111 protein-coding genes, 1 tRNA gene and 2 riboswitches (2 of these 114 running past the window's edge) are annotated in these 114,225 nt (G+C 71.3%); of the genes, 44 read left to right on the top strand and 68 right to left on the bottom strand.

Annotation, left to right across the window (positions count from 1 at the left end; all coding sequences use genetic code 11):
* The 3 genes from BXA11_RS14100 to BXA11_RS14090 form a co-directional block, all read right to left on the bottom strand.
* Positions 1–7: the 5' portion of a WD40 repeat domain-containing serine/threonine protein kinase gene (locus tag BXA11_RS14100; protein ID WP_076434887.1), read on the bottom strand. The gene continues 3,515 nt to the left of window position 1, outside the view; the window shows 7 of its 3,522 coding nt (coding positions 1–7); the start codon lies at positions 5–7; its stop codon lies beyond the left edge, outside the window.
* A 108-nt stretch (positions 8–115) separates the two neighbouring features.
* The gene (locus BXA11_RS14095; RefSeq protein ID WP_030510886.1) at positions 116–568 is read right to left on the bottom strand and encodes a DUF3592 domain-containing protein; all 453 of its coding nucleotides are present in this window, start codon (positions 566–568) and stop codon (positions 116–118) included.
* 216 nt (positions 569–784) lie between these two features.
* Positions 785–1,102 (bottom strand): hypothetical protein, encoded by a 318-nt coding sequence (locus BXA11_RS14090; RefSeq protein WP_076434886.1) that lies wholly within the window; start codon positions 1,100–1,102, stop codon positions 785–787.
* Positions 1,103–1,306: 204 nt separating this feature from the next.
* On the opposite strand from BXA11_RS14090, the gene BXA11_RS14085 reads away from it, so the two are divergent.
* Positions 1,307–2,323, top strand: a complete 1,017-nt coding sequence (locus BXA11_RS14085) for a hypothetical protein (protein ID WP_076434885.1) — start codon at positions 1,307–1,309, stop codon at positions 2,321–2,323.
* Between the two features lie 67 nt (positions 2,324–2,390).
* Here the strand turns inward: BXA11_RS14085 and BXA11_RS14080 are convergent, their stop codons facing one another.
* Together BXA11_RS14080 and BXA11_RS14075 are read right to left on the bottom strand one after the other, a co-directional pair.
* The gene (locus tag BXA11_RS14080; protein ID WP_076434884.1) at positions 2,391–3,248 is read right to left on the bottom strand and encodes a hypothetical protein; all 858 of its coding nucleotides are present in this window, start codon (positions 3,246–3,248) and stop codon (positions 2,391–2,393) included.
* Positions 3,249–3,292: 44 nt separating this feature from the next.
* On the bottom strand, positions 3,293–4,090 hold the full coding sequence (locus BXA11_RS14075; RefSeq protein WP_076434883.1) for a FadR/GntR family transcriptional regulator: 798 nt from the start codon (positions 4,088–4,090) through the stop codon (positions 3,293–3,295).
* A 152-nt stretch (positions 4,091–4,242) separates the two neighbouring features.
* On the opposite strand from BXA11_RS14075, the gene BXA11_RS14070 reads away from it, so the two are divergent.
* The 9 genes from BXA11_RS14070 (at position 4,243) to BXA11_RS14030 (ending at position 14,402) form a co-directional block, all read left to right on the top strand.
* Positions 4,243–5,580 carry a glutamine synthetase family protein gene (locus BXA11_RS14070; RefSeq protein WP_275409704.1) on the top strand — a complete coding sequence of 446 codons (1,338 nt, stop codon included), beginning with the start codon at positions 4,243–4,245 and terminating at the stop codon, positions 5,578–5,580.
* Complete coding sequence (locus BXA11_RS14065) at positions 5,547–6,932, top strand: aldehyde dehydrogenase family protein (RefSeq protein ID WP_425293411.1); 1,386 nt, start codon at positions 5,547–5,549, stop codon at positions 6,930–6,932. Before BXA11_RS14070 ends, BXA11_RS14065 begins: the two co-directional genes overlap by 34 nt.
* A gap of 4 nt (positions 6,933–6,936) precedes the next feature.
* Entirely contained in the window at positions 6,937–7,701 is a 765-nt protein-coding gene (locus tag BXA11_RS14060; protein ID WP_030510893.1) for a 3-oxoacyl-ACP reductase, read from the top strand.
* 10 nt (positions 7,702–7,711) lie between these two features.
* A complete protein-coding gene (locus BXA11_RS14055; RefSeq protein WP_076434881.1) occupies positions 7,712–8,401 on the top strand; it encodes a gamma-glutamyl-gamma-aminobutyrate hydrolase family protein in 690 nt (229 codons plus the stop codon).
* 420 nt (positions 8,402–8,821) lie between these two features.
* Positions 8,822–9,604, top strand: a complete 783-nt coding sequence (locus tag BXA11_RS14050; RefSeq protein ID WP_143734255.1) for an AfsR/SARP family transcriptional regulator — start codon at positions 8,822–8,824, stop codon at positions 9,602–9,604.
* A gap of 58 nt (positions 9,605–9,662) precedes the next feature.
* Positions 9,663–9,760: riboswitch (glycine riboswitch) on the top strand.
* A riboswitch (glycine riboswitch) is annotated at positions 9,761–9,856 on the top strand.
* Positions 9,857–9,899: 43 nt separating this feature from the next.
* A complete protein-coding gene (gene gcvT, locus BXA11_RS14045; protein ID WP_076434879.1) occupies positions 9,900–10,991 on the top strand; it encodes a glycine cleavage system aminomethyltransferase GcvT in 1,092 nt (363 codons plus the stop codon).
* Entirely contained in the window at positions 10,988–11,380 is a 393-nt protein-coding gene (gene gcvH, locus BXA11_RS14040) for a glycine cleavage system protein GcvH (protein ID WP_030510897.1), read from the top strand. Before gcvT ends, gcvH begins: the two co-directional genes overlap by 4 nt.
* A 22-nt stretch (positions 11,381–11,402) precedes the next feature.
* Positions 11,403–12,776: an L-serine ammonia-lyase gene (locus BXA11_RS14035; RefSeq protein ID WP_076434878.1), complete on the top strand. Its 1,374-nt coding sequence runs from the start codon at positions 11,403–11,405 to the stop codon at positions 12,774–12,776.
* Positions 12,777–12,974: 198 nt separating this feature from the next.
* Positions 12,975–14,402, top strand: coding sequence for a hypothetical protein (locus tag BXA11_RS14030; protein ID WP_076434877.1), 1,428 nt, complete (start codon positions 12,975–12,977; stop codon positions 14,400–14,402).
* On the opposite strand, the gene BXA11_RS14025 is transcribed toward BXA11_RS14030, so the two are convergent.
* Positions 14,331–14,822 carry a hypothetical protein gene (locus tag BXA11_RS14025; RefSeq protein ID WP_076434876.1) on the bottom strand — a complete coding sequence of 164 codons (492 nt, stop codon included), beginning with the start codon at positions 14,820–14,822 and terminating at the stop codon, positions 14,331–14,333. The genes BXA11_RS14030 and BXA11_RS14025 overlap by 72 nt on opposite strands.
* Position 14,823: 1 nt before the next feature.
* Entirely contained in the window at positions 14,824–15,513 is a 690-nt protein-coding gene (locus BXA11_RS14020) for a DUF6286 domain-containing protein (RefSeq protein WP_076434875.1), read from the bottom strand.
* Between the two features lie 201 nt (positions 15,514–15,714).
* Between BXA11_RS14020 and BXA11_RS14015 the strand changes: the two genes are divergently transcribed.
* The gene (locus BXA11_RS14015) at positions 15,715–16,890 is read left to right on the top strand and encodes an amino acid deaminase/aldolase (protein WP_076434874.1); all 1,176 of its coding nucleotides are present in this window, start codon (positions 15,715–15,717) and stop codon (positions 16,888–16,890) included.
* A gap of 95 nt (positions 16,891–16,985) precedes the next feature.
* Here the strand turns inward: BXA11_RS14015 and BXA11_RS14010 are convergent, their stop codons facing one another.
* Positions 16,986–17,312 carry a DUF3618 domain-containing protein gene (locus tag BXA11_RS14010; RefSeq protein WP_076434873.1) on the bottom strand — a complete coding sequence of 109 codons (327 nt, stop codon included), beginning with the start codon at positions 17,310–17,312 and terminating at the stop codon, positions 16,986–16,988.
* Positions 17,313–17,447: 135 nt separating this feature from the next.
* Between BXA11_RS14010 and bcp the strand changes: the two genes are divergently transcribed.
* The 3 genes from bcp (at position 17,448) to BXA11_RS45340 (ending at position 18,733) form a co-directional block, all read left to right on the top strand.
* Positions 17,448–17,915 carry a thioredoxin-dependent thiol peroxidase gene (gene bcp, locus BXA11_RS14005; RefSeq protein ID WP_076434872.1) on the top strand — a complete coding sequence of 156 codons (468 nt, stop codon included), beginning with the start codon at positions 17,448–17,450 and terminating at the stop codon, positions 17,913–17,915.
* Between the two features lie 527 nt (positions 17,916–18,442).
* A tRNA-Leu gene (locus BXA11_RS14000) sits at positions 18,443–18,516 on the top strand.
* A gap of 94 nt (positions 18,517–18,610) precedes the next feature.
* Positions 18,611–18,733, top strand: coding sequence for a hypothetical protein (locus BXA11_RS45340; protein ID WP_275409705.1), 123 nt, complete (start codon positions 18,611–18,613; stop codon positions 18,731–18,733).
* 172 nt (positions 18,734–18,905) lie between these two features.
* Here the strand turns inward: BXA11_RS45340 and BXA11_RS13995 are convergent, their stop codons facing one another.
* Positions 18,906–19,190: a hypothetical protein gene (locus BXA11_RS13995; protein WP_076434871.1), complete on the bottom strand. Its 285-nt coding sequence runs from the start codon at positions 19,188–19,190 to the stop codon at positions 18,906–18,908.
* Between the two features lie 862 nt (positions 19,191–20,052).
* On the opposite strand from BXA11_RS13995, the gene BXA11_RS13990 reads away from it, so the two are divergent.
* From BXA11_RS13990 to BXA11_RS13975, 4 genes are all read left to right on the top strand, one after another.
* Positions 20,053–21,234, top strand: coding sequence for a sensor histidine kinase (locus BXA11_RS13990; RefSeq protein ID WP_076434870.1), 1,182 nt, complete (start codon positions 20,053–20,055; stop codon positions 21,232–21,234).
* 172 nt (positions 21,235–21,406) lie between these two features.
* On the top strand, positions 21,407–22,072 hold the full coding sequence (locus tag BXA11_RS13985) for a response regulator transcription factor (RefSeq protein WP_208865564.1): 666 nt from the start codon (positions 21,407–21,409) through the stop codon (positions 22,070–22,072).
* A 113-nt stretch (positions 22,073–22,185) separates the two neighbouring features.
* Positions 22,186–22,929 carry an ABC transporter ATP-binding protein gene (locus BXA11_RS13980; protein WP_030510913.1) on the top strand — a complete coding sequence of 248 codons (744 nt, stop codon included), beginning with the start codon at positions 22,186–22,188 and terminating at the stop codon, positions 22,927–22,929.
* Positions 22,930–22,932: 3 nt separating this feature from the next.
* Complete coding sequence (locus BXA11_RS13975) at positions 22,933–25,422, top strand: ABC transporter permease (RefSeq protein ID WP_076434869.1); 2,490 nt, start codon at positions 22,933–22,935, stop codon at positions 25,420–25,422.
* 125 nt (positions 25,423–25,547) lie between these two features.
* Here BXA11_RS13975 and BXA11_RS13970 read toward each other — a convergent pair whose 3' ends face one another.
* A complete protein-coding gene (locus tag BXA11_RS13970; RefSeq protein WP_076434868.1) occupies positions 25,548–26,171 on the bottom strand; it encodes a TetR/AcrR family transcriptional regulator in 624 nt (207 codons plus the stop codon).
* A 40-nt stretch (positions 26,172–26,211) separates the two neighbouring features.
* Between BXA11_RS13970 and BXA11_RS13965 the strand changes: the two genes are divergently transcribed.
* Complete coding sequence (locus BXA11_RS13965; protein WP_143734254.1) at positions 26,212–27,213, top strand: alpha/beta fold hydrolase; 1,002 nt, start codon at positions 26,212–26,214, stop codon at positions 27,211–27,213.
* A gap of 39 nt (positions 27,214–27,252) precedes the next feature.
* Here the strand turns inward: BXA11_RS13965 and BXA11_RS44535 are convergent, their stop codons facing one another.
* The 7 genes from BXA11_RS44535 to BXA11_RS13930 form a co-directional block, all read right to left on the bottom strand.
* The gene (locus BXA11_RS44535; protein ID WP_244303584.1) at positions 27,253–29,061 is read right to left on the bottom strand and encodes a toxin glutamine deamidase domain-containing protein; all 1,809 of its coding nucleotides are present in this window, start codon (positions 29,059–29,061) and stop codon (positions 27,253–27,255) included.
* 119 nt (positions 29,062–29,180) lie between these two features.
* The gene (locus BXA11_RS13955) at positions 29,181–30,983 is read right to left on the bottom strand and encodes a molybdopterin-dependent oxidoreductase (protein WP_308441051.1); all 1,803 of its coding nucleotides are present in this window, start codon (positions 30,981–30,983) and stop codon (positions 29,181–29,183) included.
* Between the two features lie 58 nt (positions 30,984–31,041).
* Complete coding sequence (gene rdgB, locus BXA11_RS13950) at positions 31,042–31,644, bottom strand: RdgB/HAM1 family non-canonical purine NTP pyrophosphatase (protein WP_030510918.1); 603 nt, start codon at positions 31,642–31,644, stop codon at positions 31,042–31,044.
* A gap of 19 nt (positions 31,645–31,663) precedes the next feature.
* Complete coding sequence (gene rph / locus BXA11_RS13945) at positions 31,664–32,380, bottom strand: ribonuclease PH (protein WP_076434864.1); 717 nt, start codon at positions 32,378–32,380, stop codon at positions 31,664–31,666.
* Positions 32,381–32,385: 5 nt separating this feature from the next.
* Positions 32,386–33,138: an MBL fold metallo-hydrolase gene (locus BXA11_RS13940; protein WP_076434863.1), complete on the bottom strand. Its 753-nt coding sequence runs from the start codon at positions 33,136–33,138 to the stop codon at positions 32,386–32,388.
* Entirely contained in the window at positions 33,135–33,971 is an 837-nt protein-coding gene (murI, locus tag BXA11_RS13935) for a glutamate racemase (protein ID WP_373320571.1), read from the bottom strand. The genes BXA11_RS13940 and murI overlap by 4 nt, the downstream gene beginning before the upstream one ends.
* 82 nt (positions 33,972–34,053) lie before the next feature.
* Positions 34,054–34,848: a thioesterase family protein gene (locus tag BXA11_RS13930; protein WP_076434861.1), complete on the bottom strand. Its 795-nt coding sequence runs from the start codon at positions 34,846–34,848 to the stop codon at positions 34,054–34,056.
* A 237-nt stretch (positions 34,849–35,085) separates the two neighbouring features.
* Here BXA11_RS13930 and BXA11_RS13925 point away from each other — a divergent pair, with 237 nt between their 5' ends.
* Entirely contained in the window at positions 35,086–36,708 is a 1,623-nt protein-coding gene (locus BXA11_RS13925; RefSeq protein ID WP_076434860.1) for a DUF3352 domain-containing protein, read from the top strand.
* A gap of 103 nt (positions 36,709–36,811) precedes the next feature.
* Here BXA11_RS13925 and BXA11_RS13920 read toward each other — a convergent pair whose 3' ends face one another.
* The 5 genes from BXA11_RS13920 to clpS all read right to left on the bottom strand — a co-directional run bounded on the left by BXA11_RS13920 (position 36,812) and on the right by clpS (position 39,535).
* Complete coding sequence (locus BXA11_RS13920) at positions 36,812–37,759, bottom strand: PLP-dependent cysteine synthase family protein (protein WP_076434859.1); 948 nt, start codon at positions 37,757–37,759, stop codon at positions 36,812–36,814.
* A complete protein-coding gene (locus BXA11_RS13915) occupies positions 37,760–38,038 on the bottom strand; it encodes a MoaD/ThiS family protein (RefSeq protein WP_030510925.1) in 279 nt (92 codons plus the stop codon).
* 258 nt (positions 38,039–38,296) lie between these two features.
* A complete protein-coding gene (locus tag BXA11_RS13910) occupies positions 38,297–38,713 on the bottom strand; it encodes a M67 family metallopeptidase (protein ID WP_030510926.1) in 417 nt (138 codons plus the stop codon).
* Between the two features lie 10 nt (positions 38,714–38,723).
* On the bottom strand, positions 38,724–39,248 hold the full coding sequence (locus tag BXA11_RS13905; RefSeq protein WP_030510927.1) for a DUF2017 domain-containing protein: 525 nt from the start codon (positions 39,246–39,248) through the stop codon (positions 38,724–38,726).
* On the bottom strand, positions 39,248–39,535 hold the full coding sequence (clpS, locus tag BXA11_RS13900) for an ATP-dependent Clp protease adapter ClpS (protein ID WP_030510928.1): 288 nt from the start codon (positions 39,533–39,535) through the stop codon (positions 39,248–39,250). Before clpS ends, BXA11_RS13905 begins: the two co-directional genes overlap by 1 nt.
* 90 nt (positions 39,536–39,625) lie before the next feature.
* Here clpS and BXA11_RS13895 point away from each other — a divergent pair, with 90 nt between their 5' ends.
* The 4 genes from BXA11_RS13895 (at position 39,626) to BXA11_RS13880 (ending at position 43,302) form a co-directional block, all read left to right on the top strand.
* Positions 39,626–40,870 (top strand): nicotinate phosphoribosyltransferase, encoded by a 1,245-nt coding sequence (locus BXA11_RS13895; protein WP_239105016.1) that lies wholly within the window; start codon positions 39,626–39,628, stop codon positions 40,868–40,870.
* A 94-nt stretch (positions 40,871–40,964) separates the two neighbouring features.
* Positions 40,965–41,537: a nicotinamidase gene (locus tag BXA11_RS13890; RefSeq protein ID WP_076434857.1), complete on the top strand. Its 573-nt coding sequence runs from the start codon at positions 40,965–40,967 to the stop codon at positions 41,535–41,537.
* A 114-nt stretch (positions 41,538–41,651) separates the two neighbouring features.
* Positions 41,652–42,284 carry a hypothetical protein gene (locus tag BXA11_RS13885; protein WP_143734253.1) on the top strand — a complete coding sequence of 211 codons (633 nt, stop codon included), beginning with the start codon at positions 41,652–41,654 and terminating at the stop codon, positions 42,282–42,284.
* A gap of 268 nt (positions 42,285–42,552) precedes the next feature.
* Positions 42,553–43,302, top strand: a complete 750-nt coding sequence (locus BXA11_RS13880; protein ID WP_143734252.1) for a coiled-coil domain-containing protein — start codon at positions 42,553–42,555, stop codon at positions 43,300–43,302.
* A gap of 67 nt (positions 43,303–43,369) precedes the next feature.
* On the opposite strand, the gene BXA11_RS13875 is transcribed toward BXA11_RS13880, so the two are convergent.
* The 6 genes from BXA11_RS13875 to BXA11_RS13850 form a co-directional block, all read right to left on the bottom strand.
* Positions 43,370–45,124, bottom strand: a complete 1,755-nt coding sequence (locus BXA11_RS13875; protein WP_030510933.1) for a DEAD/DEAH box helicase — start codon at positions 45,122–45,124, stop codon at positions 43,370–43,372.
* Between the two features lie 370 nt (positions 45,125–45,494).
* Entirely contained in the window at positions 45,495–46,028 is a 534-nt protein-coding gene (locus tag BXA11_RS13870; protein WP_143734251.1) for a hypothetical protein, read from the bottom strand.
* 506 nt (positions 46,029–46,534) lie between these two features.
* Positions 46,535–47,443: a hypothetical protein gene (locus BXA11_RS13865; RefSeq protein WP_076434853.1), complete on the bottom strand. Its 909-nt coding sequence runs from the start codon at positions 47,441–47,443 to the stop codon at positions 46,535–46,537.
* A 187-nt stretch (positions 47,444–47,630) separates the two neighbouring features.
* Positions 47,631–49,016 carry a zinc metalloprotease gene (locus BXA11_RS13860; protein WP_076434852.1) on the bottom strand — a complete coding sequence of 462 codons (1,386 nt, stop codon included), beginning with the start codon at positions 49,014–49,016 and terminating at the stop codon, positions 47,631–47,633.
* A 71-nt stretch (positions 49,017–49,087) separates the two neighbouring features.
* The gene (locus BXA11_RS13855; RefSeq protein ID WP_030510937.1) at positions 49,088–49,348 is read right to left on the bottom strand and encodes a DUF3039 domain-containing protein; all 261 of its coding nucleotides are present in this window, start codon (positions 49,346–49,348) and stop codon (positions 49,088–49,090) included.
* Between the two features lie 85 nt (positions 49,349–49,433).
* The gene (locus BXA11_RS13850; protein ID WP_030510938.1) at positions 49,434–50,999 is read right to left on the bottom strand and encodes an MFS transporter; all 1,566 of its coding nucleotides are present in this window, start codon (positions 50,997–50,999) and stop codon (positions 49,434–49,436) included.
* A 135-nt stretch (positions 51,000–51,134) separates the two neighbouring features.
* Here BXA11_RS13850 and BXA11_RS13845 point away from each other — a divergent pair, with 135 nt between their 5' ends.
* The gene (locus BXA11_RS13845; RefSeq protein WP_076434851.1) at positions 51,135–51,776 is read left to right on the top strand and encodes a TetR family transcriptional regulator; all 642 of its coding nucleotides are present in this window, start codon (positions 51,135–51,137) and stop codon (positions 51,774–51,776) included.
* 75 nt (positions 51,777–51,851) lie between these two features.
* Here the strand turns inward: BXA11_RS13845 and BXA11_RS13840 are convergent, their stop codons facing one another.
* Entirely contained in the window at positions 51,852–52,874 is a 1,023-nt protein-coding gene (locus BXA11_RS13840; RefSeq protein WP_204053671.1) for a leucine-rich repeat domain-containing protein, read from the bottom strand.
* 260 nt (positions 52,875–53,134) lie between these two features.
* Between BXA11_RS13840 and BXA11_RS13835 the strand changes: the two genes are divergently transcribed.
* Positions 53,135–54,529 (top strand): cellulase family glycosylhydrolase, encoded by a 1,395-nt coding sequence (locus BXA11_RS13835; protein WP_076434850.1) that lies wholly within the window; start codon positions 53,135–53,137, stop codon positions 54,527–54,529.
* A gap of 116 nt (positions 54,530–54,645) precedes the next feature.
* On the opposite strand, the gene BXA11_RS13830 is transcribed toward BXA11_RS13835, so the two are convergent.
* The 3 genes from BXA11_RS13830 to BXA11_RS13820 form a co-directional block, all read right to left on the bottom strand.
* Entirely contained in the window at positions 54,646–55,221 is a 576-nt protein-coding gene (locus BXA11_RS13830) for a YqgE/AlgH family protein (protein ID WP_076434849.1), read from the bottom strand.
* Positions 55,222–55,323: 102 nt separating this feature from the next.
* Positions 55,324–56,733 carry an NAD-dependent malic enzyme gene (locus BXA11_RS13825; protein WP_076434848.1) on the bottom strand — a complete coding sequence of 470 codons (1,410 nt, stop codon included), beginning with the start codon at positions 56,731–56,733 and terminating at the stop codon, positions 55,324–55,326.
* A gap of 237 nt (positions 56,734–56,970) precedes the next feature.
* Positions 56,971–57,888 (bottom strand): tetratricopeptide repeat protein, encoded by a 918-nt coding sequence (locus tag BXA11_RS13820; RefSeq protein ID WP_076434847.1) that lies wholly within the window; start codon positions 57,886–57,888, stop codon positions 56,971–56,973.
* A 129-nt stretch (positions 57,889–58,017) separates the two neighbouring features.
* On the opposite strand from BXA11_RS13820, the gene BXA11_RS13815 reads away from it, so the two are divergent.
* Positions 58,018–58,524, top strand: coding sequence for a DinB family protein (locus BXA11_RS13815; protein ID WP_030510945.1), 507 nt, complete (start codon positions 58,018–58,020; stop codon positions 58,522–58,524).
* A 36-nt stretch (positions 58,525–58,560) separates the two neighbouring features.
* On the opposite strand, the gene BXA11_RS13810 is transcribed toward BXA11_RS13815, so the two are convergent.
* Positions 58,561–59,028, bottom strand: coding sequence for an Lrp/AsnC family transcriptional regulator (locus BXA11_RS13810; RefSeq protein ID WP_197042839.1), 468 nt, complete (start codon positions 59,026–59,028; stop codon positions 58,561–58,563).
* Between the two features lie 66 nt (positions 59,029–59,094).
* On the opposite strand from BXA11_RS13810, the gene BXA11_RS13805 reads away from it, so the two are divergent.
* Positions 59,095–60,486 (top strand): pyridoxal phosphate-dependent decarboxylase family protein, encoded by a 1,392-nt coding sequence (locus tag BXA11_RS13805; RefSeq protein WP_083744214.1) that lies wholly within the window; start codon positions 59,095–59,097, stop codon positions 60,484–60,486.
* On the opposite strand, the gene icmA is transcribed toward BXA11_RS13805, so the two are convergent.
* Entirely contained in the window at positions 60,483–62,165 is a 1,683-nt protein-coding gene (gene icmA / locus BXA11_RS13800) for a coenzyme B12-dependent isobutyryl-CoA mutase large subunit (RefSeq protein ID WP_076434846.1), read from the bottom strand. The two genes, BXA11_RS13805 and icmA, sit on opposite strands and share 4 nt — an antisense overlap.
* Before the next feature lie 196 nt (positions 62,166–62,361).
* On the opposite strand from icmA, the gene BXA11_RS13795 reads away from it, so the two are divergent.
* The gene (locus BXA11_RS13795; RefSeq protein ID WP_239105001.1) at positions 62,362–64,092 is read left to right on the top strand and encodes a S8 family peptidase; all 1,731 of its coding nucleotides are present in this window, start codon (positions 62,362–62,364) and stop codon (positions 64,090–64,092) included.
* Between the two features lie 271 nt (positions 64,093–64,363).
* Here BXA11_RS13795 and BXA11_RS13790 read toward each other — a convergent pair whose 3' ends face one another.
* Positions 64,364–64,909, bottom strand: a complete 546-nt coding sequence (locus tag BXA11_RS13790) for a MarR family winged helix-turn-helix transcriptional regulator (protein WP_051762351.1) — start codon at positions 64,907–64,909, stop codon at positions 64,364–64,366.
* Between the two features lie 381 nt (positions 64,910–65,290).
* Here BXA11_RS13790 and BXA11_RS13785 point away from each other — a divergent pair, with 381 nt between their 5' ends.
* Positions 65,291–67,423, top strand: coding sequence for a hypothetical protein (locus BXA11_RS13785; protein WP_143734249.1), 2,133 nt, complete (start codon positions 65,291–65,293; stop codon positions 67,421–67,423).
* Positions 67,424–67,819: 396 nt separating this feature from the next.
* Positions 67,820–68,542, top strand: a complete 723-nt coding sequence (locus BXA11_RS13780) for a DUF4230 domain-containing protein (protein WP_239105002.1) — start codon at positions 67,820–67,822, stop codon at positions 68,540–68,542.
* Between the two features lie 123 nt (positions 68,543–68,665).
* On the opposite strand, the gene meaB is transcribed toward BXA11_RS13780, so the two are convergent.
* Both meaB and BXA11_RS13770 read right to left on the bottom strand, forming a co-directional pair.
* A complete protein-coding gene (meaB, locus tag BXA11_RS13775) occupies positions 68,666–69,679 on the bottom strand; it encodes a methylmalonyl Co-A mutase-associated GTPase MeaB (RefSeq protein WP_076434844.1) in 1,014 nt (337 codons plus the stop codon).
* Between the two features lie 12 nt (positions 69,680–69,691).
* Positions 69,692–70,885 (bottom strand): acetyl-CoA C-acetyltransferase, encoded by a 1,194-nt coding sequence (locus tag BXA11_RS13770; protein ID WP_076434843.1) that lies wholly within the window; start codon positions 70,883–70,885, stop codon positions 69,692–69,694.
* Positions 70,886–70,990: 105 nt separating this feature from the next.
* Between BXA11_RS13770 and mce the strand changes: the two genes are divergently transcribed.
* Both mce and BXA11_RS13760 read left to right on the top strand, forming a co-directional pair.
* Positions 70,991–71,413 (top strand): methylmalonyl-CoA epimerase, encoded by a 423-nt coding sequence (gene mce, locus BXA11_RS13765; RefSeq protein ID WP_030510471.1) that lies wholly within the window; start codon positions 70,991–70,993, stop codon positions 71,411–71,413.
* 181 nt (positions 71,414–71,594) lie between these two features.
* The gene (locus tag BXA11_RS13760; protein ID WP_030510472.1) at positions 71,595–72,896 is read left to right on the top strand and encodes a DivIVA domain-containing protein; all 1,302 of its coding nucleotides are present in this window, start codon (positions 71,595–71,597) and stop codon (positions 72,894–72,896) included.
* Positions 72,897–73,004: 108 nt separating this feature from the next.
* Here the strand turns inward: BXA11_RS13760 and BXA11_RS13755 are convergent, their stop codons facing one another.
* The 3 genes from BXA11_RS13755 to BXA11_RS13745 all read right to left on the bottom strand — a co-directional run bounded on the left by BXA11_RS13755 (position 73,005) and on the right by BXA11_RS13745 (position 74,906).
* Positions 73,005–73,775: an alpha/beta fold hydrolase gene (locus BXA11_RS13755; protein ID WP_030510473.1), complete on the bottom strand. Its 771-nt coding sequence runs from the start codon at positions 73,773–73,775 to the stop codon at positions 73,005–73,007.
* A gap of 79 nt (positions 73,776–73,854) precedes the next feature.
* Positions 73,855–74,559: an alpha/beta hydrolase gene (locus BXA11_RS13750; protein ID WP_076434842.1), complete on the bottom strand. Its 705-nt coding sequence runs from the start codon at positions 74,557–74,559 to the stop codon at positions 73,855–73,857.
* A 20-nt stretch (positions 74,560–74,579) separates the two neighbouring features.
* A complete protein-coding gene (locus BXA11_RS13745) occupies positions 74,580–74,906 on the bottom strand; it encodes an ATP/GTP-binding protein (RefSeq protein ID WP_342201618.1) in 327 nt (108 codons plus the stop codon).
* Between the two features lie 209 nt (positions 74,907–75,115).
* Between BXA11_RS13745 and nucS the strand changes: the two genes are divergently transcribed.
* The 7 genes from nucS to BXA11_RS13710 all read left to right on the top strand — a co-directional run bounded on the left by nucS (position 75,116) and on the right by BXA11_RS13710 (position 81,191).
* A complete protein-coding gene (gene nucS / locus BXA11_RS13740) occupies positions 75,116–75,790 on the top strand; it encodes an endonuclease NucS (RefSeq protein WP_076434841.1) in 675 nt (224 codons plus the stop codon).
* 100 nt (positions 75,791–75,890) lie between these two features.
* Positions 75,891–76,715 (top strand): ABC transporter ATP-binding protein, encoded by an 825-nt coding sequence (locus BXA11_RS13735; protein WP_030510477.1) that lies wholly within the window; start codon positions 75,891–75,893, stop codon positions 76,713–76,715.
* A gap of 219 nt (positions 76,716–76,934) precedes the next feature.
* Complete coding sequence (locus BXA11_RS13730; RefSeq protein WP_239105003.1) at positions 76,935–77,711, top strand: ABC transporter permease; 777 nt, start codon at positions 76,935–76,937, stop codon at positions 77,709–77,711.
* Positions 77,669–79,105, top strand: coding sequence for a sensor histidine kinase (locus BXA11_RS13725; protein ID WP_159454775.1), 1,437 nt, complete (start codon positions 77,669–77,671; stop codon positions 79,103–79,105). The genes BXA11_RS13730 and BXA11_RS13725 overlap by 43 nt, the downstream gene beginning before the upstream one ends.
* A 4-nt stretch (positions 79,106–79,109) precedes the next feature.
* Positions 79,110–79,727: a response regulator gene (locus BXA11_RS13720; protein ID WP_030510479.1), complete on the top strand. Its 618-nt coding sequence runs from the start codon at positions 79,110–79,112 to the stop codon at positions 79,725–79,727.
* Between the two features lie 213 nt (positions 79,728–79,940).
* A complete protein-coding gene (locus tag BXA11_RS13715) occupies positions 79,941–80,549 on the top strand; it encodes a TetR/AcrR family transcriptional regulator (protein ID WP_076434838.1) in 609 nt (202 codons plus the stop codon).
* 51 nt (positions 80,550–80,600) lie between these two features.
* A complete protein-coding gene (locus BXA11_RS13710) occupies positions 80,601–81,191 on the top strand; it encodes a cob(I)yrinic acid a,c-diamide adenosyltransferase (protein ID WP_030510481.1) in 591 nt (196 codons plus the stop codon).
* Positions 81,192–81,461: 270 nt separating this feature from the next.
* Here BXA11_RS13710 and BXA11_RS13705 read toward each other — a convergent pair whose 3' ends face one another.
* From BXA11_RS13705 to thrC, 22 genes are all read right to left on the bottom strand, one after another.
* Positions 81,462–81,860 carry a DUF2550 domain-containing protein gene (locus BXA11_RS13705; protein WP_030510482.1) on the bottom strand — a complete coding sequence of 133 codons (399 nt, stop codon included), beginning with the start codon at positions 81,858–81,860 and terminating at the stop codon, positions 81,462–81,464.
* A 19-nt stretch (positions 81,861–81,879) separates the two neighbouring features.
* Positions 81,880–82,281: a F0F1 ATP synthase subunit epsilon gene (locus BXA11_RS13700; protein ID WP_030510483.1), complete on the bottom strand. Its 402-nt coding sequence runs from the start codon at positions 82,279–82,281 to the stop codon at positions 81,880–81,882.
* A 71-nt stretch (positions 82,282–82,352) separates the two neighbouring features.
* Positions 82,353–83,780 carry a F0F1 ATP synthase subunit beta gene (gene atpD / locus BXA11_RS13695; RefSeq protein WP_030510484.1) on the bottom strand — a complete coding sequence of 476 codons (1,428 nt, stop codon included), beginning with the start codon at positions 83,778–83,780 and terminating at the stop codon, positions 82,353–82,355.
* 1 nt (position 83,781) lies between these two features.
* The gene (locus BXA11_RS13690) at positions 83,782–84,681 is read right to left on the bottom strand and encodes a F0F1 ATP synthase subunit gamma (protein WP_030510485.1); all 900 of its coding nucleotides are present in this window, start codon (positions 84,679–84,681) and stop codon (positions 83,782–83,784) included.
* 3 nt (positions 84,682–84,684) lie between these two features.
* A complete protein-coding gene (gene atpA, locus BXA11_RS13685) occupies positions 84,685–86,334 on the bottom strand; it encodes a F0F1 ATP synthase subunit alpha (RefSeq protein ID WP_076434837.1) in 1,650 nt (549 codons plus the stop codon).
* A 24-nt stretch (positions 86,335–86,358) separates the two neighbouring features.
* Positions 86,359–87,168: a F0F1 ATP synthase subunit delta gene (locus tag BXA11_RS13680; protein ID WP_076434836.1), complete on the bottom strand. Its 810-nt coding sequence runs from the start codon at positions 87,166–87,168 to the stop codon at positions 86,359–86,361.
* Positions 87,168–87,713: a F0F1 ATP synthase subunit B gene (locus BXA11_RS13675; protein ID WP_076434835.1), complete on the bottom strand. Its 546-nt coding sequence runs from the start codon at positions 87,711–87,713 to the stop codon at positions 87,168–87,170. Before BXA11_RS13675 ends, BXA11_RS13680 begins: the two co-directional genes overlap by 1 nt.
* Positions 87,714–87,742: 29 nt before the next feature.
* Complete coding sequence (atpE, locus tag BXA11_RS13670; RefSeq protein WP_030510489.1) at positions 87,743–87,964, bottom strand: ATP synthase F0 subunit C; 222 nt, start codon at positions 87,962–87,964, stop codon at positions 87,743–87,745.
* Between the two features lie 83 nt (positions 87,965–88,047).
* A complete protein-coding gene (gene atpB / locus BXA11_RS13665; protein WP_083744213.1) occupies positions 88,048–88,836 on the bottom strand; it encodes a F0F1 ATP synthase subunit A in 789 nt (262 codons plus the stop codon).
* Between the two features lie 131 nt (positions 88,837–88,967).
* Positions 88,968–89,183 (bottom strand): hypothetical protein, encoded by a 216-nt coding sequence (locus tag BXA11_RS13660; protein WP_076434833.1) that lies wholly within the window; start codon positions 89,181–89,183, stop codon positions 88,968–88,970.
* Positions 89,184–89,245: 62 nt separating this feature from the next.
* A complete protein-coding gene (locus tag BXA11_RS13655; protein ID WP_076434832.1) occupies positions 89,246–89,668 on the bottom strand; it encodes a Cg1360 family ATP-synthase-associated protein in 423 nt (140 codons plus the stop codon).
* 146 nt (positions 89,669–89,814) lie between these two features.
* A complete protein-coding gene (locus BXA11_RS13650) occupies positions 89,815–91,233 on the bottom strand; it encodes an MraY family glycosyltransferase (protein ID WP_076434831.1) in 1,419 nt (472 codons plus the stop codon).
* A 421-nt stretch (positions 91,234–91,654) separates the two neighbouring features.
* A complete protein-coding gene (locus BXA11_RS13645) occupies positions 91,655–92,044 on the bottom strand; it encodes a hypothetical protein (RefSeq protein ID WP_030510494.1) in 390 nt (129 codons plus the stop codon).
* Positions 92,041–92,214, bottom strand: coding sequence for a hypothetical protein (locus BXA11_RS43110; protein WP_159454774.1), 174 nt, complete (start codon positions 92,212–92,214; stop codon positions 92,041–92,043). The genes BXA11_RS13645 and BXA11_RS43110 overlap by 4 nt, the downstream gene beginning before the upstream one ends.
* Before the next feature lie 81 nt (positions 92,215–92,295).
* The gene (locus BXA11_RS45335; protein WP_076434830.1) at positions 92,296–95,433 is read right to left on the bottom strand and encodes a hypothetical protein; all 3,138 of its coding nucleotides are present in this window, start codon (positions 95,431–95,433) and stop codon (positions 92,296–92,298) included.
* A gap of 144 nt (positions 95,434–95,577) precedes the next feature.
* Positions 95,578–96,225 carry an L-threonylcarbamoyladenylate synthase gene (locus BXA11_RS13635; protein WP_076434829.1) on the bottom strand — a complete coding sequence of 216 codons (648 nt, stop codon included), beginning with the start codon at positions 96,223–96,225 and terminating at the stop codon, positions 95,578–95,580.
* Between the two features lie 68 nt (positions 96,226–96,293).
* Positions 96,294–97,148, bottom strand: coding sequence for a peptide chain release factor N(5)-glutamine methyltransferase (gene prmC, locus BXA11_RS13630; RefSeq protein ID WP_030510497.1), 855 nt, complete (start codon positions 97,146–97,148; stop codon positions 96,294–96,296).
* A 144-nt stretch (positions 97,149–97,292) separates the two neighbouring features.
* Positions 97,293–98,339, bottom strand: a complete 1,047-nt coding sequence (prfA, locus tag BXA11_RS13625; protein WP_239105004.1) for a peptide chain release factor 1 — start codon at positions 98,337–98,339, stop codon at positions 97,293–97,295.
* A gap of 107 nt (positions 98,340–98,446) precedes the next feature.
* Complete coding sequence (gene rpmE, locus BXA11_RS13620) at positions 98,447–98,665, bottom strand: 50S ribosomal protein L31 (protein WP_030510499.1); 219 nt, start codon at positions 98,663–98,665, stop codon at positions 98,447–98,449.
* A gap of 255 nt (positions 98,666–98,920) precedes the next feature.
* Positions 98,921–100,915 (bottom strand): transcription termination factor Rho, encoded by a 1,995-nt coding sequence (rho, locus tag BXA11_RS13615; RefSeq protein ID WP_076434828.1) that lies wholly within the window; start codon positions 100,913–100,915, stop codon positions 98,921–98,923.
* A gap of 413 nt (positions 100,916–101,328) precedes the next feature.
* Positions 101,329–102,255 carry a homoserine kinase gene (gene thrB / locus BXA11_RS13610; protein ID WP_030510501.1) on the bottom strand — a complete coding sequence of 309 codons (927 nt, stop codon included), beginning with the start codon at positions 102,253–102,255 and terminating at the stop codon, positions 101,329–101,331.
* A gap of 43 nt (positions 102,256–102,298) precedes the next feature.
* Positions 102,299–103,357 (bottom strand): threonine synthase, encoded by a 1,059-nt coding sequence (gene thrC / locus BXA11_RS13605; protein ID WP_076434827.1) that lies wholly within the window; start codon positions 103,355–103,357, stop codon positions 102,299–102,301.
* A 187-nt stretch (positions 103,358–103,544) separates the two neighbouring features.
* Between thrC and BXA11_RS13600 the strand changes: the two genes are divergently transcribed.
* Positions 103,545–105,104, top strand: coding sequence for a glycosyltransferase family 2 protein (locus BXA11_RS13600; RefSeq protein WP_239105005.1), 1,560 nt, complete (start codon positions 103,545–103,547; stop codon positions 105,102–105,104).
* 25 nt (positions 105,105–105,129) lie between these two features.
* Here the strand turns inward: BXA11_RS13600 and BXA11_RS13595 are convergent, their stop codons facing one another.
* From BXA11_RS13595 to BXA11_RS13580, 4 genes are all read right to left on the bottom strand, one after another.
* On the bottom strand, positions 105,130–106,791 hold the full coding sequence (locus BXA11_RS13595; protein ID WP_076434826.1) for a glycosyltransferase family 2 protein: 1,662 nt from the start codon (positions 106,789–106,791) through the stop codon (positions 105,130–105,132).
* The gene (locus tag BXA11_RS13590; protein ID WP_239105006.1) at positions 106,788–107,903 is read right to left on the bottom strand and encodes a glycosyltransferase family 2 protein; all 1,116 of its coding nucleotides are present in this window, start codon (positions 107,901–107,903) and stop codon (positions 106,788–106,790) included. The genes BXA11_RS13595 and BXA11_RS13590 overlap by 4 nt, the downstream gene beginning before the upstream one ends.
* Before the next feature lie 120 nt (positions 107,904–108,023).
* Positions 108,024–108,734, bottom strand: a complete 711-nt coding sequence (locus BXA11_RS13585; RefSeq protein WP_076434825.1) for a polysaccharide deacetylase family protein — start codon at positions 108,732–108,734, stop codon at positions 108,024–108,026.
* Positions 108,735–108,938: 204 nt separating this feature from the next.
* Positions 108,939–110,453, bottom strand: a complete 1,515-nt coding sequence (locus tag BXA11_RS13580) for a glycosyltransferase family 39 protein (RefSeq protein ID WP_083744211.1) — start codon at positions 110,451–110,453, stop codon at positions 108,939–108,941.
* A gap of 198 nt (positions 110,454–110,651) precedes the next feature.
* Between BXA11_RS13580 and BXA11_RS13575 the strand changes: the two genes are divergently transcribed.
* Both BXA11_RS13575 and BXA11_RS13570 read left to right on the top strand, forming a co-directional pair.
* A complete protein-coding gene (locus BXA11_RS13575) occupies positions 110,652–111,635 on the top strand; it encodes a hypothetical protein (RefSeq protein WP_076434824.1) in 984 nt (327 codons plus the stop codon).
* Positions 111,629–111,991: a GntR family transcriptional regulator gene (locus tag BXA11_RS13570; protein ID WP_076434823.1), complete on the top strand. Its 363-nt coding sequence runs from the start codon at positions 111,629–111,631 to the stop codon at positions 111,989–111,991. Before BXA11_RS13575 ends, BXA11_RS13570 begins: the two co-directional genes overlap by 7 nt.
* A 99-nt stretch (positions 111,992–112,090) precedes the next feature.
* On the opposite strand, the gene BXA11_RS13565 is transcribed toward BXA11_RS13570, so the two are convergent.
* The gene (locus BXA11_RS13565) at positions 112,091–113,107 is read right to left on the bottom strand and encodes a hypothetical protein (RefSeq protein WP_076434822.1); all 1,017 of its coding nucleotides are present in this window, start codon (positions 113,105–113,107) and stop codon (positions 112,091–112,093) included.
* On the bottom strand, positions 113,100–113,690 hold the full coding sequence (locus BXA11_RS13560) for a hypothetical protein (protein WP_076434821.1): 591 nt from the start codon (positions 113,688–113,690) through the stop codon (positions 113,100–113,102). Before BXA11_RS13560 ends, BXA11_RS13565 begins: the two co-directional genes overlap by 8 nt.
* Before the next feature lie 283 nt (positions 113,691–113,973).
* Here BXA11_RS13560 and BXA11_RS13555 point away from each other — a divergent pair, with 283 nt between their 5' ends.
* Positions 113,974–114,225: the beginning of a hypothetical protein gene (locus BXA11_RS13555; RefSeq protein WP_076434820.1), read on the top strand. It continues 336 nt past the right edge of the window; the window shows 252 of its 588 coding nt (coding positions 1–252); its start codon is at positions 113,974–113,976; the stop codon falls past the right edge of the window.

Here is a 114,225-nt window from a genome sequence, read left to right as displayed (position 1 = left end):
CCGTCATGCGTCCACCCCTCGTGCCGGCACGTGGGATTGGACGCCGACGGGCGCGAGAGGGTTCTGCCGGATCCTCGGCGCGTACGCGGATTCGATCACATCGCGGCGGGCATCGTCACCATCGGTGCCAGGAGAAGACGAAGCTGACGCCGAAGACGAGCATGGCGAGCAGGATGGCGATCCCCACGAAATTTCCGGCCAGCCCGCCCAGGCCGGTGTCCTCCTCGCTCCTGACGACGTTCACGCTCTCGGGGTCGTAGACGATGCGGACCTTCTCCCCTGTCGCGTACCAGCCGGAGATCTCCTCGACGTGCCGTTGCGTGCCCACCGTGAAACCGATCTTCGTGTAGTTCACGGTGATGGGATGGCCGTCGGTGTCGTTCCATGTCTCCGACCGGGTGGAGAGGGCGACGCCGGTGGTGCGGACGCCGTGCCGCCCGAGGTCCAGGGCCGACACGATGTCGAAGACCTGAGCGACGAGCATCACGATCAGGATGCCGAACCAGGCCGCGAAGAACGCGAACGACCCGACACCCGATAAAGAACGCCGGGATGACCATCGAGCCATCAGTCACAGGCCCCCTTCGCGAAGGCGATCGGGAAAGGCGCGGCTGCCGCCCTGTCTCCTACGACTCCTCCCCGGCCCCGTAGGTTCGGTGACGGTTCACAGTCGCCGCGCACCCGGCGTGATCGCCGGAGAGCTCGGCACGGCCTCGGCACCTGTCGCGCAGGCGCGCGGAAACACCCGGGCCGGTGAGATGTTCCCGCGCACGGTCCCGCCGCGTCAGCAGTTGTGCAGGGCGGAGAACTTGCCCGGCCACTTCCAGGACCAGTTCCAGGTGTTCCCGGGGGCGTAGTACGTGCACTTGAAGTCCCTGCGATGGGCCAGGATCACCTTGAACCAGTGCCCCGCGCCACAGCCGTTGGTCACGCTGAGGTGGTCCGTGACGCCGCTGCTCGACAGGTGCCAGTGCACGCACCCCGGAAGAGGGCTGCGCGCCTGGGCGGTGGCCGCGGAGGCCACTCCGCCCGTGGGCAAGAGCAGCGCGGCGACTCCCGCGGACGCCGCGATGGGGAGTGCGATCTTCTTGCTGAGTCGCATGGCTTCTTTCTCCTGTCTCCGGTGAAGCAGTTCGCCTGGACTCGGGCCAGGCATGGCCAGCTCACCTGGGAAGACAGGTGTCCGACAAGCGACGCAACAGAATTGGACACGATTGGCCGATCTTGTACGGCAGGCGTAGAAGTGAACCGTCAGAGGGGACCATGTGACCGTCCCGTTCCCGTCCCTGGAAAGGTGGGTCCATACATGGGCGACGCGGTGACCTCGCCTCCGCCGGATCCGGCGTCGGCAGACAGCGCTCAGGAATTCATCGACTTACTCAAGCGGCTCAGGACCTGGGCAGGGCAGCCCTCACTGCGCCGCTTGCGTCACCTGGCCGGCCGCTCGACCACCCCCGACGGCCACGAGGTGGACGCCCTGCCGTCGAGCACCGTGTCCTACACCCTCAACGGCCGGGGGCTGCCCGGCCTGCCGCGGCTGGCCTTCGTCGAGGCCTACGTGGCGGCCTGCCTGTCCGCCTGCGAGCTGTCGTCCGCGGAGATCGAGGCTCAGATCGCCCGGTGGCAGGACGCCTGGCGGCGAATAGCCAGCCCTGGTGATCACGAGCCCGCCATGGAGCAGACCAAGGGACAGGCCGAGGAGACGACACCCTCGGATGACGCCCCGGGCCCGTCCTCCGTGTCGGCGCTCACTGAGCCGACTCTCACCGGGCCGACGTCCATTGGGCCGAGCCGTACCCGCGTCCTGTCGGCCGGCCTCGCCGGGGTCGTGGCGGGCGCACTGATCGCCACGGTTTTGACCCTGTTCCTGAGGCCCGCCGGCAACGAGATCCCCTTGGTCCGTGGTGAGGATCCCAACCGGTGCGACGCGCCCAGCGTCTGCTTCTACGACCGCGGGCAGACCGGCCGGTTCCACGACGTCACCGACGACTACCAATCCCTCAACGACAGCCGTGACACGGTGGCCATGGTCAACCCGCGCAAGGACGACGTGGTATGGCTGCGCTGGGAGGACGGTCACAGCGAGTGCACCATGCCGTTCGCGACCTACCGGCTCGCCCCGGGGGTGGCCGAGATCCGCATCAGCCGCGACTACCGCTGCCCTCCGGACGAGAAGGGCAAGCGTCGCGCCGTCCTGGACCCGGCTGCGGTGGTTCCGGCGCCCCTGCCCCCCTGCTACGTCACCGCCTCCCGGCGGCAGGCGACCGTGGAGACGTCATCGGCCTCGACGGTGCCGACCGGAAGATCCCGGTCCGCTACGTAGGTCGGCTCCGCCGGCCTGGTCACGGATCACCGCACACGCCACCCGGCTTTCGGACGGCGGCGTGGTCTCATCGGGCGCGGGGCCGGCCCGAGCGCCAGGGACGCCCGGGGTGGTCCGCCCCCGGCCGGGGATGGGGGGACACGACCCGCCGCCGGTGCTGCCGGGCCGGCAGGGCGGACGCGGGCAGGTCGTGGCGGCCGGACACGAACTCCTGCACCGCGATCTTCACCCGGATGACCGGGCGGCGCCAGCGCTCCTCCCGGTGGATCGCCTTGGCCATCAGGCGCGGCCGGGGCCGCCTCGCCCGCTCCGAGTAGCACCAGCGGGCCCAGGGCGAGCCGGGACGGGCCACCCGCACCGCCCCCACGTACAGCAGCGGCGGCACGAACAGTCCCAGCAGACCGCTCCAGATCTTCCCCTTGAGCAGGGTGATCATGGCGAAGACGAGGTTGACGAAGAGGAACGCGGGAGCCGTCCAGTGGCCGCCGTTCGCGCCGGTCCAGGCGAGCGGGCGCAGCCCGAGCAGCAGCAGGCCGGTGGCGGCGATCGCCACGAAGACCGCGTCCACCGAGGTGCGGCCCTTCTCCTGCCAGTAGACGTCGCGCAGGTGCAGGATCAGCGCGAACTCGTCGAGCACGAGGGCGGCGCCCACGCCGAACACCGCCGAGGAGAAGGAGTACCACCCCGTGGACGCACCCGACAGGACCAGCCCGGCCACCCCGCCGAGCAGCGTGAGCACCACGCCGAACACCACGTGGTGGATGTGCATCTCGCCCACGCTGACGTTGCCGAGCCACCGCACCCGCGCCCTGATCAGCCGTACGTTCACCCGCGTGAAGACGAACGCCGTGATGAGCGCGACGAAGAAGCAGAACAGCGGCAGGCGGTGTGCCTCGATGATGCGTTCGTGAAACCAGTCGGCCATCAAGCGTTCCCCCGGCCTCCGATGCTACGTGGCGGGGGAAGCGGTCAGGCGAGAAAGCCGCGCAGCAGGGCCGCCGTGCCCTCCAGATGCTCGGCCACCGCCCGTTCGGCCGCCTCGGGGTCGCCGTCCAGGATCGCCGCGGCGATGGCGGCGTGCTGGACCGCCGCGTGCTCGATGTTGGGCCGCAGCACGGGGATCGCGTTGAGCAGGTCGGTAACTCGCAGCCGGGCGTCCGCGCACGCGGCGGCCAGCAGCGGCGAGCCGCTCAGCTCAGCGATCGCCAGGTGGAACGCGATGTCCATCCGGCGGTAGTCGGCCGGCGCGGCGTCGTTCACCCCGGCCAGCCGGGCGGCGAGTGTCTCCCGCTGCCGCGGGGTCAGCTCGGTGGTCGCGAGCACCCGGGCCGCCCCGCACTCGACGGCCATCCGGAACGTCAGCGCGTCCTCGAGATCGTCTTCGCCCATGCGGGTGACGGCCCTGCGCAGGTCGCCCTTGCGCGGGCTCGGCGGCCGGTAGACGACGAAGGCACCGCCATACCGGCCGCGCCGTACGTCGAGGTAGCCGGCCTCCTGCAGCGCGCGGATCGCCTCGCGCAGTGTGACCCTGCTGATGCCGAGCCGGGTGGCCAGCTCACGCTCCGGCGGCAGCTTCTCGCCGTGCGGGACGACGCCGAGCTTGAGGGCCTGGAGCAGCCGCTCGACGGTCTCCTCGAACGCGTTGCCCGCCCGCACCGGCCGCAGCAGCGACACCACGCCGGTGATCCCCACGGCCGCGTCCCGGGACGCGGGCTCGGCCGGGGTCCGGGGACGGGAGACGGACGCCTCCGCCGGAGTGATCTCCATGCGCATCATCCCTCCACCCGTCACCGCGGGTCCCCCGTCCCTGTGATCGAGGTTAAACCCCCCGGACATTGTTGACGACGAGGGGAACATGGTGCTTGCATGCCCTCAATGGTCTGATTCCAGACTTTTGGACGGGAGGCACCGTGCTCAGCGTGGAGCGACTCCGCGATGACGTCGAAGCGGGCCGCGTGGACACGGTCCTGCTCGCGGTCACCGACATGCAGGGGCGGCTGCAGGGCAAGCGGCTTTCGGCGCGGTACTTCCTGGAGGAGGTGCTGGACCACGCCGCGGAGGGCTGCAACTACCTGCTCGCGGTGGACGTCGACATGAACACCGTGGACGGCTACGCCATGTCGTCCTGGGAGCGCGGCTACGGCGACTTCGTCATGCGGCCGGACCTGTCGACGCTGCGCCGCGTGCCCTGGCACGAGGGCACCGTGCTGCTGCTGGCCGACCTGGTGTGGGAGGACGGCGCGGACGTCGTGGCCTCCCCCCGGCAGATCCTGCGCCGTCAGCTCGCCCGGCTCGCCGAACGCGGCTGGACCGCGTACGTCGGCACCGAGCTGGAGTTCGTCGTCTACGACGACAGCTACGAGCAGGCCTGGCAGCGGGGCTACCGCGACCTCACCCCGGCCAACCTCTACAACGTCGACTACTCGCTGCTCGGCACCTCCCGCATCGAGCCGCTGCTGCGGAAGATCCGGCTCGGCATGGAGGGCGCCGGACTGTACGTCGAGTCGGCCAAGGGCGAGTGCAACCTCGGCCAGCACGAGATCGCCTTCCGGTACGCCGACGCGCTGACCACCTGCGACAACCACGTGTTCTACAAGAACGGCACCAAGGAGATCGCCGCCCAGGAGGGCAGGTCGGTCACCTTCATGGCCAAGCCGAACCAGCGCGAGGGCAACTCCTGCCACATCCACATCTCGCTGCGCGACGCCGACGGCACGCCGGTCATGGCGGGCGGCGAGCCGTACGGGCTGTCGGAGGTCGGGCGGCGGTTCATCGCCGGTCAGCTCGCGGCGATGCGCGAGCTGACCCTGCCCTATGCGCCCAACATCAACTCCTACAAGCGGTTCGTGCCCGGCAGCTTCGCCCCCACCGCCGTCAAGTGGGGCCTGGACAACCGCACCTGCTCGCTGCGGCTGGTCGGCCACGGCCCCTCGCTGCGGATCGAGAACCGGGTGCCGGGCGGAGACGTGAATCCGTACCTCGCGGTCGCCGCCATGATCGCGGCGGGGCTGCGCGGCATCGACGCCGGGCTGGAGCTGGAGGAGCCGTTCGCCGGGAACGCCTACGACTCCGGGGCCGAGCGCGTGCCCGCCACGCTCCGCGACGCCCTGGCGCTGTGGGAGCGCTCGCCGATCGCCGAGGAGGCGTTCGGCAAGGACGTGGTCGAGCACTACGCCAACAACGCGAGGGTCGAGCTGGCCGCCTTCGACGCGGCGGTCACCGACTGGGAGCTCTATCGGGGGTTCGAACGGCTGTGAAGATAGTCAATCCGGCGACCGAGGAAGTGATCGCCGAGGTCGAGATGGCGGACGCCGCCGAGGTGGACCGCGTGGTCGAGCGGGCCGCCCGGGCCTTCCCCGCCTGGCGGGCGGTCGCCCCGGGCGAGCGGGCCCGGCTGCTGCGCCGCTTCGCGCAGGTGGTGGAGGACCACGCGGAGGAGCTGGCGCGGCTGGAGATCGCCGGCGCCGGACACACGATCGGCAACGCCCGCTGGGAGGCGGGCAACGTCCGCGACGTGCTGAACTTCTACGCGGGCGCGCCCGAGCGTAACCACGGCAGGCAGATCCCGGTGCCGGGCGGGGTGGACGTCACGTTCGCCGAGCCGCTGGGCGTGGTGGGGATCATCGTGCCGTGGAACTTCCCGATGGTCATCATGACCTGGGGAGTCGCCCCGGCCCTGGCCGCCGGCAACACGGTCGTCGTCAAGCCGGCCGAGTGGACGCCGCTGACCGCGCTGCGGCTGGCCGAGCTCGCCCTGGAGGCCGGGCTGCCCGAGGGCGTGCTGCAGGTCGTGCCCGGCGAGGGTGAGGTCGCCGGCGCCCGGCTCGTCGAGCACCCGGACGTGCGGAAGATCGTGTTCACCGGCTCGACCGAGGTCGGGAAACTGATCGGCGCCAAGGCCGCCGAGCAGGTCAAACGGGTGACGCTGGAGCTGGGCGGCAAGAGCGCCAACATCGTCTTCGCCGACGCCGACCTCGACAAGGCCGCGGCCTCGGCGCCCATGGCGGTCTTCGACAACTCCGGCCAGGACTGCTGCGCCCGCTCGCGCATCCTGGTGGAGCGTTCCGTCTACGACGACTTCCTCGTGCGCCTGTCGCAGGCGGTGCGCGAGGTGCAGGTCGGCGACCCGAACGACCCGGCGACCCAGATGGGCCCGTTGATCAGCGCCGAGCACCGGGAGCGCGTCGCGTCGTTCGTCACCGAGGCGGACGTGTACGCCACCGGGTCGTGCCCGGCGGGCCCCGGCTACTGGTTCCCGCCCACCGTGCTGGCCGGATCGTCCTCGGAGTCCTTCCGCAGGGCGTTCGCCGAGGAGATCTTCGGTCCCGTGGTGTCGGTCGTGCCCTTCGAGGACGAGGCCGACGCGGTGCGGATCGCCAACGACACGGCGTACGGCCTGTCGGGGTCGATCTGGACCCGCGACGTGGGCCGGGCGCTGCGCGTGGCGCGGGCCGTCGAGGCGGGCAACCTGTCGGTGAACTCGCACTCCAGCGTCCGATACTGGACCCCGTTCGGCGGCTTCAAGCAGTCGGGCCTCGGCCGGGAGCTCGGCCCGGACGCCCTGTCGGCCTTCACCGAGACCAAGAACGTCTTCATCTCCACGGAGTAGACCAATGCAGCGTTTGCAGGACCGCGTCGCCGTCATCACCGGGGCGGGCAGCGGCATCGGGCTGGCCACGGCCCACCGGTTCGCCCAGGAGGGCGCCAAGGTTGTGGTCGCCGACCTCGACGAGGAGGCCGGCGCGAAGGCGGCCGGGGAGGTCGGCGGCCTGTTCGTCAAGGCGGACGTGGCGAACGAGGACGACGTGACCCGGATGTACCGGACCGCGTTCGAGGAGTTCGGCAGCGTCGACATCGCGTTCAACAACGCGGGCATCTCGCCGCCGGACGACGACTCCATCCTGGAGACCGGCATCGACGCCTGGCGCCGGGTGCAGGAGGTCAACCTCACCAGCGTCTACCTGTGCTGCAAGCACGCGATCCCGTACATGCGGCGCCAGGGCAAGGGCTCGATCATCAACACCGCGTCGTTCGTCGCGGTCATGGGCTCGGCCACCTCGCAGATCTCCTACACCGCCTCCAAGGGCGGCGTGCTCGCGATGAGCCGCGAGCTGGGCGTCCAGTTCGCCCGCGAGGGCATCCGGGTCAACGCGCTGTGCCCCGGGCCTGTGGACACCCCGCTGCTGCGGGAGCTGTTCGCCAAGGACCCCGAGCGCGCCCAGCGCCGCCTCGTCCACGTGCCGATCGGCCGCTTCGCCCGGGCCGAGGAGATCGCCGCGGCGGTCGCGTTCCTCGCCTCCGACGACGCGTCGTTCATCACCGCCTCGGAGTTCCTGGTCGACGGCGGCATCTCCGGCGCGTACGTCACTCCGCTGTAAGGGGGATGCCATGGCCCGTCCCGTGATCGGCGTGACGTGCTACGTCGAGCCGGCGAAGTTCACCGTCTGGGACATGCGGGCGGCGCTGCTGCCGTACATGTACGTCGACCACATCACGCGGGCGGGAGGCCAGCCGGTCATCCTGCCGCCGGCCGGAGAGCCCGCCGCGCTGGCCGGGCGGCTGGACGGGCTGATCATCGCGGGCGGGGGCGACATCGACCCCGCCCGCTACGGCGCGCCGCCCGCCGCGCAGACCGGATACGTCCGGGAGTTCCGCGACGAGGCGGAGTTCGGGCTGATGGAGACCGCCCTGCGCACCGGCCTGCCGTTCCTCGGCATCTGCCGGGGTCTGCAGGTGCTCAACGTGGCGCTGGGCGGCACCCTCCTCCAGCACCTGCCCGACGTGGTCGGCCACACCGCCCACTCCCCCGCCCCCGGGACGTTCGGCCGCCTCCCCGTACGGCTCTCGCCGGGCTTGGCCAAGATCTACGACGGCGAGGACCTCACGCCCGCCCACTACCATCACCAGGCGATCGACCGCCTCGCGGACGGGCTGGAGGTCACCGCCCGCTCGGACGACGGCACGATCGAGGCCGTCGAGGTCACGGGCGCGGCGTTCGCCCTGGCCGTCCAGTGGCACCCGGAGGCCGACGAGGACGGCCCGCTGTTCCACGCCCTCGTTGCCGCCGCCCGCCGCTGAGAACCCGCCGCTGAGAACCCGCCGCTGGGACCCCGCCGCTGAGAACCGGTCGCCGAGAGCCGCGGCGGCCCGCTGAGCGCGGTATCCGCACCTTCCGGGCCTGCGCCGCACGCGCGCCGATCATCCGGCTAATCGGCGTCGCACTCCCCCACCGCCGCCATGGACGGCCGGCCAGAGCTTGATCTGTAACCGATTTCATTTGGGTTATCCGCGTATCCGCGCGTGCGAGGCCGGGCAATGCGGTGCACAGAGCGGCGTTTATGAGCGCCGGAGTGACCGACATAGAAACGGCATATTTTTGACGCAAGCCGCCGGAGAGAGATATGGTCAAATAGCGATCAAAGCCGCGTCGTCGGCGCGTTCACGCTGCTTTCGTGCGGGGGAACCGTGTTATACGCCGTGCTCGGACCGTTCCGGGCCATGAAACCCTCAGGGGACGCCATCGCCGGACTCGCCCCGAGGCACCGGCAGCTCCTCGCCTTGTTCCTGCTCAATCCGAATATCGCGGTTCACCGGGACCGGCTCATCGATCTGTTGTGGAATGGCCGTCCCACTAAATCGGCGCCGCGGAATCTTACCACCTACATCGCACAGGTGCGGCGGCGGCTCTCGCCGCGCGGCCCCGACCTTTCTCCGCTGCACACCGTGGAGGGCGGGTACCTTCTTTCGGTGCCGCCGGGATCCGTGGATGCTGCAGTATTCAACCATTTCGCGGCGCAAGGCAGAATCGCTCGCGAGAATGGCGATTACCACAATGCGGCGAGGATGTTCGAGAACGCGCTGAGCCTGTGGCGGGGCGACGCCCTGCTCGCCATGAGACATGTCGACGCGCTCTCCGCGTGGGCCTATCGGCTCGACGAGGACCGTCGCGCGGTGACCGAGGACCTCTTCGACGTCAGGCTGGCGCTCGGGCACCATCGCGAGATCGTCGGCGGCCTGGCCCAATGGGCGGGGCGCCACCCGCTGCGCGAACGGCCGCACCGGCAGCTCATGCTGGCGCTGCACCGGTCGGGCCGCACCCACGACGCCTCGGCGTCCTACCAGCGACTGCGCCGCACCCTGGTCGACCGCCTCGGCATCGAGCCGTCCTCCGACACCCAGGCCCTCCACCAGCGGATCCTCACCGGCGACGACCTCCCGTCCCCCCTTATGCGTCTCCGCGCGGCGCACCGGCCGCCGTGCGACTCCACCCACGGGCTGTGAGGGCGATCCGGCCGGGTTACGGGGATGGCGGCGAACCACTAGGCTTGCAGCACACCAGTGATCCCGTGCGGGAGAGTGTCCTGGCATCCGGTCAGGGCCCCTGAAGGAGCAAGCCCTCCCCGCGAACCTCTCAAGGCAAAGGACCGTGCGGGCGAGGTGACCTCTGGAAAGAAGGCCGTGAGGCCTCGCCGAAGGTGAAAGTCCGGTAAAGATCGGACGAAGCTCTCAGGCGCCGATGACAGAGGGGGAGGATGCCCGATAGTCAAAACGCAGCATCCGTCCTTCCGAGGTGCGCATGTCCCGATCCACCCCGCTCCGCGGGGTCCACGAAAGCCTGGGCGCGACCCTGACCGACTTCGCGGGCTGGCAGATGCCCCTGCGCTACGGCAGCGAGTCGGCCGAGCACAACGCGGTGCGCACGGCCGCGGGGCTGTTCGACCTGTCCCACATGGGGGAGATCTTCGTCGTCGGCGCGCAGGCGGGTGAGGCGCTCGACCACGCTCTCGTGGGGCATCTCAGCGTCCTCGCGCCCGGCCGCGCCCGCTACACCATGATCGTGAACGAGACCGGCGGCATCCTCGACGATCTCATCGTCTACCGCCTCGACGAGGACCAGTACATGGTCGTCGCCAACGCCTCCAACTACGCCCTCGTCGCCCGTGAGCTCGCCGACAGGGCCCGCGGCTACGACGCGCGGGTGACCGACAGGTCGGACGAGTACGCGCTGGTCGCGGTGCAGGGCCCGCGCGGCGCCGCGATCCTGGCCGCGCTCACCGACGCCGACCTCGACGATCTGAAGTACTACGCCATCGTCCCCGGCGTCGTCGCGGGCACCCCCGCCCTGATCGCACGCACCGGATACACCGGTGAGGACGGCTTCGAACTCTTCGTGCTGAACGAGCACGCCGTGCCGCTGTGGAACGCCCTCGCCGAGGCGGGCGGGGACGCCGGGCTCGTCCCCGCCGGGCTGTCGGCCCGCGACACGCTGCGCCTGGAGGCCGGCATGCCGCTGTACGGCAACGAGCTGAGCGCGGCGATCACACCGTTCGACGCGGGGCTCGGCCGGGTCGTCCGCTTCGACAAGCCCGGCGACTTCGTGGGTAAGGCCGCCCTCGAGAGGGCGGCGGAGAACGGCACCAAGCGGCGCCTGGTCGGGCTGGTGGCGCGCGGCCGGCGCGTGCCCCGACACGGCTACTCCGTCACCCGCGAGGGCGCCGTCGTCGGCGAGGTGACCAGCGGGGCCCCGTCGCAGTCCCTCGGCCGCCCGATCGCCATGGCGTACGTCGACGAGGCCGCCTTGGAGAAGGGCGGCCTGGCCGTGGACATCCGGGGCAGCCAAGAACCGGTCGACGTCGTCGATCTGCCTTTCTACAGGAGGAGCAAGTGAGCACCATTCCGGACGACCTGAGCTACACCAAGGAACACGAGTGGGTGGCCGGGCTTGAGGACGGCCGCACCGTGACGGTGGGCATCACGGCGTACGCGGCCGAGCAGCTCGGCGACGTGGTTTACGTGGAGGTGCACTCCGAGGTCGGCGCGACCGTCGCGGCCGGCGACGCGGTCGGCGAGGTGGAGTCCACCAAGTCCGTGAGCGACATCTTCGCGCCGGTCGGCGGCGAGGTCGTCGAGATCAACACCGCCGTCGTGGACAACCCCTCACTGGTCAACTCCGACCCGTACGGCGAGGGCTGGCTGTTCCGCGTGCGCGTGGAGGAGGAGCCGGACGACCTGCTGTCGGCGGCGGAGTACACCGCGCTGACCTCCGGCGAGTCCTGACAGGTCTGAGAGGCGACGGTCAATGGCGATCAGCGTCTTCGACCTGTTCAAGGTGGGGATCGGGCCGTCCAGCTCGCACACGGGCGGCCCGATGGCGGCGGCGCACAAGTTCGCCCGCGGGCTGCACCAGGACGGGCTGCTGGAGAAGGTGACCCGGGTCGAGGCCATCCTGTACGGCTCGCTCGGGCTCACCGGCAAGGGCCACGGCAGCGACAAGGCGGTCCTGCTCGGCCTGTCCGGCGACAAGCCCGAGCTGGTCGACGTCGACACCGTCGACGAACGGCTCGCGGCGATGCGGGCGAGCGGCACGGTCACGTTGTACGGCGTGCACGAGATCCCGTTCGTGGTCGGGGAGCACCTCGTCTTCGAGCGCAAGCTGTCGCTCCCCCACCACCCGAACGGCATGCGGTTCACGGCGTACGCCGACGACACGGTGCTGCGCGAGAAGGTCTACTACTCGGTCGGCGGCGGCTTCGTGGTGGACGAGAACGCCACCGGCGCCGACCGGATCAAGCCCGACGACACCGTGCTGCCGTACGCCTTCACGACCGCGCAGGAACTGCTCGCGCACTGCGCCGAGACCGGCCTGTCGATCTCCGGCCTGATGATGGAGAACGAGAAGGCCTTCGGCCGTACGGAGGAGGAGATCCGGACCCGCCTGCTGCATCTGTGGGCCGTGATGGCCGAGTGCGTACGGCGCGGCACCAGCCGCGAGGGCGTCCTGCCGGGCGGCCTCAAGGTGCGCCGCCGGGCCCACCAGCTCTACCGGCGGCTGCAGAGCGAGGCCGACGGGACCGATCCGCTGCGGGCGATGGACTGGGTCTCGCTGTTCGCGCTGGCCGTCAACGAGGAGAACGCCGCGGGCGGCCGGATCGTCACCGCGCCGACCAACGGCGCCGCCGGCATCGTCCCGGCCGTGCTGTCCTACTACATGCGCTTCCTCCCGGGCGCCGGCGAGGACGGCGTCATCCGCTTCCTGCTCACCGCGGGCGCGATCGGCGTGCTGTTCAAGGAGAACGCCTCCATCTCGGGCGCGGAGGTGGGCTGCCAGGGCGAGGTCGGCTCGGCCTGCTCGATGGCGGCGGCGGGCCTCACCGAGGCGCTCGGCGGGACGCCCGAGCAGGTCGAGAACGCCGCCGAGATCGGCATCGAGCACAACCTGGGCCTGACCTGCGACCCGATCGGCGGGCTCGTCCAGATCCCGTGCATCGAGCGCAACGCCGTCGCCTCGATCAAGGCGATCGCCGCCGCCCGCATCGCGCTGCGCGGCGACGGCCGCCACTTCGTGTCGCTGGACAAGGCGATCAAGACGATGCGCGACACCGGCAGGGACATGCTCGACAAATACAAGGAGACCTCACGCGGCGGCCTCGCCGTCAACGTCATCGAATGCTGACCCCCCCACCCCCACCGTGATCTTGTAGTTTGTCGCATGCGATGCCCCTCACCTGCACCGGAACCCTTCGTGATCATGCAGGAAATCGGCGAGCACCCACCTGACCTGCCGTGAGCCGTTCGTGATCATGCACGCGGGCAGAACGTCGGCCGGAGCCAATAAGGTGGTGACTTCCCCGGCGAGGAGGAGGGCCGTCACGTGAGGTGGCGCGAGGCGCTGCGCCCGCATCGGGCGTTCCTGGTCGTGCTGGCGGCGGGCGTCGCACTGCGCGCGCTCGCCGTGCTCGGCTACCGGCCCGCCCTGTGGTTCTGGGCCGACTCCTTCGCCTACCTCAGCTCGGCACTCGACCTGCGGCCACTGCCCTCGCGGCCGTCCGGCTACTCGCTGTTCCTGGCGGCGCTGAGCCCGCTGGGCAGCATCACCGCCGTCGTGATCGTCCAGCACCTGCTCGGTCTCGGCATGGCCGTCTGCGTGTACGCGGTGCTGCGCCGCCGCACCCGGCTGCCGGGCTGGGGAGCGGCGCTGGCGGCGGCGCCGGTGCTTCTCGACGTCCACCAGATCCAGCTCGAGCACCTCGTCATGGCGGACCTGCTGTTCACCGCACTGGTCGTGGCCGCCGTGACGATCCTGCTGTGGCGTCCCAGGCCCGGCGCGTGGGCCGTCGTCGCGGCGCTGCTGCTGCTCGGGTTCGCCACGGTCACCCGCACCCTCGGGCTGCCCCTGATCGCGCTGGCGCTGCTGCCGGTGGTGCTGGCCGGACGCTGGAGGGCCGCGCTCGCGGGGCTCGCCGCCGCGTCCGCCGTGCTCGGCGGGTACGCCGTCTGGTTCCACGACGCCCACGGGTCGTACGGGATGGGCGGCAGCAGCACGTGGCTGTGGTCGCGCACGATGACCTTCGCCGACTGCTCGGTCATGAAGCCGCCGAAGGAGCTGGCGGTGCTGTGCCCGCCGGAGCCCCGGCTCGCCGCACCCGCCTACATCTGGGCCGCCGACTCGCCCATCCAGCGGGTGAAGAAGGACAAGGACCGGCTGGCGAGCGAGTTCGCCTCGCTGGCGATCCGCAGCCAGCCCCTCGACTTCCTGACGACCGGGCTGCACGACGCCATGTGGGCGTTCGAATGGGACCGGAAGGTCTACCCCGCCCCGGGCCCGCAGAGCGCGTACGTGTTCCCCACCTCGGTGAAGCCGTTCACCTCAAAGGTGGCCTCCGGCGGCCGTACGGCCGGTGAGCTGACCACCGCCTACCAGGGAAGCTCCGGGGACACCAAGGTGGTCGAGCCGTTCGCGGGATGGCTGCGCGCCTACCAGGAGCAGGGCTTCCTGCGGGGGCCGCTGCTGGCGGTGATCCTGCTGGCCGGGCTCGCCGGGCTGGTGGCCCGGCGGTGGACGGCGCTGCTGCCCTGGGCCGCGGCGGCGGTTCTGCTTCTGCTGCCACCCCTGATCGCCGCCTTCGACCACCGCTATGTGGTGCCCGTCGTGCCGCTCGCCTGTCTGGCCGCCGGCCTCGCCCTCGGCACGGGCGCGACCCCTGCGCCATGGCGCAGGGAGGGGCGGTCAGCGGCGGCGGACGTGAAGGCGAACGACCGCAAGCGCGTCGTCGCGGCCGACCGCGCGGCGAACGCGTGAGACCGCGGACTCGTCCAGCCGCCTGATCACCTGTCGCAGGTCGGCCGACCGCCGGAGCGACACCGACACCCGCACCCTGCCGTCGCGCACGAGCCTGACCGAGATGCGGCCGATCCCGTCGATCCCCTTCAGCGCCACGCCGAGCATGGCGATGCCGCCGCCGGTGCGGCTGCCGACCCGGCCCCAGCCGAGCGCCATGAAGAGCCAGCGGGTCGCGACCAGGGCGAGCACCATCGCCGCCCCGGCCAGCAGGGGCAGCGCCCACGGCTTCCCGTCGGCCACGCTCCCGTCTGCCACGCTCGCGTCGATCAGGACCGCGCCGGGCCGCCGGCGCACGGTGGCCAGCAGGCCGAAACCTCCCGCGACCAGCGCGAGACCCACCAGCAAGAGCCCGACGCGGTTCCCCCATCGCGGACGCACCTCAGCCTCCTCTCCTGCGCAGCCGTACGACCACCTCGTGGCGGGACCGTACGCCGAGGCCCGACAGCCGGTCCCCGACCGCGGCGCCGACCTCGCGCAGCAGGGCGCCGGTCGTGTCTGCGTCGGCCACCACGGTGACCTCGATCCGCCGGCGGAGGATGTGGACGCCGGCCCGCCGGACGTGCTCGACCTCCCTGGCCGAGGCGGCGAGCGTCCTGCGCAGGCCGGCGCGGGTCAGGCCCATCGCGAGCAGCGGGTCCGCGCACTCCAGGGGCATGAGCCGGGGACGGCCGGGAACGAGCGCGAGGGCCACCAGGCCCGCACCGCAGACGATCATGCCGACCGCGGCGGCGGGAACGGCGGGGTCGGCCGTCGTGAGGTTCAGCAGCCGGGGCGGCAGCCGCACGTCCGGGGACAGGCCGAGCATGACGGCGACGACCACGGCGGTGAGCACCCAGCCGAGCAGGGCGATCACGGCGGCGACCACGACGGCGGCCGGGGTCCGGCCCGGCCGCAGGAGGCGCACGGCGCTCCGCCGGCCCGCCGCGGCGCCCCTGCCGCCTGTGTCGCTTCCGGCACCGTTGACGCCGTCGCCGCCGCCCACACTGCGGGCGCCGCCGGCGCCCTCGGCGCCCCCGCCCTTGGCGCTCCTCGCCGACGAACCCGCCAGGATTCCCTGCACGACGCTCATCAGCCGTTCACCCTTCCCGTTCACCGTGCCGGGTCCGCTCGGTAGTCACCTCACCATGGGTACACGGAGCGGTGGCGGGACGGGCCGGTCACCCGCGGCCTTGCGCGATCATGGAGGGTCCACGGCGAGGATTTTGCCCGGGCACGGTTAACGTGAACGGCACTCATGTATTTCCCGGCGGCGCCGTATTAGGCTGCGCCCATGGACGACCGACAGCGCCTCGACCAGGCGACGGCCCACCTTGAGCCGCCCTTCGCGGTCCTCGACATGGACGCGCTCCGGTCGAACGCGGCCGCCATGGTGCGCCGGGCCCGGGGCAAGCCGATCCGGGTGGCCAGCAAGTCGATCCGCTGCCGGGCCGTGCTCGAACAGGTCCTGCGCATGGACGGCGTCTCGGGTGTCATGGCCTTCACGCTGCCCGAGGCGCTGTGGCTGGTCTCCACCGGCCTGCGGGACGTGCTCGTGGCCTATCCCACGGCCGACAGGACCGCGCTGCGCGCCCTGGGATCGGACGAGGTCGCGGCGCGGGAGATCACCGTCATGGTGGACTCGCCCGAACACCTCGACCTCATCGAGAGCCTGCGGCTCCCCCACCGCATCCGGGTGTGCCTGGACATCGACGCCGGGTTCGTGGCCTTCGGCGGCGCGTTCCGGGCGGGCGCGCTGCGGTCGCCGATCCGTGACCCCGAGCAGGCCGCCGAGATCGCCGCGCACATCACCAAGCGTCCCGGGCTGCGGCTGACCGGGCTCATGGCGTACGAGGCCCAGATCGCCGGGGTGGGCGACGACGTTCCGGGACCGTACGGCCGCGCGCTGCGCTGGATGCAGGAACGGTCGCGCCGCGAGCTGGTCGTGCGGCGCGGCCGGATTGTGCAGGCCGTACGCCAGGTCGCCGACCTGGAGTTCGTCAACGGCGGCGGAACGGGAAGCATCGAGAAGACCGCCGCCGAGCGGGCGATCACCGAGGTCGCGGCGGGCTCGGGCTTCTTCCATCCCCGGCTGTTCGACTTCTACCGGGGCTTCACCGGCCGTCCGGCGGCGCTGTTCGCCCTGCCGGTCGTGCGCAAGCCGGCGCCGGACGTCGCCACCGTGCTCGGAGGGGGCTACCCCGCCTCCGGAGCCTCCGGGCCCACCCGGCTGCCCCAGCCGTACCTGCCGGCGGGGCTCAGATACCACCCGGACGAGGGGGCGGGCGAGGTGCAGACGCCGCTTCTCGGCGAGGCCGCCGCCGACCTCCGCCTGGGCGACCGTGTCTGGTTCCGCCATGCGAAGGCCGGGGAGCTGTGCGAGCGGTTCGCCACTCTGCATTTGGTCGAGGGCGATCAGGTGACGGAGGAGGTCCCGACCTATCGCGGCGAGGGCAGGACGTTCCTGTGACCGCCGGCCCGGCCTTGTGACGGACCCTTCCAACGGCCGGTGAGAACGCGGACGCCGCCGTGAACCCGGTCACGACGGCGGCGTCCCTCGGCGGGTCAGCGGGAGCGGCGGCGCAACAGCACGATGGCCGCGCCCACGGCGACGACCACGCCGATCCCGATCAGCACCGGAGCGATGCTGGGCGCCGGATTCTCCCCGGGCTGCTCGCCCTCGCCGTCTGCCGGGACGTACGTGCGCGGCCCCAGGACCATGTCCTCCATCGACGTGACGAAGTCGCGCGCGTTGGCCTTCGCCTTCGCGACGCCGCGCTCCGCGACCCGCTTCGGGCTCACCCGGTCCGCGATGGCGTCGACCGTGCGAGCGAGCTCCGCCCGCGTGCGCTCGATCTTCCGTTCCAGCGCATCGGGATCGGTGTCCGCCATGCGATCCCCCTCCTGTGGTATTCGTGTGTGATCAGTCTGCCAGGTCCGGCGGTCGCCCCGCACAGCGGCTGAGCCGGTAGTTTGGTTGACGCTTGCCCGCCGATCGCCGCGGGTCACCTTTTTCCGGAGGACGTGATGAGCAAGCTCCAGCCCGGCGACGCCGCGCCGGACTTCACCCTGATCGACGCCGACGACAACGAGGTCTCGCTGGAGTCGTTCCGCGGAAAGCGGGTCATCCTGTACTTCTACCCGGCGGCGATGACCCCCGGATGCACCAAGCAGGCCTGCGACTTCCGCGACAACCTCGGCGCGCTGACGGCGCAGGGCTTCGTGGTGCTGGGCGTCTCCAAGGACAAGCCCGCCAAGCTGCGGCAGTTCCGCGAGCGCGACGCGCTCACCTTCCCCCTGCTCTCCGACACCGGCCTGGACGTGCACAAGGCGTACGGCGCGTACGGCGAGAAGACGAACTACGGCAAGACCATCATGGGCGTCATCCGCTCCACGTTCGTCATCGACCCGGACGGAAAGGTCGAGAAGGCCCTCTACAACGTGAAGGCCACCGGTCACGTCGCCCGGCTCACAAAAGAGCTGGGAATCTCTTGAGATATCCCTTTGCCACGCTCCCGGAATTGTCGGCCGCGGCCGATAAATTCCGGGGCATGGCGAAGTACAAATACACCCCCGAGTTGCTCGCCGACGCGGCGGCCGGCGCGAGCAGCGTCGCCGACGTGCTGCGCTGTCTCGGCATCCCGTGGTCGGGTGGCGCCCACGCCCACATCAGCCGCCGCCTCAAGCACTTCGGCATCGACACATCCCACTTCGGCAGGCCCTCTTCGGACAGAAGCACTCCGACTCCCCGTCGATACCTGCCTGTGGAGATCCTCGTGCTGCTGCCCCCGGGATCCGGTCGTGAGAAGCCTCGCAAGCTCAGGCGGGCGCTGCAGGAAGTAGGAGTCCCATACGTCTGCGCAGACTGTAGGATAGGCGGCGCCTGGCAGGGTCGGCCGCTGACATTGCACATCGACCACATCAACGGCAATTGGCTGGACAACAGAAAAGAGAACCTGCGGTTCCTTTGCCCCAACTGTCATTCCCAGACGGAGAATTTCGCGGGCAAGGGAAGAGGAAAAGGGGTCGTAGCCCAATCGGCAGAGGCAACGGTTTTAGGTACCGTACAGCGCGAGTTCGAATCTCGTCGACCCCACTGCGATTCAGATGATAATGGCGAGCCGGGAAATCATTCGAGAGCGCGGAAGCCGCCGAATTCCGAACGGCCTGCACTCGCGAAGCTGAACCTGATGCTCGGGGCCGACGACCTGTCCTTCCTGGAGCGGTTCGTGTCCACCGGAAGAGCGCGCTCGCGGACCGCGGCCATCCGAACGGCGATCGCTCTGCTCCGCGCCCAGAGCGAGCGGGAGTGACCGTCATCGGGCAGGGCTTTCAGCGGAGTCGTCAAAACAGGTGACGGCACCTACGACGTGCCGCCGACAAAGGCTTATGGGAATTCAGGGCCGACAGCGCCGACGCGTGGAAAACCTGCAGGCGCGCGCCGGCCCCTCCGCCGGCACGCGCCTGTCGGGAATGCGGGACGTCTCAGCCGGGCGCCTGGCAGCGCACTCCGGCGTCGGTCTGCCTGCACCAGGGGGGCAGGCCGTCCTGACCCTGCGGCGCGTCCTGGCCGAAGCCGCGAGGGAAGAACCGCTGCGGGTCGTTTCCGCCGACCCAGCTCGTTCCGGCGTCCGCCCGGTCCCAGACCATGCCGGTGACGGCGACGATGCCACCGCCGAGGAGCGCTCCGACGATCGCGGACGCGACACCGACGGCGACGAGCTGCCCGGCGTGTCCGCGAGGCAGCCGAGCCGCCAGGCGCACGGGCATGCCAGGCCGCGGAGCTGACGCGAACCGTGCCCGGGGGTCCTGCCAGCCCGGGGCGTTCCATCCCGCGCCGCCGGGGCCGAAGGCATAGCCGCTGCTGGTCGGAGGCGCGCCTCCGGCTCCCGGCCCGGGTCGGCCCGGGCCTGCAGGGCCTGCAGCGCCTGCCCAAGTCGCATATGGCCCCGTTGAATAGGGCCCCGTTGAATAGGGCCCCGCCGCGCCAGGCCTGTTCCCGGGGCCGGTCCACGGCGATCCCGGCCCTGCCGCCCCAGGCGTGTTTGCCGGCCCGGTCCGTGGCGATCCCGGCCCTACTCCCCCGGGCGTGTTTCCGGGGCCGGTCCGCGGCGATCCCGGTCCTGCCGCACCGGGCGGGCCGGCCGGGCTGGTCCAGGATGACGTGGGAGTGTTCCCAGGAGGCAGGGGCGCAGTCGGCCCGTTGGGCCCGACCGGCCCGGTCGGCGAAGTGGACCCGGCGGGTGACATGACCGGCCCGCTCCCCTCCGGCCGCGTTCGCGCGCCCGGCGCGGCGAGCGCGTGAGACGCAGCGTCAGGCGCAGTGGGCTCGTCGGGTGCAGTGGGCTCGGCCGATCCGCTGGTCGCGGTGGGCTCACCCGGCCGGACCGGCCCGGTCTCCGGCTCCGGGCGCGGGCCGCGCGGCTCGTCCCCTGCGCCGCGCGACCCCGCGTCCTGATCCGCCATCCAAATCTCCCTTTACCCGCTTCAGAGAAGCGTTCCCGAGGACAAGGATGCGCCGTGATCCGTAAAAACGGCGTAAGCGCGACAAACGACTGCGACCTGAGTCGTACCGCCGTATCCGCCGCAAGGGTGAGACCTTCCTGAGCAGCCGATACATAGGGTTGGGTACGTGTTCGGCAGACTGCGCGCCTGGACCCGGCGCCACAGCAAGCTCGTGGACGCGCTCACGATCTCCCCGCTGGCGCTGTTGAGCCTGATCACCATCGAGGTGTTCAGCAAGGCCGGATCGATCGGGGCACGACAGGTCGACGTGCCCGGGCTGCTGCTGTTGTCGGCCGCGCTCATCGTTCCGCTGGTGTGGCGCCGCGACCACCCCCGGGAGGTGTTCGCGGCGGTCGCCACCGTCAGCTTCGTCCAGTGGCTGCTCAACGTCGTCATCCTGCCCGCCAACATCGCGGTGCTCGTCGCGCTGTACAACGTCGCCTCGCGCTGCACGCTCCGGTGGGCGCTGGCCGCCGGGGCGGTCGCGGAGCTCGGGCTGCTGCTGGCGATGATCCGCTGGACTCCCGAGGCCGGGCGGGCGTGGCTGTCGTCTTCGGCCTTCATCGTCGCCGTCTGGCTCGCCGGGATCTACGCCAACACGCGCCGTCGCTACGTGGAGAGCCTGGTCGAACGCGCCGAGCGGGCGGAGCGGGACCGTGACCAGCAGGCGCGCATCGCCGCCGCGGCCGAGCGCGCCCGCATCGCCCGCGAGCTGCATGACGTGGTCGCCCACAACGTCAGCGTGATGGTCGTCCAGGCCGACGGCGCGGGGTACGCCATCGACGGCGACCCCGAGCAGGCCCGGCGTGCGATGCAGGCGATCTCGGCAACCGGGCGGCAGGCGCTGGCCGAGATGCGCAGGCTGGTGGGCGTGCTGCGGCAGGACGCCGGCAGCCCGGCGGAGGAGTACGCTCCGCAGCCCGGCGTCGCCCAGCTCGGCGACCTGATCAGACAGGTCAGGGACTCGGGGCTGCCGACGGAGTTCACCGTGTCCGGCACCGCGCGGACCCTGCCGGAGGGCGAGCAGCTCGCCGTCTACCGGATCGTGCAGGAGGCCCTGACGAACGCGCTCAAGCACGGCGGCCCGGGCACGCGGGCCTGGGTGGAGATGACGTACGGCAGGGGCGAGATCGAGCTGAGGATCAGCGACGACGGCAGGGGCGCCGCGGCGCCGCGCCTGGTCGGCGGGCACGGGCTGATCGGCATGCGGGAGAGGGCGGCGATGTACGGCGGAAGCGTCGAGGCCGCTCCCCGGCCGGGCGGCGGGTTCCGGGTGGTCGCCCGCATTCCCCTCGGGGTGGCCGCGTGACGCGCCCGTCCCCCGGCACCGGCGACCGTGGCGACCGGTCCTCCCCCGGCCCCCATACCCAGCCGCCCCGCGACCGGGGCGGGCGGCCCTCCCCGGATGGCAGTGACCCGGCCGTCGCCCCACCGCGTACGGTTACGGGGATCGCGGCGATGACGAGCGGAGCGGAGCGGCAGTGATACGCGTCATGCTGGTCGACGACCAGGAACTGGTGCGGACCGGGTTCCGGATGGTTCTCGGGGCGCAGCCGGACATCGAGGTCGTGGGCGAGGCGGCGGACGGGCTGGCGGCCGTCGAGGCGCTGCGCGCGGTCGAGGCGGACGTGGTCCTCATGGACGTCCGCATGCCGCGGATGGACGGCGTGGAGGCGGCCCGCGTGATCTGCGCGGCGCCGGACGGCCCCAAGGTGCTGATCCTGACGACGTTCGACCTCGACGAGTACGCGTTCGCCGCCATCAAGGCGGGCGCGGCGGGGTTCCTGCTGAAGGACGTGCCGCCGGCCGAGCTGATCAGCGCGATCCGGTCCATTCACTCCGGAGACGCGGTGGTCGCGCCGAGCACGACCCGCCGTCTGCTCGACCGCTTCGCCGTGCTCCTGCCGGAGGGGGACGCGCGGCGGGAGGACGCGGGCGTGCTGACGGCGCGGGAGCGGGAGGTGATGGTCCAGGTGGCCCGCGGCCTGTCGAACTCGGAGATCGCGGCGCGACTGCATCTCGCGGAGGCGACCGTGAAGACCCACCTCGGCCGCATCCTGGCCAAGCTGGGGCTGCGCGACCGGGCCCAGGTGGTCGTCTACGCGTACGAGACGGGCGTGGTCTCCCCCGATCATCCCCGGGGCTGAGACCGGACTACCTCACAGGTCGCACACGTCCCGGCGAGGCCGTCCTGGGGCCGCACGCCAAGAACGTCCGGGAGGCCGAGGAAACGCGCTGATCACGCTCATAGCGTGGCGTCATGACCACAACAACCCAGGTTCGAACCGCGGTCGTCGCGCGGGGACTGACAAAGGTGTACGGCGAGGGCGACGCGGCGGTGCACGCGCTGCGCGGCGTCGACGTCGGCTTCGCCGCGGAGGCGTTCACCGCGATCATGGGGCCGTCCGGCTCCGGCAAGTCCACACTGATGCACTGCCTGGCCGGGTTGGACACCGTGACGGACGGGCAGGTGACCATCGGCGACGTCGAGATCACCGGTTTGAACGACAAGCAGCTCACGCTCCTGCGGCGCGAGCGCGTGGGTTTCGTCTTCCAGGCGTTCAATCTGCTGCCGACGCTGACGGCCGAGCAGAACATCATGCTCCCCTTGGAGATCGCGGGACGCCAGGCCGACCAGGCGTTGTTCGACCGCGTGATCGAGACGGTCGGCCTGCGGGACCGGCTCGGGCACAAGCCGAGCGAGTTGTCGGGCGGCCAGCAGCAGCGCGTCGCCGTGGCGCGGGCGCTCATCAGCAAACCCCAGGTGATCTTCGCCGACGAGCCGACCGGCAACCTCGACTCGCGCAGCGGCGCCGAGGTGCTGGCGTTCCTGCGCAGGTCCGTACGCGAACTCGGGCAGACGATCGTGATGGTCACGCACGACCCCGGGGCGGCGTCGTACGCCGACCGGGTGGTCTTCCTCAGGGACGGGCTGCTGGTCAGCGAGGTCGAGCGGCCGACGCCGCAGACCGTGCTCGACACGCTGATGGCGCTGGAGGCCTGAGCCGTGTTCAGGATCACCCTCACCGGGCTCCTGGCGCACCGCCTGCGCCTGGTGCTCACCTCCCTGGCGATCGTGCTCGGGGTCGGCTTCATCGCGGGCACGTTCGTGCTCACCGACACCATCGACGCGGGGTTCACCCAGTCGTTCGCCGCGGACGCCGACAAGGTGGACGTGGTGGTGACGCCCGATGACGACGCCGAGCCCGACGGGAATCTGCCGGAGAGCGCGCTCGCCGCGATCAGGGCGGTGCAGGGCGTCGAGGACGCCCAGCCGATGGTGTCCGGGGACGCGCCGCTGATCGGCAAGGACGGCAAGGTCGTGGGGAACGTCCCTACCGCCGGGGTGTCCATCCCGGCGAGCCGCATCAAGATCACCTCCGGCCGGGCCCCCTCCGCCGCCGGCGAGGCGGTGCTCGACAAGAACACCGCCAAGACGCAGGGGCTCGCACCCGGAGCCACCGTCACGGTGCTCGACCAGGCCGGCAAGCGGCAGCAGTTCCGCCTCGTCGGCGTCTTCGACGTGGGCCTCGACCAGGACCTCGCCTACCGGGGCGCGGTCGCGTTCACTCCCGACACGGCTCGGCGCGTCACCGGCGCCAAGGGCTTCACCGAGATCGACGTCGTCTCCTCGGGCCCCTCGCCGGAGAGCCTGCGTACGGCCGTCGCGGCGGCCGCGGGTAAGGCGAAGGTCGTCACCGGGCGAGAACGCGCCGACGAGGTGGCCAAGCGCAACCACGTGGACACGTCCTTCCTGCGGCTGGGCCTGTTGCTGTTCGGCGCGGTCGCGCTGCTCGTCGCCGCGCTGGTCATCTACAACACCTTCAACATCCTGGTCGCGCAGCGGATGCGCGAGATGGCGCTGCTGCGCTGCATCGGCGCGACCAAACGGCAGGTTTTCGGCTCGATCGTGCTGGAGTCGGCCGTGGTCGGCCTGTTGTCGTCGGTGCTCGGCCTGCTGACGGGCCTCGGCCTCGGGGCCGCGGCGGTCGCCGTGCTGCGGGCCGTCGGAACGGACATCCCCACGGGCACCGTGAGCCTGTCCCCGCAGGCGATCGCCATCGGCGTCTGCACCGGCGTCGTCGTGACGATGGGCGCCGCCCTGCTCCCGGCGCGGCAGGCCACCCGCGTGCCGCCCGTCGCGGCGCTGCGCGCGCAGGTGGAGGAGCACGCGTTCCGCACCGGGGTCGTCCGGGTGGTCGTCGCCGCCCTGTTCGTGCTGACCGGGGTCGGCCTCACCGCGGCGGGCGTGCTGCAGAAGCCGGGCCAGGCGGCGCTGCTGACGGTCATGGCGGGCGGCGTGCTCGTGTTCTTCTCCGTGCTCATCCTCGGCCCGGTGATCGTACGGCCGCTGAGCGGGCTGGCCGGCTGGGTGCCGGCACGGCTGTTCGGTGTGCCGGGGCGGCTCGCCGTGGACAACTCGCGGCGCAACCCCAAGCGGGCGGCGACCACGACGGTGGCCCTGACCGTCGGCGTGACGCTGATGACGTTCATGACGGTCCTGACGTCCACGATGCGGACCACCGTGGGCGACCAGCTCGACCAGCAGTTCCCCGCCGACTACATCCTGTCCGCGCAGACGGGCACGATCCCCCGCTCGGTCGCCGACACGCTGCGCGCGAGCCGCGACCTGGCCGCGGTGACCGAGTTCCGCGGGAAGAAGGCCAAGGTGAACGGCCGTGACTTCGAGGTGGGCACGGTCACGCAGTCGGCCCTCGGCACCGCCATCAAGCCGGAGGCGGCGTCCGGCACCATGGACGGCTTCGGCGCGGGCGAGGTCGCCGTGGCCGATCTCGTGGCCAAGGACCTCGGCGTCAAGGTCGGCGACACGGTGACGGTCGCGTCCGGCGGGCGGAGGACCTCTCTCAAGGTCGTCGCTGTGCTGAAGGCCGACGTGTCCCTGCTGCCGCCGTTCACCATGGCCGAGCAGACGTTCGAGCGGCACTTCGGCAGGGTGGACGACGCGCAGGTCCTGGTGAACGCGGCGGACGGGGTGGCCCCCGAGCGGGCGCGCAAGATCGTGGACGACGCGACGGCGGCCTACCCCGTGGTCAAGGTCGGCAGCACCACCGAGATCCGCGGCCAGTTCGACGAGGCGCTCGACTCGATCCTCATGGTCATCACCGGGCTGCTGGCTCTCGCGATCGTGATCTCACTGCTCGGCATCGCGAACACGCTGTCGCTCTCGGTCCACGAGCGCACCCGCGAGTCCGCGCTGCTGCGCGCCCTCGGCCTGACCCGGACGCAGCTGCGGGGCATGCTCTCGGTCGAGGCGCTGGTCCTCGGCCTGGTGGGCGCGATCGTCGGCGTCGTGCTCGGCATCGTGTACGGCTGGGCGGCCACGGCGACGTTCACGGAGAACGTCTCCTTCCAGCTGCCGATCGGGCAGATCCTGCTCTTCATCGCCGCCTCGGGCCTGGCCGGGGTGCTCGCCGCGCTGCTGCCCGCCCGTCGTGCGGCCCGGGCCTCGGTCGTCGGGGCGCTGGCCGCCACCTGACCGCCGCTCCCCCGTGCCGTCCGGACCGGTACAACAATCGCCCGGGCCGCCCGCGCGAGCGGGTGACCCGGGCGGCGGGCCGGAGCACACACGCCGCCTCCGGCCGGGCCGACGCCTGACGATCGTCACTCGGAGACCCGCCGCGAGGAGGGGGTGTCAGAGCCGGTCGCCACCTCAGGCAGGATCCGGCGGAGGTGATGGTCGACTATCGCGACCGCGTCGTCGACGCCGAGTTCCCCGAGCAGCACCCCGTCTGCGAGGCCGCGCGCGAGACCGAGCAGCGCGTGGGCCTCCGCGCCGGCGTCGACGTTCGGTGCCGCGCCTGAGGCCGCCACCAACGCGGCGATCTCGCGATGGACGGCGTCGCCGCCGGCACGATAGAGGGCGCGGATCTCCGGGTCGGCGACGGCCATGCTCACGAACGCGTGCCCGGCGAGCAGCGGAACCACAGCGGTCACGCCCAGTTCGACGATCGCGATCAGCACGCACCTCAGCGTGTCCGCCGGGCCGCGAGCGCCCCGGACGGCCTCGCGGACATGGCGTTCGATCTCCGCCCTCAGGATTTGGGCACTGGCGCGCAGCAGATCGGCCTTCCCGGCGAAGTAGTGCTGCACGAGCCCCTTGGAGACGCCGGCCTCCTCTGCCACCTGCCCTATGGTCACTCCGGCCAGGCCGTCTCGCGCGCACAGCCGCAGCGCCGCCTGGACGATCTCCTCCCGCCGAGCCGCATGATCGACCTTCTTCGGCACGATCCGCTCCTTTTTGCGATACGAACGTATTGTGATAGCAATGCAATACGATCGTACTGCCAAGAGCGAACGGGAGGACCCGTACGTGAACGACCTCGTGCGGCCCAACATCGGAGCACAGTTCCGTCGGCGGCGCCTCGGGCACTTCCCGGACGCACCGGCCTACACGCGTTACCGACAGATCTACGACCGGGCCATGGCCGGCCTCCCGCCGTACGACGGGTTCCAGGACGTGCCGACCGGCTTCGGAACCGTCCGCGCCTACCGCTTCGGCGCGGACGGCGCCGATTCCGGAACACCGCTCCTCCTGCTGCCGGGGCGCACCGCGTCCACCCCGATGTGGGCGCCGAACCTCACCGGCCTCCGCGCCCGTGGCCGCGTCGTCTACGCGATCGACCTGCTCGGCGAGCCCGGCCTCTCGGTGCAGAGCAGGCCTTTCGCGAGCGCGGCCGACCATGCCGTGTGGCTCGCGGAACTCCTTGCCGGGCTCGGCCTCGACCGAACGCACCTACTGGGAGTGTCGATCGGCGGGTGGACCGCCTTCCGGCTCGCCCTGCACGCTCCGGAGAGGGTCGCCTCCCTGAGCCTGCTCGATCCCGCCTGCCTGTTCGGCCGGATCACCTGGAAGGCGGTCGCCGTCTCGCTGGGAACGGTGGGACCGCTCCCCGAACCGTGGCGAAAGCGGCTGCTGCGCTGGATCTCCGGAGGAGCCGACGTCGCCGGAGACGAGCCGGTCGCCGCTGTGATCTCCGCCGGGATGCGAGACTTCGCCGCCTTCCTCCCCCCGCCGGCGTACCCCTCGGACGACGAGGTCGCCGCGGTCGGCGTACCGACCCTCGCCGTGATCGCCGGGCGCAGCATCATCCACCATCCGGGCAGGGCCGCGGAACGCGCCCGCCGGCTGCTCGCCCAAGGCGTCGTCGAGCTGTGGCCGGATGCCTCCCACGCCCTCAACGGCGAGTTCCCCGAGCGGGTCGCCGCCCGGGTCCTCGACTTCATCGACCGGCTCGACGCGGACGACACTCTCCATCGCCGTCACTGACCGTCGTCGCCGTCGGGCAGGCGCTCTCCGCCAGGGCCGTCACAGGCGGCGGCCCTGGCGGTCGATCACCACGGCGAAGACCCCCGTGACATCCTCGTACGGCGGTTCCACGGCCATGTGACCCCGCTGGGCGTCGATCCACAGGACCTCGCCCCGGCAGTTGACGGCGTTCCACGCGTGGCTGCCTCCCCCGGCCCAGCGGGTGATCAGGACGGCGGCGGCACCGTGACCGCCGAAGATCAGCCGCTGCGCGATCGCCACGTAGGCCCGGCGGCCGTGGCCCACGTACTCGAAGCGGTGCCCGAGCCACTCCTCGGCGCGGGCGACTCCCCCGGTCTCCCCGGTCAGCAGCGGGCGTCCCGAGCCGTCGTACTCCGGCTGCCTGCGTGCCGCCACGACGGGCTCGCCGTGCCAAGTGGACATGACCGACAGCGCGCAGTCGACGGCGTTGTTGGACCTGAACGCGTCCTCGGTCGGGCCTTCGGCGTTGATCAGGCGGATCCAGGTGCCTCGCGGGTCCGGGAAGCGCCCGCTCACGGCCTGCACGAGGCTCACCTGGCCGTCCGGATCCGCCTCGGCAAGGCCGCCGGGCCTGCCGTACGGGCGGGTCTCCTCCAGCCGTCGCGGCCGGCCCTGGCTGTCCAGCCAGTCGCGCTCGGTCTCGTCGCGCAGCACGGCCGACCAGAAGTCGTCGGCGTCCGCGAGTTCGCCCGTCTCCGGACCGTTGTCGGCAGCCATGCCCGGCTGTACGGCGATGGTCGGCGCGGGCGCGGTCTCGGCGAACCACTCGTCCTGTCCGGTCGAGGCACCGACGTCCTGTCCGGTCGGGGCACCGACGTCGTGTCCCGTCTCGGGCAGCGGCTCGACCGGCCGGACGCTCTCGACGGTCGTCACGGCCGGCGAGGCCTCGTCTTCCGCCGCACCGTCCTGCTTCCCGGCGGCCGCCGTCTCCAGGTGATCCCCGGGCTCGGCCGGGTCCTCGACGTCGTCCTCGTACTCACCCTCGCCGCCCTCGGCCTCGGCCTCGGCCTCGGAGTCGGAGTCGGAGTCGGAGTCGGAGCTGTCCGCCTCGGTTCCGACGTCTGGGCGCTCCTCCACGTGCGCGAGGTCGCCGGAAACGTGCGAGCCGGGCTCCCCCACGCCGGGCACCTCGACAGCGGGCAGCTCGACAGCGGGCTCTCCCACGTCGGGCTCCCTCACGTCGAACACCTCGACGGCGGGCTCCCCCACGCTGGGCTCGCCCAACCCGGACTGTTCCGCGCCGGACTCTGCCACGCGCAACTCTGCCGCGCCCAACTCTGCCGGGAGCGACGGCGTGCAGTCGGGTGTCCTGGCGGTCTCCTCGGCCACCGCCTCGGCCACCGCCTCTTCCGCCGTCTCCCGAGCCTCCCCACCGGCCTCCTCGAAGCCCCCGGCGTCCTCAGCGTCGTCGACGTCCTGTGCGTCCTCGAAATCCCCGAACTCCTCGGGATCCTCGGCGTCTACCTGGTCCCCGGTGCTCCGGGTGGTCCCGGCGCCTGCGGGCGTCGCGGCGGTGACGGCTTCCCGAGGGTCTGACGACCCCGCGCGCCGCCTGGCCGGCGCCCCCAGCCCGTGGGCCCCGTGGCCCCCGCGTCCCCCGTTGTCGCCGTTCCTCGCGGCCGGCACCACCGGCATGGTCACGGTGTCCACGCCCAGCGGCAGCGCCGCGAGCCGTACCTCCAGGCGTCGGTCCTCCAGCGAGGGAGCAGGCGCCTCCGCGGCCTGCTCGTAGTCCCGCCATCGCCGGCCGTCGGCCGACACGACCGGGTTGTACACACCCGACGGCAACCGCCACCTCGCATGCCGGCGCGCCCTCTCCTGGTTCACGCGCTTGGCCCCCCTCCTCGCGCACATCAGCGTGCCGATGGTAGAGGCGGGCCGTCCGGGGCACGGCGGGTTTTCCCAACTTCAGACCCGGCTCTGCACCGGAGACCACGCGGGGACGGTCAGCGGGCCGTCACGGCGATCGTGTGGAAGCCGGTGGCGCCGTCGGGGGCGGGCGGCGCCTCGTCCGAAGTCTGGGTGTAGCCGGTGGCGTCGGTGGCCCGCACGGAGATCGTGTGCCGGCCCGGCGTCAGGTCGAGGTCGAGCGACCACTGCCGCCACGTGTCGAGTCCCGGGGTGTCGGCGAGCCGCGCCTGCCGCCACGCTCCGCCGTCCACCCGCACCTCCACCGCGTCGACGCCGCGGTGCTGGGCCCAGGCGACGCCCGCAGCGGTCGTACGGCCCGCCGTGACCTCGTCCCCGTCATGGGGCAGGTCGATCCTGGACTGGGTCTTGATCGGGCCCCGGGGAGCCCAGCCGCGCGGCGTCCAGTAGCCCTCGTCCCGGTCGAACCGGGTGGCCCTGATCTCGGTGACCCACTTCGTCGCCGACACGTATCCGTACAGTCCGGGCACGACCTGGCGGACCGGGAAGCCGTGGGCCTCCGGGAGCACCTCACCGTTCATCGCGACGGCGAGCAGTGCGTCGCGGCCGTCCATGACTACGTCGACCGGTGTGCCGCAGGTCCAGCCGTCCTGGGAGACGCTGAGCAGCATGTCGGCCTCGCGGCGGATCCCGGCCTCGCGCAGCACGTCGGCGAGCCGGGCGCCGAGCCAGCGGGCGTTGCCGATGTACGGCCCGCCGACCTCGTTGGACACGCAGGTCAGGGTGACGTCCGCTTCCATGAGAGGGCGCTTCAGCAGGTCGGCGAAGGTCAGCTCGACCGGCCTGTCCACCAGCCCGTGGATCTTCAACGTCCACCGGGCCGGGTCAACCGACGGCACGACGAGTGCGGTGTCCACGCGGTAGAACTCCGCGTTGGGCGTGACGAACGGCGAGAGGCCGGGAATCCGCAGGTCCGCCCCGGCGGGGATCGGCGCGGCCGGGCGGCCCGCGCGCGGCAGCATCCTCGCCACGCCGCGCCGGGCCAGTTCGGCGTCCTTGGAGCCCTTCAGCAGCCATCCGCCGAAACCGGCGACGCCCGCCACCGCGACCCCCGCCGCCGCTCCGGTCAGGAGCCTGCGCCGGTCGAAGACGTACGGACCGGAGTCCGGTCCCGCGCCCGGCCCCGCTCCCGCCCGCATGACGGCCGGCATCACGGGCGACGGGCTGGGCGGCGGGGCGGCGGGCGCGGCGAGACCGGACTCCGCCGCGCCGCTCTCCTCCCCCACGCCTGCGACCCTCGCGCGCTCTGCCCCCGCGCGCTCTGCCCTCGCGCGCGCTGCCGTTGTGCGCTCTGCCGGCGCGGGCACCGCCAGGACCCTGCCGGCCGCGGCGTGGTCGGCGGCCCGGCTGGCGGCGACGTAGTCCTCCTCGCCGCTGCTCATCGCGCGGCGCGTCAGGCGCGACAGCGTCCACGCGCCGGCCGCGGCGCCCACGAGCGAGGGCAGGACGTGCGCCACCCCGGCGTCCGGCCGGGACAGCGCCGCGGCGGCGCCGACGAGGCCGAACACGGCCAGGCCCAGCGTGCCGTACGCCCTCCGGCGGCGGGCCAGCAGGCCGAGACCGGCGGCGACGAGGGCGAGCACGACGACGATGCCGCCGAGCAGGACCGGCTTGTCGTTGGAGCCGAAGGTGCGGATCGCCCATTCCTTGAGACCGGCGGGCGTGGCGTCGACCATCGTGCCGCCCACGGCGACGACCGGCGCGGCGCCGGGATCGATCAGACCGGCGACGATCTGGGCCACCCCGAGCGCCACCGCGCCGGCGACGAGACCGGTCAGCGCGGCCGCCCAGGCGGGCATGCGGGTGCCTGCTGCGTTCACGTTCCGAACGCTACGCCCGTCCGCCCGCCGAGGTCTTACGGCGGTATTACGAGAGGCGTTACGAGACGACCTGGGCGATCACCGGGGCGATGGCCCGGAATGCCTTGCCCCGGTGGCTGATCGCGTTCTTCTCCTCGGCCGACATCTCCGACGTCGTGCGGGTGTCGCCGTCCGGCACGAAGATCGGGTCGTAGCCGAAGCCGCCCGTGCCGCGCCGCTCGCGGATGAGGTGGCCGTGCACGGCCCCCTCCACCACGTGCTCCTCGCCCGTCGGCAGCGCGAGCGCGGCCGTGCAGGCGAAGTGGGCCTGGCGGCGGCCGTCCGGCACGTCGGCGATCTGCGCGAGCAGCAGGTCGAGGTTGGCGTCGTCGTCGCCGTGGCGGCCCGACCAGCGGGCGGAGAAGATGCCGGGCATGCCGTTCAGCGCCTCGACGCACAGGCCGGAGTCGTCGGCGATGGCGGGCAGTCCGCTCTGCGAGGCGACCGCGTGTGCCTTGAGCAGCGCGTTCTCCGCGAACGTGAGCCCGGTCTCGGCCACGTCGCCGATGTGCGGGAACGCCTCAAGGCCGACGAGTTCGACCGGCACACCGGCGTCGGCGAGGATCCGGCGCAGTTCTACGATCTTCCCGGCGTTCCGAGTGGCCAGGACCACCTTGTTCATCTTGTCGTTCTCCCGTGGATCAGGCGAGGGCCTCGGTCTGGAGGCGGGTGAGCTCCGCGCAGCCGACAGCGGCGAGGTCGAGCAAGCCGTTGAGCGCCGTCCGGTCGAACGGCGTGCCCTCGGCGGTGCCCTGCACCTCGACGTAGTCGCCCCTGCCGGTCATCACCACGTTCATGTCGGTCTCGGCCTTGACGTCCTCGCTGTAGTCGAGATCGAGCATCGCCTCGGTGCCGACGACGCCGACCGAGACGGCGGCGACCGAGTTCACCAGGGGGTCGCCTGGGCACATCCGGCGCTGCCGCATCCAGGCGATCGCGTCGGCGAGGGCGACGTACGCCCCAGTGATGGCGGCGGTGCGGGTGCCGCCGTCGGCCTGCAGCACGTCGCAGTCGAGCACGACGGAGTTCTCTCCCAGCGCCTTGTAGTCGACGCAGGCCCGCAGGGACCTGCCGATCAGCCGGGAGATCTCGTGGGTGCGCCCGCCGATCTTGCCGCGGACCGACTCGCGGTCGTTGCGGGTGTTCGTCGACCGGGGCAGCATGGCGTATTCCGCCGTCACCCAGCCGAGGCCGCTGCCCTTGCGCCAGCGGGGCACGCCGCTTTCCACCGTCGCGGCGCACAACACCCTGGTGCCTCCGAACTCCACCAGTACCGAACCCTCCGCGTGGGCGAGCCAGTTCCGGGTGATGGTCACGGGGCGAAGCTGGTCGGAACGACGACCGTGTGAACGAGCCATACGGGTCACCCTAGGTCATACACCGCCCCGCTCCGCGCCAACTCCATCGGGCCGGCGAAGCCGCCGCGCGAGGCGTCCTCCAGGATGCGGGACTTGTCGTACCACGGGACGAGGTGGGTGAGGACGAGCGCGCCCGCCTCGGCGCGGGAGGCGTGCTCGGCCGCCTGCCTGCCGCTCAGGTGCAGGCCGGGGGTCAGGCCCGGCTCGTCGAGGAAGGACGCCTCGCACAGCAGCACGTCGGCCTCGTGGGCCAGCTTGACCAGCTCGGCCGACTCGCCGGTGTCCGCCGAGTAGGCGACGGAGCGGCCCTGGTGGGTGACGCGGAAGCCGTAGGTCTCCACCGGGTGGTTCATCGCGGCGGCCGCCACCTCGAACGGACCGACGTGCCGGGTGCCGGGCGACAGCCGTACGAAGTCGAAGGAGTTCTCCAGCACGGGCTCGTCCGGCATCGCGTACGCCGCGTTGAGCCGCTTGGAGGCGCCGGCGGGGGCGTGCACGGGCACCTTCGGCAGCGGGCCGTCCGGGGTGTAGGTGCGCACGACGTGGTAGGCGCACAGGTCGAGGCAGTGATCGGCGTGCAGGTGCGACAGGAGGATGGCGTCGACGTCGTAGAGCCCGGCGTGCCGCTGCAGCGCGCCCAGGGAGCCGTTGCCGAAGTCGAGCAACAGGCGGAAGCCCTCCGCCTCGATCAGGTAGCAGGAGGACGGGCTGTCGGGGCCGGGGAAGCTGCCCGAACACCCGATGATCGTCAACTTCATCGCGAACTCCCTACGCCGCTCACGTCGCCGATGCCGGAGGCGGTCCGCTCCACCGACTGGAGCTCTGGACCGAGGAAGCGCTGCCCGAGCCGTTCGAACAGCTCGGTGTCGCCGGTCGCTCGGAAGCGGTGCCGCGGCTCGCCCGCGCCGTTGGACAGCCCGCGGTCGTGCAGGATGCGGTAGACGTCCTTGGCCGTCTCGTCGGCGCTGGACACCAGCGTGACCCCGTCCCCGGCGACGTACGACAGGGCGCCGGTGAGCAGCGGATAGTGGGTGCAGCCGAGGATGAGCGTGTCGCACCCCGCGTCCTGGATCGGCTTGAGGTAGCCCCTGACCACCTCGATCAGATCCTCGCTCATCGTCTCGCCCCGTTCGACGAACTCCACGAGCAGGGGTGCGGCCACCGCGACCAGCTCGACGTCGAGGGCGGCGGCGAAGGCGTCGTGGTAGGCCATCGACTCGATGGTGGCCCGGGTGGCGATCACGCCGACCCTGCCGTTCCTCGTGGCCCGCACGGCCCGGCGGGTGGCGGGCTGGATCACCTCGACGACCGGGACGTCGTAGCGCTCCCTGGCGTCCCTGAGCACGGCCGAGCTCGCGCTGTTGCACGCGATGACCAGCATCTTCACGTCGTGCTCCACCAGGTGGTCCATGACCTCCAGCGCGTATGCGCGGAGCTCGGCGATCCTCTTGGGCCCGTACGGCTGGTGGGCCGTGTCGGCCACGTAGAAGATCGATTCGTGGGGCAGCTGGTCGATGATCGCCCGGGCGACGGTCAGGCCGCCCACCCCGCTGTCAAAGATCCCGATCGCCCTGGTGTTGTCCTCCGGCACGCTTCCCAAGGTTAGGGGACTGATCCCCGCCGCCGACGGTAAGAATGCTCACATCGCGTGCCGGACGGCGGGGAGGCGCGATCTAGCCTCGGCCCAGACGGGCGATCTGACGGGACTGGGCGACCAGCCGGCCCGCCGAGTCCCACACCTCGACCTCCTCGTCGAACCAGCCGTCGCTGATCAGGCGTCCGCCGCCGATCAGGGTCAGCCACCCCGGCGCGGGCAGGGCCCGCAGGTGCCAGGTCAGCTCCACCGTCGGGGCCCATCCCCGCGCCCCCGCCGAGAACACGACCGGCGGCAGCGCGTCCACCGCCAGCGCCAGCACGTACGGGTCGGGGTCCTGCGGTTCGGCCAGCCGGAAATACGCCCGCGACTCGGGCCGTCCGGTCGGCGCGCCGGTGAGCCAGCCGATCGTGGGCGGGTCGAAGACGAGCTCCATCTGGGCGCTGAAGTTCATGTTCGACTGGGGCTTGGGCTGCGGCAGGCGCACGCAGTCGGCGAGGTCCGGCATGACGGCGGACGGGCCGTCCGCCCAGTCCGGGGCCGCCTCCCCGTTCAGCGTGGCGGTCGTGACGAGCACCTCGATGAACGACTCGCCGTCCTGGACGAGCCGCGCCCGGGTCATCGCCGCTGTACGGCCCGTCTTGAGCTGCTCCAGCAGCACCCTGGCCGGGCCGGGCCGGGCCACACGCAGAAACTGGGCGCTCGTCGAGATGGGGTGCGCGTGCGGCGAGGCGTCCACCACGGCGCGCAGCATCGTGGCCATGAGGTAGCCGCCGTTGAGGGGCCCTCCGATGGAGTATCCGTCGTCGAGACACACGTCGTAGGTGGTGTCGTCGACCCGGATGGCCTGCGTCGCCTCGTCGAACTTGGTCATGCGCCCCTCGCCGCTCTACCGAATATTGTTCTGCTGATTACTCTAGCGTGGCACTCCCGCAAATCGCTCGGCGGGCTCACGCCCGGCTCCCAGGGCAGGCGTACATGGCGGGCTTGGGCGGGCGGGCTCGCAGGGCCGGCAGTGCCGAGTCCGCCGTCAAGCGGGCTGCAAGCGCGCCGCTACCGGCCGCGCCTACCTTCACGGCGTATCTGACGACGACGCCTGTGAGTGAGCCCCATGTCCCCCCATGCCTCCCCGAACCCGCCGAACCCGTGGCGGCCGGGCGACGAACCCGACCTCGACCGCACCGTCGCCTATCGCGTTCCCCGCGCCGCCGCGAACGAGTCGCCCACCGTGCGGCTGCCGTCCTGGACGGACCCGGAGGAGATCGGCTTCGCCACTGTGCCCGGCTCGCCCGCGCCGCCTCCCGGCCGGGGCCGGCTCGGGCGCGGCTGGATCCTCGCGCTGGTGGCCGCCGTGCTCGTCGGGGTGGTCGGCGGCGGCGGCGTGTGGGCCGCTTCGAAGCTCAGCGGCGGCGGCACGCAACCCCAGGACGTGCTGCCCGCGAACGCGATGGCCTACGTACGGCTCGACCTCGACCCGTCGGCCGGGCAGAAGCTCGCCTTGTTCGGAATCGCCCGCAAGTTCTCCGCCACCCGCGACGCCTTCGGCGGGGACGACCCCCGCAAGGCCCTCGTCACTGCGCTGCAGCAAGACGAGCCCGGCCTTTCCAAGGTCGACTACGCCAGGGACGTCGAACCCTGGCTCGGCGACCGCGCCGGCCTCGCCGTGCTCCCCGCGGACGGCGGCGGCGACCCCGTCGGGGCGCTCGCCGTACAGGTGAAGGACGAGGCGGCGGCCCGGACCGGCATCGCAAAGATGGGCCTCGGCGACGGCAAGGGCGGCCTGGCGTTCCGCGACGGGTACGCCGTCATCGCCACGAGCCAGAAGCTGGCCGACGAGTACGTCAAGGCGGCGCCGCTGTCCGGCGAGCCGCGCTTCGCCGCCGACCTCGACGCGCTGGGCGAGCCGGGCGTGCTGTCGTTCTGGATGGACGTGGAGAAGGTCGCCGACGCCGGCTGGAGCGAGGTCGCCGCGACGCCCGTGCTGCAGCAGATCCGGGGCATGCGGTTCGCCGGCGCGCTCCGGTTCTCCGGGGACTACGCCGAGCTGGCCGGGATCACCCGCGGCGGGACGGCCACTCAGGGCCGGCCGGAGCCGGTGAGGATCGGTGAGCTGCCCGCCTCCACGGTCGCGGCGGCCTCGGTCTCCGGCCTGGGCGATCTGCTGCGCGAGCAGTGGCCGTCCGTCGAGAGCGCGGCGAGCGGCTCGGGCGGCGCGATGGTCCGGCAGGTCCTCGACGAGGCGCGGACGCAGTACGGTCTGTCCCTGCCGGACGACCTCGCGACGCTGCTCGGCCGCACCCTCACGCTCGCCCTGGACGAGCAGGACCTGGACGGCGCGCTGCCCCGGGTCGGCGCCGTGCTCACCACGGACACCGCCAAGGCGCGCGACGTGGTGGACCGGCTCAAGGGTCATCTGAACGGCATGGAGAGGTCCGCCGACATCGCCACCGCCGAGGGCGACGGGCGGTTCGTGATCGCGAGCACCCAGGAGTACGCCGACGCGCTCAACGGCGGCGGCTCTCTTGGTGAGAGCGAGACCTTCCGCCTGGCTGTCCCTGACGCCGCGAACGCCACCTACGCCGTGTACGCCGACCTCGACCGGCTGGAGAAGCTCTACCTGGACGGACTGAAGGGCCAGGAGCGCGCCGACGTCGAGCAACTGCGGGCGGTCGGCCTGAGCGGCACCCACGGCGAGGACGGCTCGACCTTCACCCTCCGGGTCGTGTTCGACTAGGGACACCACCCAAAACCCCATACTCCGGCTCATCCCACCCGAACCGGGTCTCCGGCCCACCCGCCGGAGCGGGCGGGATGAGCCGGTCAGCCTTCGGCGGTGGTCAGGCCCAGAGCTGGCCTTCGAGCCGGTCCTCCGCCTCGTCGAGGGTGCCCTCGTACGCGCCGGTGGACAGGTACTTCCAGCCGCCGTCGGCCACGATGAACACGATGTCGGCCCGCTCCCCCGCCTGGACGGCCTTGCGGGCCATGCCGATTGCCGCATGCAGGGCGCACCCCGTCGAGATGCCCGCGAAGATGCCCTCCGTGGCCAGCAGCTCACGCGTCCGGCGCAGCGCGTCGGCCGAGGTCACCGAGTAGCGGGTGGTCAGCACGGACGCGTCGTACAGCTCGGGCACGAACCCCTCGTCCACGTTGCGCAGGCCGTAGACCAGCTCGCCGTACCGCGGCTCGGCGGCCACGATCTTCACGTCCGGCACCTGCTCGCGCAGGTAGCGGCCGACGCCCATCAGCGTGCCGGTCGTGCCGAGCCCCGCGACGAAGTGGGTCACGGTCGGCAGGTCCGCGAGGATCTCCGGCCCGGTCGACTCGTAGTGGGAGCGCCAGTTGGCGGGGTTGCCGTACTGGTAGAGCATCACCCAGTCGGGATGCTCGGCCGCGAGGCCCTTGGCCACCCGCACGGCCTCGTTGGAGCCGCCCGCGGCCGGCGAAGAGATGATCTCGGCGCCCCACATGCGCAGCAGCTGGCGGCGCTCCTCGGAGGTGTTCTCCGGCATGACGCAGATCAGCTTGTAGCCCTTGAGCCGGGCCGACATCGCCAGCGAGATGCCGGTGTTGCCGGAGGTCGGCTCCAGGATCGTGCAGCCCGGCGTGAGCAGCCCGTCCTTCTCGGCCTGCTCGATCATCCACAGCGCCGGCCGGTCCTTGACCGACCCGGTCGGGTTGCGGTCCTCCAGCTTCGCCCAGATCCGTACGTCGGGAGACGGCGAGAGCCGGGGCAGACCCACCAGCGGGGTGCGCCCGACCGAGTCGATCAACGAGTCGAAGCGCATCTAGCGCGCTCCGCCCGCGACGGCCGGGAGCACGGTCACGGTGTCGCCGTCGGCGACGGGGGTGCCGAGCCCGCCGAGGAAGCGTACGTCCTCGTCGTTGAGGTAGACGTTGACGAAGCGGCGCAGCCCGGAGTCGTCCATCAGCCGGTCCTTCAGGCCCGGGTGGCGCGACTCCAGGTCGCCGATCAGCTCTTCGAGGGTCGATCCCTTGGCGTTGACCGCCTTGGCGCCATCGGTGTAGCTGCGGAGGATGGTAGGAATGCGGACCTCGATGGCCATGTCGGCTCAATCTCCTTGATCAGTGGTCGTCTTATGATGAGCGTCCACCTGCTATGAACAGGGCCAGGCGGACGGCGATTCCAGCGGTCTTCCTCCCCGGCGCCGAGCGGGCGGCCGGGTTCAGCGACAGTCGTAGACGACGACAGACGGCGTGTGCGCGAAGAGGAACGCCTGAACAGGAGATTCCGGGCGTACCCGGCGCGAAATGACAGCCGGTGACGACACGGGACGAGCGTCATCGTTAGCCATGGTTCAAGTTTAACCGTACGACTCTACGATCTTGACTTCCTCCTCGGTCACGACGCCGTCCACGATCCGGTAGGACCGGAAGGGCGTCTCCTCCTCGGAGGCCGTCGACACCAGCACGTAGTGGGCGTCGGGCTCGGAGGCGTAGCTGATGTCCGTACGGGACGGGTACGCCTCGGTGGCGGTGTGGGAGTGGTAGATCACGACGGGCACCTCGTCGAGGTCGTCCATCTCCCTCCACACGCGGAACTGCTCCATCGAGTCGAACCGGTAGAACGTCGGGGAGCGCTCGGCGTTCTCCATGGGGACGAACCGCTCGGGACGGTCGGACCCGGCGGGCCCGGCCACGACACCGCACGCCTCGTCGGGGTGGTCGGCCCGGGCATGGGCCACGATCTTGTCGACCAGCTCGCGTGAGATCGTCAGCATGCTGCGAAACCTACCAAAGCGCCCTGACAAGGGTGTCCTGCAGGTAGGTGAGCCAGTCGTAGGTCACGAACGCCGGATAACGGGGGTCGTCCTCGGACATCGAGGAGATCTCCTCGTGGACCTCCTCGGTGACCTCCAGCCGCACGCCGAGCGCGAGGCGGACGTCGTTGATCGCCCGCAGCCACGCCTGGCCCTGGTCGGCCGTCAGCGTCAGATGGCCCGGCGTCGCCGTCTCCAGGAGCGTGGTCGCGTCGGCCCGCTTGCCGTCGCGCAGCGTCGCCTCCGTGTAGCGCCGGAACTCCTGCGCCGCGTCGTCGTCGTCCGAGTACGCCGAGGGGAACAGCCGCGCGAGCACGGGGTCGGCCGGCGGGGCCGCGGAGCCGATGCCCAGGGCGCGCTCCAGCGGGTCGTCGCCGGTGGCCCCCGGCTCGACCAGGCCCAGCACCTGCGACACCAGCGAGCGCAGGATCGACACCTCGCCCGCGTCGAGCTGGACGGCCACCCCGTCGCGCGTCGCCCGGAATCCCATGCTCATCATCTGTCCTGCTGGACGGTCGCCCACAGGCCGTAGGAATGGAGGATCTGCACGTCCCGCTCCATCTCCTCCCGGGTGCCGCTGGCGACGACGGCCTTGCCCTTGTGGTGGACGTCCATCATCAGCTTCTCGGCCTTCTGGCGGGGATAGCCGAACACGGTCTGGAAGACGTACGTGACGTACGACATCAGGTTGACCGGGTCGTTCCACACGATCGTGAGCCACGGCAGATCGGGACGCACGTCCGACGACGGACGCTCGACCTCGGTTGGAGCTGTGCTACCCACGTACCCATCCTGCACCACGACCGTCGTAGTCTTCGACACGTGCGCACGACCACGGGCACGGCCCTGCTGACCGACCGGTACGAACTGACGATGCTCCAGGCCGCGCTCGCCAGCGGAGCGGCCCACCGGCGGGCGGTCTTCGAGGTGTTCGCCCGGCGGCTGCCCGGAGGACGGCGCTACGGGGTGGTGGCCGGCACCGGGCGGTTCCTCGACGCGCTTGAGGACTTCCGCTTCGAGGAGCAGGACATCGAGTTCCTGTGCTCCTCCGGGATCGTGGACGAGCCCACCGGCGAGTTCCTCGCCGGGTACCGCTTCTCCGGCAACGTGTACGGCTATCGCGAGGGCGAGGCGTTCTTCCCCGGCTCGCCGATCATGGTGGTGGAGGGGACGTTCGCCGAGGCCGTGCTGCTGGAGACGATTGCCCTGTCGATACTCAACCACGACTGCGCGATCGCGGCGGCGGCCTCGCGGATGGCTCAGGCGGCCGGCGACCGGCCGCTCATCGAGATGGGCTCGCGCCGCACCCACGAGTACGCCGCGGTCGCCGCCGCCAGGGCCGCCCACCTGTGCGGCTTCGCCTCCACCTCCAACCTCATGGCCGGCCACCTGTACGGCGTGCCGACCGCCGGCACCGCCGCCCACGCGTTCACCCTGCTCCACGACTCGGAGGAGGACGCCTTCCGGGCCCAGCTCGACTCGCTCGGGCTCGGCACCACCCTGCTCGTGGACACCTACGACGTGGCGAAGGCCGTACGGACCGCGGTGGAGCTGGCCGGGCCCGATCTCGGCGCGGTGCGCATCGACTCCGGCGACCTCGCGGTGGTGGCGGTGGAGGTGCGCCGCCTGCTCGACGAGCTGGGCGCGAGCCGCACCCGGATCGTCGTCACCAGCGACCTGGACGAGTTCGCGATCGCGGCGCTGGCCGCGGCGCCGGTGGACGCCTACGGTGTCGGCACCGCCCTGTCCACGGGTTCCGGTCATCCGACGGCCAGCCTCGTCTACAAGCTCGTCGCCCGGGAGGACCACACGGGCCGGCTCCAGCCGGTCGCCAAGGCGTCCGTCGGCAAGCCAAGTGTCGGCGGGCGCAAGTGGGCCTACCGCAGGACCGCCGGCGGCACCGCGACCGCCGAGGTCGTCACCCGCGAGCCGATGGAGACGCCGGTGGAGACGGAGGACCGCCCGCTGCTGGCCGAACTCGTGCGGGACGGCAAGGTCGTCGGCCGCGAACCCCTGGCGGCCGCCCGCGACCGCCACCGGGCGACTTTGGCCGAGTTGCCGCTGGAGGCGTGCAGCCTCTCCCCCGGAGACCCCGCAGTCCCTACTATCTTCAAGTGATCGCGGGGGACCGGCGCATGAGGACGACGCCGGTCCTCCGCGATCGCCAGGTCGAGGATCGCCACGTTGAGGATCGTCACTGTGAGGTGACCCCATGAAGACCGCACTCGTCGTCGTGGACGTGCAGAACGACTTCTGCGAGGGCGGCAGCCTGCCGGTCGGCGGCGGCGCCGAGGTGGCCGCCGCGATCAGCCGCCATGTCCAGGAGCACGCGTACGACCACGTGGTCGCCACCCGGGACTACCACGTCGATCCCGGCGCCCATTTCGCGGCCGAGCCCGATTTCGTGGACTCCTGGCCGCCGCACTGCGTGGTCGGCACCTCCGGCGCGGACTTCCACCCGGCCTTCGACACCGCGAAGGTCGAGGAGGTCTTCAGCAAGGGCGCGCGGCAGGCGGCCTACAGCGGGTTCGAGGGCGCCACCGCCGACGGCGTGGGCCTGGCCGCGTGGCTGCGCGAGCGCGGCGTGGAGGCCGTTGACGTCGTCGGCATCGCCACCGATCACTGCGTCCGGGCCACCGCCCTCGACGCGGCGGCCCACGACTTCGCCGTACGGGTCCTGCTGGACCTGACGGCCGGCGTGGCACGCGAGACGACCGAGTCGGCGCTCACCCGCCTCGCCGAGGCCGGGGTGGAGCTCACCGGGCAGCCCGTCCTCCGCTCCTGACCCGCAAAACCGGCGACCCGGGCGGCCGGGCCGGGACACGCGCGGCCTGGGACGTCAATGACTTCACCACGAAGCGTCACGGGTGTATTACCTAGAGCGACGACCCTTCGTGGATTGGCGGCCCCGATGTTCGCGTTCCTGCTCGGCCTCAGCTGGCTCGTCCTGACCCCGGTCTGCATCTGGCTGCTCTTCGGGCGCGGCCACAGGGGCGTGCTCCGCGCCAGCGGCGCGCTGACGCTGGCGGCCCTGCAGACGGTCACGATGACCGTGGGGTTCGCCCAGGAGCCCGCCCAGACGGTCGCCGTACGCGACCCGCGTGCCGACGCGAGCCGTCCGGCGGACGTGGCGCCCGTGCGGTCCCCCGGCGTGGCGGCGGCCGCGACACCGTCCCCGGCGCCCGAAGGCTCGCCCGCCTGTGATTCCCGCGTCCCCGACCCCGAGGCCGTACGGCTGTCGTTCCACGGCAGGGCCCTGCACGGCCTCACCGTGTACTGGCCCGCGTCGTCCGCGCAGTGCGACGTCGCGACGGTGGCCGTCCACCAGGCCGGGCGCCGGCTGCGCATCTGGCTGCAGGAGGGCGCGAAGGCGCGGCAGCACGAGGGAGCGCACAACGTTCCCGTACGCGTGGAGCAGGGCATGGCCTCCCTCAGCCTCCGGCTCAGCACGGTCACCCGTCGCCACCGGCGTTACGTGGCGATCAACGGCCACACCGGCGACAAGATCCCGTTGCGCTCCCGCACCTCGTAGCGCACCTGCGCGGCGAGTTGAAGATGAGCCATTCACGAATCGCAGGAAATGGGGACACGACGCACAGAACACGCGGAGCCAGGTGAATATTCGTCACACCGGTAGCGAACTATCCTCACCCCGCTGACGGAGCCTCACAAAATCCGCCTCGCGCATTCTCATCCCGCCGGCCTCCGAGCTGATAGCAATTACCTCCGCGCACCTGCCGCGCTCTTATTCCCCCCCAGCGAGCTTCGGCTACGTTGCGAGCAGCATCGGAGGACCGAACGTGAGAACACTCAGAGAACGCGTCGAGCGTCTGGAGAATGAAATGGAGAAACTGAGCGTCGATTGCTTCAAGCAGGCAGCAGCCCACGCATACGACGCGCTGCAGCCGAGTTGGGACAAGATCGATGCGATGAGCGATCGCCTGATGCGAATCGAGCGGATCGCCGAGGAGACCAGAGCCGACGTCAGCGTTCTCAAGAGGCAGATGACCGTCGTCACTGTCCGATTCGACCGCATCGACAGCGAGATCGGCCGTCTAGATAGGCGCATCGACGGACTCAGCGAACGCGTCGACACCCTGACCGACCGGATGGACGGCCTCACCTCCCGAGTCGACGGACTCAACGAACGCGTCGACGCCCTCACTGGCCGAATGGACGGCCTCACCTCCCGAGTCGACACCCTCACCGAGCGGGTGGACGGTCTCACCACCCGCGTCGACAGCCTGACCGACCGGATGGACGGCCTCACGACCCAAGTCGACACCCTCACCGAGCGGGTGGACGGCCTCTCCGAACGCGTCGGCACTCTCACTGAGCGGGTGGACGGCCTAGGCGAGAGCATGTCCGCATTGACTGAGCAGGTCAACGCGGTCAGCCGCCAGGTGGACACGATGGCGGGGACCAACGCCGCGATGTTCAAACTGATCTTGGACCGATTGGACTCCCTGTCCGCGACGGCACGGCCGACAGACCAGAGGGAACTCCCCAAGACAGAGATCGACGCCAACCCCACGCGACGCTCGGTCTGACAAAGCCTTCACGTGCTGCCCTCGGTGCGCTGTCCTAATCAGACGGCGAACCGAGGGCCTTGGTGCGTCACCTGCGCTGGGTGGCCCACTTGCGGATCATCGCGATGCGCTCGCGGACCTGCTCGGCGGTGGCCTGGGCGATGGCGGGCCCGCCGCAGGCGCGGCGCAGCTCGGCGTGGATGACGCCGTGCGGCTGGCCGGTGCGGTGGTTCCACGCGCCCACCAGGCCGTTCAGCTCCTTGCGCAGCTCGGCGAGCTGCTCATGCGGCGCGAGGGCGGGCGCCTGCTCCTCGCTCTTCTTGGTCTTGCGCTTGGCCGCCTGCTGGTCGGCCTGGCGCTTGCGCAGCAGCGAGGCGACCTGGTCGGGCTCCAGCAGGCCGGGCAGGCCGATGAAGTCCTCCTCCTCCGGCGATCCGGGCGCGGCGGCGGTGCCGAACTCGCCGCCGTCGAACAGCACCCGGTCGAAGGTCGCGGACGCCTCCAGTGTCTGGAAGGGCAGCTCGTCTCCGAGCGCGTCGGGCTGCTTCTTGTCCTGCTGGGCCTGCTCCAGCAGGAGGTCGTCGAGGCCGTCCTCGTCGCGGCGGCGGCCCAGCACGTGGTCGCGCTCTTCCTCCATCTCGCCCGCCAGGCCCATGAGGACGGGCACCGAGGGCAGGAAGACCGACGCGGTCTCCCCCCGCTTGCGGGCGCGGACGAAACGCCCGACGGCCTGAGCGAAGAACAGCGGGGTCGAGGTGCTCGTGGCGTAGACCCCGACACACAGCCGGGGGATGTCGACGCCCTCGGAGACCATCCGGACCGCGACCAGCCAGCGCCGGTCGGAGACGCCGAAGTCCTTGATCTTCTTGGAGGCGCCCGGGTCGTCGGAGAGCACGACCTCGGCGCCCTCCCCGGTCACCGCACGGATGTGCCGGGCGTACGCGCGGGCCGCCTCGTGGTCGGAGGCGATGACCAGCCCGCCCGCGTCCGGGACGCCCCGCCGCACCTCGGTCAGGCGCCGGTCGGCCGCGTGGATGACCTGGCGGATCCAGTCGCCCTTCGGGTCGAGGGCGGCCCGCCACGCCTGCGAGAGCTGGTCCTTGGTCAGCGGCGTGCCGAGTGTGGCGGCGATCTCGTCGCCCGCGCGGGTGCGCCACTTCATCTCTCCCGAGTACGCCAGGAAGATGACCGGCCGGACGACGCCGTCGGCCAGGGCCGGGCCGTATCCGTAGGAGTAGTCGGAGACGCTCCGCATCGCCCCCTCGCCGTCCTCCACGTAGGTGACGAACGGGATCGGGCTGTCGTCGGATCGGAACGGGGTGCCGGTCAGCCCGAGTCGCCTGGTCGCGGGCTCGAACGCCTCACGGATGCCGTCGCCCCACGACTTCGCGTCACCGGCGTGGTGGACCTCGTCGAAGATCACCAGCGTCTTGCGCGCCTCGGTGCGGGCCCGGTGCAGCGCCGGGTGCATGGCGATCTGCGCGTAGGTGACCGCGACCCCGATGTAGTCGCGCGAGGTGGCGCCCTGGCTGTTCTTGAACTCGGGGTCGATGCTGATCCCGACCCGGGCCGCGGCGTCGGCCCACTGCCGCTTGAGGTGCTCGGTGGGGGTGACGATCGTGATGGCGCGCACGACCCCGCGGCTGAGCAGCTCGCTGGCGATCCGCAGTGCGTAGGTCGTCTTGCCGGCGCCGGGGGTGGCGACGGTCAGGAAGTCGCGCGGCTCGCGGCTGAAGTACAGGTCGTAGGCCTGCTGCTGCCATGCGCGCAGCTTCGGGGCGGTGCCCCAGGCGGCTCTGTCGGGGTAGGACGGGGAGAGGTGGGACGCGGCCGAAACGCTCAACGACGCCTCCCCGAACTCATCGGAACACTGATGTCTCTATCGGTTCGCTCCCTCACAGTGGATTCAGACTAGCCCGCCGGACCGACAAGACGCGCCGAGCACACGCAGCACGGTCGGAATTCACCCGGTGTGGCGTCGGGCACATCAGAACCGCCGGTGCGCTGCCGCGGCCGCCCCAGGCCACCATCGCGGGGCATCCTGCCTCCGGTCTCCTTCTCCGTGGCGCCGCGTGCGTTCACCGGCCGGAAGACGCTCCCTGCGGTAGCCGCTTCCCGGCAGGCCGGTGCCCTGACACACGAGGGCGGACAGCCCCGGGAGCCATCGGGCTCCGCGGCTGTCCGCCCTGAGTGTTGTCAGTCGGTGCCAGCCGTCACAGCGTCTGCGGGGCCGTGCAGTTGGCCGTGGCCAGCGGCAGGAACGCGCCGAGCGTCCCGCCGCCGCTGAGGGAGCTGACCGTGCAGTCGGAGCGGAGGATCGCGCCGTCCGCCCGCCGCACCGTCACCCTCACCTGTCCAGCGGGAGCACCGGTGCCGGGAAGCGTGACCCCGGTGGCCCCGCCCGGGACCGCCGTGCTGGTGGTCGGAGCCAGGGCGATGTCGTAGTAGAAGCCGGAGTTGCCGAAGACCGGCGTGAGGTCCGTCCAGGCGTTGCCGTCGTTGACGAACACGTGACCCCTGCGCGCGGACCCGGTGAAAGCCCGGGTGGCGGTCGGGGTGATGGTCGTCGCGCCGGCGGCGAACGTGAAGTTGGTGACGATATTCGTCGCGGCGAGCCTCGGGAAGGGAATGAACTTCTGCGCATCCCCTCCGCCCTGCGGAGCCGTCGCCTGCGTGGCCGGGGTGGTGTTCGTCGTTGCTGCGCTCGCCGCGACCGCACCGGACAGCGCCACAGATGCGCACGTCACGGCCACTGCGGCGGCCCGCGCCAGCAGGCGACCGGCGCCACGCGAACCAGAGGCCGAGCTGCTCCTACGAGAAATCAATTTGATTTCCCCCCCATGGTGAGAATTGGTGTTTCCGGGTCACCGCGTTTTCGTGCGATGCGACATTGAAGATACCTGTCCGGGGAAACGCGGGCAGCGAGCCACTTATCGGATACGGGCAAACAGATGCTACGCCTATCTCAAAGCCGCACCGAAAATACCGAGATCTCCCACTATCACGTCATCGAGCATCGGAGAAAAGGCCAACGCCCCGATATGTGCATTCGATCGGACATACGCGACAAAGAGGCGGGCCACTATGTCGCCTGCTTTCCCGATTCATCGTTCATATCGATGTGAATGATCCAACAAGGGGCAGCAGACGCTTTTTCCGACATAGTGGACGGCACGGTCCGCAGAAACACGAAACCGCAGAACCGCGCGGCCGCGGGACAGCAGAAGCAGCGTCGACGAGATCGACGGTGACCTCAGCGGGCCCCCCACATCAGGCCCTCGATCTCGGCGCGCGACTGGGGACGGTCGGGATGCGCCAGCCCGAGCAGGACCGTGCTGCCGCCGTCCGGCCGGGTCAGCAGGGTCACCCGCATGAAGGCGGGCTCGTTCACCACGTCGGTGTACTCGGCCCGCACGGCCCGCGTGTGGCCCGGCCGCCCGCCGACGGTGACCGCGCGGTCGTCGAGCACCTCGACCTTGTCGCCGTGCAGCAGCAGCTGCGTGTAGAGATCGCTCAGGTCGATGACGGCCGAACGCAGATTAGGCGGGTCCACCCGGTCGCCGGCCCGGGCCATGACCGTGGCGCTGTCTCCGCGCGCGGCGACGGAGGTGAAGCCGGTCACGGGCGCGACCACGCCCTCCCGCCACTCCGGCGGCAACGTGTAGGCGACCCCGGCGATCTGATCGTGGATCACCGTGGGGGGCGCGCTCTCGGCCCGGTGCAGCACCGTGACCACCACCGCGCCGATGACGGCGGCCGAGCAGACCAGCGCGAGGCCGCCGACGAGGAGGCGCCGCAGCCACCGCGGCATCGGGCGGGGAGGCGTCTCGGGCGCACGGTAGCGGCTGGCCGACGGGGGCAGGTCGTCCTCGGGCTCCGCGGACTCTGCGGACTCCAGGCCCAGCGAGGGCCAGACCGGGCGTCCTGCCTGCGGCCGCTCGGCGACCGGTGCTCCGTACAGGCCGGTGAGGCTCTCCTCGGCGGAATTCCGGTCCGGCTCAGGGCCGCCGTACGGCCGGGTGGGCCACTGGGGGGACGCGGGCTGCGTGGACGACCGCGGCGACCCGCCCGGAACGCCGTACGGGCGAGTGAGGCCCTGCCCGGACGGCGGGGACTCCTCCTCCGCGGGTGGCCAGACCCGGCGGGTCCACTGGTCATCCACAAAGCCTCCCCGGGCGGCCTGGCCGGGCACGTGGGACGGAACCGGCGAGCGACTCGGCGCTCACGGCCGGGCGCGAGGCTTCGTGACCATGAACGCTGCTGTGGAGTTACTCACACCCCACGCCACGACGTCAACGGATCCGGCCGATTCGTCATCGCCCTGTTCCTCCTGATGATCCCCCATCGCCCTACATGTCGCCAGCGGGGTTGTCAGAGCCCTGGGCGGCGAGGCCCGGCAGAGGGTCACTCACGGCGCCGCTCCCGGTATCGTTCACAGTGTCGTACCCGGCGTCGGCCGCGGGGTCGTTTCCGGGATCGCTCACAGTGTCGTCACTCCCGGCGTCGTTCGCGAGGTCGTTCGCGATGCTGGCGGGAGCGTCCGCGCCGTCGGCGGCGGCGTCCGCCTGAGCCTTCGCGGCGTCCGCCTGAGCACCCGCTGCGGCCTTATGCAATCCCGCGTCGGCCCTCTGCGGCCCGGGGCGGCGATAGGCGTCCCACATCTGGTGGACGCGTACGCCCTGGCCCGCGGTGAACTCGCGCATGCAGCGGTCCTGGGCGTAGTCCATGAAGTTGCGTATCGGATCGCCGCCCTGAGCGGGGCAGGTGTCCTTCTTCGCAGGGCAGCCGTTCGTCGGGTAGGCCTCGGCGGGAGTGTCGTCCACCGAGTCGCCCGGGGCCTTGCAGCCGTTCTCGAAGGTGTGCAGCAGGCCCAGCCAGTGGCCGATCTCGTGCACGGCCGTGAAGCCTCTGGCGAAGTCGCGCAGCGGGCCGCCGGGGACGCTCCGCCAGTCGATCACCACGCCGTCCAGCACGGGCTCGTCGTCATACCAGTACGGATAGGTGGAGTAGCCGAGCACGAGCCGGCTCAGCTGCGCGATGTACAGGTTGAGCGTCTCGGGACCCCCGACCCGCAGCTTCTTCTTCATCGGCTCCTCGTAGCCGAGGGGGTCGCGGAACCAGCTCCGGTTCTCGGTGTGCGTGATGCCCTTGAGCTCGAAGCGCACGCCGGTGTCGGCGCCGCCGTACCCGCCGGAATAGGCGGTGTTCAGCGCGGCGATCTGCCGGGAGACGGCGGCGTCGGGCAGGCCGAGCGCGTGGTCTTTGATGATGTGCACCCACACCGGGACGGTGATCCGCTCGACTGTCCCTGAACCGATCCGCCGGTCGCCCGCCCCGCTCCCCGGCCGGGCCGTCACCCCCGGCGGCGGAGTGACTGCGGCCTGCGCGGCGTCTCGTGGCTGCGCGGTTTCTCTCGGCGTCGCGGTGCCGAGCCTGCGGGCCAGGTCGGCCGACATCCGGGCGATCTCGTCCGGCCCCGGCTCACGGGGCTCCGGGGCGTGCGTGAGCCCGCCCACGCCGTGCCGGCGCTGCGTGACTCCGTGGGCACGGCCGTGCCGGCGCTTGGGAACGGCGTGACGGGCCAGGCAGGCGTCGGGCCGGGTGGCCGGCGATGCGCGCAGCGCGGCGCCGGTGAGACCACCGGGCGCCCGGGAGGCGGCGGACGCCGGGACGGCGCACGCGCCGCCCAGCGCGTAGAGGCATGCAAGGACGACGGCGATAGGTCGCCGAACCATTCGTTCCCCCGATACGGCTGGTCAGAAGGCAGACCCTAGCCGCAGGGGACGCGATGATCCCGGATCGACACTCACTCGCCGGACGGTTCGCCCTTGGGCAACCCCTCGTAGATCTCCTTGCACTCCGGGCAGACCGGATACTTCTTCGGGTCGCGGCTGGGCACCCACACCTTGCCGCACAGCGCCCGCACCGGCGCGCCGGTGACGTAGCTCTCAGTGATCTTGTTCTTGTCGGCGAAGTGCGAGAAGCGCTCGTGGTCACCGTCGCCGTGCGAGAGTCGGGGTGTTACGTCGCTCTCGGGAAGAATCTTCGTGCCGCTCACGGATACCAAGTCTACTGAGCGAGCAGCCGCACCAGGCCCGGACGCGCGTACGGCCTCCGCCGGGTGGCGGAGGCCGTACGGAGGAGACCGGACGTCAGCCCATGTGGACCGGGGCGCCCTCGGTCTTGCGACCGGCCTTGACGAACAGGGCCAGGGCCGCCGCGAGGAGGGCGACCGCCGTGCTCACGACGAAGCCGAGGTGCAGGCCGTCCATGAAGGACAGGTGCGCCGCGTCCGCGAGCGTCTTGGCCACGGGGCCGGTCAGTCCGGGCGGGGCCTGACCCACCGACGCCAGGGCCTTCAGGCCCTCCATCTGGGCGGGCGGGACGGCGGCCGCCGCCGGGCCGAGATACCCGGGCAGCACGTCGGCCACCTTGGCCGACACGACCGCGCCCAGGATGGCGGTGCCGAGCGCGCCGCCGATCTGCATCGCGGAGTTCTGCACACCGCCCGCGACGCCGCTCAGCTCCTCCGGCGCGTTGCCCACGATGATCTCCGTGGCTCCGACGAACACCGGCGACAGGCCGAACGCGAGCAGCACGAACGGGATCGCGCTGTCGGCGAAGGCGGCCTCGACGCTGAGCCGCGACATGAGGAACATCGCGAAGGCGCTGATCACCATGCCGCCCGCGATGGTGATCTTCGGGCCGAGCTTGCCGATGAGGATGCCCGCGATGGGCGAGGCGACGATCATGCCGGCGCTCATGGGCAGCATCCGCAGGCCGGAGTCGAGCGGCGTGAGCCCGTGCACGCCCTGGAAGAAGAACGTGAGGAAGAACATCGCGCCGAACATGGCGAACGACATGAGGATCATGAGAACGGTCCCGATCGAGACCGAGGCGTTGCGGAACAGGCTCAGCGGCAGCAGCGGCTCGCTCACCTTCGACTGCCAGAACAGGAACACGGCCCCGACCACCACGGCGGCGGCGAGGAAGCCGAGCGTCTTGGCGTCGCCCCAGCCCCACTCGGGGGCCTTGATGATGGCCCACACCAGCGCGAACATCGCGCCGGACAGCAGCACGACGCCCAGCCAGTCGACCCGGGACAGCATCTTGGCCCTGCGCTCCCGCAGCGCCCACAGCCCGAACGCCAACGCCGCCACGCCGACCGGCACGTTGATGAAGAACACCGACTGCCAGCTCACGTTCTCCACGAGGAGGCCGCCGACGATCGGGCCCGCCGCGCTCGACAGCCCGATGATCGCGCCCCACGCCCCCATGGCCATGTTGAGCTTCTCACCGGGGAACGCCGACCGGAGCAACGCGAGGGCGGCGGGCTGGAGCAGCGCGCCGAACAGTCCCTGGAGCACCCGCAGCGCGATCAGCACGCCGATCGAGGACGACAGGCCGATGGCGAGCGAGGTCAGCGCGAAGCCCGCGACGCCGATCAGGAAGACGCGCTTGTGTCCGAACAGGTCGCCGAGCTTGCCGGCCGTGATCAGGAAGACCGCCAGCGCGAGCAGATAACCGCTGGTCACCCACTGCAGGTCCGCCAGCGTCGCCTTGAGTTCGACCTGGATGACCGGGTTCGCGATCGCCACGACCGTGCCGTCGAGCATGACCATGATGACGCCGAGTGAGACGGCGAGCAGCGTGAGCCATGGATGCCCCTGGCCTCGTCCTGGAGGCGCGTCGGCGTCCACCGATACGGCTTGAGTCATGGAGATTCCCCCTTAGCACCACTGTGTCGACGGCCAGTAATTTATGTCAGTCGATGACAGATGACAAATCCTTTTATCCGACATACTGTGACAACTGAGAGTTTGTGAACCGGCAGTTTCGAGGAGGTGACCGCCATGGGTCTACGCGAACGCAAGAAGCAGCGGACGCGGGACGCTCTGATCGACGCGGCCCTCGACCTCTTCCTCACCAGGGGCTACGAGGCGACGACGATCGACCAGATCGCCGCCGAGGTGGAGGTGTCGCCCAGGACGTTCTTCCGGTACTTCGCCTCCAAGGAGGACGTGGCGCTCTCGCTGACCGCCGACGAGCAGCGGATGCTCCTCGCCGAGCTGGTCTCACGTCCCGAGTCGGAGTCGCCGTTCACCGCCCTGTGTCAGGCGATGCGCTCGTTGCTGAAGATGCTACGAGAGGCGGATGACGCGGAGACGGGCAGGTACCTGCGTTGCCAGAAGGTCGTGCACTCCACACCCGCCCTGCTCGCCGGGACCATGCGGCTTATCAAGGAGAACGAGCGCAGGCTGGTCGCCGAGGTGGCCCGCAGGCTGGGAGCCGACCCGTGCGACCTCCAGCCGCAGTTCATCGTGGCCGTCTTCGTCAGCGTGGCCCTCGCCTGCTTCGACGAGCGCACACAGGACCCGGCCATACTGGCGCGGCGGCTGGAGGATCTGCTCACGCTGGCCGAGCGTTCCCTGTGCCCCGGCTGGGACCTGCCCGTACGCTCCGCCACGGCCCAGCCCGCCACGGCAGCGGGCTGACGCGCCGGAACGTCCGCACAGCAGTCCGCACCGCCGCCCGCACCGCCACCCTCGGAGCCGCCCTCGGAGCCGTCCTCACAGCAGGACGACGCACCCGCGTTCGCGCAGCGGGCGGACACAGGCGGGGGTCTCGTCGAACTTGACCCAGCGCAGGTCGAGCTTCTCCAGCCGCGGCAGCTCCGCCAGCCCGCTGGGCAGCGTGGTGAGGCGGGTCGCCCGCAGATCGAGGTGGGTCAGCTCGGTCAGGCGTACGACGGCGCCGGGCAGCCGTTCCAGGGGGTTGCCGCGCAGGTCCAGGTGACGCAGCGCCCGCAGCCCGCCGAGCGACTCGGGCAGCGCGGCGAGGCGGTTGTTCCTGAGGTGCAGCTCGCGCAGGCCGGTCAGACGGCCGATCGTCTCCGGCAGCGTGGTCAGCCGGTTGTCGTGGGCACGCAGCTCGTGCAGGCCGGCCATGCCGCCGATCGACGAGGGCAGCGCTGCCAGCCGGTTCTCCGCGAGGTTGAGATAGCCGAGCCGGTCGAGCCGCCCCAGCGAGGCGGGCACCGAGGTGAACCCGTTGTCGCTCAGGTAGAGGTAGTCCGTGAGGCGGGGCAGATCGCCGATCTCCGCGGGCACCTCGCGCAGCCGGTTGTGCCCGAGGTCGAGCATGCGCAGCTCGCGAAGGCCGGCGAGGCCGGCGGGGAGGTCCGCGATCTCGTTCTCCGCCAGGTTGAGCGACCGCAGCCGGCTCAGCCGCCACAGCGCGTCCGGCACCGCGGTCAGCGCGTTGCGCCCCACGCTGAGGTGTTCGAGCGCGGCGAGACGCCCCACCTCCGGCGGGATGGCCGCGATCCGGTTGCCGTAGAGCAACAGGACCCGCAGCCGCTCCAGGCGTCCGACCCAGCCGGGCAGGGTCGTCAACGCGTTCCCGTCGAGGTCGATGCGGCGCAGCGTCGCCATGTCGCCCACGGCCGCGGGCAGCGACGGCAGCCCCGCACCGGGCGCCACGAGGGCGACGGGCACCCCGCCGGCGAACCGCACGGCGCCCGGAGGCGCCCAGCGGAGATCGGGCTCACCAGGATCGGGCACGCCGGGATCGGGCAGACCGAGATCAGGCATGGCAGCCGACTCTACAGACGGCCTCCGCGCCCCCGCGCAGCGACCGTCCGGTGAACGTTTCATCGGGATGACACGGCCCAGGTGAGGGCCTACGGCAGGAGATCGCGCTGGTCCGATGGCACGCGCTGCCGAACCGGTTCAGTAGGGGCGCGCCCGCCGAAGAGCACCCCAAGAGCCGTCTCCTGTACGGCCCCGCCTCCCCCTGCCTATCGTGCGTTCGGCGCTTCCACCGGTGCCGATCCCCCCACCCGAGGTACAGAATGAGAACACGTTTCATCGCCGCGGGCGCGGCCCTCCTCGCCCTCTTGACGTCAGTGCTCGCGATGACCCAGAGCGCCCAGGCCGCGACCGGACTCCACGTCAGCGGCACGAAGATCCTCGAAGCCAACGGAAACCAGTTCATCATGCGGGGCACCAGCCACGCCCACACCTGGTTCCCGAGCCAGACGAGCTCGTTCGCGAACATCAAGTCCCTGGGCGCGAACACCGTCCGCGTCGTGCTGAGCGGCGGCCGCTGGACGGCCAACGCCGCGAGCGACGTCGCCAACGTCATCGCGTTATGCAAGCAGAACCGGTTAATCTGCGTGCTGGAGAACCACGACACCACCGGATACGGCGAGCAGAGCGGCGCGTACACGCTCGACCAGGCGGTCGACTACTGGGTCGGTCTCAAGAGCGTGCTGACCGGCCAGGAGAACTACATCGTCATCAACATCGGCAACGAGCCGTACGGCAACAACAGCCCGTCCGCCTGGACCAGCGCGACCAAGAGCGCGATCAGCAGGATGCGGGCGGCCGGATTCCAGCACCTGCTGATGGTCGACGCGCCCAACTGGGGCCAGGACTGGCAGTTCGTCATGCGCGACAACGCGGCCTCGGTCTTCGACAGCGACCCCCAGAAGAACACCGTCTTCTCGATCCACATGTACGGCGTCTTCGACACGGCGGCCGAGGTCACCGGCTACCTCCAGGCGTTCCAGACCGCCGGCCTGCCGCTGGTGATCGGCGAGTTCGGCAACATGCACTCGGACGGCGACCCCGACGAGGACACGATCATGTCGCAGGCCCAGTCGCGGGGCGTCGGCTACCTCGGCTGGTCGTGGAGCGGCAACGGCGGCGGCGTCGAATACCTGGACCAGGTGACGAACTTCAACGTCAACCAGCTCACCTCGTGGGGCCAGCGGCTCTTCAACGGCGCCAACGGCGTGAAGTCGACCGCCAAGGAGGCGACGATCTACAGCGGCCAGCCGCCGGTGAGCCCGTCTCCCAGCCCGTCCGCCTCCCCCAGCCCGTCCGCGTCTCCGAGCGCCTCTCCGAGCAGGTCCCCGAGCCCCAGCCCGTCCCCCGGCGGCGCCAAGGGCTGCGCGGCGACCTACACGGTCACCAACCAGTGGGGCGGCGGCTTCCAGGGTGAGGTGACCGTCAAGGCCGGCTCCAGCGCCATCTCCGGCTGGACCGTGACCTGGACCTACGCCAACGGCCAGGCGATCACCCAGGTGTGGAACGCCACGGTGACGTCGAACGGGTCGTCGATAACCGCCAGGAACGTGAGCTACAACGGCGGCCTCGGCGCCGGAGCGTCCACCTCGTTCGGGTTCCTCGGCTCCTGGAACGGCGCCAACGGGGTGCCGGCGGTGAGCTGCACCGCGAGCTGACACGCGGCGTCCCGCCCACGGCCGGGCGCGCTCCCCGCGCCCGGCCTCCGCGCGTCACGGCCGGCCCGGGACGGGCGCGCCAGGACCGGCGCGCCAGAACAGGCGCACCGGGGGGATCAGTTGAGCAGGGGGTCGTCGGGGAAGGTGGCGACCAGCGCCAGGTCCCCCTTCTGCCTGCGCAGCACGTTGCGCCACAGCGTGGCCGGGTTCGCGTGGAAGGTGTCCCCCGGCTCGGAGTCCACGACGTACCAGGCGCCCTCCTGGAGCTCGCTCTCGAGCTGTCCCGCGGTCCAGCCCGCGTAGCCCGCGAAGATCCGCATCTGGGAGATCTCCCCCGCGAGGATCTCCGGGGGCGCGTCGAGGTCCACCGTGCCGAGGCGCGAGACCGCCGCCCTGCCCTGCAGACGGCGCCAGCCCAGCGGCTCCTCGCCGCTGAGCACGACGGCGAGCGCGAGCGCGCTGTCCGTCTGCACCGGGCCCCCCTCGAACAGCACCGGAGGACCCGTGACCAGGGCGTCCCACGAAGGTAAGACCTGGGTCACGGCGATCTCGCTGGGCCGGTTGAGCACCACACCCAGGGTGCCGCCGTCCTCGTCGTGCTCCAGGACGAGCACGACGCTACGCCGGAAGTTGGGGTCGTCGAGCAGTGGCGTCGCTACAAGCAACCCGCCGACGTAGATCGCCTCCGCCATACATCCCATCATGAGGGAGGATTGCGGATTCGTGTACGCCGACCCCGGTTTGCCGCGTCATGTTACCGATCGTGACGGTGGCGTCACCGACCGGTGAATCGATCACGCCTCGGTGAAGCCGCGGGCCCTGCCTCCGGCCGATTCCCGTACGGCCGCCGCCACCGCGTTGGCCACGTCCGGGTGGAAGACGCTGGGAATGATGTAGTTGGGGCCGAGCTCCTCGCTCGTGACGACCGCGGCCAGCGCGCGGGCCGCCGCGAGGAGCATCTCCAGCGTGATCCCGTTCGCCTGGGCGTCGAGCAGGCCGCGGAACACGCCCGGGAACGCCAGCACGTTGTTGATCTGGTTGGGGTAGTCGGACCGGCCCGTGGCCACGACCGCCGCGTGCTCGCGGGCGTCGTCCGGGGAGACCTCCGGCTCGGGGTTGGCGAGCGCGAACACCACCGCGTCCTTCGCCATGGCGGCGATGTCGTCCCCGGCGAGGATCCCCGGCGCGGAGACGCCGATGAAGACGTCGGCGCCCTTGACCGCGCCGCGCAGGTCGCCGCCGTACCCCTCGCCGTTGGTGTGCTCGGCGATCCACCGCAGCGAGTCGTCCAGGTCGTCGCGGCCGAGGTGGACCGCCCCGCGATAGTCGCAGACGACGACGTTCCGAGCCCCGGCCGCCAGCAGCAGGCGCAGGACGGCGGTGCCGGCCGCGCCGGCGCCGGCCATCGCGATCCGCACCTCGGACAGCTCCTTGCCGACCACCTTCAGCGCGTTGGTCAGCGCGGCGAGCACGCAGATGGCGGTGCCGTGCTGGTCGTCGTGGAAGACCGGGATGTCGAGCAGCTCACGCAGCCGCCGCTCCACCTCGAAGCAGCGCGGCGCCGAGATGTCCTCCAGGTTGATGCCGCCGAAGCCCGGCGCGATGGCCCGCACGGTCGCGACGATCTCGTCCACGTCCTGCGTGTCGAGGCAGATGGGCCAGGCGTCGATGCCGGCGAACCGCTTGAACAGGGCGGCCTTGCCCTCCATCACCGGCAGTGCGGCGGCGGGGCCGATGTTGCCGAGGCCGAGGACGGCCGAGCCGTCGGTGACGACGGCGACCGAGTTCCGCTTGATCGTGAGGCGGCGGGCGTCCTCCGGGTTGCGCGCGATCGCCAGGCTGACCCGCGCCACGCCCGGGGTGTAGGCCATCGACAGCTCGTCGCGGTTGCGCAGAGGGACCTTCGACTGCATCTCGATCTTGCCGCCGAGGTGCATGAGGAAGGTCCGGTCGGAGACCTTGTGAATCGCGACGCCCTCGACCGCGCCGAGGCTGTCCACGATCGCCTGCACGTGGTCGGCGTCCTTGGCCGCGCACGTCACGTCGATGCGGAGCTTCTCGTGACCGGCGTTGGTCACGTCGAGGGCGGTCACGACGCCGCCCGCGTTCTCCACCGCGTGGGTGAGCAGGCTGACCGCCTTGCCCCCTGCGGGCACCTCGAGGCGCACGGTGATCGAGTAGGACACGCTGGGCACGGTGGCCACGTCTATCCGCTCCTTTGCGGGTGATGCCTGGCCGTGCTCTCCCGGCTGCTCCAGTGGGGCGCGGCCTCCGCGTGGGCGGCCACGCTCGCGCATCCGGCTGGACGGCTCATGGGTGCTATCCATCGTGCCATCCCCCGCGGGGTGTTTCAGCCCGTGTCCGTGCCGTCCCGCCACCCGTCGTGCCCGGCCCGCGCGCCGCCGTGCCGCAGGGGGCGGGCGGGCGCGGGCGGGAACCGGTCAGAAAAGCGCGCTGGCCAGCGCCCTGCGCGCCCGCGTGACGGACGGGTCGTCTGCGGGCAGCGCGTCGAACAGCCCCAGCAGATGAACCCGCGCCTTGTCCCTGTCGGCGCCCCGGGCGCGCCGTACGAGCGCGACCAGCCGGTCGAACGCCTCGTCCACCTGCCCGCTGACCATCTCCACGTCGGCGGCCTGGGTCTGCGCGTCCACGTCGTCCTGACTCTCCGCGGCCCGGCGCAGCACGTCGGCCGGGTCGAGGTCCTGCGTGCGCCGCAGCAGCCCGACCCCGGCGAGGCCGATCTTCGCGCCCTCGTCCGACGGCGACCGCGCCAGGAGGCGCTCGAAGGCCGCGGCCGCGGCGTCCAGGTCGCCCTTCTCCACGGCCTGCTCGGCCGCCAGGAGCTCGGGGTCCACCGGCGGCTCGTCGGGCTGGTCCTCGCCCAGCGCGTCGGCCGGCTCCACGCCGAGCTGCTCGAACACCTGCGCCAACGCCTGCCGGAGCTGCGACTCCGGCAGTGGGCCCTCGAACAGGGGCATGAGCTGCCCCTGGAAGGCCAGATAGACGGTGGGCACCGCGCGCATCCGCAGCGCCTGGGCGAGCTGCGGGTCGGCCTCCACGTCCACCCTGGCCAGCACCCACGAGCCCGCCGCCTCCGCGGCCAGCTTCTCCATCACGCCGCTGAACTGCCGGACCTGCTCGGCCCTGGTCACCGTCGCCTCGACGATGACGGGGACGCTCAGGGAGCGCTCCACCACCTCGGCGTTGAAGGTGGCCGAGGTCACCTCGATGACGTCCGCCGAGGCGGCTCCGGACGGCCCGGCGGCCTCACGCCGCGCCTGGGCCTCGAGTGCCTGCTTGCGCGCGCCGAGGTCCACGGCGCCGTAGAGCGATCCAGGTCGAGAGAACTCCGCTGCCATACCCCCAATCCTGCCGTACGCGCCCGCGTGATCCGTGCGATCCCCGCCCCATTCCTCCGGTGATCGGGGCGAGCCGGCGCCCGTCGTAGGGTGAACGGCGCACAAATCGCCATATAGAAGGAGCAGGACATGGCAGTGGAACGCATCGGCCCGCCGAGCGTCGCCGGTGAGCGCGAGATGCTCCGGGCGTTCCTCGACTACCACCGGGCCACGCTCGCACTGAAATGCGACGGGCTGTCGGACGAGGAGCTGCGCCGCAGGTCGATGCCGCCGTCGACGCTCACGCTGCTCGGCCTGGTCAGGCACATGGCCGAGGTCGAACGCGCGTGGTTCCGCCGGGTGATCGGCAAGGAGGACGTGCCGCTCGTCTGGTCGGAGGAGGACGACTACCAGGCGGCGTACGACCCGAGCGGGTCCACCGGCGCGGAGGCCTTCGCCGCCTGGCAGGCGGAGGTCGAGCACTCCCGCAGGATCGAGCGCGCGGCGGAGTCGCTCGACGTCGTCGCCTACGCGCCCCGGTGGGACGAGGAGGTGTCGCTGCGGCTGGTGATGCTGCACATGATCCATGAGTACGCCCGGCACAACGGCCACGCCGACTTCCTGCGCGAGGGCGTCGACGGGACCGTGGGCGTCTGAGGCCGGCCGTCACCGCCCTTCGGCCGGCCCGTCTCCTCAGCTCACCGGGCCCTGGACGGTCCTGCGCTCGGTACGGAAGATCAGCGTCGTCTCCAGATGGACGATCTCCTGGCGGACCAGGATGCGTTCGAGGACCAGGCGGTGCAGGTGGTCGGCGTCGGGCACCGCGACATGCACCAGGAAGTCCTGCGGGCCGGCCACGTGGAACAGCGCGATCGTCTCGGGGAGCCCGAGCACGAACGCCCGCAGCGGGTCCACCAGCTGACTCGTGTGGGGCCGCACGCGCAGCGCCAGCAGCGCCTCCAGCGGCCGTCCGAGCGCCTGGGTGTCGACCTCCGCGCGGAAGGCCGTGATCAGGCCGCGCCGGCGCAGCGACCGTACGCGTTCGAGAGCGGTGGAGGGGGCGACGCCGACGTGCTCGGCGAGATCCTTGTTGGGCAGCCGCGCGTCCTTCTGCAGCAGCTCCAGGATCTTCCTGTCGGTCGAATCCAGTTCGGCGCTCACGGCCTCTTTCCTTGGTCGATTCGGTGAATATGGCGAACGAGCGTCCACTGAGGCCATCATCGCGGTATGACCCCGAATCACGCCTGGGATATCGACGACTTCGTCCACGCCGCCGAGATGACCGTCCAGGGCCTCGCCGCGTACGTCCGGGAGAGCCAGGACGGGACGGCGCCGGTGATCCGCCGCAGACCGCCCGGGGAGCTGGCCGGGCGGCTCGGGCTCGCCCGCTGGATCCGGGAGGGCGGCATGACCCCGGAGAGCTACCAGGAGTGGCTCGACACCTACCTGGTGGAGGGCACGCGGCTGCACCATCCGGCCTACCTCGCCCATCAGACGGCCGCGCCCGACTTCCCCGCCGCGCTGGCCGACTTCGTCCACGGGGCGATCAACAACCCGATGGCGATCTACGAGATGGGCGCCGCGGCGGCGACCGTCGAGTTCGAGGTGCTGCGCTGGATGCTCGCCAAAGTCGGCTTTCCCGAAGGCGGCGGGGTGCTCACCCACGGCGGGTCGCTGGCCAACCTGACCGCGCTGCTCGCCGCGCGGGCCGCCGCCGCACCGGACGCGTGGACCGATGGCGTGCCCGGCGATCTCGCCCTCCTCGCGCCGCCCTCGGCGCACTACTCGGTCACCCGGGCGGCGGCCATCCTCGGCCTCGGCGAGCGCGCGGTCGTACCGCTCGACGTGGACGACCTGGGCAGGATCGACGTGACCCGGCTGCCCGAGGGGCTCGACCGGGCGCGGCGGGCCGGGCGCAGGCCGATGGCCCTGGTCGCGGCCGCCTGCGCCACCGGCACCGGCCTGTACGACGACCTGCGGCCCATCGGCGAGTTCTGCGCCGAGCACGACCTGTGGTTCCACGTGGACGGCGCGCACGGCGCGTCGGCGCTGCTCAGCGAGGAGCACCGCCACCTGCTCGACGGCGTGGAGCTGGCCGACTCCGTCATCTGGGACGCGCACAAGATGCTGCGCACCTCCGGCCTCGTGGCGGCCGTGCTCGTCCGGCGTGAGGGCGACCTCGACGCGGCGTTCCGGCAGCGGGCCAGCTACCTGTTCTACGGCGACCAGGGGTTCGACCTGATCGGCAGGACGGTGGAGTGCTCCAAGGCCGCGCTCGGGCTGAAGGTGTTCCTCAACCTCGCCTGGCGGGGCGAGCGGGGCCTCGGCGAGCACGTGGCGGAGCGGTACGCCGCCGCGCACCGCTTCTGGGAGCTGGCCCGCGAGCGGCCCGGCTTCCACTGCCCGTACGAGCCGGAGAGCAACATCGTCTGCTTCCGTTACGGCGACGGCGACCAGGCCGAGATCCGCGAGACCCTGCTGGAGGAGGGCTCCTTCCACCTGACCTCGGCCGAGGTCGGGGGCGTTCGCCACCTGCGGGTGACGGTCATCGCCCCCGCCACCGACGACAAGACCCTGGAGTCCCTCCTCGACCGCATCGCCGCGCTCGGGGACGCCTAGAAGGCGGCGGGCTCGGAGTAGGTGCCCCACTCCTCGCGCAGGACGTCGCAGATCTCACCCAGCGTGGCCTCGGCCCGTACGGCCTCCAGCATGGGCGGGATCATGTTGTCGGCGCCCTTGGCGGCGGCCCGCAGGGCGGCCAGCGCCGCGTCGACGGCCTCCCGGTCCCGCGCGGCGCGCCGCCCGGCCAGCACCCTGCGCTGCTCGACCTCGACCTCGTGGCTGATCCGCAGGATCTCCAGCGGCTCCTCCACGCTCGCGGTGTGGCAGTTCACGCCGACGATCCGCTTGTCGCCCTTCTCCAGCTTGCGCTGGTAGTCGAAGGCCGACTCGGCGATCTCGGACATGAACCAGCCGTCCTCGATGCCCCGCAGGATGCCGGCGGTCATCGTGCCGTCGCCGCCCATCTCCCGGATCTTCCCGAAGGTCTTCTCCGCCTCGGCCTCCAGCCGGTCGGTCAGCGCCTCGACGTACCAGGAGCCGCCCAGCGGGTCGACGACGTTGACGACCTCCGTCTCCTCCATGATCACCTGCTGGGTGCGCAGCGCGATCTCGGCGGCCTTCTCCGACGGCAGCGCGAGCACCTCGTCCAGCGCGTTGGTGTGCAGCGAGTTGGTGCCGCCGAGCACGGCCGCCAGCGCCTCGATCGCGGTGCGGACGATGTTGTTGTCCGGCTGCTGCGCGGTCAGCGACACCCCCGCCGTCTGCGTGTGGAAGCGCAGCCACTGCGCCTTCTCGGTGCGCGCGCCGTACACGTCGCGCATCCACCGGGCCCAGATGCGCCGCGCGGCGCGGAACTTCGCGATCTCCTCGAAGAAGTCGATGTGCGCGTCGAAGAAGAACGACAGTCCTGGCGCGAACACGTCCACGTCAAGCCCGCGCGACAGGCCGAGCTCGACGTAGCCGAAGCCGTCGGCGAGCGTGAAGGCCAGCTCCTGCGCGGCCGTGGCCCCCGCCTCGCGGATGTGGTAACCCGACACCGACAGCGGCTTGTACGCGGGGATCTCGGCGGCGCAGAACTCCATCAGGTCACCGATCAGCCGCAGGTGCGGCTCGGGGGCGAACAGCCACTCCTTCTGGGCGATGTACTCCTTGAAGATGTCGGTCTGCAGGGTGCCGTTCAGCTTGCCCACCGGCACGCCCTGCCGCTCGGCCGCGACCACGTACATGCAGAAGATCGGTACGGCGGGCCCGCTGATGGTCATCGACGTGGTGACCTCGCCGAGCGGGATGCCGTCGAACAGCAGGTCCATGTCGAGGGCCGAGTCGATCGCCACGCCGCAGTGGCCCACCTCGCCGAGCGAGCGGGAGTCGTCGGAGTCGCGGCCCATCAGCGTCGGCATGTCGAACGCCACCGACAGACCGCCGCCCCCGGCGCCGAGGATCATCTTGTAGCGCTCGTTGGTCTGCGTGGCGTTGCCGAACCCGGCGAACTGCCGGATGGTCCAGGGACGGCCGCGGTAGCCGGTGGCGTACAGGCCGCGGGTGAAGGGGAACTCCCCCGGCCAGCCGATGCGCTCGAACCCGGGGTCGTCCCCGGGCGGCCCGTAGACGGGGTCCACCTCCAGCCCCGACAGGGTGCGGAACTCACGGTCCCGTTTGAAGGCGGCGTCGTATCGCGCCTGCCAGCGGGCCCTGCCCGCCTCGACCGACTCGGCGCCCGTCGCGTCCGGCTCCATGCGTCCCTCCCCGTGTCTCACTCTCCGAGAAGATACTAGGACGTCCTACTAAATCAGGCCACCACCAATCCCCTGTTGACTCCCCGCCCCCACGGCCGTCATGTCACACGTTGGTCGCGAATTGTCACGGACCTTTGACAGAGCCGGGAAATCTTCAAACATGGTCAGCGCCCTTGAAGTCCACACGGAGGTGGATGTGAAGCGCTTGACAGTCGTCGTCGCGACCGCGGCGATGGTGGCGGCACCCCTCGCCACACCCGCGCAGGCCGAACCCCCGGCCGCCGGGCCTGCGGCCCAGACCGAATACGTGGTCCTGTACAGGGAAGGCGCGGCCGCCGCGGACGCCCAGAAGGCGATCGAAGCGGCGGGCGGCAGCGTGATCAAGGTGAACACGCAGATCGGGCTGGCCACGGTCAGCACCGCCAACCCCGACTTCGCCGGCGCGCTGCAGGGCTCCGCGGCCGTCGAAGGGGTCGCCCGCAACCAGACGATCGGCAGCGCGCCCGACGACGCCAAGGCGTCCGCCGCCGCGAAGAAGGCCGTGGAGCGGGCCGCCAAGACCGACGCCGTGGAGAAGGAGGGCCGGGGCGGCAAACCCTTCAAGTGGGGGCGCAACGTCAAGGACGAGCCGCTGGCCGACCTGCAGTGGGACATGAAGCAGATCCACGCGGACCAGGCCCACAGGTTCGAGCAGGGCGACAAGCGCGTCCTCGTCGGCATCCTCGACACCGGCGTCGACGGCTCGCACCCCGACATCGCGCCCAACTTCGACCGCAGGCTGAGCCGGAACTTCACCGTCGACCTGCCCGCCGACGCCAACGGCGCCGTGATCGACGGCAAGTGCGAGGAGGACCCCGACGGCTCCTGCACCGACCCGAACGACGTGGACGAGGACGGCCACGGAACCCACGTCGCCTCGTCGATCGCCGCGCCCATCAACAAGCTGGGCATCTCGGGCGTCGCGCCGAAGGTGACGATCGTGAACCTTCGGGCCGGCCAGGACTCGGGCTACTTCTTCCTCCAGCCCACCGTCGACGCCCTCACCTACGCCGGCGACATCGGGGTCGACGTGGTCAACATGAGCTACTACATCGACCCGTGGCTGTTCAACTGCGCCGACAACCCGGCCGACAGCCCCGAGGAGCAGGCCCAGCAGCGGCTGTACGTCGCCGCCACCCAGCGGGCGATCGACTACGCCCACGCGCGGGGCGTGACGCTCGTCAGCGCGGCGGGCAACGAGGCGATCGACTACACCAAGACGAACGTCGACGGCAGCAGCCCCGACTACGCCACCTTCCCCGGCCAGGCCTCCAGGTCCCGGACCGTCCCCGCGGCCTGCGTTTCACTCCCGAGTGAGGCCGAGCACGTGATCTCGGTCTCCGCCACCGGCGTCAGCAAGCGGAAGGCGTACTACTCCAGCTACGGCAACGGCTACGTCGACGTGGCCTCGCCCGGTGGCGACGTCTACGACACCACCGGCAACACGAGGGACATCACCAAGGCCACGCTCTCGGCCTATCCCAAGGCGCTCGCCGTCGCCAACGGCGAGATCGACGAGAACGGCGACCCGACGGTGCCGTACGTGGTGAAGGACTGCAAGGGCTCGGTCTGCGCCTACTACCAGTACCTGCAGGGCACCTCGATGGCCTCGCCGCGCGCGGCCGGCGTCGCGGCGCTGATCGTCAGCCGGTACGGCAAGCACGACCGCGCCCACGACGGCCTGACGATGGACCCCGACAAGGTGGAGGCGATCCTCAAGGGAACGGCTACCAGGACGGCCTGCCCGAACCCGCCCGCCTACACCTACACCCGCCACCTGCCGGACGGCACCACGGCGACCGCCACGCACACCTGTGAGGGCACCGCCGACGACAACGGCTTCTACGGCAGGGGCATCGTCGACGCCCTGCGCGCCGTCGGCCACTGAGCCGAGCTGACCGCAGGCGCACCCGTGCGCCTGCCCCCTTCTCAATCAGCGCAGGCTCAATCAGCGCAGGCCGGTGGCGCACCCCCGTGCGGCGGTGCGCCACCGGCCCACCCGGCCGCGGCGAACCGCCGACGGCAGGACGTACGTGGTGACCGCGCTCACGAGCGACCCGAGCACCGCGCTGGACAAGGCCTCGGCCGCGCCCGAACTGCCGGCCCTCGTCCGGGGCTCCGTTCGCGATGCCGGCCCGCGTCCGATTCCCCGGGCCGCGTCAGGAGCTGAAGTCGCCCGCGGCGACGCGCAGGGTCCTGAGCAGGCCGAACATCTCGTCCAACTCGGCGTCGTCGTACATGCCCATGCAGAAACCCGCGTTCATCAGGTCGGCCGTGGCCCGCCGCACGATGTCCCGGCCCTCGCCGGTGATCTCGGCGAGCACGCCGCGGCCGTCCCGCGGGTTGCGCATGCGGCGGACCAGGCCGGCCCGTTCGAGGCGGTCCACGGTGTTGGTCACGCTCGTCGGGTGCACCATCAGCCGCTCACCGATCTTCGACAGCGGCAGCGACCCGGCCCGGCTGAACGTGAGCAGCACGAGCGCCTCATAACGGGCGAAGGTCAGGTCGTACGGCTTGAGCAGCGTGTCCAGTTGCGCCAGCAGGATCTGATGGGCTCTCATGATCGAAGTGACGGCCGCCATGGCGGACGACGGCCCGAACGTCGAACGCCACGTCTCGGCCGCCCGCTCGATCGGGTCGAACGGGAGCTTGAGCGGCCGGGGGCCACCCGTGGGCGATGGCTCTGAGCTGGGCGGAACGGACACAGCGTTATACGGTAGCGCGACGCCGGCCAAGATCGACCAGTGCACCGAGCGTAACCGGATTCATTCCTTGACCCCAGAACTCCCCCCGTACGGGTCACGCTCCGTTATGGTTGCCACGTCGAAAGGTGAGGCGGCGGCAAACCCGGCGGCACGGGGAACCCCGTCTGCTAGAGGACGTCTCGCGGACGGGGGTCCGCGGGGAGACGCGTCCGACGGCGGGCGAGGCGAGGCCGGCCGAACGAACCAGCGCCACGGGGAACGGCGTGGGTTCGCGCGCACCGCTCACACAGACACGGGGGAGATTCTCAATGGACAGCATCGCTGTCCCGGCGCCGCATGCGCGCCGGACTTCTGCGGCGTGGCCAGGGGCCGCGCCCTGCTGTGGGTGAGCATAGGGGCGGTTCACGCGGAGAGCTGAGACACGGCGCGCTGGTCGCGGCGACCGTGCTGTTCGTGCTCGCGCTCGTCGCCGCGTGGAGCGTCCTCATTCCCGGTTTCATGGACTGGGACGACATAGTGGCGGCCGTCATCGGCTCGCTGCGCCTGACGGGGCCGCTCGGAGCCGCGTTCGCGGCCTGGGTCGCGTTCCGCAGGCGCCGCGCGGAGAAGGGCCGTGTCCTGACGCCGTGGCGGGCCGCCAGGGCGCCGCTGTCGATCATCGCGGTCGTCACCGGCTCCTTCGGGGCCACCGTGCTGCTGCTCGGGCTGCGCGCCGCGCTGACCGGGCAGGGCGGGCCGCCGCTGCCCGGCGGTCTCGCGATGTCCGTCGCCGGGCTGGGACTGTACGTCGTGATCGGCTGGATCCTCGGCTGGCTCGTGCCGGTCGTCGTCGTCCCACTGATCGCGGGAGCCGGGACGTTCGGGCTGTTCACATGGCTGGCCACCGGGCCCAACTGGGCCGACCGGCTCACGCCCGCCACAAGGGAGCCGTACGACCTGCTCTCCGGCGTCAGCGAGACCGCCTACGCGGACCAGACGCTGTGGCTGCTGGGACTCAGCACCGCGCTGTTCCTCGGATGGGTGGCCCTGGTGACCCGGCGGACGCTGGCGCTGGCCGCCGCGGTGATCGCCGTGCTGGCCGCCGGGACCGGCGCCGCCCGGCTCGTCACCGTGCCGCAGACGATGACGGTGAGCGAACGCCTCGTCTGCCAGGAATGGCCGATCAGCGTCTGCGTGCATCCGTCGCTGCGCGGTGGCCTGGCCGAGCTCGCCACCGTGTTCACCACGCTCGCGATAAAGCTGGACGGCACGCCGGCCGCCTTCAAGCGGGTCGAGCAACGGGAGTACGGCGAGGACGACTCCGCGGGGCCGGGAGTGGTCGTCGTGCACATCGACGGCCTCGGGTCCGGGTACGCCCAGCGGGCGGCCGCCGATTTCCTCGACCGTCTGGCCCACCCGTGCCCGGGAACCCTGGCCGCGGGCTACCGGGCCATCGTCATCGCCTGGCTGCGGGACGTCTCGCTGCCCGGGGGACCCTTGCGCGAGCACCGCGAGGCGGCCCTCTGGTTCTCCGAGCTGAGCAACGCCCAGCGGCACGACTGGCTGCGCATGTTCTACTCCGACTTCGTCTCCTGCGGCCTGCAGGCGAAGCACTTCGGCGGCGGCACCCATCCCGCCGTCCCCGTCGCGTCGGGTTATCCGGTGAACCCCACCCCCGGGTACGCGCCGGGCTATCCGGTGGAGCCGTCTCCTTCGGGTATGGCCGTCGCCACCGGCATGCCGACCGGCCCCGGCACCGGCTGGGAGCCGGGCTCGGACCCGCGCGGCGGCGAGATCGGTCCGGGTTGGATCAGCCCGAGTCCGGCCGCCCCCGTGTGGCCGTCTCCCGCCGCGAGTCCCGCGGGCCAGGGCACCGTTGGTCAAGGCCCCGCCGGGCAGGGCCCGACGGGTCAGAGTCCGACGGGTCAGAGTCCGACGGGTCAGAGTCCGACGGGTCAGAGTCCGACGGGTCAGGGTCCGATGGGCCGCCCGGGTTATCCGGGCCGGTGGGACATGCCGAACCGCGAAGTCTCCCGGAGAGGCCGTCCCTGGGCCCCGGTCCCCGGGCGGTCGCCGCACCCCTGGCGGCCGGGAAGGGCCGGCCGGCCCGGTGACCCCGCATTTCCTGACCGGCCGGGCACGCAGGAAAGGCCCGGTGCCGGCGCTCCCGGCGCTTCCGGTGCTTCCGGTGCGCAGGCACGCCCGGGCGGCGTCGGTGCGAGCCCTTCACCCGCCCAGGACCGCGCCGGCCGCTCGGGTCCCGGCCCGCAGGCACGGCCCGGCGCGAGCCCCTCGGCCGTCCAGGACCACCGGCCAGGCCGCCGTCGGTCCGGCGGCACGGTTCCCGGCCGGGACGGGCACGACGGGCGCTCCGGACGCACCGCGCAATCCGGGGGGCCTGACAGCGGTCGAGCCGGCGGTCACGCGGACTCTGCCCCGCCTGCCACTGGCGAAAGCGACGCCCGCGACGCGAGCTCCGAGGACGACCCCGGCGTTATGGGCGTACCCGGCACGCTCCTGGCGCCCGCCGCATAGTGCCCGCACCTGGAGAGCGAGGACGAGCAGCCGCCCCGCCCGCATGGTCCCCTCGCGCGGGGCAGAACCGGGCCGGCGCGGCAGGCCGCAGGACCTGCGGGCAGTCCCGCGCCCGGGCACCGGGCCGGGCGTGCGTGTGGCGGCGGAAATCCGCTGGCGCGGCGTGAACGTGGAGCGGCGTGAACGTGGAGCGGGCACCCGCCCGGACACCGCCGCGGGCGTGAGCGTGGCGGCGGAAACCCGGCCGTCACCAATCGGGGCGTGAGCGCTGCCGCGGAGGCTTGTCCGGCCATCGGTCCGTATAAAAGGCAGGTTTGGGATGTCCGAAGCATGCCCTGTGAACAGAAATGATCTTGTCGTGCGTGAGATCCCGGGAATACCGGGAAGATTCCCCCCGTGGACCGTCAGACCCGTCCCTCGTTCGCGCCGGCCGACTCCGGCGCCGCCGCCACCGACGCCACGGCGAGCGCCGGGGCCCCCGCCCCCCGCTCCCGGCGCGGGTGGCGGGTGCTCGCCGGCCTGCTGTTCGTGGTCCTGCTGCTCGTGGTCGGCGCCCGGCTGACCTTGTCCTGGCTCAATCCGCTGGGCGAGCAGACCATCGACCGCAGCGGGCCCGCGCTGCTCCGTTCGGTGCAGAACCTGAGCCGCTTCGAGGCCGCGACCGGCGACTTCCAGGTCATCGTCGACCTGGAGAAGGACGCCAAGTTCCTCCCGGACGCGATCAAGGGCTCCCGCACGCTCTTCGTGGGCGCCGGCACCGTGGACGCCTACGTGGACTTCTCCACGCTGCCCAAGGACGCCTTCACGGTCTCCCCCGACCGCACGGCGGTGACGGTGCGGCTGCCGCACGCCGAGCTGGAGAAACCCAACCTCGACAACAAGCGGTCGTACGTCTTCGCGCAGGAGCGGGGCATCTTCGACCGGATCTCCGACTTCCTGTCGTCGTCTCCCCAGAACCAGCAGGAGCTCTACGTGCTGGCCGAACGCAAGATCGCCGATGCCGCCGCCGCCGGCGATCTGCGTTCCCGGGCCGACCAGAACTCCAAGGCCATGCTGGAGGGCATGCTGAAGTCCCTCGGCTTCACGAGGGTCACGGTCAAATACACCGGTGAGCCCTGACCCGTCGGCCGCCGCGACGCGAGAGCCGTACGGGCCGGGCTCGGTCCGGCACCGTAGCGGCCCGATGCCTCAGCGCAGACCGGCGCCACTGCACGGCCCGGCGCCTCAGCGCACGGTCGCAACTCAACGCAGGGCGGCGATGAGGTCGTCGGCGGCGGCGTAGGGGTCGGTCTCCGCGCCGAGCAGCCGCTCGGCGAGCGCGTCGAGGCGGTCACCGTGGAGCACGGCGAAGCGCGACCGGAGCTGGGCCAGCGCGATGGCCTCGATCTCGTCGCGCGCCCTGGCCAGCCGCCGCCTGCGGGCCTCGCCGGACTCCTCCAGGTATGCCTGGTGCTTGTCCAGCGCGGCCAGCAGGTCGTCCGCGCCCTCGCCCTTGGAGGCGACGGTCGTGACGATCGGGGGCCGCCAGGGCGTCTCTACGAGGCCCGTCATGTTCCGCAGCTCCCGCACGGTCGTCTGGACGCCGTCGCGGTCGGCCTTGTTCACCACCAGGACGTCGGCGACCTCGAGGATGCCCGCCTTGGCGGCCTGCACGCCGTCGCCCATGCCCGGCGCGAGGATGACGACGGTCGTGTCGGCCAGGCGGGCGATCTCCACCTCGGCCTGCCCGACGCCGACCGTCTCGACGAGGATCACGTCGCACCCGGCGGCCTCCAGCACGCGCAGCGCCTGCGGCGTGGCCCACGCGAGCCCACCCAGGTGCCCCCGGCTCGACATGCTGCGAATGAAGACGCCGGGGTCGGTCGCATGGTCCTGCATGCGTACGCGGTCGCCGAGCAGGGCGCCGCCGGTGAACGGGCTGGACGGATCGACCGCCAGCACCCCCACCGTGCTTCCGCGCCTGCGGAACGCCCGGATGAGCATGCCGGTCGAGGTCGACTTGCCGACGCCGGGAGAGCCGGTCAGGCCGATGACCCTGGCGGGGCGCGGCCGGGCGCCGCCGGTGGCGAGCTCGGCCATCGCCTCGCGCAGCGCGCGGCTCGACGCCGCGGACGCCGCCCGGTCTCCCCCGGCGGAAACACCGGCCTGCGCGGCGTTTTCGGCGTTTTCGACGGCGTTCTCCACCAGCGAGATCAGCCGCGCCACCGCGCGCGGCCGGCCCTGCCGCGCCTGGCCGACAAGCTCACGGACGTCCACCTGCGACTCCGATCAGGCGCCGGACGCGGGAACCCGGATGATCAGCGCGTCGCCCTGGCCGCCGCCGCCGCACAGGCCGGCCGCGCCGAGGCCGCCGCCGCGCCTCTTCAGCTCGTGGGCCAGCGTCAGCACGATCCGGGCGCCGGACGCACCGATCGGGTGGCCGAGCGCGATGCCGCCGCCGTTGACGTTGACCTTGTCGAGCGGGACGCCGAGCTCCTTCACCGACTGCAGCACGACCTGGGCGAAGGCCTCGTTGATCTCCAGCAGGTCGAGCTCGCCGGCGGTCAGCCCCTGCTTGGCCAGCGCCTGCTTGATGGCGTTGGCGGGCTGGGACTGCAGCGAGTTGTCGGGCCCGGCCACGTTGCCGTGCGCGCCGATCTCGGCCAGCCATTCGAGGCCCAACTCCTCTGCCTTGGCCTTCGACATCACGACCACGGCGACGGCGCCGTCGGAGATCTGGGAGGCCGACCCGGCCGTGATGGTGCCGTCCTTGGTGAACGCCGGCCGCAGCTTCGCCAGGGTCTCGGCCGTGGTGTCCTTGCGGATGCCCTCGTCGGCGGAGAACAGCACGGGATCACCTTTGCGCTGCGGCAGCGGCACCGGAACGATCTCGTCGTCGAACAGGCCCTTCTCCGTCGCCTCGGCGGCGCGCTGGTGCGACCGCGCGGAGAACTCGTCCTGCTCCTCCCGGGTCAGGCCGAGCCTGGCGTTGTGCCGCTCGGTCGACTCCCCCATCGCGATCTGGTCGAACGCGTCGGTGAGCCCGTCGTAGGCCATCGCGTCCAGGATCCCGGTGCTGCCGTACTTCACGCCCTTGCGCAGACCGGGCAGCAGGTGCGGCGCGTTGGTCATCGACTCCATGCCGCCCGCGACGACAACGTCGAACTCCCCCGCCCGGATGAGCTGGTCGGCCAGCGCGATCGCGTCGAGGCCCGACAGGCAGACCTTGTTGATGGTGAGGGAGGGCACGGTCATGGGGATGCCGGCCTTGACCGCCGCCTGGCGCGAGGGGATCTGGCCGGCCCCGGCCTGGAGCACCTGCCCCATGATCACGTACTGGACCTGGTCGGGGGAGACACCCGCGCGCTCCAGCGCTGCCTTGATCGCGATCCCGCCCAGTTCGGCGGCGGACAGGTCGGAGAGCGAGCCGAGGAGCCGTCCGATCGGTGTGCGTGCTCCGGCGACGATGACGGAACCAGACATTGAGACCCTCCACTACGAGATCGGGGCGACGGTGTCACCATACCCATGAGTAGGACGGCCGCCCGGGAGCGGGCGGCGGCACGCTAACGGCGAAGGGAGACGGCGATGCTGCTGCGGATCGATCACGTGGGCGTGGCCTGCCACAACCTGGAAGAAAAGATCGAGTTCTACGAGTCCGTCTTCGGCCTGACCGTCGTCAGCCGGGAGGTGAACGAGGAACAGGGCGTCCGCGAGGCCATGCTGCACGTTGCCGACGGCGACCAGGGCGCGTCTTATGTCCAGCTTCTCGAACCCCTGCACCCCGACACAGCGGTGGGCAAGTTCCTCGCCAAGCGGGGCGAGGGCGTGCATCATATCGGGTACGGCGTGGCGGACGTCACCAAGGCCCTGGAGGAGATCGGGGCGAAGGGCGTGCGCCTGATCGACGAGCGGCCCAGGCACGGGTCGATGGGAGCCTCGATCGCGTTCCTGCATCCTAAGGACGTGGGAGGGGTTCTCACCGAGCTCGTCGAGACGTCCAGGCGCTAGGCAAACGCAAGAAACGTTCATACGTAACAAGTCGCGCAGAAAGTCGGAGGGGGCCTCCAAGGCGGCAGTACCGGAGTACGCTGGCGTACCACCGGACGTGGACGCCAAACCGGCTTCCCCGCCTCGGAACCGACCCCCCGTCCGGCCCCTGTAGCCGTCTCGACAACCAGGATCGAGCCTCATGCAGTCCGACATCGACGCCCAGCTCAACAACTTCTTCGAGGACGCCCCATCTCGCGAATTCGACGTGGTGCTCCGGGGTTATGACCGGCACCAGGTCCACGACCACCTGAAGACCCTCGACACCGAATTGCGTCAGGCCAAGGAACAGGTCGGCGCTCTTCAGCGGGAGCTGTCCGACTCGCAGCGCCAGCTCCAGGAGCAGGAGCGGCCGACGTACTCTGGTCTCGGCGCCCGCATCGAGCAGTTGCTCAGGCTCGCGGAGGAGCAGGCCACCGAGCTCGTCCAGGCGGCCCGGTCGGAGGCGAACGAGATCCGCGCCGCCGCCAAGGTGGACGCCGCCGACCTGCGGGCGGCAGCGGAGAACGAGGCGGCGGAGAAGCGGGCGCTGGCGGCGCGCGAGGCCGAGGAGATGCGCAGCACCGCCGAGCGCGACGCGGAGGAGATCCGGTCGACGGCCAGGCGTGAGTCCGACGAGCTGACCGCCACCACCGAGCGCGAGGTCGCCAAGATCCGCGCCACCGCCGACCACGAGGTCGCGGAGAAGCGGGCCGACGCCGAGCGCGAGATCGCCAAGCTGCGCACCACGACCGAGCGCGAGGTGGCCCAGCTGCGGGCCTCCACCAAGCGCGAGCGCGACGAGGTGCTCACCACCGCCAAGCGTCAGGCGGACGAGATGCGGGCTCAGGCGCAGCGGATCCTGGAGGAGTCGGAGGCCAAGCGCGCCCAGGACGAGGCGGAGTTCGAGATCCAGCTCGCCGCCCGCCGCGAGGACGCCGAGCGCCAGGAGGCCGAGCGGCACGCCACCGCCCAGGCCAACACCCAGAAGCTGGTCGCCGAGGCCGAGCAGCGCGCCGCCACCGCCGAGCAGCGGGCCGCCAAGGCCACGCAGCAGGCCGAGCAGACCCGCCGCGAGGCCGACACCCACGCCAAGCAGCTGCTGGCCAACGCCCGCAAGAACGCCGACCAGCTTGTGGCCGACGCCAAGACCAGCGCCGACACGATCGTGACCGAGGCCAAGAACGAGGCCGAGCGCACCCGTACGTCGATGCAGCGCCAGGTGGACGAGCTCACCCGCCAGCGCGACAGCATCACCAGCCACCTCGCCCAGCTCCGCCAGCTGCTCGGCGGCGCCCCGCTGCCGGGCATGGACCCGGAGCCGGCGCCCGTCACCGCGGCCCCGCCGAAGCCGGCCCTGTCGGCTCCGCCGGTCGTGGAGAAGCCGTCCGTACCCGCCACCCCGGCCGTCGAGCCGATCAGCTCCACCAAGAGCGACGACGACGCGGAGTGGTGGCAGGAGTAGTCACTGGCGCAATCGGGGAGTCTGACGGCTGAACGAACGGGGCCCGGCACCGCCGGGCCCCGTTCTCATGTCCGCACTCCGCCCCCGGCCCGACCGGGGACCTCCGGCTCAGTCGAGGGACTTGACGAACTCCGCGACGACGCGGTTGAACGACTCGGGCTGCTCGATGGCGGACAGGTGACCCGCCTTCTCGATGACGGCGAGCCGCGCCTGCGGGATGGCCTCCGCCATGGCCTGGGCGTCCGGCAGCGGCGACAGCTCGTCCTCGTCGCCCACCACGACCAGCGCCGGCACGGCCAGGGACCGCAACGTGCCGAACGCGTCGGGCCGCGCGGCCATCGCCCGCTGGGCCCACGCGACGGCCGCGGGCGGCGCCGCCTGGACGAGCCCGCGGACGCGCCCGAGCACCATCCCCCTGCGCTCCTTGGTGGTCGCGCCGAGCATCGGGGGCAGCGACTCGGTCACGAGGACGCCCGTGCCGCTCTCCAGGACCGCCGCGGCGATCCGCTCCCTGTTCGCCCTGGCCGGCTCGGGGTCGGCCTGGGCCTTGGTGTCGGCGAGGATCAGGCCGCGTACGCGGTCCGGGTGGCGGCGGCACAGCGCCATCGCCACATAGCCGCCCATGGAAAGGCCGCCGACCACGGCGCGGTCGACACCTTCCTGGTCGAGCAGGTGCGCCACGTCGTCGGCCATGAGGTCGACCGAGGGCTCGTCGTCACCGAGCATCGTGCCACCGAAGCCGCGCAGGTCCGGGGTGATCACCCGGCAGACCGGCGCGAGACCCTCGCGCTGGGCGAGCCACATCGCGGAGGACAGGGGGAACGCGTGGAGCAGGACGACTGGCAGGCCGCTCCCGGCGGAACGCGAGTAGAGCTGCATCAGGTCACGGTAACGCGCCGCGCGCCCGCCGCCGCCGTTCGTCACCGATTCGCGACCCCAGCGGCCCGCCCCGTCGCGCTCAGACCGTGGTCGGCAGCGGCGCGGCGGGCGGGTTCACGCGCTTGACGATCTCGTTCAGCACGATCCGCACGTACGGCTCGCCGACCCACAGGTGCTTGGCCCCCTCCACGCCGACGACCTCCGCCTGCGGCGCCGCCGCGAACCGGTGTACGGCCTCTTCCGGCTGCAGGTAGTCGTCGTGCTCCGGCACCAGGGCCACCAGAGGGCGGCCGAACTCGCCCCAGGCGACGAGGTCCTTCTCACCGGCCCGCTTCAGCGGCGGCGACAGCAGGATCGCGCCCCGCACGATCGGGTCCCGGCCCCACTTCAGCGCCAGCTCCGTGCCGAACGACCAGCCGACGAGCCAGGGATTCGGCAGGTCGTGGAAGTCGGCGTACTCCAGGGCGGCGGCGACGTCCCACCGCTCCGCCTCGCCGCCGTCGAAGGACCCCTGGGAGGTGCCCCGGTCGGAGGTCGTGCCGCGGGTGTTGAAGCGCAGCACCGCGATGTCGGCGAGCGCGGGCAGCCGGTAGGAGGCCTTACGCAGCACGTGGCTGTCCATCATCCCGCCGTGGGTGGGCAGGGGATGCAGGCAGACCAGCGTCGCCACCGGTGGCCGGCTCTCCGGCACGGCCACCTCGCCGACGAGGGTCAGCCCGTCGGCCGTCTGCAGCTCGATGTCCTCGCGCCGGGCAGGCAGCACCGTGGACGCCCTGATGTCCATTCCCACTCCGAAAGCTCGTGTCAGTAACGGCTGCGGCCCGGACCGCGGTTGGCCCGGTTGCGCCAGCACGTGGTGTGCCAGTGCCGCCGCTCGTCCTCTCCCCCGGACCAGGCCGGCCAACTCACCACATGCGGCAGCCCGGGCCTGATCTCCTGCTCGCACCCCGGGCACCGGTACGCCTTGCCCTGGGCGGCCCCGGAGACGTTGCGGACGACCCACTCGCCGTCGTGCGCGCTCTCCACGCGGTCCACCCCGGCCACCTGGGGGCCCATCGGCCGTACGGCACTGCCGTCCGGACGTTCGAACGGGCCGCGGCGGCGGGCACGGCGGGGACTCACGGCAGGCATCCTTCCGGGGGGTTCATGTCAGGCAGAACGGGAGATGACGGCCCATTCTTCCAGCACCGGCTCGAGCGGCGTACGCGCGGATGCCCCGGCACGCGGGCCGTGACGAGCCCCCGGGCCCGGCGGCTCCGAGCGCCTTCGACGTCCGCGCCATGCCGGACAGTGTCCCAGAACGCCGCCGGACCTCCGTAACCCCGGTAGGGTTGGCGCACATGCGGCTGGTCATCGCGCGGTGCAGCGTGGATTATGTGGGACGGCTCACCGCCCATCTCCCCATGGCCCCCCGGCTCATCCTGATGAAGGCGGACGGCTCGGTCTCCATTCATGCGGACGACCGGGCGTACAAACCCCTGAACTGGATGAACCCTCCCTGCAAGGTCCGCGAGGAGACGATCGACGGCGTGCTCACCTGGTCGGTCGTGCACGGCAAGACCGGTGAGAAGCTCGTGCTGACGATCGAGGAGGTCCTGCACGACTCCAGCCACGAGCTGGGCGTCGATCCGGGCCTGCGCAAGGACGGCGTCGAGGCGCACCTGCAGGAGCTGCTCGCCGAGCACATCACCACGCTCGGGGACGGCTGGACGCTGGTGCGCAGGGAGTACATGACCGCCATCGGCCCCGTGGACATCCTCTGCCGCGACCACCTCGGCGGCGCGGTCGCCGTGGAGATCAAGCGGCGCGGCGACATCGACGGTGTGGAGCAGCTCACCCGCTACCTCGAACTGCTCAACCGCGACCCGCGCCTGGCCCCGGTCAAGGGGATATTCGCGGCGCAGGAGATCAAGCCGCAGGCCCGCGTGCTCGCCGCCGACCGCGGCATCGACTGCGTGACGCTCGACTACGACGCCCTGCGCGGCATCGAGCCGGAGAACCCGACCCTGTTCTGATCCCGGCCCGTGCCCCCCGCCGGTTGTCCTCCGAAAGGAGGACAACCGAGTCCACCGGCCGTTGGTGTTCCACGAGCCGCACGGACGCGAATCTTGAGTCATGACGACAGCGGTGAGAGTGCGCGGGCTGGCCAAGCGCTACGGCGACGTGCAGGCGGTCGGCGGCATCGACCTCGACATCCGGGCGGGCGAGGTGTTCGCGATCCTCGGCCCCAACGGAGCCGGGAAGTCCACCACGGTGGAGATCCTGGAGGGCTACCGGCGCCGGGACGCCGGTGAGGTGAGCGTCCTGGGCACCGACCCGGGCCGGCCGACGCGCGAGTGGCGGTCCCGGATCGGCGTGGTGCTCCAGACGGCCAACGACGTGGCCGAGGCGACCGTGCGGGAGACGATCCGGCACTTCGCGGGCTACTACCCGAACCCGGCGGACCCGGACGAGGTGATCGAGCGGGTCGGCCTGACCGACAAGGCGGGCAAGCGGATCAGGCAGTTGTCCGGCGGCCAGCGGCGCCGGATGGACGTGGCTCTGGGCGTGATCGGCAACCCGGAGCTGCTGTTCCTGGACGAGCCGACCACAGGCTTCGACCCGGAGGCGCGCCGCCGGTTCTGGGAGCTGATCCAGGACCTGGCCCACCAGGGGACCACGATCGTGCTGACCACCCACTACCTGGACGAGGCCGAGGCGCTGGCCAACCGGGTGGCGGTGGTGGCCCGCGGCCGGATCGTCGCAGAAGGCACGCCCGCGACCCTGGGCGGACGGGCCACCGCCAAGGCCACGGTCCACTGGGCCGGCGGTTCAGAGGAGACCGACACTCCGACGAAGACCGTGCTGGAGCTGAGCCGCCGCTTCGACGGCGAGATCCCCGAGCTGGCCGTGATCCGGCCCTCTCTGGAGGACATCTACCTCCGCCTCATCGAGGGCTGAGTCGCCGCCGGGCACAGCCGCCCGCCCGCCCGGCGGCGACTCCTCCCGGCTCACCCGAGGTATGCGTACTCCCGCGTAGGACGGGCCCCTTCTTCCCTCCCGCCGGTGGTCGATCCCGCCGGCCCCCCATACAGCCGAGGACTGCTGACTGCCATGACCGAAATCGCCGCACCGAGGGCCGCGACGGCCGCCCCCGCCCGAATGCCTTCCACTCTCCGCGTGGGACTGTCCCGGGCGGCCCTGGAGACGAGGATGTTCTTCCGGGAGAAGGACGCGGTCCTGTTCACCTTCTCGTTCCCGATCATCCTGCTAATGATCTTCGGGTCGATCTTCTCCGACCAGATGGAGGGAACCGGGCTGAGCGTCTCCCAGCTCTACGTGGCCGGACTCATCGGCTCGGCCACCATGACCGGTTTCCAGAACCTCGGCATCGGCATCGCCATGGACCGGGAGGACGGCACGCTCAAGCGGCTGGCCGGGACGCCGATGCCGCCCGCGGCGTACTTCATCGGCAAGGCGCTGAACACGCTGCTCGTGTCCTTCCTCCAGGTGGCCATCCTGCTGGCCATAGGGGTGGCGATGTTCGACCTGGAGCTGCCCTCCGCCGCATCGAGCTGGCTGACCTTCGCCTGGGTGTTCGTGCTCGGAGTGCTGGGGTCGTCGCTGCTCGGCGTCGCGGTCAGCAGCCTGCCCAGATCCGGCAAGAGCGCGGCCGCGGTGATCACGATGCCGTTCGTGGTGCTGCAGTTCATCTCAGGGGTGTTCATCCCGCTCAGCCAGCTTCCCGACACGCTGGCGCGGATCGCCTCGTTTTTCCCGCTCAAGTGGATGTGCCAGGGTTTCCGATCGGTCTTCCTCGGTGACGCCGGTGCCACACTGGAGCTCGCCAAATCGTACGAACTTGGCCGGGTCGCCCTCGTCCTGGGCGCCTGGCTCGTTGGAGGGCTGGTGCTGTGCCTGACGACCTTCCGCTGGAAGGGGCGGCGCGACGGTTGAGCGGACCGGCGGAAGGGCCGCACCGCCGCGCGCGGCCCATCCGCCTGTTCACCCGTAAGAGCCGGGACCCGGCCGGGCCGCATGTATGGCACCGGCGGCTCGGCTGGGAGCTGCTGCTCGCCGTCTCGACCTTGCTCCCGGCCGTGTTCATCGCGGTGGAGGACCTCCCCCCGTGGCAGCGGATCCTCGCCGCCGGGTCGCTGGCCGCGATCCCCCTGCTCTACCTGTTGTTCGGCCGGCCCGCGATCAGGAACGGCGACCGGCGCCGGGGGGTCGTCTACATCGTCCTGCTCGTCGCGTTGTTCACCCCGGCCGTGCTCATCGAGCCATCGGCGTCGATAGCGCTCTTCGGGCTCTGCTCGCAGTGCTTCATGGTGCTGCGGGCGCGCTGGGCGATCGTCGGCCTGATCGCGCTGAACCTGCCCCTGGCCGTGCGCTACGTGGTGCAGGAGGACCAGCGAAGCTCGTTCAACTTCCTGACCATCATCATCACTGTGATCTTCTTTTCTTCGCTCTTCGGCATCTGGATGGAGCGGATCATGGAGCAGAGCGAGGAGCGGGCCGCGCTCATCCATGAACTGGAGGCCCAGCGGGCCGAGGTGGCCCGGCTCTCGACCGAGCACGGAGCCATGGCCGAGCGGGAGCGCCTGGCCGGGGAGATCCATGACACCCTGGCTCAAGGGTTCACCAGCATCATCATGCTGCTCCAGGCGGCCGAGGCGCAGCCGGACCCGTCCCGCCACCTGGCGCTGGCCGTACGGACCGCGCGGGAGAACCTGGCCGAGGCCCGAGCCCTGATCAGCGCACTCAGCCCGGCCCCGCTCGACGGACCCAGCCTGGACGAGGCGTTGCTCCGGCTGACCGACCGGCTCGGTGAGGAGACCGGGATCGTCACAGGCTTCTCTGTCACCGGCGAGCCGCGGCCGCTACCCCGCCCGGCGGAGGTCGTGCTGCTCCGGGCGACCCAGGAGGCCCTGGCCAACGTACGCAGGCACGCGGAGGCGGGCCGGGCCGAGGTCACGGTGGCCTACCGGCCGGAGTCGGTCGCCCTGGGGGTCCGCGACGACGGGCGCGGCTTCGACACCGCGGCCACCCCCGGGTACGGCCTGCGCGGAATGCGCGCTCGCGTCGAGCAGGCCGGCGGTTCCGTGACGGTGACGAGCTCGCCCGGCGCGGGCACCCTCCTGGAGGTCGCCCTGCCGAGCGGCCCGGCCCGTCCCGGCGCCACTCTCCCCGGCGCCACTCTCCCCGGCGCCACTCTTCCCGGGGCCACTCTTCCCGGGGCGACGGCGACCGCGGCGGCAGCCGCCGCGGGACCGGCCTCCGTCCCTCCCGCCCGTACGCCGCCTGCCGCGGTAACAGCCGACGCCCACCCCACCGAGCCCGGAGTGTGACCCGATGCTGCGCCTGATGATCGTCGATGACCACCCCGTTGTGCGCGAAGGACTGCGCGGCATGCTGGAGTCCGACCCCGGGGTCACCGTGGTGGGCGAGGCGGCCTCGGGAGACGAGGCGGTGGCCCGGGCCCGGGAGCTCACACCCGACGTGATCCTGATGGACCTGCGGATGCCGGGCGGCGACGGGGTGAGCGCGACCACCCGCATCCTGGCGGACCGGCCGGAGAGCCGGGTGATCGTGCTGACCACCTACGAGGCCGACCAGGACATCGTGCGCGCGGTTGAGGCCGGGGCCGCCGGCTACCTGCTGAAAGACACCTCCCGGGCGGATCTGCTGGCCGCGATCGTCTCGGCGACGCGGGGCGAGACGGTGCTGTCGCCGTCCGTGGCGACCCGGCTGGTGACCCGTATGCGGGCGCCGGTGACCGAGACGCTGTCCCGGCGCGAAACGGAGGTGCTGGCCCTGGTCGCGCGGGGGCTGACCAACGCCGAGATCGGCAAGGCGCTGTTCATCAGTGAGACCACGGTGAAGACGCATCTGCTGCGGGTCTTCACGAAACTCGGCGTCTCCGACCGCACCGCCGCGGTGACGACCGCCCTGGCGCGCGGGCTGCTGTAATTGCCGATGCAATTGCAGCGCGGTCGATGTATCCCAATTGGTAAGCGTGCTGACCCCTTGACGGCCATGTCAAGCTAATGAGCGTCTTTGGCATAGCCCCAAAGTGCTTATTTCTCAGCACTTCCACAAAAAGGATCTTGCGTTCATAATGGGGACTTCTGGGGGGACCATGACAGGGTGAGGTGAAAAGTGGCGGGACGGGACTATCGGGGGATGTCGGCTGCCGAAAGGCTTGCAGACAGGAGGGAAAGGCTCATATCGGCCGCATACACCCTGTTCGCCCAACCCGGCTTCCACGCCACCACCATCGAGAGGCTGTGCGCGACCGCGCGCATCTCCAATCGCGCCTTCTACGAATGCTTCTCCAGCCGTGAGGATCTGATGCGCGCGGTTTACGAGCGATGCATCGAGGAGACGCTGAGGTCGGTCAGCGAGGCCATCGACATGGCCCCGCCCACTCTCGACGACCGAATCGTCGCCGGCATCGCCGAATACATCCGCTTCGTCACCAAGGACGTGCGACGCGCCCGTCTCATGCACCTGGAGGTCCGGCGCGCTGGCAACGTGCTCAGCGGCGCCCGTCAGCAGGCGGTGGCGTCGTTCACCAAGGTCATCGAGTCCTCGGCGCGGGGCGCGGCCCGCACGCCTCCCCTCGACCTTCACCTGCTGGCGCTCGGCCTCATCGGCGCGATCACCGAGTTACTCATCGAGTGGGTGATGACAGAACCGTCCCCGCCCACGGAGCAGCTGATCGAGACCGCCGTGTACATCTTCCGCCGCACCTTCTCCTCCGGCGGTCCCCTGGCGGCCTCCGCCCAGTGACCTGGCGGGCTCCGCCCGGTGAAGCGGAGCGCGGCGACTACGCTGAGCCGCATGACGCGAGCCGACAACGACACGCCGGTCGTCCTGTCCAAGATCTACACGAAGACGGGCGACGACGGCACGACCGCACTGGGCGACATGAGCCGCACCCGCAAGACCGATCCCCGCCTGGCCGCCTACGCGGACGTGGAGGAGGCCAACGCCGCCATCGGCGTCGCGCTCGCCACGGGCGGCCTGTCCGAGGACGTCACGGCCGTCCTGAGCCGGGTGCAGAACGAGTTGTTCGACGTCGGCGCCGACCTGTGCACCCCGGTCGTCGAAAAGTTGGAATTTCCGCCGCTGCGGGTCGAGGAGCCGTACGTCGCCTGGCTGGAGGAGCAGTGTGACCGGTTCAACGCGGAGCTGAAGCCGTTGCGCAGCTTCATCCTGCCCGGGGGCGCACCCGCCACGGCCTTCCTCCACGTCGCCCGCACGGTCGTACGGCGGGCCGAGCGGTCCGCCTGGGCGGCGCTGGAGGCGCACGACGACGTGAACCCGCTGACGGCCAAGTACCTGAACCGCCTGTCCGACCTGATGTTCATCCTCTGCCGCGTGGCCTCCGCGGGCGACGAGATCCTCTGGAAGCCCGGCGCCACCCGCTAACCCCCCGCCCCACGGGCGTGATCTTGTAGTTTGTCGCAGCGACTCCGCGTGACCTGCGGGGGGACCGTTCGTGATCAAGCAGAAAAGTCGCCACTAGGCCGGCAACCTGCATCGAAGCACTTCGTGATCTTGCAATTGCATCATCACGATGCGCATAAGTGCAGGTCGGACTGCCTTCTGTACGTCCTCGTGCACGATCACGGAGCGAATCACGCCAGTTCAGAGGGCACGCCTGCGACAACCTACAAGATCACGGCCTGAGGGAGGGGGTTAGGCGGCGTCGAGGTGGGCGCTGGGCGGGGCGGATTCGAGCCAGGCGAGGAAGCCGGTGAGGGCGTCCTCGCTCATCGCGAGGGACAGCGGGCCTCGCTCGGCGGAGCAGACGACGGTCCAGTAGCCGGCGGGCCCCTCACCCGTGTCGAGCATCCTCCGGCTGGAAACGGTGAGGCCGCGCCTCGCGATAGCGTGGCGCGGCCTCAGGCCGAATCCCAGGAACGGGATCCAGTGGAGCTCTCCCCCTACGTAGCGGGCGACCCCGCTCTTCCAGCCCCCCTGGCCGTCCCGCAGCCGGCAGACGATCGTGCCCCGGGCCCGGGCCAAGGCGAACCCCCGTAGGACGAGGAGCGCGGCCACGGCGAAGACGCCCGCGAGTATCTCAAGCGCCGCCAATGCCGCCCTCCTCTTCTTGTCAGACCTCTTCGCCGGCCGCCCGCAACCGGGCTGCCGCACGCTTGGCCTGCAGTCGTGCGTCCGCGTCCTCCTGGTCGGCCTCGATCGAGGCCTGAGCACGCTGCAGCGCGTCCTTGGCCCGCGCGACGTCGACCTCGGAGCCGAGCTCGGCCGCCTCCGCCAGGATCGACACGTCGTTGTCGGCGACGGAAATGAATCCGCCGTGCACCGCGGCCACGAGGTCGCCTTCGTTACCGCGCTTGACGCGCAGCACTCCGCCCTCGACGAGGACACCGAGAACGGGAGCGTGGTTCGGCATAATACCGATCTCGCCGTCCACGGTCTTGGCAATGACCATGTCGGCCTCGCCCGTCCAGATCTCACGTTCCGGCGACACGACGCCCACGCGAAGCTTTGCCACTTCTCAGCTCCCTTTCGACGGACGCCTGTACGGCGCGGCCGCGGCCGTGCCGTACAGGCGTCGAAGGCGTCCTAGCGCTCGAGTTCCTTCGCCTTGGCGATGGCCTGCTCGATGCCACCGACCATGAAGAAGGCCTGCTCGGGCAGGTGGTCGTACTCGCCGGCGCACAGGCCCTTGAACGACGCGATGGTCTCGTCCAGCGGCACGAACTCACCCGGCTGGCCGGTGAACGCCTCGGCGGCGTACATCGGGTGGGACAGGAACCGCTCGATGCGGCGCGCCCGCTGAACGGTGACCTTGTCCTCTTCGGAGAGCTCGTCGATGCCCAGGATGGCGATGATGTCCTGCAGTTCCTTGTACTTCTGCAGGATTCGCTTGGTCTCCTGGGCGACCGCGTAGTGCTCCTCACCGATGATCTGCGGGTCGAGGATCCGCGAGGAGGAGTCGAGCGGGTCCACCGCGGGGTAGATGCCCTTCTCCGAGATCGGCCGGGACAGAACGGTCTGCGCGTCGAGGTGCGCGAACGCGTTGTGCGGCGCCGGGTCGGTGATGTCGTCCGCGGGCACGTAGATCGCCTGCATGGAGGTGATCGAGTGACCGCGGGTGGAGGTGATGCGCTCCTGGAGCACGCCCATCTCGTCGGCGAGGGTCGGCTGGTAACCCACGGCGGACGGCATACGGCCGAGCAGCGTGGACACCTCCGAACCCGCCTGGGTGAAGCGGAAGATGTTGTCGATGAACAGCAGCACGTCCTGCTTCTGCACGTCGCGGAAGTACTCCGCCATGGTCAGAGCGGACAGCGCCACCCGCAGACGGGTGCCCGGGGGCTCGTCCATCTGGCCGAAGACGAGCGCGGTGTCCTTGAGGACGTCCGCCTCCTCCATCTCCAGCCACAGGTCGTTGCCCTCACGGGTGCGCTCGCCGACGCCCGCGAACACCGAGGTGCCCGAGAACTTCAGCGCGACGCGGCGGATCATCTCCTGGATCAGAACGGTCTTGCCGACGCCCGCGCCGCCGAACAGACCGATCTTGCCGCCCTTCACGTACGGCGTGAGCAGGTCGATGACCTTGATGCCGGTGGGCAGCATCTCCGTACGGGCCTCGAGCTGGTCGAAGGCCGGGGCCGGACGGTGGATCGGCCAGCGCTCGTTGACCTGGATGGAGGCCTTGTCGGCGTCGAGCGGCTCGCCGAGGGCGTTCCACACGTGGCCCTTGACGGAGTCGCCGACGGGCACCGAGATCGCCGCACCGGTGTCGGAGACGGCGGCGCCGCGCACGAGGCCGTCGGTCGGCTGCATGGAGATGGCCCGGACGATGTTGTCGCCGAGGTGCTGGGCGACCTCAAGGGTCAGGGTCTTGGTCTCGCCGCCGAGCGCGACGTCGACGGTGAGCGCGTTGTAGATGTCCGGCATGGCCTCGACGGGGAACTCCACGTCGACGACCGGACCGGTGACGCGGGCGACACGGCCCACGGTGGTCTCAACAGTCTGTGCGGTCATTTCACTCTTTCCCCGCTGCGGCGTCAGCCAGCGCGTTCGCGCCACCGACGATCTCGCTGATTTCCTGGGTGATCTCGGCCTGACGCGCCTGGTTCATCTGCTGGGTGAACACGCGGATGAGCTCGTTGGCGTTGTCGGTGGCCGACTTCATCGCGCGGCGCCGGGCGGCGTGCTCGGAGGCGGCCGACTGGAGCAGCGCGTTGTAGATGCGCGACTCGATGTAGCGCGGCAGCAGCGAGTCGAGCACGTCACCCGCCGTCGGCTCGAACTCGTAGTAGGGCGGGATGCCCTCCGGGGGCGTCTCCGCCTCCTCTACCTCGAGCGGCAGGATCCGCTTGACGATCACGTTCTGCGTCAGCATCGAGACGAACCCGGTGTAGACGACGTGGATCTCGTCGATCCCGTCCTCCGCCTTGAACGCCGTGATGAGCGCGTCGGCGATCTCCTTGGCGTTGGCGTACGACGGGTTGTCGGAGAAGCCGTCCCACTCGCCGAACATCTCCCGGCTGCGGAAGCGGTGCCAGGTGAGGCCCTTGCGGCCCACGACGTACGGCCTCACGGCCAGGCCGCGTCCGGTCAGGTGGCCCTTCAACGCCTCGGCCTCACGGAGGATGTTGGCGTTGTAGCCGCCGGCGAAGCCGCGGTCGCTGGTGACGATCAGGACGCCGGCCGTGGCCGGCTGCTCCTTGGCCACCGTGAGCGGGTGGTCGACGTTCGTCGTGTTCGACAGGACCGCCGACACCGCATGGGTGATCTCCCGCTCGTACGGCACGGCCGCCTGCATCCGCTGCTGCGCCTTGACGATCCGCGACGAGGCGATCAGCTCCTGCGCGCGGGTGATCTTCGCGGTGGACTTGACCGACTTGATCCGCCGCCGCAGCTGTCGAAGCTGGGCACCCATGGGTTACTTCGCCTCAACCTTGCGAACGTGCTTGACGACCTTCTCCTGGCCGACCTCGCTGGCGTCCAGCGCCTCCACCGGCTCGTCGTTGACGAGCAGCTCACCGCTGGAGGTGGTGAAGCCCTTCTTGAACTCCGTGATGGCGTCCTTGAGGGCGGTCACCGTGTCGTCCGTCAGCTCCTTGGTCTCGCGGATGCTGTCGAAGACACCCTTCTGGGCGGTGCCGAGGTAGTCGAGGAACTCCGCCTCGAAGCGGCGGATGTCCTCGACCGGCACGTCGTCCAGCTCGCCGGTGGTGCCGGCCCACACCGAGACGACCTGCTTCTCGACCGGGAACGGGCTGTACTGCGGCTGCTTCAGCAGCTCGACCAGGCGGGCGCCGCGCTCCAGCTGGGCGCGGGAGGCCGCGTCCAGGTCGGAGGCGAAGGCCGCGAAGGCCTCCAGGTCGCGGTACTGGGACAGCGACAGACGGAGCGTGCCGGCCACCTTGCGCATGGCCTTGACCTGGGCGGAACCGCCGACTCGGGAGACCGAGACACCGACGTTGATCGCCGGGCGGACACCGGCGTTGAACAGGTCGGTCTCCAGGAAGCACTGGCCGTCGGTGATGGAGATGACGTTGGTCGGAATGAACGCCGACACGTCGTTGCCCTTGGTCTCGATGATCGGCAGGCCGGTCATCGAACCGCCGCCCATGTCGGCCGAGAGCTTGGCGCAGCGCTCCAGCAGACGCGAGTGGAGGTAGAAGACGTCGCCGGGGAACGCCTCACGGCCCGGCGGACGACGCAGCAGCAGCGACACGGCGCGGTAGGCGTCGGCCTGCTTGGTCAGGTCGTCGAAGACGATCAGCACGTGCTTGCCCTGGTACATCCAGTGCTGGCCGATGGCAGAACCGGTGTACGGGGCGATGTACTTGTAACCCGCGGGGTCGGAGGCCGGAGCGGCGACGATGGTGGTGTACTCCAGCGCGCCCGCCTCCTCGAGGCGGCCACGGACCTGGGCGATCGTCGAGCCCTTCTGGCCGACGGCGACGTAGATGCACCGAACCTGGCGGCTCGGGTCGCCGGAGAGCCAGTTCTCCTTCTGGTTGAGGATGGTGTCGACCGCGATCGCGGTCTTGCCGGTGCCGCGGTCGCCGATGATCAGCTGACGCTGGCCGCGGCCGATCGGCGTCATGGCGTCGATCGCCTTGAGGCCGGTCTGCAGCGGCTCCTTCACCGGCTGGCGCTGGACCACCGAGGGGGCCTGCAGCTCGAGGGCGCGGCGGCCCTCGGCGGCGATCGGGCCCTTGCCGTCGAGCGGGTTGCCCAGGGGGTCGACCACGCGGCCGAGGAAGTCGTCGCCGACCGGCACCGACAGGACCTCGCCGGTGCGGCGGACCTGCTGGCCCTCCTCGATGCCGCTGAAGTCGCCCAGGACGACCGTGCCGATTTCGCGGACGTCGAGGTTCAGCGCCAGACCGCGGGTGCCGTTCTCGAACTCGAGCAGCTCGTTCGCCATCGCCGAGGGAAGGCCGGAGACATGGGCGATGCCGTCCCCGGCGTCGACGACGGTCCCGATCTCCTCGCGCGCGGCACCTTCCGGCTCGTACGCCTGGACGAAGCGCTCAAGGGCGTCCCGGATCTCGTCCGGCCGGATCGTAAGCTCCGCCATCTCTTTCTTGTCTCCCTATTCGCCTCAGCCGGCCAACCGGCGGCGGACTTCTTCGATACGTCCGGCGATCGTGGTGTCGATGTAGTCGTCTCCGACTCTGACGGAGAACCCACCGAGCACCTCCGGGTCCACCTCGACGTTCAGGTGGACGTCTCGCCCGTAGGTGGTTCGCAGCCAGGCCGCGAGCCGCTGCTTCTGCTGCTGTGAGAGCGGCACCGCGCTGCGGACCACACCCACCAGGCGCTCGCGCGCCCGCGCGACGATCCAGCCGAACTCCTCCAGCGCCGTCTCCAGGCTACGTCCCCGCGGGTGCACAACAGCCTGCGTGACGAGCCGAACGGTGGAGGGGGCGGCCTTCCCGCCGAGCAGCGTGGCGAGCAGGTCGCGCTTGCGCTCGGCCGGGACGGCCGGGTCGCTGAGCGCGCGGCGCAGCTCCGGGTTGGCGGCGAGGATGCGGCCGAAGCGGAACAGCTCGTCCTCGACGTCGTCGAGGCGACGCTCCGACTCGGCCTCGGCGGCCGCGGACATCACGCCGACGCGCTCCAGGGCGTCCGGCAGGTCGGCGGCCTTGGACCACTTCGCCCTGACCGCGGCGACCGCGATCTCCAGCGTGGCGTCGCCGACCTTGCCCTGCAGCAGGGAGCGCAGGACGCTCTCCTTCTGCTCGGCCGGGCGCGAGGGGTCGGAAAGACCCCGCCGCAGCCCGTGCTCGCGGTCGAAGAGGTCGGCGACGGCGTACAGCTCCTCGGCGAGGGCACCGAGGTCGGCGGTCGCGGCGGCGGTGTTGAACCGCTCCTCGACCTCCGTCAGGGCGGTCCTGCTGAGGCCGCGCATCAGCGGACCGCCTCCGGACGGCCCTCGAGCTCTTCGAGGAACCGGTCCACGATGCGGCGCTGGCGGGCCTCGTCCTCGAGCGACTCGCCGACGATGCGGCTCGCCAGCTCGGTGGACAGGCGCCCGATCTCACCGCGCAGCTGCGTGAACGCCTGCTGACGGTCGGCCTCGATCTGGGCGTGGGCCGCCTCGATGATGCGCCGCGCCTCGGCCTGGGCCTCCTCACGGAGCTCGGCCTTGATCGCGGCACCCTGCTCCCGGGCCTCCTCGCGGAGACGGGCCGCCTCCTGGCGGGCCTCCGCGAGCTGCGCCCGATACTGCTCCAGAGTGCGCTGGGCTTCGGCCTGGGCGTCCTCGGCCTTCTTGATGCCGCCCTCGATAGCCTCGGTCCGCTCGGCCAGCGTCTTCTGGATGCGCGGGGTGAGGATCTTTCCGACGACGAGGAAGACGACGAGGAAGGCGAAGCTGCCGACGACCAGCTCGTAAGCGTGCGGAAGGAGGGGGCTCTCGCCCTCCGCCGCGAGGAACGTAGCTGCCAGTGTCATAGGTGCAGCCTTCCTTCAGAGTGGGTACGTCAGTAGATGAAGGGCGCGACGAGGCCGATCAGGGCCAGCGCCTCGGTGAGAACGAAGCCGAGCAGCATGTTCTGGCGGATGAGGCCATACGCCTCGGGCTGACGGGCGATGGCCTGCACGCCCTGACCGAAGATGATGCCCACGCCGATGCCGGGGCCGATGGCGGCGAGGCCGTAACCGACAGCGCCAAGGTTGCCGGCGACTTCAGCGAGAACGCTCATTGCTGTTCTTCCTTTACTGGTCGGCCGGTGAGTGTGGTCTCACCGGTCTGGTCTACGTCGAAAGGTCGGGTCTGGAGGATCCGTCAGTGTTCGGCGTGCAGCGAGTTGCCGATGTACATGGCGGCCAGCATCGTGAACAGGAACGCCTGCAGGAACTCGATGAACATCTCGAAGCCGGTCATCGCGATCGTCATGATCACACCGACGACGCCGAGGCCCGCGCCGAGGGGAGTCGGCTTCTCGAAGAGGAACCAGAAGCCGACCATGCTGAAGAAGGCCAGGATGAGGTGGCCGGCGAACATGTTCGCGAAGAGTCGGACTGCGTGCGTGAACGGAGCGATGATCAGGTTCGACAGGAACTCGATCGGCGCGAGCAGCACGTAGATCGGCTTGGGCAGCCCGGGCGGGAACATCATGTTCTTGAAGTAGCCGCCGAGGCCCTGGTGCTTGATGCCCAGATAGATCTTGATCACGTAGATGGTGATCGCGAAGACGATGGGGAACGCGATGTGCGACGCGACCGGAATCTGGATCAGTGGGATGACGCCGAAGAAGTTCCACAGCAGGATCAGGAAGAACAAGCTGAGGAGCAGCGGCATCCACCGCTCGGCGTCCTTGCCCAGGAAAGGCCGGGCGACCTGGTCGCGGACGAACTGGTAACCCATCTCGCCGAGGTTCTGCATTCCCCGCGGAACCAGCTTGGGGTTGGCGAAAGCACTCCATGCGACGGCGCACACCACGACGGCGCCGAAGAGCGCCATCAGCACCGGCTTGGTCAGCCAGTACGGCGCGCCGTCGAAGAGCGGAGGAAAGTCGAAGATCGACGGTCCCGGCGCCTTGAAGTCGTCGGCGACGAGCATGAGGGGGGTCACCTGGCCACCTCGCCTACCTGCTCGGGGCCGAATGCCCGAAGCATGTGCTTGTTCGTCCGTTCGCTACGCTCGCGCACGGGCGTTCCCTTCAACGATTGGATCAACAGAAGAGCGTGGAAGCGGGCCGGCTGTCAGCGGCCGTACTTCAGATAGACGAGGTAGGCAGCCAGCCCGACCCCGAGAATGACGCCTATGGGGATGAACGCATGCACGCCGGTCCACCAGCTCAGCAACCAGCCGAGGCCGCCCCATATCAGGATCCCGGACAGCAGATAGCTCGGGACCGACCAGGCGGCGTCGGCGAAGTCGCGGCCGTCGGTCTCGGGCCTGCGCTCCTGTTCGCTCATCGCGGCACGACGATAGCAGGAGCCATGCGGACTAGTCATATCGGGCTGCCCCGTACGCATGGTCATCCGTGCCCCTGCCCGGGAGCCTTCGCCTCAGGCTCCACGTAGAGCATCTTCAGCTTCATGAATCCGCGCATCTCACCGACGGTCCAGGCGAGCGTGCAACCGATGACGCTCAGCGCGAACACGCGGGAGTCGAACGCGGTGGTGCCTTCGAAGGCTTTGAGCATCGCCATGATCGCCAGGACCTTGACCACATAGCCCAGCACGGCGGCCGCCATCATCGCCATGGGCGAGACCCGGCCCGCCCAGGAGACGACGATCAGACCGATGGTGAAGAAGGCCGCGACAAGGACGAGACCGATGCCGGCGCCCAACGCACCCTTGGCCCCGGTCGTGAACACCGCGATGAGCGCGGCGAGGAGACCGACGACCAAGGTCGGCACGGCGGCGCCCTTGAGAACGCGCACGTCGTTGGCCTGCAATGGGACTCCAGAATCGGTTGTCAAACGAGCGATTGCTACCTGCTGGGGCGTCGTTGGTCTCGCCCCTTGCTAGTGAAAGCTATCACAAGCCCCGGAGTGCCACCTTTACCTGGCGTTTCGGGTCGTCGTCGACCTGCGGGGACGGCTCAGCGGAAGGTCCCGGTGTCGGCCCGGGACGTGGTGGGAGGGACGCCCGGGGAACCGGGGGCGCTCTGTCCCGGGTAGGGGTTGCGGCCCTGCGCCGGGAGCCTGCCGGGAACGGCCTGCCCGGGAACCGCCTGACCGGGGGCGGCGTGACCGGGAGTGACGGGAGGGGCGGGCGGGGGGACGACGGGGTAGACGAGCGTGTCGTGTTCGGAGATCCCGCGCCTGGCGGAGCCGGGGCCGGACGAGCGGCTCCCGGCCGGATGCGCTCCGGTCCTCTGGTCGCCCTTGTCGTCCTGCGTCGCGGTGCGGCGCGATCGCCACCGCGGCAAGCCCATGATCACCAGCACCGCCACCGCGAGCACGATCGTCAGGGGGAACACGATGAGCGGCACGCGGCCGATCGACAGGCCCACGATCGCGAAGGCGAACAGGAACGTCCACGCGTACATGATCAGGACGCTGCGCCGGTGGGAGTGGCCGATGTCGAGCATCCGGTGGTGCAGGTGGCCACGGTCGGGGGCGAACGGGGACATCCCCGCCGACGTACGCCGGACGACCGCCATGATCAGGTCGGCCAGTGGCAGCACCACGACCGCGATCGGCAGCACCAGGGGCAGGATCACCGGGAACCGGTTGAGCTTGCCGACCACCGCGTCCGGCTCGACCGACGACAGGCTCGTGATCAGCGAGGTGGCGAGCAGCAGGCCGAGCAGCATGGCGCCGGTGTCGCCCATGAAGATCTTGGCGGGGTTGAAGTTGTGCGGCAGGAAGCCCACGCACATCCCGATGAGGATCGCCGCGATGGCGGCCGTCCCGTTGATCCGCGAACCGCTCGCGGTCTGCTGCAGCACGATCGAGTAGGCGAAGGTCGCCATCGCAGCGATGGCGACGATGCCCGCGGCAAGGCCGTCCAGCCCGTCGACGAAGTTCACCGCGTTGATCACGACGACGACGATCATGATGGTGAGGATCGTGTGCAGGGTGTCGTCGAGGGCCTGCGAGCCGCCCATCGACTGCGGCAGCGGAAGGAACTGCAGGTACACGCCGAAATTGACGAGCAGCCCGCCCGCGGCGATCTGACCGCCCAGCTTGACGAGCGCGTCCATGCCGAGCCAGTCGTCCAGGAACCCGGTGATGACGATCAGACTGCCGGCCGCGAGGAGGGCGGTCACCGTCTGTCCCGTCTGGCCGCTGTCGAACGCGCCGCCCACGTACGGCAGATTGCTCGCCACCAGCAGGGCCGCCGCCATCCCGCCGAACATCGCGAGCCCGCCCAGGCGCGGGGTGGGCACCGTGTGCACGTCCCGCTCTCGCACCTCGGGGGCCGCGCCGATGCGCAGCGCGAACACCCTGACCGGCGGCACCAGCAGGTAGGTCACCGCAGCCGCCACGAGCGCCAAGAGGAGATATTCGCGCACGGACCTAGTTTCCTGGATAGGCGGATCAGTTGTGACGGGCAAAAGACATAGATCGCCCTATCCCTAACGGGGATATGCCGGATGCGTCGCGGTCAGCCCCTTTACCCGTTCGAGGACCGACGTTATCGCACCCGGCCGCCGGATGGCCCGGACGATGAGAGACGCGATCTCCCTCATTTCCGCCGCGCTCCGTGCTCCGGGTGGTCGTGCGGACCGTCCCGGCCCTGATCGCGGAGGGGGCGGGCGCCAGGACCGCGCCCCTCCCCCGCGGGCCGCAGAAGGGCCGCGTACGCCGCCAGGACGGCCCTGGTGCCACTGCGGGGCCGCGCGTTGACACGGGCCCCCAGTCCCGGACGATCGCTTGGCCCGTGCGGGTGATCAGGAGTTGCCGGAGGGTGCGCAGGAAGACGGTCGGGGGGTGTCAGGAGGTGAAGGCATGCGGCGCGCCGGTCTTGGCCGGAATCCAGCGTGGCGTGTCCGCCGCCTGGTCACTGATCGCCGTCAGCACCGCCTGGCGATACATCCCGAGCCGGTTGCGCCATTCCGTCAGGTCCTGGACGTACCGCTCGGCGACCGGAGCGTCCCACACGTCCCTGCTCCGCGCCCTCTCGTACGGCTTGTCCAGGGACTTGGTGAGCTGGTCCATCAGCGGGACCACCTGCAGCCACAGGTCGACGAGCTTCTGGTACTCCGGGTTGAACACCCAACCCGTCGGCTGCCCGCCTGGCGACAGCAGGTCGGTGCTCGACGGCGCCGGCGGGGTCTCCCCCGGCTGCAGCGGAGTCGGCGCCGGCGGGTCGACATAACTCACGATCGCGCCTCCTGTGCGAAGCCGGCCAGCATGCCGGCGTTGGTCATCGCCTGCCCTGCCCCGGACACCCCGGCGGGCCGCCGCCCGGCTCCGCCCGTCCGGTCGCCCCGCCTCACACCGCCGTCCGGCTGCCGCACGGCGCTGCCGGCATGCCTCACCTGCCCGATCACGGCCGGTCCGGCTGCCTCCGGGCTTCGCGGGGTCCCGGTACGGGACCGATCACGCCAAAGCGGGAACGTCGCTCGCACGCCTCACTTCTCCGGCTTCTGGATGACGACCTCGACGGCTTCGACATGGCCGGCGGGCCCGTCGGGCTGGACCTTCCTGGCCACCCAGTCGCCCTTGCCCCACTCCCCTTCCGGGACGCCGACGTCCGGCATGTCCACGGGCTCGATGTCCCGATGGTGGTCCACCGGCATACGCGGCACGGCCTCATCGTCCGAGTGGCGAGCGGGATAGCCGAGCACATCCCCGGGCTGGGCGGCGGCAAGCGATCGGGCGTCGGGAGCCGGGGCCCGGCCGGCGCCCGGAGTCCCCGTCGTGGCGTCGGTCTCCGCGCTGTTCGCTCCCGTGTTGTGCGTCGCCGCGTCGTGCGGGCCATGACCATGCGTTCCCGCGCCGTGCATGCCATGGTGATGCGGTGCCGCACCCTGGATGGCAGCGCCCTGTGAGGCCTCGCCAGACGGGGCAGCGCCGTGCGAGGCCGCGCCGTGTACGCCCGGGCTGTGCGTGGTAGCGCCATAGGTGCCCGGGTCATGCGTCGCCGCACCGCCCCCGGCCGCCCCGGTCGCGCCCGCGGCGGCATCGTTGTCGCACGCTCGCCCGCTCGAACCGGGCGCGCCGTCGGTCCTGTCGCTCACACCGGTCGTCCCGGTGTGGCCCGTCGCGCCGTCGCCACCGGCACTCGCCGCGCCCGCGGCCGCCGCCGTCCCGGCAGCGTGGCCGTCTCCGGCCGCCGCCCCCACGGCGGGCAGGCCGCCGGTCGCCGTGCCGGTCGTGCCCGCCGCGTGCTCGGCGCCGGGAGTGGTCACCGCCTGCAGACTGCCGGTCACCGTACCCGTCGCGCCGGATGCCGCAGACGAGGGTGGGGGCGCCGCGTCGGCCGTACCCGCGGCACCTGCTGTTCCGGCCGCGTGAGCCGCGCCGTTCGCCGCGTTCGTCCCCACCGGCGCCGCGTGCGTCCCGTTCGTCCCCGCAGCCGCTGCGTTCGTCCCCGTAGGTGCCCCGTCGGCCGTTGTGCCGGCCGGATGAGTGGGTGCGGGCGTTCCGGTCGGCGCAGGGGTCGCATCGGCCGGGTGAGCGGGCGCGTTCGGCACAGGCGGCGCAGGGGTCGCATCGGCCGGGTGAGCGGTCACGGTCGGCACAGGCGCAGGGGTCGCGTTGGCCGTACCCGTGGCACCCGCCGCGGTCGCCGCATGCGAGGGTCCGGGCACCGTGCCGGCCGTACCCGCTGGTTGTGCCGCACCCGCCGCACCGGCCGTAGCCGCTGGTTGTGCGGTGCCGGCCGTTCCGGCCGGCTGTGACGGACCGGCTGTGTCTGCCGCCTGCGCCGTGCCAATGGTGCCGCCCGCGCCGGCGGCGTCCACCGGCTGAGAGGTCCCGGCCGCCGTGCCGCCTGCGGCCGAGTCGCCCGTGTACGCATGACCGCCTGCGCTCGCCGCCACCGCAGCGTGGCCGGTGGAAGTCCCCTGAACGGCGTCAGACGCACTGGCCGCGAGCGGATCACCGGAGAGATTGTCGGCGGGCGTGCCGACGTATGCGCCCATGGGATCGCCGGGCGCGAGGCCGGGTTGCGGAGGCCGGTTCGCCGCCGGGTTGGTCGGCTCGGCGGGTGGCACCAACCCGGGCGGCCCGTCGGGGTGTGCACCGGTGGCGCTCGCCGTCTGCGCGTCCGCGCCGGGCAGGCCGATCGGCTGGACGCCCTGCGATTGCTCGGCGCCGGACTGGTTCAACGGAGTGCTGACGACCTTGACACCGTCGACGACGGTCACCTGCCGGCCGGCGGGGTCGATGTCGTCGGGGTGGTCCTTGCCGGGGGTGTCGTAGATTGCGGAGTCGCTTCCGCCCGTGGAGAGCTGCTCCCCCGCCGCTTTCGAGTCTACCGGCGTCCCCTGCCCCGGGTTCTGGCCCTGCCCCTGGGCGACGGGCTGCTGCCGGCCACCGTCGGACTGGCCCTGAGCGGCGCCCTGACTGTCGCCTACGGTTTGGTCGCCGACGGTCTGGATGTGGCCCGTGCCCTGATCCTGGCCGACGATCTGATCGCCGCCGACGGGCTGACCCGGGCCGGCAGGCCGGTCCTGGCCCACGCCCTGACCCACGCTCTGACCGTCGCCGGTCGGCTGCGTCTGCCCCGCGCTCTGGCCCGCCCCCTGGCCGTCGCCGGTCGGCTGCCCCGGGCCGGTGGGCTGGTGGACCTGGCCGGAGTCGCCAACGGTCGCGCCCGCGTCGCCGGTGCCGGGCACGCCCGCCTGTCCCGCGCCGGAGCCGGTCGGCGTGCCAGAGCCGGTCGCTGCGCCGGTGTCGCCACTCGCGCCGGCGGCGGGAGGTGTCCCTGCGCCCGAACCTGCGCCCGAACCTGCGCCGGTGCTCGCACCTGCCCCCGTGCTCACACCGGAGCCTGTGCCCGTACCGGCGTCTGTGGCCGTGCCGGTGGCGTCGGCGGGGTGGGCCGGACCGTGCGTCGAGGAGGGCATCTGCGCGAGGGAACCCTCGACGGTGCCGTGAGAGGGCTTGTCCGCGAGCCTCTCTTCGGCTGCGCCGCGGCCTCCGCCGTCGCCGTTCGCGCGGGTGGCGCCGTCGGCCGCGCTGTGTGCCCGGTGGGATGCCTCGCCCTTCGCCGCCGCGCCGGAATCGCCCGAACCATGCGACGACGTCCGGGAGGCGTCCTGCGTGTCGCGGACCGCCTTGCCGTCGCCCTTGGCGTCCGGCTCCGCGTCGGCCTTGTGATCGGACTTGCCGTTTTCCTTGTGCTCGTCCGTCTTCGCGTCGGACTTGGCGTCCGCCTTGTGATCGGTCTTGGCGTCCGTCTTGTGGTCGGGTTTGGCGTCGCCCTTGTCGCCCTGCGCGGGGGACGGGGCCGGATCGTCCGCCGGCGCGGTGGTGTCCCTCTCCTCCGTGAAGGAGGCCCCGTGGGTCGTGGGGACCTTGCCCGTGCTCTGCTGTTTCTCCTTCTTCTCCAGCAGGGTCACGCGCTTGGTGACGTCCTTGACCATCGTCGAGCACGCGTCCGCCACCTGCGACGGCCGGTGGGTCACATGCACGGAGACGCCGGCCGTACGCGTCAACTGGGTGACCCGGGCCTCGATGCCGTCCATCTGCTTCGCAGCGTGCTGAACCTCCGACAGCAACTCACGGACGAGCTTCGGATCCATCCCGTCGAGCTTGGCCATGGGCGCGCCTCCACAGAGATATCGGCGCACTTCACGGTAGCCGGGGTGACATCGGTAAAGAAGCCCGATAGCCAGACGGCATCGATCGCCCTGATCAGAGCCGTGACGCCGTCTCGCGATGTGAGACGTACGCCCGGATCGCGGTCACTCCTCGGTCGCGAGGTATCCCACGAGGCCGCGGATCTTGTCCACGGGGATCGCGCCCTTGCGCAGCACCCGGGGCACGGCGGTGGTCAGGTCGACGATCGTGGACGGCACGGTGTCGTCGCAGGGGCCGCCGTCGAGGTAGACGTCCACCGCCTCGCCGAGCTGCTCCTCGGCCTCGTCCACCGTGGTGGGCGGCGGGTTGCCGGACCGGTTGGCGCTGGAGACCGCCATCGGGCCGGTCTCCTTGAGGAGGTCAAGCGCGACCGGGTGCAGCGGCATGCGGACGGCGACCGTCCCCTTGGTGTCGCCGAGGTCCCACGACAGCGACCGGTTGGCCCTGAGGATGAGCGTGAGCGGCCCGGGCCAGAAGGCGTCCACCAGGTCCTGCCCGTACGTCCCGAGGCTCTCCACGAGGGCGTTGGCGGCCCGTACGGTGCCCACGAGGACGGGCACGGGGATATCCCTGCCCCGGCCCTTCGCCTCCAGCAGGGCGTTGACGGCGGAAGGGGTGAAGGCGTCGGCGCCGATCCCGTAGACGGTGTCGGTGGGAAGCACCACGAGCTCACCCCGCCGAATCGCCGAGATCGCCTCGGCCAATCCGGTCATCCGCTCCGTCTGGTCGGCACAGTCAAACCGTCGGCTCACGAAGCCATCCTTCCACGTGTCCCGCCCGAGCCGGCCGCCGCGTGGCGGCCGCCCCGGGGCCGTTCGCGTCAGTCCTGGGTCAGCCGGGCCGTGACGAACCTGTCCCGGCCGGTCAGGTCCTGGCGCAACCGCACGTCGCGCCAGCCGTTCTCCTCGGCGAACAGCCAATAGACGGCGTTGCCCTGCTGGTCGGCGTGCTCGACCACGGCGAGCCCGCCCGGCCGCAGCAGCCGCCGCGCCGTGCGCTCGACGGCTCTCACCTCGTCCAGTCCGTCCTCCCCCGACCCGTAGAGGGCCCGCGAGGGATCGTAGTCGCGCACCTCGGGATCGCGCGGGATCGCTCCGGGCGGGATGTACGGCGGATTGGAGATGACCAGGTCCACCTGGCCGTTCAGTTCCGGCAGGCAGTCGGCCAGATCCTCGGGATGCAGGGTGGTGCGGCCCTGGCCGTGTTCGAGGATGTTGCGCTTGGCCCAGCCGTACGCCACGGGGTCGATCTCGACGGCGTGCACCTGCGCCAGCGCGACCTCCTGCGCGATCGACAGCGCGATGGCCGCGGAACCGGTGCCGAGGTCGACCACGACGGGAGAGGCGACGTCCATCTCGCGGAGCCGGTCGATCGCCCAGCCGGCCACGACCTCGGTCTCCGGCCTGGGCACGAACACGCCCGGGCCCACCTCCAGGGAGAGGTAGCGGAAGTACGCCCGGCCGGTGATGTGCTGCAGCGGCTCGCGCGCCTCGCGCCGCGCGACGCCCTCCCAGAACCGTGCGTCGAAGTCGGCGTCCTTGATCGTGTGCAGCATGCCGCGCGGGACGCCGTGTACGAATGCCGCGATCTCCTCGGCGTCCGTCCGCGGTGACGGCACTCCCGCCTCGGCGAGCCGGGCGGTGGCGAGGGCGATTTCGTCGAGCAGGAAGGTCATGGTCTCTTACAGCACGGTCCTCGCGGGGTGGCCCGGGAGCCGTCGGTTTTGGGCAGACGAGCCGCCGGGACGGCCCACCGTCATTCGACGACCCACGTCCATCACCGCTTCTCCCATCGTCACCTCATCAGGCTCGTCGCGGGCTCACGAATGAGCGGCAAGCTTCTCCGCGAGTTCGGCGTCGAGCAAAGCCTGTATCACCGCGTCGAGATCCCCGTCCAGGACTTGGTCCAGGTTGTAGGCCTTGAAGCCCACACGGTGATCCGAGATGCGGTTCTCCGGGAAGTTGTAGGTGCGGATGCGCTCGGAGCGGTCGACGGTGCGCACCTGCGACTTGCGCTCGGCCATCGCCGCCGCATCGGCCTCCTCCTGCGCCATCACGAGCAGCCGGGCGCGCAGGATGCGCAGCGCCGACTCCTTGTTCTGGAGCTGGCTCTTCTCGTTCTGGCAGGAGACGACGACGCCGGTCGGCAGGTGGGTGATCCGTACGGCCGAGTCGGTCGTGTTGACACTCTGGCCGCCGGGACCGCTGGAGCGGAACACGTCGATGCGCAGGTCGTTCGGGTCGATCTGGACGTCGACCTCCTCGGCCTCGGGGTAGACGAGCACACCGGCGGCCGAGGTGTGGATGCGGCCCTGCGACTCGGTCACCGGCACCCGCTGAACGCGGTGCACGCCGCCCTCGAACTTGAGCCGCGACCAGACGCCCTCTCTGCCCTTGATGGCGACGGTGACGTCCTTGTAGCCGCCGAGGTCGGAGTGCTGCGCGTCGATGATCTCGGTCTTGTAGCCGATCCGCTCGGCGTACCTGAGGTACATGCGCAGGAGGTCTCCGGCGAACAGGGCCGACTCCTGGCCGCCCTCGCCCGCCTTGATCTCCATGATGACGTCCTTGTCGTCGTTGGGGTCGCGCGGGACCAGGAGACGGGTGAGCTTCTCCTCCAGCACCGGGATGCGGCCCTCGAGCTCGGCCGCCTCCTCCGCGAACGCCGGGTCCTCCGCCGCCAGCTCGCGCGCGGCCGCGAGGTCCTGCCGTACGCCTTCGAGCTCCCGGTATGTCGCGACGATCGGCGTGAGCTCCGCGTAACGCTTGCCGTACGTCCGCGCCTTGCCCTGGTCGGCGTGCACGGCGGGGTCGGCGAGCCGCAGTTCCAGATCCGCGTACTCACTCATGATCTCGTCGAGGTTCACCGCACGCTCCTTTGCTCAAGCTCCTCGGTAAAGGCCGTAATCACCAAGAACGCCGACCCGGAGACGCCCCAAGAGAGGGGCGCTCCCGAGCCGGCGTCCTGGAGGAGCTACTTGCTCTGGGCCTTCTTGCCGAAGCGCGCCTCGAAGCGCGCCACCCGGCCACCGGTGTCGAGGATCTTCTGCTTGCCCGTGTAGAAGGGGTGGCAGGCGGAGCAGACGTCGGCGTGGATCACGCCGTTCTTGGCGGTGCTACGCGTGGTGAAGGTGTTCCCGCAGGTGCAGGTCACCTCAGTGACCACGTAGTCCGGGTGGATGTCGGGCTTCATGTCATAGTCCTAACGCTAGGCGCGGTCGCCGGGTCGCTTCGCCTGTCACGGCCTGCGCGCATCGGCACACCTGTGATGCGCGGCTGCGGGAACCGGTACCGCTGCGGTTCGGTTTACCAGTGTGCCAGATCCTGCAACCATCCCAGGCCATGGGCTATTCCTGGGCAGGCAACCGTGGTGACCGGGGCGGCGGATCGGCGGATCGCGCCGACGCCCCGGTCGGCGCGGCCGTCCGGGGCGTCGGTCGGAAGGGCGTCAGTCGCGGTCGTTGCTGACCGTGGTCTTCTGCACCTGGAGCAGGAACTCGGCGTTGGACTTGGTCTCCTTCATCTTCTCGAGAAGGAGCTCCAGCGCCTGCTGCATGTCGAGGGCGTGGAGGACGCGGCGGAGCTTCCAGACGATGGAGAGCTCGTCCTTGGCCATGAGGATCTCTTCCTTGCGGGTGCCGGACGCGTCCACGTCCACCGCCGGGAAGATGCGCTTGTCCGCGAGCGACCGGTTGAGCTTGAGCTCCATGTTGCCGGTGCCCTTGAACTCCTCGAAGATGACCTCGTCCATCTTGGAGCCGGTCTCGACGAGCGCCGTGGCGAGGATCGTCAGCGAGCCGCCGTTCTCGATGTTGCGGGCGGCGCCGAAGAACCGCTTCGGCGGGTAGAGCGCGGTCGAGTCGACACCACCGGACAGGATGCGGCCGCTCGCGGGCGCCGCGAGGTTGTACGCGCGCCCGAGACGGGTGATCGAGTCGAGCAGGACGACGACGTCGTGGCCCAGCTCCACCAGGCGCTTGGCCCGCTCGATGGCGAGCTCGGCGACGGTGGTGTGGTCCTCGGCCGGGCGGTCGAAGGTCGAGTGGATGACCTCGCCCTTGACCGACCGCTGCATGTCGGTGACCTCTTCCGGACGCTCGTCCACGAGGACGACCATCAGGTGGCACTCGGGGTTGTTGCGCGTGATCGCGTTGGCGATCGCCTGGAGCACCATGGTCTTGCCGGCCTTGGGCGGCGACACGATCAGGCCGCGCTGGCCCTTGCCGATCGGCGAGACGAGGTCGATGATCCGCGTGGTCAGGACGTTCGGCTCGGTCTCCAGGCGCAGGCGCTCCTGCGGGTAGAGCGGCGTGAGCTTGTTGAAGTCGGGCCGCTGACGGGCCTGCTCCGGGTCCATGCCGTTGACGGTGTCGAGGCGGACGAGCGCGTTGAACTTCTCGCGCCGCTCGCCGTCCCTCGGCTGCCGGACGGCGCCGGTGATGACGTCGCCCTTGCGCAGGCCGTTGCGGCGGATCTGGGCGAGCGAGACGTAGACGTCGTTCGCGCCCGGAAGGTAGCCGCTGGTGCGCACGAAGGCGTAGTTGTCGAGGATGTCGAGGATGCCGGCGATCGGGATCAGGACGTCGTCCTCGCCGATGACCGGCTCGTTGCCCTCGAAACGGTCGCGCCCGCGGCGGCCACGCTCGCGGAAGCGGCCGCGGCGCCCGCGGGTGTCATCGCCCTGGTCGCCCTTGCCGTCGGCGCGGCCGTCCGTACGGCTGTCGCCGCGCCCGTCACGTCCGTCACGGCTGTCACGGCCGTCGGCCCGGTTGTCACCGCGGTTGTCGCCACGGTTGTCTCCACGGCCCTGCTGGTCACGACGGCCCTGGCCGCCGTCTCCCGCGTCGGCGGCGCGCTGGTCACCACGCTGGTCACCGCGGCCGTCGCGCTCGCGGCCCCGCTCGCCACGCTCACCTCGTTCACCGCGCGAACGGCGCTCGCGGCGGTCGCCGCGCTCGGGCCGCTCGGCGCGGGTCTCCGGCTGGGCGGCCTCGGCCTGCTGCTCGGCGACGGCGGCGACGCCGTTCTGCGCGGCCTCGGCGGTCACGACCGGCGCGGCCTCGACCACGGGACGCTCCTCACGAGCCGCGACGGCGGGCTCGGCAGCGGGCGCTGCCTCGGGTGCGGGCGCCGCGGCGGCGCGGGAACGTTCCCGGCGGCCACGGGCGGGGCGCTCGGCGACTGCGGGCGCTTCTGCGGCGGCCTTCGGCTCGGCCGCGGTCTCTCCCGATCCGCCCTGCTTCTCCTGGATGGCCGCGATGAGCTGGCTCTTGCGCATCCGTCCGGTCCCCGTGATGCCGAGGCTGGTCGCCAGGGCCTGAAGCTCGGGGAGCACCATGCCAGCCAGGCCGGTGCCGGAGCGACGTCGCGGACGGGCCGGGGCGGAAGTGGGGGTGTCGCCGGCGGCCTGGCCGTCGGAGAGGAGTTCGGTGGTGTCGCTCAACTAAGGGTCCTTCCCAGGGGTCGGGCGCCGGAATCATGCGTCCAGGCGTCCCGGTGATGCGACCCGGCGGGACAGACCGGGTCGGGCTTCGCGAATCTCATGTGTCGATGACCCTCGGGATCCGCGAGCGGTAGGTGCCCGGGGGCGATCCCCCGGATTGCCGCCACCGACCAGATGTCTTGGTGGTTCGAACGCGCATGTCTCCGAGAACGCCGCCTCCGGCCACGCCACCCGAAGGTGTGCCGACTGGAGGAAACGGTTTCGGGGAAATCGCCCTGCCCGCGTCGAAGGACGCGAGGCGAAGTGCAGCGATGTGCGAATGACAAGCACGCACCCAACACGGGGGCACCTGGTGCGGCTATCAGCCTAACATCACCAGCGCGCACAGCTATTCCCTGAAGGTCGAAGAAGCATCAGCGTGTCTCGGGAAACCGAACGTACGCACCAAGCGGGTCGACGTTCATTGGCTGGATGTGCCAGTCATTACCCACTTCTGGCGCGATCAAATCCTCGGTGTCCCGTGTCGTCAACGCGAGAACCGTCGGACCGGCTCCCGAGACGACGGCGGGCACCCCGGCCTCGCGGAGCCGTCGCACCAGTTCAGCGGTGCGGGGCATCGCGGGCTCGCGGTACCTCTGGTGCAGGCGGTCCTCGGTGGCGGCGAGCAGGAGATCCGGTTCCGGTCTCTGCGTGAGCGCCGCGACGAGCAGAGCCGCCCGCCCCGCGTTGGCCGCCGCGTCTGAATGCGGTACGTCCTTCGGCAGCAGCCCCCGAGCCTCCTCCGTGGACAACCGGAAATCCGGGATCAACACCACCGGCCGGACGTCCTCGTGCGGACTCAGTTTCACCATACTCGCCACCCCCGACTGGTCCGTCCAGGCGATGGTGAGTCCGCCCGCCAGGCACGGCGCCACGTTGTCGGGATGCCCCTCCAGCTCCGTGGCCAGCGCGAACACCTCGGCGTCCGGCAGATCCCCCGCGCCCCGCCCGCGCGCGAGGGCGCGGGCCGCGAGGATGCCGGCGCAGATCGCCGCCGACGACGAGCCGAGCCCCCGCGCGTGCGGAATGCGGTTGCGGCAGCGCAGCGCGACGCCGTCCGGCTGGGCGAACCCCATGCGGTCGAACGTCGCACGCATCGTCCTGACGATGAGGTGGCCCTCGTCCTCGTCCAGCTCACCGGCGCCCTGGCCCTCCACGGCGATCCGCACGCCGGGCGAGCCGGAGATCTCGGCCTCCACCTCGTCGTACAAATCGAGGGCGAGGCCGAGGCTGTCGAAACCGGGGCCGAGGTTGGCGCTCGTCGCCGGCACGCGGACGACGACGCCGTGACTGTCCGTCAATTCGTCACCTGAACCCTTAAATGGGCGGAAATGAGAGGGCCGGTCAGGCAAGTCCGAGCGCGGCCGCGGCGGCGTAGGCGTCGATCGGGATCGTCACGGGCGCCGGGGCGCCGGAGATGGCCCAGTCGGGATCCTTGAGGCCGTTGCCGGTCACGGTGCACACGACCCGCTGCCCGGGCGTGAGCAGGCCCTGCTCGTGCGCCTGGAGCAGGCCGGCGACGCTCGCGGCGGAGGCGAGCTCGACGAACACGCCCTCCTCCTGCGCGAGCAGCTTGTACGCCGCGGCGATCTGGCGGTCGGTCACGGCCTGGATGTCGCCGCCGGACTCGTCGCGCGCGGACTCGGCGAGCCGCCACGAGGCCGGGTTGCCGATCCTGATCGCCGTGGCGATCGTCTGCGGGTGGGTCACGGGGCTTCCGCCGACCAGCGGCGCCGCGCCGCTCGCCTGGAATCCCAGCATGCGCGGCCGCTTGGTGGCCACGCCGTCCTCGGCGTACTCCTTGTAGCCCATCCAGTAGGCCGAGATGTTGCCGGCGTTGCCGACCGGGATGCAGTGGACGTCGGGCGCGTCGCCGAGCGCGTCGACGATCTCGAAGGCCGCCGTCTTCTGGCCCTGCAGGCGGTGCGGGTTGACGGAGTTCACCAGCGCGATCGGGTAGGTCTCCGCGAGCTTCCTGGTCATCTCCAGGCAGTCGTCGAACGAGCCCTCGACCTGGAGCAGCCTGGCGCCGTGCACCAGCGCCTGGGCGAGCTTGCCCATCGCGATCTTCCCGCGCGGCACGAGGACGGCGCAGGTCAGCCCGGCCCGTACGGCGTAGGCGGCGGCCGAGGCGCTGGTGTTGCCGGTGGACGCGCAGATGACGGCCTGGGCGCCCTCCTCCACGGCCTTGCTGATCGCCACGGTCATGCCGCGGTCCTTGAAGCTGCCAGTCGGGTTGAGGCCCTCAACCTTGAGGTGGACGTCACAGCCCGTGATCTGGGACACCCGCCTGGCCGGGACGAGCGGCGTGCCGCCCTCGAGCAGGGTCACCACGGGCGTCGTCGTGGAGACCGGCAGACGGTCGCGGTACTCCTCGATCAGGCCACGCCAAGCCCTGAACATTGATCGCTCCTCCCACGCGCGCGTACGCGTGTTACCAGGGGTATCGGTCACCGAGTCTACGGCCAACCGTTTGACGTGCGGACTCCGTTGTCCACCAAATGGACATATTGGGCGTCACCTTAGGGAACCGTCGGCCGCTTTCGCTAGGGTGGAGCAACCTTTTGACCATCGCTGTGAAGGACGAGGATTGGCCCACCTGACAGGCGTGGAGCCCCGGCCGAGAATTCGCCACAACGACTACTCTCCGCTCACGCCGCCGCCCCTCGGCGGCTGGACGCCCACGCTCAGCGCGAGTGTCGTCATTCCCGCGCACGGCGGGCAGCACCGCCTCGACCTGACGCTGGCCGCGCTGGCCGCGCAGACCTATCCCGCGCACCTCACCGAGGTGATCGTGGTGGACGACCGCAGCGACCCTCCGCTGCGCCTGCCCGATCTGCGGCCCGACAACACCCGCGTCGTGGTCGTCCCGCCCGGCGGATGGGGCGCGGGGCACGCGATGAACGCCGGCATCGCGGCGGCCGAGGGCGAGATCGTGCAGCGCCTCGACGCCGACATGGTGATCTCGCGGGAGCACCTGGAGGCGCTGTTCCGCTGGCACCACCTCACCGACTACCTCGTCACCATCGGCGGCAAGAAGTTCGCCGAGGAGCCCGCTCTCACTCCGGCGCAGGTGCACGAGGCCGTACGGTACGGCTCACCCGAGGACCTGTTCGACCCGTCGGCGCTGGTGTCCAGCTCGACCGAGGACACCATCCGCCGTCTCGACGGCCTACGGGCCAGCAAGAACCCCTACCAGGTGTGCACCGGTCCGACGGTCTCCCTGCGGCGGGCCCTGCTCGACGAGGTGCGGGGCTTCGATCCCGAGGTGGTACGCGGCCAGGACACCGAGTTCGCCTACCGGCTCGCCCAGGCGGGGGCGGTGTTCGTCCCCGACATGGCGGCCCGCGCCGTGCATCTCGGCCTGCCGGCCCAGCGCGGTGAGCACGGCAAGTCGATCGTCCGGCTCGTCGAGGCCCATCTGGCACACCGGGTCCCACTCCGCCGTGATCTGCGCAAGGAACCCGGCCGGCGCTGGCTCGTGCCGTACGTCGAGGTCGTCTTCGACGTGACCGGGGCGGACGAGCGGCGGATCGTCGCCGCTGTCGACGCGGTGCTGCGCGGCACGCTCACCGACGTCGTGGTGACGCTGACCGGCCCCTGGTCGTCGCTCGAAGGCGGACGCAGGTGGGCGCCGGGGACCGAAGCGTTCGATCTCGCCCTGGTCAGGGCGGCGTTCGGGCACGACGCGCGGGTCCGGTTCGCGGAACGGGCGGCGCCGACCGCCGCGCCCGTCCCCTTCCGCTGCACCGCGCCCGTCGACGCCCCTCCGGCTCCGGCGCTGCTGGAGCGGGCGGTCAAGGCGATGCTGGAGGAGCGCATCGGCCTGCTGGCGCTGGACCTGCCCGGCGAGGGCACGGCCGTCCTGGAGCGGACCGAGGCCGTCGCGCGCGCCCGCCGGCTCGCCGCGCCGGGCGAGGACCTAGCCGACGTGATCGCCCAGACCCACGGGGTGCGGCACGCCGCGGCGAGCGAGTTCGAAAAGCTTCCCACGACCGCGGCGAAACCGGCCGCGCCCGCCGCATCGCAGGCCACGCCCAAGGAGACGCCGCAGGAGACGCCGCAGGCGGCCGCGAAACCGGCGGCGGCTCACGCCCCGCAGCCGGAGTCTGCGCCCCAGCGCCGCCGCGGTCTGTTCCGCCGCTCCTGACCCGTCCGATGGCCGGGCCGGGCGGTCAGGTCTTCTTGAACGTGAAGGGCCGGCGGAGACCCCGGGCGATGCCACGCAGGCCCCGGGCGCGGTTCAGCGCCGCGACCTGCCCGCGCAGCGCCGAGACCTGCCGCCTCAGGGTGCCGATCTCCCGGCGGAACTCGACGGCGGACTGGCGCCACCGCGCCGCCTCGCCGCGCCAATTCGTCACCTGTCCCCGCAGCCGCTCGACCTCCTTGGTCAGCCGCTCGACCTCGGCCTGCGCCTGCGCCCGTGCGCGATAGGCGGCGCGCGCGCTCACATGGGCCGGGGCCTCCGCGGCCGTCCGGAAGCCGAAGGTCTCGCCGTCGACCCAGTAGACGCCGAACATCTCGTCAACGGCGTCGTCGAGGTCCTCGCCCTCCTCGGCGACGAGGGCCGCGCGGGAGAACGCCTCGGTGCGCTCCAGGCGGGCGACGGTGACGCCTTCGGGGTCCTCGGCCAGGAGCACGCTCACCAGTCCGCGTTCCCGGCCGCGCAGCACGTCGAGCAGCCGGCCGAGGCCGTCCTCCTCGGGCACCCAGCCGGGCGGCATGCGCAGGCGGTACGGCGACTGGGTGTCGGACACCGTGGTCGCCAGCCGCACCCGGCCCTCGTGGGTGTAGTGGGCCCGCAGCAGCACGAGATCGAGGCGCGGGTCCTTGAGCGGCGCGCGCTGCTCGGGCTCGAGCTCGTCCCACGGGCCGGTGAGTACCACGGCGAGGTCGGTCACCGTGCCGGCCAGCACGCCGTCCACGGTGGCCCTGACGTCGTCGTACGACCCGGCGGTGGCGTCCACGAGGACCTCCACCTGCGGGACCTTCCACTGGCGGGAGGGATGGGTGCGCAGCCAGCGATAACCGGGCACCCGGTCGGTGACCAGGGCGTGGCTGACCCGGCTGATCGGCGCGCTGTCGCGCATGCGCATCGACGGGCCGAGGTGGTAGGCCCTGGCCTCCGGGTCGGGGATGAAGACCGCGCCCGCCTGCGCGAGCCGGTAGCCCATCTCGGTGTCCTGGCCGAGGATCATCTCCGGGTCCATCGGCCCGGCCCGCTCGAACAGCCGGGCGGAGACCGACGACGCGCCGCCGATGTGGATGCTGAACGGCCGCGGCGAGTGGACCAGCCCGTCCGACCGCTGCACCAGGTCCTCGATCCAGGCGTGCGGCTCGGCCGGCTCGAAGAGCTTCGCCAGGTCGTCCGTCCGCGCGACGTCCACGGGGCCGGGCAGTGGGACGGTGGTGAAGCGCAGGTAGGAGGTGACCGACAGATAGGGCGCGAGGTGGTGCCAGCGCATGTGCGCCTCCACCTCCTCCGGTTCGGGGACGACGTCGGAGTCCATCCAGTGGATGACGTCGCCCGTCGCGGCGGCCAGACCGGTGTTGCGGGCCCGGGCCCGGCCCGGCGCCGCGCAGACCAGCAGCCGCGTGTCGCGGGGCCGGATCTCCGGAAGGCGCAGCGGCGGCTCGCTGCCGTTGTCGACCACGATCACTTCGAGCAGGTCGGCCGGGTACGTCTGCCTGGCCAGCCCGGCGAGCGTGAGATCGAGTTTGACCTGATCGGCGTAGGCGGGGATCACCACGCTGACCCGCAGGCGGGGCGTCCACGAGGAACCGAGGGCGGGCGGCCGGAGGACGGTGTAGTCGTTTCCCCTGATACGTGGCGTCATGGTGCTTCCAACATCACACTCGGGCGAAAGCCGCGCCACTGGTTCGCGGCGACTCGCAGGAAGTGGGCAAGAGGAAGGTTCCAGGTGTGGTCGGCGCCGACCGATCGCCGAAGTACGTAGCCCAGACCGTGGGTGCGGTAGACGCGGCCGCCGGCCGCCTCGACCGCCCGCAGGAGGTGCGCGTCCTCCCCGCGGCCCAGCGGCCCGAAGCCACCGGCCTGCTCGAAGATCTCGCGGCCGAGCAGGATCGTGCCGCCCGCCACGTGGTCGGCCCACACCTCACTGCTGTAGTCGACGCGGCGGATCGTCGCGTGGAGGGGCTGGAGGTAGAAGAACTCCGGCGCGGTCCCGACCAGCTCCGCCCCGGAATAGGCCATGGCCAGCAGCAGGTCGGCCAGGTGCTCGGGGCCGTACCAGTCGTCGTCGTCCCATTTGGCGATGATGCCGGTGGACGCCCGTGCCGCCGCCGTGTTGAGCACGGCCCCGAGCGGCGCGTCCGGGTCGGCCTCGACGACCGTTATCGGATGGGGGAACTCCGCGACCGCCTCGCGTATCCGAGCGGCCGGGAACCCGTGCAGGGCGACGATCGCCTCCAGGCCGACGCCGCGCTGGCGGGCGAGCTGACGCAGCGCGTGGCCGACGTAGTGGGGCCGTCGCGTGGCCATGACGACGGTCACCGGGGCGAGGCCGGTGCCGACGCCCCCGGACCGCAGCGCGTGCCTGCGCAGGCGGACGCTGTGCTCTTCCCTGCGCAGGTCGGCGACCGAATCGGGCCTGCCGTCGTCGGCCTCGGGGGTCCAGGCCGCGATCAGGGCGGCGAGCGCGGGATCGGCATCACGCACCCACCCCGGCGGGTCCTGGCAGGTGAGCGGCACCCCCGCGGCGGCCAGGCCGGCGACCACGTCCAGCGCCTCGGCGACGGGCCGCTCCGGCCACTCCAGCACGAGCCCGCGCAACGGCCGGAGCGCGGCGACGTCCGCGGCCTGCGGGGGGACGGCCAACGGGCGGCCTCCCACCTCCCACCGGCCGTCGCTCCAGGACAGCGTCGCGGTCTCCTCGGCCGGGCTGCGCGTGAAGCCGTACGGCGAGCACATGCCGGTCGTCACCGTCACGGTGTCCCTCCCGCGGGTCCGTTTTACAGCTGGTGAACTTTTATCAGCCGAACCTTGTGAATTCCTGTGACCGTCGCGGTCAACCTGACCACTCGCTGTGATTCGGCACGACAGGCGGGATCACGGGACGGGCGACACGCTCCCGCCGACCACGTCGCCCAGCGTCCTCACGACGATCTTCTTGGCTTTCCGCTGCTGGGCCACCCAGTCGATGAAGGCGGCGAACTCCTTGGGAACCGTCGCGTACTGGTCCCGCGGCGCGTTCTTGATCTCGTGGAAGACGAAGGTCACCACGCCGGGGTCGCTCTCCTGCTGGGCGCGGGTGACGAACTCGCGCAGCGTGCGGGCCGTACGCGGCAGGCGGGTCTGGCTCGTGGCGCGTACGGCCGCGAGGTCCGCGGGCGGGATCGTCTCGGTGACCGGGCATGCCTGGCAGCTGTCCGGCCGGTACAGGCCGTTGATGTCGCGCGCGCTGTTGTAGCCGCAGCCCATCGTGATCCGCTTGCCCGACTCGTCCAGGGCGCCGAACGGATAGGCGAACGAGCGCACGGCGAAGCCCATCTTCAGCAGCGCCCGCCTGTCGTCGCAGATCTCCGTCTGCTGCGCGGCGTCGAACATCTCCGGCAGATGCGGATGGTGGAGGGTGTGGCCGCCGATCTCGTGGCCTTCCTTCGCGATGGCGCGCAGCGCGGCCACGCTCAGGTAGCCGCGCTTGCCGAGGCGGCCGCTGTTGACGTAGAAGGTGCCCTTGAGGCCGCGCCTGCTCAGCATTCTGGCGACGGCGAGGTGGTCGGCCGTCCCGTCGTCGAAGGTGAGGACCACGGTCGGCACCCCGGCCGCCCGTTGTTTCGCAAGCGCGGGGGCGGCTGAACCGGCCGCCGCGGCCGGGTGCTGGAGTCCCGCGATCGACGCCGCGGTTAGGAGACAGGCCGGAAGAAGTCTCTTCACCGTAAGTCGCATGGGGAGCAACTTTACTCACACTTGCCAATTACTCTTGCACGTGATGTCCAACCGTAATGAAACGGTCCACAACCCTCAGCTCTTGCCATTCTTGCTGCGGGCGCGCTCGAACAGTGCGACGGTCAGGCCCGGCAGCTCCGCGGAATGCCAGGCCGTGGAGAGACGATATCCGGCCGCGCGCACGGAGGCCACCCTGGGGATCTTCTTCCCCGTCAGCCCGGCCTGCTTCGTCCCCCGCCAGACCACCCAGACCCTGCGGTGCCCGGCCAGGGCCTCGGCGAGGTCGTCCCGCTCCGCGTACTCGAAGGCGGGGCCCTGCCCCCTGAGGAGCACGTCCTCGGGCAGGTCCTCCCGGCCGTAGTAGACGAAGCCGGTGCGCAGCCGGCTCTGGCCGTACACGATGGCGTCGCCGGGGCGCTCCCGCGCCCGGATCACGCCGAGCGCGCCGGGGAAGTCGTCGTAGTGGCCGTTGCGCTGCCGATAGTCGGCCTGCGCGGGCAGCCCCAGCAGCGCGACCGCCAGGACGACGGGCACGCCGACCAGCGCGAAGGGAACGGGGGCCAGGCGGACCGAGGCCAGGGCCACGCCTCCCGCCAGGGCCAGGGCGGGCGCCGCGACGAACACGTAACGGTCCACGTAGGCCGGGGTCACCAGCGCGTCGATCGCGAGCAGCAGCACGGGCGGGAGGACGAGCCAGCCGCCGGCGAGGACGCCCCACGGGACCGACCTGCGCAGCAGGATCACCACACCCACGACGGCGAGAGCGAACAGCGGCGGCCCCGCGAGGTCGGAGCCCGCCGCGTGCTTGGGGAACTTCAGCAGCACGTCGGGCCCGTGCGGCTGGATCCAGCTGATCGCGTGGCGCTCGCCCCAGCCCACCAGAGCGAGGACCGCGAGGGGGACGCACCCCACCGCCGTCGCGGGGACGATCCTGGTCAGGAACGTACGGCGGGGCAGGACGAGCAAAGCGGCCAGGAACTGGGCCGGGAGCACCAGGACCGAGAACAGGTGCGTGCAACCGAGCAGCGCCACCGACGCCGCATACCAGCGGATCCGGGTGTTCGTGGGCGACTCGGCCACCCGGTGCAGCGTCCAGGCGGAGATCACGGCCGCCGCCGCCGCGAACGCGTACGGCCGGGCGTTCGCGCCGTGATAGGACACCGACGGCAGTACGGCGAACAGCGCCGCGGCCAGCACGCCCGCCCGGGGACCGGCCAGCCGGCGGCCGAGGTCGGCCAGGAAACCCGCCGCCACGCCGGCCGCGAGGGCCGAGGGCAGGCGCAGCCACCACTCGGCCTCCCCCAGCCACGACCAGACATGGATGAGCAGGTAATAGGGCAGGAAGTGGCCGTCGATCTGCTGGACGAGCCCCCACAGCCCGCTCAGCGGCCGGGCCACCGCGGCGCTGTAGGTCGCCACCTCGTCGGCCGACAGCGACGCCGTGGTGCCGGAGATCGCGACACAGGTGGTCAGCAGGCCCGCGAGCAGCGGGGTCCAGCGGGGCCAGTCCTTCGCTTCCGCCTCCGTCCTCCGGCCGGACGTCCGGACCGCCTCGCCCGCAACCACGCTTCCCCCCACAGAACTGATCATTTCGGCGACTTCAAGGACATCGAACACGCACGGCCGCGCGGATCGGCGGGCCGTTACCCGATCGAGTCGTTGCCCGCCGGTGTTCCGAAGCCATCCGTTCCGGACATGCCGGGCTCCACCGTACGAGATCTCCGCGGGGACTCCTCACGGAACTGTTTGCTTGTTATAGTCACATGCAAACAGTTCGGGAGGTGGCTCGTGTACGACTCCCCCCAGCACGACGCCGGGCGACCCGGCCGGCCGCGCCGGCTGGTCCTGACCGTCCTGCCACCGCTTCTCGCCCTCCTCTTTCTCCTGCTGCTCTTCGCCGTCTTCCGGGACCGGCTGCCCGGCCGGGCCTACGTCTGGGGTGGGGAGCCGCGGTACGCGCCTGGATGGGGTGGGTGGCTGAGGTCGGCCGCCCTCTCCGCAGGAGCCTTCGAGGTGGTGTTCCTCGCCGTGTTCACGCACTATTGGCGCTGGCCGGGCTTGCAGCGCTGGCTGGTCGCGTGTTCCGTCGCCGTGAGCGTCTCGATGGCGGCGGAGAGCGGTATCGGGGTGACCGCGCTGATCGACTCCCCCGAGCCCACGGCCGCGCCGGCGTGGCAGGTTCCGGCCGAAATCGCCCTCACCCTTCTCGGGGGCGTCTCGGGCTGGTGGCTGGCAGGTCCCCTGCCGCCCGCCCCCGGCGCGCGCACCGCACCGCCCCCCGGAGTGCCTGTGCTGCCGCTCGCGCCCGCCCAGCGGGCCGTCTACGCCGTGTCCGCCTGGTATCCGCGCTCGTTCCTGCAGGGGGCGGCGATGCTCGCCTTCGGCTGGTTCGGGCTCTTCAACCTCTCCCGCTCCTGGCAGGGGGCGACGCTGATGGCGCTGATGGGGCTCGTCGCGATCCTCTCGGCGCGCACCCGGCTCCGCATCGACGGCAGCGGCGTCGAGGTCAGCCTGCCGGGGCTCGGCGGCGTGCGGCGGGTCGTGCCCTACGACACGGTGCTCTTCGCGTCGGTGCGGCCGGAGGCGTCCGGCCGGGGGCTCGGCATGATCGGCGGCAGCAGGGGGTGGGGATACGTGAGCGGCCGTGGTCCGGTGCTGGCGCTGCGGCTCACCGACGGGCGGGAGTTCCTGTACTCGACCCGGGACGCCGAGACGGCCGCCGCGCTGGTGAACGCGTCACTGACCCGTGCCCGGGGAGCCGCCGGGTGCTGATCGTCGTCGATCCGTCCTCCGCTCAGCCCCTGGCCGACCAGGTGGCTGCCTCGGTGCGCGCGGCGGTGGCCAGGGGCGCGGCGGTTCCCGGGGACAAACTGCCGTCGGCGCGGGCCGTCGCCGCCGCACTCGGCATCAACCTGCACACCGTGCTGCGCGGCTACCAGCAACTGCGCGACGAGGGCCTGGTCGAGCTGCGCCGGGGCCGCGCGGCGACGATCACCGACCTCGCGGCCGAGGGCGGCCGGCTGCGCCTGCGCGAGGCAGCCGAGGAGTTCGCCGGCGCGGTGCGGCACCTCGGGGCCTCCGAGGAGGAGGCCCTCGACGCGGTCCGCAGAGCTCTGGCGGAGCGCTGACCCGCCCCTCGCCGATTCACGCCGATTCACGCCGACGCCGCGTCGAAGGGCCGATCGGGCGCCTTCGCCAGGCCGGGCAGGCCGGGCAGGTCAGGCAGGTCAGGCGGCTTCGCGGTCCAGGGGCCGACGGCGGAACCGGCGCAGGTTCACGATCAACAGGACCACGGCCGCGACGGCCGCGGCGGCGCAGGCGGCGAGGACCGGCACGCTGGGATCACCCTTCGCCTCCGCCTGTTGCCCGGCCGCGGGAAAGGTGATCGTCCCGGTGGCCGTATGGCTGACGCGGCCGCTGCGCAGGGTGAACCGGAACCTCCAGGGCCCGGCGGGCAGGTCCCCGCCCAGTAGCACGGTCACCTGACCGTGTCCGCCGGGAGCCAGGGTGGTGACGCCCGCGCTCCGGAACGGCCCGGCGCTGAGCGCGCTCGGCCCCTCCGAAAGCCGCACCTCTCCCTCCAGGTCGACGGCGCGCTCCCCCTCGTTGCCGACGTCGGCCACCAGCCGCGGCCGCCCGTCTTCGCTGCGCGCGGCGGTCACCTCGCCGATCCGGAACCTCGTGGGCGGTTCGCCGCCCGGGCCCACGTCCAGGTAGGTGCGGACGCCGATCCGGTTGACGAGCGCGACGTTGCCCGACGGGCCGGGCGAGGCCGAGGAGATCTCCGCCCAGATGACGGCGTACCGCTCGCCCTTGGAAGCCGTGGGCGGCACCGCGACGGTGGCCGTCACCGGGGCGTGACCGTGCGGCGGCAGGTCCACCGCCGTCCGGTCGAGTGTGATCCAGGAGGTCAGCTCGTTGCCGGTATGCGCGGGGGCGAACGTGAAGCCCGCGTCGCCGACCCGGGCCGCGGCGGCGTACACGTTCACGTGCTGCCGTCGCGACGAGGTGCTGAAGACCTCGAGACGCCGGGTGAAGGTGGTGCCGGGATTCACGTGGTCGACGATGAACGCGTGCGAGCGGGGGTCGTCCAGCCGGTTCTCCGGAATCTCCAGCAGCCGGATGCCGAACCGCCCCTGTCGGCGTGCCTCATCATCGGCCGCCGCCGGTGCGACGGCCGCGGCGTACGACACGATCGCGAGCAGGGTGGCGGCGACGATCCTGCGGGCTGAGCGGTCAGGCAACGGAGTGGTTCACCGTGCCGGTGTAGAGGCCCGCCACCGCCTGGGCGGGCACGTTGACGACGACGGTCGGGTTCCACTCGGCGGTGTTGACGCCGGAGCCGTTCGTCTTGCTGAACGCGGTGCGCGTCTCGTCGAGCGACTGGGCGGCCGCCGCGTCGGCCTGCCCCGGCACGAACGTGCCCGTGCCGGTGGTGGCCGTCGCCGGGCCGGACCAGTAGAGGACCGCGGTGTTGGGGACGGTCTCCGCCGGAGTGCCGCCGCCGGTGGTGAAGGCGGTGGCCGACACCGTGGCCGCCCACGTCGCGGTGAGCGCGGCACGCTGGTCGCTCACCGCGATCGGCCCGAGCTGGCCGCTGATCTGGCCCGATGGCACGCCGCTGCCGACGCTGACAGGACCGTCGGGAACGGTGGTCGTCAGCCCGCCCGGATCGGTGACGGTGAAGGTGACGGTCGTGGGGCAGGTCGTGGAGGCCGGACAGGAGGCCGCTCCGGCGGGCGACGCCGTGGACGCGACCGTGACTGCCGCGACCAGCGCCAGTCCTGCGACAGCCGCCGACGGCGCGGCGACACTCCTCTTGCCCATCTGCCGATTCCCTCCATCCGTGCGGTGCCCCGTATGGGCCGCGGTCGGTGACATCCTGGCTGGTCCGAGGCGTGCGACACGGTTCTTCCGCCGGCGTCTGGAAACCCTTTGTGATCAGATGATGACCGGCGGAGACGCGCGGCCCGTTGTCCACGGTTACGGCTGGCTCCGGCGTGGCGACGGCCGGGCGCCCGCCCGGTGCCCTAGCCTGCCGTGCGTCGTTCACGGGCGAGATCGGCGGCGTGGCGGCGGAACGACGGCACGGTGACGAGGAAGGCAGCACATGCGGCAGGTCGGTGCGATCGTGACGGCGGCGCTGGCCACGTCGATCGCTCCGCCGGCCGTGCTGCCCGCCTCCCTACGCCCCGCGGGAGCCGGGACGGCGCTGGTCGGCGAGGCCCGGGAGTACAGGACCGAGGCGGGGCGGATGGTCCCGCTGCGGGCCGATCCGCTGACGATCACCGTGCCCGGATCGGTGAACCTGGGCAGCGGCGCCCGCGGCGGCACGCTCAGCGCCTCGATGGGCACGGTGACG

This window comes from Microbispora rosea, from assembly GCF_900156315.1.
GTDB classification, from domain to species: Bacteria; Actinomycetota; Actinomycetes; order Streptosporangiales; family Streptosporangiaceae; genus Microbispora; species Microbispora rosea.
This window is presented reverse-complemented; position numbering and strand designations above follow the sequence as displayed.

Coding starts and splice junctions, on each gene's coding strand:
- BXA11_RS14095 (WP_030510886.1), bottom strand. CDS start 568: ATGGCTCGATGGTCATCCCGGCGTTCTTTATCGGGTGTCGGGTCGTTC.
- BXA11_RS14090 (WP_076434886.1), bottom strand. CDS start 1,102: ATGCGACTCAGCAAGAAGATCGCACTCCCCATCGCGGCGTCCGCGGGA.
- BXA11_RS14085 (WP_076434885.1), top strand. CDS start 1,307: ATGGGCGACGCGGTGACCTCGCCTCCGCCGGATCCGGCGTCGGCAGAC.
- BXA11_RS14080 (WP_076434884.1), bottom strand. CDS start 3,248: ATGGCCGACTGGTTTCACGAACGCATCATCGAGGCACACCGCCTGCCG.
- BXA11_RS14075 (WP_076434883.1), bottom strand. CDS start 4,090: ATGGAGATCACTCCGGCGGAGGCGTCCGTCTCCCGTCCCCGGACCCCG.
- BXA11_RS14060 (WP_030510893.1), top strand. CDS start 6,937: ATGCAGCGTTTGCAGGACCGCGTCGCCGTCATCACCGGGGCGGGCAGC.
- BXA11_RS14055 (WP_076434881.1), top strand. CDS start 7,712: ATGGCCCGTCCCGTGATCGGCGTGACGTGCTACGTCGAGCCGGCGAAG.
- BXA11_RS14050 (WP_143734255.1), top strand. CDS start 8,822: ATGAAACCCTCAGGGGACGCCATCGCCGGACTCGCCCCGAGGCACCGG.
- gcvT (WP_076434879.1), top strand. CDS start 9,900: ATGTCCCGATCCACCCCGCTCCGCGGGGTCCACGAAAGCCTGGGCGCG.
- BXA11_RS14035 (WP_076434878.1), top strand. CDS start 11,403: ATGGCGATCAGCGTCTTCGACCTGTTCAAGGTGGGGATCGGGCCGTCC.
- BXA11_RS14020 (WP_076434875.1), bottom strand. CDS start 15,513: ATGAGCGTCGTGCAGGGAATCCTGGCGGGTTCGTCGGCGAGGAGCGCC.
- BXA11_RS14015 (WP_076434874.1), top strand. CDS start 15,715: ATGGACGACCGACAGCGCCTCGACCAGGCGACGGCCCACCTTGAGCCG.
- BXA11_RS14010 (WP_076434873.1), bottom strand. CDS start 17,312: ATGGCGGACACCGATCCCGATGCGCTGGAACGGAAGATCGAGCGCACG.
- bcp (WP_076434872.1), top strand. CDS start 17,448: ATGAGCAAGCTCCAGCCCGGCGACGCCGCGCCGGACTTCACCCTGATC.
- BXA11_RS45340 (WP_275409705.1), top strand. CDS start 18,611: ATGCTCGGGGCCGACGACCTGTCCTTCCTGGAGCGGTTCGTGTCCACC.
- BXA11_RS13995 (WP_076434871.1), bottom strand. CDS start 19,190: ATGCCCGTGCGCCTGGCGGCTCGGCTGCCTCGCGGACACGCCGGGCAG.
- BXA11_RS13980 (WP_030510913.1), top strand. CDS start 22,186: ATGACCACAACAACCCAGGTTCGAACCGCGGTCGTCGCGCGGGGACTG.
- BXA11_RS13965 (WP_143734254.1), top strand. CDS start 26,212: ATGCAATACGATCGTACTGCCAAGAGCGAACGGGAGGACCCGTACGTG.
- rdgB (WP_030510918.1), bottom strand. CDS start 31,644: ATGAACAAGGTGGTCCTGGCCACTCGGAACGCCGGGAAGATCGTAGAA.
- rph (WP_076434864.1), bottom strand. CDS start 32,380: ATGGCTCGTTCACACGGTCGTCGTTCCGACCAGCTTCGCCCCGTGACC.
- BXA11_RS13940 (WP_076434863.1), bottom strand. CDS start 33,138: ATGAAGTTGACGATCATCGGGTGTTCGGGCAGCTTCCCCGGCCCCGAC.
- BXA11_RS13930 (WP_076434861.1), bottom strand. CDS start 34,848: ATGACCAAGTTCGACGAGGCGACGCAGGCCATCCGGGTCGACGACACC.
- BXA11_RS13925 (WP_076434860.1), top strand. CDS start 35,086: ATGTCCCCCCATGCCTCCCCGAACCCGCCGAACCCGTGGCGGCCGGGC.
- BXA11_RS13920 (WP_076434859.1), bottom strand. CDS start 37,759: ATGCGCTTCGACTCGTTGATCGACTCGGTCGGGCGCACCCCGCTGGTG.
- BXA11_RS13915 (WP_030510925.1), bottom strand. CDS start 38,038: ATGGCCATCGAGGTCCGCATTCCTACCATCCTCCGCAGCTACACCGAT.
- BXA11_RS13910 (WP_030510926.1), bottom strand. CDS start 38,713: ATGCTGACGATCTCACGCGAGCTGGTCGACAAGATCGTGGCCCATGCC.
- BXA11_RS13905 (WP_030510927.1), bottom strand. CDS start 39,248: ATGAGCATGGGATTCCGGGCGACGCGCGACGGGGTGGCCGTCCAGCTC.
- BXA11_RS13895 (WP_239105016.1), top strand. CDS start 39,626: ATGCTCCAGGCCGCGCTCGCCAGCGGAGCGGCCCACCGGCGGGCGGTC.
- BXA11_RS13890 (WP_076434857.1), top strand. CDS start 40,965: ATGAAGACCGCACTCGTCGTCGTGGACGTGCAGAACGACTTCTGCGAG.
- BXA11_RS13860 (WP_076434852.1), bottom strand. CDS start 49,016: ATGGTTCGGCGACCTATCGCCGTCGTCCTTGCATGCCTCTACGCGCTG.
- BXA11_RS13850 (WP_030510938.1), bottom strand. CDS start 50,999: ATGACTCAAGCCGTATCGGTGGACGCCGACGCGCCTCCAGGACGAGGC.
- BXA11_RS13845 (WP_076434851.1), top strand. CDS start 51,135: ATGGGTCTACGCGAACGCAAGAAGCAGCGGACGCGGGACGCTCTGATC.
- BXA11_RS13840 (WP_204053671.1), bottom strand. CDS start 52,874: ATGCCTGATCTCGGTCTGCCCGATCCCGGCGTGCCCGATCCTGGTGAG.
- BXA11_RS13835 (WP_076434850.1), top strand. CDS start 53,135: ATGAGAACACGTTTCATCGCCGCGGGCGCGGCCCTCCTCGCCCTCTTG.
- BXA11_RS13830 (WP_076434849.1), bottom strand. CDS start 55,221: ATGGCGGAGGCGATCTACGTCGGCGGGTTGCTTGTAGCGACGCCACTG.
- BXA11_RS13820 (WP_076434847.1), bottom strand. CDS start 57,888: ATGGCAGCGGAGTTCTCTCGACCTGGATCGCTCTACGGCGCCGTGGAC.
- BXA11_RS13815 (WP_030510945.1), top strand. CDS start 58,018: ATGGCAGTGGAACGCATCGGCCCGCCGAGCGTCGCCGGTGAGCGCGAG.
- BXA11_RS13805 (WP_083744214.1), top strand. CDS start 59,095: ATGACCCCGAATCACGCCTGGGATATCGACGACTTCGTCCACGCCGCC.
- icmA (WP_076434846.1), bottom strand. CDS start 62,165: ATGGAGCCGGACGCGACGGGCGCCGAGTCGGTCGAGGCGGGCAGGGCC.
- BXA11_RS13770 (WP_076434843.1), bottom strand. CDS start 70,885: ATGTCTGGTTCCGTCATCGTCGCCGGAGCACGCACACCGATCGGACGG.
- mce (WP_030510471.1), top strand. CDS start 70,991: ATGCTGCTGCGGATCGATCACGTGGGCGTGGCCTGCCACAACCTGGAA.
- BXA11_RS13760 (WP_030510472.1), top strand. CDS start 71,595: ATGCAGTCCGACATCGACGCCCAGCTCAACAACTTCTTCGAGGACGCC.
- BXA11_RS13755 (WP_030510473.1), bottom strand. CDS start 73,775: ATGCAGCTCTACTCGCGTTCCGCCGGGAGCGGCCTGCCAGTCGTCCTG.
- BXA11_RS13750 (WP_076434842.1), bottom strand. CDS start 74,559: ATGGACATCAGGGCGTCCACGGTGCTGCCTGCCCGGCGCGAGGACATC.
- BXA11_RS13745 (WP_342201618.1), bottom strand. CDS start 74,906: ATGCCTGCCGTGAGTCCCCGCCGTGCCCGCCGCCGCGGCCCGTTCGAA.
- nucS (WP_076434841.1), top strand. CDS start 75,116: ATGCGGCTGGTCATCGCGCGGTGCAGCGTGGATTATGTGGGACGGCTC.
- BXA11_RS13735 (WP_030510477.1), top strand. CDS start 75,891: ATGACGACAGCGGTGAGAGTGCGCGGGCTGGCCAAGCGCTACGGCGAC.
- BXA11_RS13720 (WP_030510479.1), top strand. CDS start 79,110: ATGCTGCGCCTGATGATCGTCGATGACCACCCCGTTGTGCGCGAAGGA.
- BXA11_RS13715 (WP_076434838.1), top strand. CDS start 79,941: ATGTCGGCTGCCGAAAGGCTTGCAGACAGGAGGGAAAGGCTCATATCG.
- BXA11_RS13710 (WP_030510481.1), top strand. CDS start 80,601: ATGACGCGAGCCGACAACGACACGCCGGTCGTCCTGTCCAAGATCTAC.
- atpD (WP_030510484.1), bottom strand. CDS start 83,780: ATGACCGCACAGACTGTTGAGACCACCGTGGGCCGTGTCGCCCGCGTC.
- BXA11_RS13690 (WP_030510485.1), bottom strand. CDS start 84,681: ATGGGTGCCCAGCTTCGACAGCTGCGGCGGCGGATCAAGTCGGTCAAG.
- atpA (WP_076434837.1), bottom strand. CDS start 86,334: ATGGCGGAGCTTACGATCCGGCCGGACGAGATCCGGGACGCCCTTGAG.
- BXA11_RS13680 (WP_076434836.1), bottom strand. CDS start 87,168: ATGCGCGGCCTCAGCAGGACCGCCCTGACGGAGGTCGAGGAGCGGTTC.
- BXA11_RS13675 (WP_076434835.1), bottom strand. CDS start 87,713: ATGACACTGGCAGCTACGTTCCTCGCGGCGGAGGGCGAGAGCCCCCTC.
- atpE (WP_030510489.1), bottom strand. CDS start 87,964: ATGAGCGTTCTCGCTGAAGTCGCCGGCAACCTTGGCGCTGTCGGTTAC.
- BXA11_RS13660 (WP_076434833.1), bottom strand. CDS start 89,183: ATGAGCGAACAGGAGCGCAGGCCCGAGACCGACGGCCGCGACTTCGCC.
- BXA11_RS45335 (WP_076434830.1), bottom strand. CDS start 95,433: ATGGCCAAGCTCGACGGGATGGATCCGAAGCTCGTCCGTGAGTTGCTG.
- prmC (WP_030510497.1), bottom strand. CDS start 97,148: ATGACCTTCCTGCTCGACGAAATCGCCCTCGCCACCGCCCGGCTCGCC.
- rpmE (WP_030510499.1), bottom strand. CDS start 98,665: ATGAAGCCCGACATCCACCCGGACTACGTGGTCACTGAGGTGACCTGC.
- thrC (WP_076434827.1), bottom strand. CDS start 103,357: ATGTTCAGGGCTTGGCGTGGCCTGATCGAGGAGTACCGCGACCGTCTG.
- BXA11_RS13595 (WP_076434826.1), bottom strand. CDS start 106,791: ATGACGCCACGTATCAGGGGAAACGACTACACCGTCCTCCGGCCGCCC.
- BXA11_RS13580 (WP_083744211.1), bottom strand. CDS start 110,453: ATGATCAGTTCTGTGGGGGGAAGCGTGGTTGCGGGCGAGGCGGTCCGG.
- BXA11_RS13560 (WP_076434821.1), bottom strand. CDS start 113,690: ATGGGCAAGAGGAGTGTCGCCGCGCCGTCGGCGGCTGTCGCAGGACTG.